93 protein-coding genes, 6 tRNA genes and 1 pseudogene (1 of these 100 running past the window's edge) are annotated in these 115,343 nt (G+C 63.4%); 71 read left to right on the top strand and 29 right to left on the bottom strand.

The window, feature by feature from the left end:
• Both DR039_RS00500 and DR039_RS00495 read right to left on the bottom strand, forming a co-directional pair.
• Positions 1–1,353, bottom strand: the 5' portion of a protein-coding gene (locus DR039_RS00500) for a Stk1 family PASTA domain-containing Ser/Thr kinase (protein ID WP_111835461.1). 798 nt of this gene lie to the left of the window's left edge; only the first 1,353 of its 2,151 coding nucleotides appear in the window; it begins with the start codon at positions 1,351–1,353; its stop codon lies beyond the left edge, outside the window.
• 54 nt (positions 1,354–1,407) lie between these two features.
• The gene (locus DR039_RS00495; RefSeq protein ID WP_111835460.1) at positions 1,408–2,571 is read right to left on the bottom strand and encodes a polyprenyl synthetase family protein; all 1,164 of its coding nucleotides are present in this window, start codon (positions 2,569–2,571) and stop codon (positions 1,408–1,410) included.
• A gap of 147 nt (positions 2,572–2,718) precedes the next feature.
• Here DR039_RS00495 and DR039_RS11425 point away from each other — a divergent pair, with 147 nt between their 5' ends.
• Positions 2,719–4,392 carry an RNA polymerase sigma factor gene (locus tag DR039_RS11425; protein WP_111835459.1) on the top strand — a complete coding sequence of 558 codons (1,674 nt, stop codon included), beginning with the start codon at positions 2,719–2,721 and terminating at the stop codon, positions 4,390–4,392.
• A gap of 137 nt (positions 4,393–4,529) precedes the next feature.
• On the opposite strand, the gene DR039_RS00485 is transcribed toward DR039_RS11425, so the two are convergent.
• From DR039_RS00485 to DR039_RS00475, 3 genes are read right to left on the bottom strand one after another with little or no spacing between them, the layout of a single operon-like run.
• Positions 4,530–4,793 carry a DUF7455 domain-containing protein gene (locus tag DR039_RS00485; protein ID WP_229116716.1) on the bottom strand — a complete coding sequence of 88 codons (264 nt, stop codon included), beginning with the start codon at positions 4,791–4,793 and terminating at the stop codon, positions 4,530–4,532.
• A gap of 47 nt (positions 4,794–4,840) precedes the next feature.
• Complete coding sequence (locus DR039_RS11710) at positions 4,841–5,326, bottom strand: DCC1-like thiol-disulfide oxidoreductase family protein (RefSeq protein WP_111835457.1); 486 nt, start codon at positions 5,324–5,326, stop codon at positions 4,841–4,843.
• Positions 5,323–5,871: a DoxX family protein gene (locus tag DR039_RS00475; RefSeq protein ID WP_111835456.1), complete on the bottom strand. Its 549-nt coding sequence runs from the start codon at positions 5,869–5,871 to the stop codon at positions 5,323–5,325. Before DR039_RS00475 ends, DR039_RS11710 begins: the two co-directional genes overlap by 4 nt.
• 283 nt (positions 5,872–6,154) lie before the next feature.
• Between DR039_RS00475 and DR039_RS00470 the strand changes: the two genes are divergently transcribed.
• Positions 6,155–8,401 carry a DNA gyrase/topoisomerase IV subunit B gene (locus DR039_RS00470; RefSeq protein WP_111835455.1) on the top strand — a complete coding sequence of 749 codons (2,247 nt, stop codon included), beginning with the start codon at positions 6,155–6,157 and terminating at the stop codon, positions 8,399–8,401.
• Positions 8,401–9,465 (top strand): GNAT family N-acetyltransferase, encoded by a 1,065-nt coding sequence (locus DR039_RS00465; protein ID WP_111835454.1) that lies wholly within the window; start codon positions 8,401–8,403, stop codon positions 9,463–9,465. Before DR039_RS00470 ends, DR039_RS00465 begins: the two co-directional genes overlap by 1 nt.
• A gap of 22 nt (positions 9,466–9,487) precedes the next feature.
• Here the strand turns inward: DR039_RS00465 and DR039_RS00460 are convergent, their stop codons facing one another.
• Together DR039_RS00460 and DR039_RS00455 are read right to left on the bottom strand one after the other, a co-directional pair.
• On the bottom strand, positions 9,488–11,104 hold the full coding sequence (locus DR039_RS00460) for an amidohydrolase (protein ID WP_111835453.1): 1,617 nt from the start codon (positions 11,102–11,104) through the stop codon (positions 9,488–9,490).
• Between the two features lie 80 nt (positions 11,105–11,184).
• The gene (locus tag DR039_RS00455) at positions 11,185–13,719 is read right to left on the bottom strand and encodes a DNA gyrase/topoisomerase IV subunit A (protein WP_111835452.1); all 2,535 of its coding nucleotides are present in this window, start codon (positions 13,717–13,719) and stop codon (positions 11,185–11,187) included.
• 172 nt (positions 13,720–13,891) lie between these two features.
• On the opposite strand from DR039_RS00455, the gene DR039_RS00450 reads away from it, so the two are divergent.
• Together DR039_RS00450 and DR039_RS00445 are read left to right on the top strand one after the other, a co-directional pair.
• The gene (locus DR039_RS00450; protein ID WP_229116715.1) at positions 13,892–14,554 is read left to right on the top strand and encodes a DUF5998 family protein; all 663 of its coding nucleotides are present in this window, start codon (positions 13,892–13,894) and stop codon (positions 14,552–14,554) included.
• Positions 14,551–15,846 (top strand): alkaline phosphatase family protein, encoded by a 1,296-nt coding sequence (locus DR039_RS00445; protein ID WP_111835451.1) that lies wholly within the window; start codon positions 14,551–14,553, stop codon positions 15,844–15,846. Before DR039_RS00450 ends, DR039_RS00445 begins: the two co-directional genes overlap by 4 nt.
• 12 nt (positions 15,847–15,858) lie before the next feature.
• Here the strand turns inward: DR039_RS00445 and sepH are convergent, their stop codons facing one another.
• Positions 15,859–17,145: a septation protein SepH gene (gene sepH / locus DR039_RS00440; protein WP_111835450.1), complete on the bottom strand. Its 1,287-nt coding sequence runs from the start codon at positions 17,143–17,145 to the stop codon at positions 15,859–15,861.
• Positions 17,146–17,429: 284 nt separating this feature from the next.
• Between sepH and DR039_RS00435 the strand changes: the two genes are divergently transcribed.
• The 4 genes from DR039_RS00435 (at position 17,430) to DR039_RS00420 (ending at position 19,693) form a co-directional block, all read left to right on the top strand.
• Entirely contained in the window at positions 17,430–17,735 is a 306-nt protein-coding gene (locus DR039_RS00435; protein WP_111835966.1) for a DUF4193 domain-containing protein, read from the top strand.
• 73 nt (positions 17,736–17,808) lie between these two features.
• Positions 17,809–18,516, top strand: a complete 708-nt coding sequence (locus tag DR039_RS00430; protein ID WP_111835449.1) for a DUF3710 domain-containing protein — start codon at positions 17,809–17,811, stop codon at positions 18,514–18,516.
• On the top strand, positions 18,513–18,887 hold the full coding sequence (locus DR039_RS00425) for an OB-fold nucleic acid binding domain-containing protein (RefSeq protein ID WP_111835448.1): 375 nt from the start codon (positions 18,513–18,515) through the stop codon (positions 18,885–18,887). The genes DR039_RS00430 and DR039_RS00425 overlap by 4 nt, the downstream gene beginning before the upstream one ends.
• The gene (locus DR039_RS00420; RefSeq protein WP_111835447.1) at positions 18,884–19,693 is read left to right on the top strand and encodes a DUF3159 domain-containing protein; all 810 of its coding nucleotides are present in this window, start codon (positions 18,884–18,886) and stop codon (positions 19,691–19,693) included. The genes DR039_RS00425 and DR039_RS00420 overlap by 4 nt, the downstream gene beginning before the upstream one ends.
• On the opposite strand, the gene DR039_RS00415 is transcribed toward DR039_RS00420, so the two are convergent.
• Both DR039_RS00415 and DR039_RS00410 read right to left on the bottom strand, forming a co-directional pair.
• Positions 19,662–20,417, bottom strand: coding sequence for a potassium channel family protein (locus DR039_RS00415; protein ID WP_111835446.1), 756 nt, complete (start codon positions 20,415–20,417; stop codon positions 19,662–19,664). The genes DR039_RS00420 and DR039_RS00415 overlap by 32 nt on opposite strands.
• A 2-nt stretch (positions 20,418–20,419) precedes the next feature.
• The gene (locus DR039_RS00410; protein ID WP_111835965.1) at positions 20,420–21,085 is read right to left on the bottom strand and encodes a potassium channel family protein; all 666 of its coding nucleotides are present in this window, start codon (positions 21,083–21,085) and stop codon (positions 20,420–20,422) included.
• Positions 21,086–21,144: 59 nt separating this feature from the next.
• Here DR039_RS00410 and DR039_RS00405 point away from each other — a divergent pair, with 59 nt between their 5' ends.
• From DR039_RS00405 to DR039_RS00390, 4 genes are all read left to right on the top strand, one after another.
• The gene (locus DR039_RS00405; RefSeq protein ID WP_111835445.1) at positions 21,145–23,295 is read left to right on the top strand and encodes an APC family permease; all 2,151 of its coding nucleotides are present in this window, start codon (positions 21,145–21,147) and stop codon (positions 23,293–23,295) included.
• Positions 23,288–24,700 carry a class I SAM-dependent RNA methyltransferase gene (locus DR039_RS00400; protein WP_111835444.1) on the top strand — a complete coding sequence of 471 codons (1,413 nt, stop codon included), beginning with the start codon at positions 23,288–23,290 and terminating at the stop codon, positions 24,698–24,700. Before DR039_RS00405 ends, DR039_RS00400 begins: the two co-directional genes overlap by 8 nt.
• 182 nt (positions 24,701–24,882) lie before the next feature.
• The gene (gene acnA / locus DR039_RS00395; protein WP_111835443.1) at positions 24,883–27,585 is read left to right on the top strand and encodes an aconitate hydratase AcnA; all 2,703 of its coding nucleotides are present in this window, start codon (positions 24,883–24,885) and stop codon (positions 27,583–27,585) included.
• 171 nt (positions 27,586–27,756) lie between these two features.
• Positions 27,757–28,215 carry a tRNA (cytidine(34)-2'-O)-methyltransferase gene (locus DR039_RS00390; RefSeq protein WP_111835964.1) on the top strand — a complete coding sequence of 153 codons (459 nt, stop codon included), beginning with the start codon at positions 27,757–27,759 and terminating at the stop codon, positions 28,213–28,215.
• A 69-nt stretch (positions 28,216–28,284) separates the two neighbouring features.
• On the opposite strand, the gene DR039_RS00385 is transcribed toward DR039_RS00390, so the two are convergent.
• Together DR039_RS00385 and DR039_RS00380 are read right to left on the bottom strand one after the other, a co-directional pair.
• The gene (locus DR039_RS00385; RefSeq protein WP_111835442.1) at positions 28,285–29,103 is read right to left on the bottom strand and encodes an SDR family oxidoreductase; all 819 of its coding nucleotides are present in this window, start codon (positions 29,101–29,103) and stop codon (positions 28,285–28,287) included.
• Positions 29,100–29,675: a YbhB/YbcL family Raf kinase inhibitor-like protein gene (locus tag DR039_RS00380; RefSeq protein ID WP_229116714.1), complete on the bottom strand. Its 576-nt coding sequence runs from the start codon at positions 29,673–29,675 to the stop codon at positions 29,100–29,102. Before DR039_RS00380 ends, DR039_RS00385 begins: the two co-directional genes overlap by 4 nt.
• A gap of 201 nt (positions 29,676–29,876) precedes the next feature.
• On the opposite strand from DR039_RS00380, the gene DR039_RS00375 reads away from it, so the two are divergent.
• Together DR039_RS00375 and DR039_RS00370 are read left to right on the top strand one after the other, a co-directional pair.
• Positions 29,877–30,692: a hypothetical protein gene (locus tag DR039_RS00375; protein ID WP_170166837.1), complete on the top strand. Its 816-nt coding sequence runs from the start codon at positions 29,877–29,879 to the stop codon at positions 30,690–30,692.
• Positions 30,689–32,341 carry a DNA polymerase Y family protein gene (locus tag DR039_RS00370; protein ID WP_111835439.1) on the top strand — a complete coding sequence of 551 codons (1,653 nt, stop codon included), beginning with the start codon at positions 30,689–30,691 and terminating at the stop codon, positions 32,339–32,341. The genes DR039_RS00375 and DR039_RS00370 overlap by 4 nt, the downstream gene beginning before the upstream one ends.
• On the opposite strand, the gene DR039_RS00365 is transcribed toward DR039_RS00370, so the two are convergent.
• A complete protein-coding gene (locus DR039_RS00365; RefSeq protein WP_111835438.1) occupies positions 32,332–33,024 on the bottom strand; it encodes a phosphatase PAP2 family protein in 693 nt (230 codons plus the stop codon). The genes DR039_RS00370 and DR039_RS00365 overlap by 10 nt on opposite strands.
• A 224-nt stretch (positions 33,025–33,248) precedes the next feature.
• Here DR039_RS00365 and DR039_RS00360 point away from each other — a divergent pair, with 224 nt between their 5' ends.
• Entirely contained in the window at positions 33,249–33,956 is a 708-nt protein-coding gene (locus DR039_RS00360; protein ID WP_111835437.1) for a SatD family protein, read from the top strand.
• Positions 33,953–34,753 (top strand): hypothetical protein, encoded by an 801-nt coding sequence (locus DR039_RS11420; protein WP_229116713.1) that lies wholly within the window; start codon positions 33,953–33,955, stop codon positions 34,751–34,753. The genes DR039_RS00360 and DR039_RS11420 overlap by 4 nt, the downstream gene beginning before the upstream one ends.
• A gap of 23 nt (positions 34,754–34,776) precedes the next feature.
• On the opposite strand, the gene DR039_RS00350 is transcribed toward DR039_RS11420, so the two are convergent.
• Both DR039_RS00350 and DR039_RS00345 read right to left on the bottom strand, forming a co-directional pair.
• A complete protein-coding gene (locus DR039_RS00350; protein WP_111835436.1) occupies positions 34,777–35,634 on the bottom strand; it encodes a polysaccharide deacetylase family protein in 858 nt (285 codons plus the stop codon).
• Between the two features lie 77 nt (positions 35,635–35,711).
• Complete coding sequence (locus DR039_RS00345) at positions 35,712–37,202, bottom strand: amino acid permease (RefSeq protein WP_111835435.1); 1,491 nt, start codon at positions 37,200–37,202, stop codon at positions 35,712–35,714.
• 212 nt (positions 37,203–37,414) lie between these two features.
• On the opposite strand from DR039_RS00345, the gene DR039_RS00340 reads away from it, so the two are divergent.
• Positions 37,415–40,816 carry an error-prone DNA polymerase gene (locus tag DR039_RS00340; protein WP_172458332.1) on the top strand — a complete coding sequence of 1,134 codons (3,402 nt, stop codon included), beginning with the start codon at positions 37,415–37,417 and terminating at the stop codon, positions 40,814–40,816.
• Between the two features lie 32 nt (positions 40,817–40,848).
• Here DR039_RS00340 and DR039_RS11705 read toward each other — a convergent pair whose 3' ends face one another.
• A complete protein-coding gene (locus tag DR039_RS11705) occupies positions 40,849–42,942 on the bottom strand; it encodes an AI-2E family transporter (RefSeq protein WP_111835433.1) in 2,094 nt (697 codons plus the stop codon).
• Positions 42,943–42,996: 54 nt separating this feature from the next.
• Between DR039_RS11705 and DR039_RS00330 the strand changes: the two genes are divergently transcribed.
• The 8 genes from DR039_RS00330 (at position 42,997) to DR039_RS00295 (ending at position 51,412) form a co-directional block, all read left to right on the top strand.
• Positions 42,997–43,890 carry a D-hexose-6-phosphate mutarotase gene (locus DR039_RS00330; RefSeq protein WP_111835432.1) on the top strand — a complete coding sequence of 298 codons (894 nt, stop codon included), beginning with the start codon at positions 42,997–42,999 and terminating at the stop codon, positions 43,888–43,890.
• Between the two features lie 96 nt (positions 43,891–43,986).
• Positions 43,987–44,074, top strand: a tRNA-Leu gene (locus tag DR039_RS00325).
• Positions 44,075–44,173: 99 nt separating this feature from the next.
• On the top strand, positions 44,174–45,478 hold the full coding sequence (locus DR039_RS00320; protein WP_111835431.1) for an MFS transporter: 1,305 nt from the start codon (positions 44,174–44,176) through the stop codon (positions 45,476–45,478).
• Positions 45,479–45,487: 9 nt separating this feature from the next.
• On the top strand, positions 45,488–46,642 hold the full coding sequence (locus DR039_RS00315; protein ID WP_111835430.1) for a GNAT family N-acetyltransferase: 1,155 nt from the start codon (positions 45,488–45,490) through the stop codon (positions 46,640–46,642).
• A gap of 99 nt (positions 46,643–46,741) precedes the next feature.
• Entirely contained in the window at positions 46,742–48,820 is a 2,079-nt protein-coding gene (locus DR039_RS00310; RefSeq protein ID WP_111835429.1) for a M3 family metallopeptidase, read from the top strand.
• A gap of 63 nt (positions 48,821–48,883) precedes the next feature.
• The gene (locus DR039_RS00305; protein WP_111835428.1) at positions 48,884–49,978 is read left to right on the top strand and encodes an FAD-dependent oxidoreductase; all 1,095 of its coding nucleotides are present in this window, start codon (positions 48,884–48,886) and stop codon (positions 49,976–49,978) included.
• Between the two features lie 117 nt (positions 49,979–50,095).
• Complete coding sequence (locus tag DR039_RS00300; RefSeq protein WP_111835427.1) at positions 50,096–50,371, top strand: DNA primase; 276 nt, start codon at positions 50,096–50,098, stop codon at positions 50,369–50,371.
• Between the two features lie 9 nt (positions 50,372–50,380).
• Entirely contained in the window at positions 50,381–51,412 is a 1,032-nt protein-coding gene (locus DR039_RS00295) for a LacI family DNA-binding transcriptional regulator (protein ID WP_111835426.1), read from the top strand.
• Positions 51,413–51,514: 102 nt separating this feature from the next.
• Here DR039_RS00295 and DR039_RS00290 read toward each other — a convergent pair whose 3' ends face one another.
• The 4 genes from DR039_RS00290 to DR039_RS00275 form a co-directional block, all read right to left on the bottom strand.
• A complete protein-coding gene (locus DR039_RS00290; RefSeq protein ID WP_111835425.1) occupies positions 51,515–52,312 on the bottom strand; it encodes an inositol monophosphatase family protein in 798 nt (265 codons plus the stop codon).
• Positions 52,309–53,736, bottom strand: coding sequence for a hexose-6-phosphate:phosphate antiporter (gene uhpT / locus DR039_RS00285; protein WP_111835424.1), 1,428 nt, complete (start codon positions 53,734–53,736; stop codon positions 52,309–52,311). The genes DR039_RS00290 and uhpT overlap by 4 nt, the downstream gene beginning before the upstream one ends.
• 199 nt (positions 53,737–53,935) lie before the next feature.
• Positions 53,936–54,916: an aldo/keto reductase gene (locus tag DR039_RS00280; protein ID WP_111835423.1), complete on the bottom strand. Its 981-nt coding sequence runs from the start codon at positions 54,914–54,916 to the stop codon at positions 53,936–53,938.
• Between the two features lie 86 nt (positions 54,917–55,002).
• Positions 55,003–55,878, bottom strand: a complete 876-nt coding sequence (locus DR039_RS00275) for a RecB family exonuclease (RefSeq protein WP_111835422.1) — start codon at positions 55,876–55,878, stop codon at positions 55,003–55,005.
• Positions 55,879–55,951: 73 nt separating this feature from the next.
• Between DR039_RS00275 and DR039_RS00270 the strand changes: the two genes are divergently transcribed.
• From DR039_RS00270 to DR039_RS00235, 8 genes are read left to right on the top strand one after another with little or no spacing between them, the layout of a single operon-like run.
• Positions 55,952–57,067: a site-2 protease family protein gene (locus DR039_RS00270; RefSeq protein WP_111835421.1), complete on the top strand. Its 1,116-nt coding sequence runs from the start codon at positions 55,952–55,954 to the stop codon at positions 57,065–57,067.
• Positions 57,068–57,093: 26 nt separating this feature from the next.
• A complete protein-coding gene (locus DR039_RS00265) occupies positions 57,094–58,002 on the top strand; it encodes a polysaccharide deacetylase family protein (protein WP_111835420.1) in 909 nt (302 codons plus the stop codon).
• Between the two features lie 11 nt (positions 58,003–58,013).
• Positions 58,014–59,183: a tRNA (adenine-N1)-methyltransferase gene (locus DR039_RS00260; protein WP_111835419.1), complete on the top strand. Its 1,170-nt coding sequence runs from the start codon at positions 58,014–58,016 to the stop codon at positions 59,181–59,183.
• On the top strand, positions 59,176–60,861 hold the full coding sequence (gene arc, locus DR039_RS00255) for a proteasome ATPase (RefSeq protein ID WP_111835418.1): 1,686 nt from the start codon (positions 59,176–59,178) through the stop codon (positions 60,859–60,861). Before DR039_RS00260 ends, arc begins: the two co-directional genes overlap by 8 nt.
• Positions 60,861–62,684 (top strand): proteasome accessory factor PafA2 family protein, encoded by a 1,824-nt coding sequence (locus DR039_RS00250; protein WP_111835417.1) that lies wholly within the window; start codon positions 60,861–60,863, stop codon positions 62,682–62,684. Before arc ends, DR039_RS00250 begins: the two co-directional genes overlap by 1 nt.
• A 60-nt stretch (positions 62,685–62,744) precedes the next feature.
• The gene (locus DR039_RS00245; RefSeq protein WP_111835416.1) at positions 62,745–62,927 is read left to right on the top strand and encodes a ubiquitin-like protein Pup; all 183 of its coding nucleotides are present in this window, start codon (positions 62,745–62,747) and stop codon (positions 62,925–62,927) included.
• Complete coding sequence (pafA, locus tag DR039_RS00240) at positions 62,924–64,360, top strand: Pup--protein ligase (protein ID WP_111835415.1); 1,437 nt, start codon at positions 62,924–62,926, stop codon at positions 64,358–64,360. The genes DR039_RS00245 and pafA overlap by 4 nt, the downstream gene beginning before the upstream one ends.
• A gap of 17 nt (positions 64,361–64,377) precedes the next feature.
• Positions 64,378–65,604, top strand: coding sequence for an FKBP-type peptidyl-prolyl cis-trans isomerase (locus DR039_RS00235; protein WP_111835414.1), 1,227 nt, complete (start codon positions 64,378–64,380; stop codon positions 65,602–65,604).
• A gap of 77 nt (positions 65,605–65,681) precedes the next feature.
• Here DR039_RS00235 and DR039_RS00230 read toward each other — a convergent pair whose 3' ends face one another.
• Complete coding sequence (locus DR039_RS00230; protein WP_111835413.1) at positions 65,682–66,338, bottom strand: AAA family ATPase; 657 nt, start codon at positions 66,336–66,338, stop codon at positions 65,682–65,684.
• 144 nt (positions 66,339–66,482) lie between these two features.
• Here DR039_RS00230 and hisF point away from each other — a divergent pair, with 144 nt between their 5' ends.
• From hisF to pyk, 8 genes are all read left to right on the top strand, one after another.
• Positions 66,483–67,256: an imidazole glycerol phosphate synthase subunit HisF gene (gene hisF / locus DR039_RS00225; RefSeq protein WP_111835412.1), complete on the top strand. Its 774-nt coding sequence runs from the start codon at positions 66,483–66,485 to the stop codon at positions 67,254–67,256.
• Positions 67,257–67,336: 80 nt separating this feature from the next.
• Positions 67,337–67,840 (top strand): DUF4190 domain-containing protein, encoded by a 504-nt coding sequence (locus DR039_RS11020; RefSeq protein WP_126622260.1) that lies wholly within the window; start codon positions 67,337–67,339, stop codon positions 67,838–67,840.
• Between the two features lie 3 nt (positions 67,841–67,843).
• A complete protein-coding gene (locus DR039_RS00215; RefSeq protein WP_111835410.1) occupies positions 67,844–68,233 on the top strand; it encodes a DUF2752 domain-containing protein in 390 nt (129 codons plus the stop codon).
• A gap of 40 nt (positions 68,234–68,273) precedes the next feature.
• Complete coding sequence (gene hisI, locus DR039_RS00210) at positions 68,274–68,666, top strand: phosphoribosyl-AMP cyclohydrolase (protein WP_111835409.1); 393 nt, start codon at positions 68,274–68,276, stop codon at positions 68,664–68,666.
• A 142-nt stretch (positions 68,667–68,808) separates the two neighbouring features.
• The gene (locus tag DR039_RS00205) at positions 68,809–70,806 is read left to right on the top strand and encodes an OPT family oligopeptide transporter (RefSeq protein WP_111835408.1); all 1,998 of its coding nucleotides are present in this window, start codon (positions 68,809–68,811) and stop codon (positions 70,804–70,806) included.
• Between the two features lie 172 nt (positions 70,807–70,978).
• Complete coding sequence (locus DR039_RS00200) at positions 70,979–71,806, top strand: indole-3-glycerol phosphate synthase TrpC (protein WP_111835407.1); 828 nt, start codon at positions 70,979–70,981, stop codon at positions 71,804–71,806.
• A gap of 4 nt (positions 71,807–71,810) precedes the next feature.
• The gene (gene lgt / locus DR039_RS00195; protein WP_229116711.1) at positions 71,811–72,815 is read left to right on the top strand and encodes a prolipoprotein diacylglyceryl transferase; all 1,005 of its coding nucleotides are present in this window, start codon (positions 71,811–71,813) and stop codon (positions 72,813–72,815) included.
• Positions 72,816–72,886: 71 nt separating this feature from the next.
• Positions 72,887–74,317, top strand: a complete 1,431-nt coding sequence (gene pyk / locus DR039_RS00190) for a pyruvate kinase (protein WP_111835405.1) — start codon at positions 72,887–72,889, stop codon at positions 74,315–74,317.
• A gap of 72 nt (positions 74,318–74,389) precedes the next feature.
• On the opposite strand, the gene DR039_RS00185 is transcribed toward pyk, so the two are convergent.
• Positions 74,390–74,463, bottom strand: a tRNA-Leu gene (locus DR039_RS00185).
• A 54-nt stretch (positions 74,464–74,517) separates the two neighbouring features.
• Here DR039_RS00185 and DR039_RS00180 point away from each other — a divergent pair.
• Complete coding sequence (locus DR039_RS00180) at positions 74,518–75,156, top strand: ANTAR domain-containing response regulator (RefSeq protein WP_111835404.1); 639 nt, start codon at positions 74,518–74,520, stop codon at positions 75,154–75,156.
• A gap of 77 nt (positions 75,157–75,233) precedes the next feature.
• Here the strand turns inward: DR039_RS00180 and DR039_RS00175 are convergent, their stop codons facing one another.
• Entirely contained in the window at positions 75,234–75,665 is a 432-nt protein-coding gene (locus DR039_RS00175; protein WP_111835403.1) for a PaaI family thioesterase, read from the bottom strand.
• A 17-nt stretch (positions 75,666–75,682) separates the two neighbouring features.
• On the opposite strand from DR039_RS00175, the pseudogene polA reads away from it, so the two are divergent.
• From polA to DR039_RS00120, 11 genes and pseudogenes are all read left to right on the top strand, one after another.
• Positions 75,683–78,501: pseudogene (polA, locus tag DR039_RS00170) on the top strand (DNA polymerase I).
• A gap of 268 nt (positions 78,502–78,769) precedes the next feature.
• On the top strand, positions 78,770–80,230 hold the full coding sequence (gene rpsA, locus DR039_RS00165; protein WP_111835402.1) for a 30S ribosomal protein S1: 1,461 nt from the start codon (positions 78,770–78,772) through the stop codon (positions 80,228–80,230).
• Between the two features lie 199 nt (positions 80,231–80,429).
• Positions 80,430–81,083 (top strand): dephospho-CoA kinase, encoded by a 654-nt coding sequence (gene coaE, locus DR039_RS00160; RefSeq protein WP_170166887.1) that lies wholly within the window; start codon positions 80,430–80,432, stop codon positions 81,081–81,083.
• Between the two features lie 93 nt (positions 81,084–81,176).
• The gene (locus tag DR039_RS00155) at positions 81,177–81,965 is read left to right on the top strand and encodes a transcriptional initiation protein Tat (RefSeq protein WP_111835401.1); all 789 of its coding nucleotides are present in this window, start codon (positions 81,177–81,179) and stop codon (positions 81,963–81,965) included.
• A 105-nt stretch (positions 81,966–82,070) separates the two neighbouring features.
• On the top strand, positions 82,071–84,167 hold the full coding sequence (gene uvrB / locus DR039_RS00150; RefSeq protein WP_111835400.1) for an excinuclease ABC subunit UvrB: 2,097 nt from the start codon (positions 82,071–82,073) through the stop codon (positions 84,165–84,167).
• A 289-nt stretch (positions 84,168–84,456) separates the two neighbouring features.
• Positions 84,457–85,449: a TerC/Alx family metal homeostasis membrane protein gene (locus tag DR039_RS00145; protein WP_111835399.1), complete on the top strand. Its 993-nt coding sequence runs from the start codon at positions 84,457–84,459 to the stop codon at positions 85,447–85,449.
• A 4-nt stretch (positions 85,450–85,453) separates the two neighbouring features.
• On the top strand, positions 85,454–87,946 hold the full coding sequence (locus DR039_RS00140) for an HAD-IC family P-type ATPase (protein WP_111835398.1): 2,493 nt from the start codon (positions 85,454–85,456) through the stop codon (positions 87,944–87,946).
• 143 nt (positions 87,947–88,089) lie between these two features.
• Entirely contained in the window at positions 88,090–88,683 is a 594-nt protein-coding gene (locus DR039_RS00135) for a 2-oxoacid:acceptor oxidoreductase family protein (protein ID WP_111835397.1), read from the top strand.
• Positions 88,676–89,968 carry a pyruvate ferredoxin oxidoreductase gene (porA, locus tag DR039_RS00130; RefSeq protein ID WP_111835396.1) on the top strand — a complete coding sequence of 431 codons (1,293 nt, stop codon included), beginning with the start codon at positions 88,676–88,678 and terminating at the stop codon, positions 89,966–89,968. The genes DR039_RS00135 and porA overlap by 8 nt, the downstream gene beginning before the upstream one ends.
• Positions 89,965–91,245 (top strand): thiamine pyrophosphate-dependent enzyme, encoded by a 1,281-nt coding sequence (locus tag DR039_RS00125; RefSeq protein ID WP_111835395.1) that lies wholly within the window; start codon positions 89,965–89,967, stop codon positions 91,243–91,245. Before porA ends, DR039_RS00125 begins: the two co-directional genes overlap by 4 nt.
• A gap of 7 nt (positions 91,246–91,252) precedes the next feature.
• The gene (locus DR039_RS00120; RefSeq protein ID WP_111835394.1) at positions 91,253–92,878 is read left to right on the top strand and encodes an NAD(P)-binding protein; all 1,626 of its coding nucleotides are present in this window, start codon (positions 91,253–91,255) and stop codon (positions 92,876–92,878) included.
• Between the two features lie 97 nt (positions 92,879–92,975).
• Here the strand turns inward: DR039_RS00120 and DR039_RS00115 are convergent, their stop codons facing one another.
• Entirely contained in the window at positions 92,976–93,260 is a 285-nt protein-coding gene (locus DR039_RS00115; RefSeq protein ID WP_111835393.1) for a YciI family protein, read from the bottom strand.
• A gap of 161 nt (positions 93,261–93,421) precedes the next feature.
• Here DR039_RS00115 and uvrA point away from each other — a divergent pair, with 161 nt between their 5' ends.
• On the top strand, positions 93,422–96,268 hold the full coding sequence (gene uvrA, locus DR039_RS00110; RefSeq protein ID WP_111835392.1) for an excinuclease ABC subunit UvrA: 2,847 nt from the start codon (positions 93,422–93,424) through the stop codon (positions 96,266–96,268).
• On the opposite strand, the gene DR039_RS11015 is transcribed toward uvrA, so the two are convergent.
• From DR039_RS11015 to pdxR, 3 genes are all read right to left on the bottom strand, one after another.
• A complete protein-coding gene (locus DR039_RS11015) occupies positions 96,260–97,180 on the bottom strand; it encodes a hypothetical protein (RefSeq protein ID WP_126622258.1) in 921 nt (306 codons plus the stop codon). The two genes, uvrA and DR039_RS11015, sit on opposite strands and share 9 nt — an antisense overlap.
• Positions 97,125–98,363 (bottom strand): DUF2339 domain-containing protein, encoded by a 1,239-nt coding sequence (locus DR039_RS00100; protein WP_111835390.1) that lies wholly within the window; start codon positions 98,361–98,363, stop codon positions 97,125–97,127. Before DR039_RS00100 ends, DR039_RS11015 begins: the two co-directional genes overlap by 56 nt.
• A 156-nt stretch (positions 98,364–98,519) precedes the next feature.
• The gene (gene pdxR, locus DR039_RS00095; RefSeq protein WP_229116710.1) at positions 98,520–99,812 is read right to left on the bottom strand and encodes a MocR-like pyridoxine biosynthesis transcription factor PdxR; all 1,293 of its coding nucleotides are present in this window, start codon (positions 99,810–99,812) and stop codon (positions 98,520–98,522) included.
• A gap of 97 nt (positions 99,813–99,909) precedes the next feature.
• Between pdxR and pdxS the strand changes: the two genes are divergently transcribed.
• The 3 genes from pdxS (at position 99,910) to DR039_RS00080 (ending at position 102,859) form a co-directional block, all read left to right on the top strand.
• Positions 99,910–100,830 carry a pyridoxal 5'-phosphate synthase lyase subunit PdxS gene (gene pdxS / locus DR039_RS00090; RefSeq protein ID WP_111835389.1) on the top strand — a complete coding sequence of 307 codons (921 nt, stop codon included), beginning with the start codon at positions 99,910–99,912 and terminating at the stop codon, positions 100,828–100,830.
• Complete coding sequence (pdxT, locus tag DR039_RS00085) at positions 100,824–101,390, top strand: pyridoxal 5'-phosphate synthase glutaminase subunit PdxT (protein WP_111835388.1); 567 nt, start codon at positions 100,824–100,826, stop codon at positions 101,388–101,390. Before pdxS ends, pdxT begins: the two co-directional genes overlap by 7 nt.
• Positions 101,391–101,482: 92 nt before the next feature.
• A complete protein-coding gene (locus DR039_RS00080; RefSeq protein WP_111835387.1) occupies positions 101,483–102,859 on the top strand; it encodes a UTP--glucose-1-phosphate uridylyltransferase in 1,377 nt (458 codons plus the stop codon).
• A gap of 71 nt (positions 102,860–102,930) precedes the next feature.
• Here DR039_RS00080 and DR039_RS00075 read toward each other — a convergent pair.
• A tRNA-Val gene (locus DR039_RS00075) sits at positions 102,931–103,003 on the bottom strand.
• A 152-nt stretch (positions 103,004–103,155) separates the two neighbouring features.
• Between DR039_RS00075 and DR039_RS00070 the strand changes: the two genes are divergently transcribed.
• The 4 genes from DR039_RS00070 to uvrC all read left to right on the top strand — a co-directional run bounded on the left by DR039_RS00070 (position 103,156) and on the right by uvrC (position 105,656).
• Positions 103,156–103,228 (top strand) — tRNA-Gly (locus tag DR039_RS00070).
• A 40-nt stretch (positions 103,229–103,268) separates the two neighbouring features.
• Positions 103,269–103,339 (top strand) — tRNA-Cys (locus DR039_RS00065).
• Position 103,340: 1 nt separating this feature from the next.
• A tRNA-Val gene (locus tag DR039_RS00060) sits at positions 103,341–103,415 on the top strand.
• A gap of 87 nt (positions 103,416–103,502) precedes the next feature.
• Entirely contained in the window at positions 103,503–105,656 is a 2,154-nt protein-coding gene (gene uvrC / locus DR039_RS00055; RefSeq protein ID WP_111835386.1) for an excinuclease ABC subunit UvrC, read from the top strand.
• Between the two features lie 13 nt (positions 105,657–105,669).
• Here the strand turns inward: uvrC and purT are convergent, their stop codons facing one another.
• The gene (gene purT, locus DR039_RS00050) at positions 105,670–106,926 is read right to left on the bottom strand and encodes a formate-dependent phosphoribosylglycinamide formyltransferase (RefSeq protein ID WP_111835385.1); all 1,257 of its coding nucleotides are present in this window, start codon (positions 106,924–106,926) and stop codon (positions 105,670–105,672) included.
• Positions 106,927–107,014: 88 nt separating this feature from the next.
• Here purT and rapZ point away from each other — a divergent pair, with 88 nt between their 5' ends.
• From rapZ to DR039_RS00005, 9 genes are all read left to right on the top strand, one after another.
• On the top strand, positions 107,015–107,986 hold the full coding sequence (gene rapZ / locus DR039_RS00045; protein WP_111835384.1) for an RNase adapter RapZ: 972 nt from the start codon (positions 107,015–107,017) through the stop codon (positions 107,984–107,986).
• 6 nt (positions 107,987–107,992) lie between these two features.
• The gene (locus DR039_RS00040) at positions 107,993–109,000 is read left to right on the top strand and encodes a gluconeogenesis factor YvcK family protein (protein ID WP_111835383.1); all 1,008 of its coding nucleotides are present in this window, start codon (positions 107,993–107,995) and stop codon (positions 108,998–109,000) included.
• A gap of 63 nt (positions 109,001–109,063) precedes the next feature.
• Complete coding sequence (gene whiA, locus DR039_RS00035) at positions 109,064–110,047, top strand: DNA-binding protein WhiA (protein ID WP_111835382.1); 984 nt, start codon at positions 109,064–109,066, stop codon at positions 110,045–110,047.
• 226 nt (positions 110,048–110,273) lie between these two features.
• Positions 110,274–111,281 carry a type I glyceraldehyde-3-phosphate dehydrogenase gene (gap, locus tag DR039_RS00030; RefSeq protein ID WP_111835381.1) on the top strand — a complete coding sequence of 336 codons (1,008 nt, stop codon included), beginning with the start codon at positions 110,274–110,276 and terminating at the stop codon, positions 111,279–111,281.
• A gap of 138 nt (positions 111,282–111,419) precedes the next feature.
• Positions 111,420–112,613 (top strand): phosphoglycerate kinase, encoded by a 1,194-nt coding sequence (locus DR039_RS00025; RefSeq protein ID WP_111835380.1) that lies wholly within the window; start codon positions 111,420–111,422, stop codon positions 112,611–112,613.
• Between the two features lie 3 nt (positions 112,614–112,616).
• A complete protein-coding gene (tpiA, locus tag DR039_RS00020; protein WP_111835379.1) occupies positions 112,617–113,396 on the top strand; it encodes a triose-phosphate isomerase in 780 nt (259 codons plus the stop codon).
• 161 nt (positions 113,397–113,557) lie between these two features.
• Positions 113,558–113,800, top strand: a complete 243-nt coding sequence (gene secG, locus DR039_RS00015) for a preprotein translocase subunit SecG (protein WP_111835378.1) — start codon at positions 113,558–113,560, stop codon at positions 113,798–113,800.
• Positions 113,801–113,867: 67 nt separating this feature from the next.
• Positions 113,868–114,788 carry a site-specific tyrosine recombinase XerD gene (xerD, locus tag DR039_RS00010; RefSeq protein WP_111835961.1) on the top strand — a complete coding sequence of 307 codons (921 nt, stop codon included), beginning with the start codon at positions 113,868–113,870 and terminating at the stop codon, positions 114,786–114,788.
• Between the two features lie 67 nt (positions 114,789–114,855).
• The coding region (locus tag DR039_RS00005) for a ParA family protein (RefSeq protein WP_146742214.1) at positions 114,856–115,343 on the top strand (488 nt) is incomplete at its 3' end.

Here is a 115,343-nt window from a genome sequence, read left to right as displayed (position 1 = left end):
AACGCTGACACGTCGGCCAGGTCCCGCCAGGAAGTACCAACCGGCCCCGCTGCCTCCTAGGCCCAGCAGGCCCAAAGCGCCGAGCCCAAGCAGGGCACGCCGCCGGGGATGAGCCAGTGAGGCTGAAGCAGTAGGTGCTAGCGCCTGATCTGCTGATCCGCTCGGCCCCGCTGGCAGCGGGCTTGACGGCGTCGCCTGGCCAGTTCTTGGGCCCGTCGGCAGCACACTGGTGTGGCCAGGACCGCTAGTTTCTAGGCGCGTAGTGCCCACCGGCCCGATCGAGCCCACCGGCAAAGAAACCGTGCGGCCTCCCACCTGGAACTCTGCCTCAGGACGCTGGCTGGACTCTTCCGCAGAAGCACCATCAGCGGGCGCAGTGGCGGGGGAGTCTGCCGGGGGCACGGGCTGCTCCCCGTCCGCAAGCTTTAGCGCGGCCCGCGCTCGCCCCACCAGGTCTGCGCCGTAGCCATCCACCGACACCAGCCCACCACTGCGGCGAATAGCCAGTTCCTCCGGCTTAAGTGCCTCCGAGGCTGAACGCACCTGCACCGCAGCGGCATCAGCAGTAGATGGGCGTGCTTGGGGATCACGCGCTGCCAAAGCCGCCACCAGTTGGTCCACAGAAGCTGGTAGCTCAGGGACTAGGGCCGAGGGCGCTGGCACATCCTCATGCACATTGCGGAAGGCAATATGGATGGGGGTCTCACCCCGGAAGGGCTGCACTCCGGTGAGCATCTCGTAGAGCATCACGCCCACAGAAAAGACATCCGCTCGTGGGCTTGAGTCGCCGCTGGTGATGAGCTCAGGCGCCAGATAAGCCGCTGTGCCCAGCACATTGCCGGTGGTGGTCTGCGTGGTCTCAGTGACCGCCCGGGCCAGCCCAAAATCCGCGACCTTAGCAACCGAACCATCGGCGGGCAGCAGCACATTCTCCGGCTTAATATCCCGATGCACCAAGCCAGCGCGGTGCGCAGCCCCCAAAGGCCGCAGCACCTGAATCGTGAGCTCCAAGGCTTCAGAGACGGACAGGGGCCCTGCCGTCACGAGGTTTCGCAGAGTTGGGCCTTCCACATACTCCATAACCAGATAGGCGACGCCGTCCAGACTGCCCTGGTCAAAGACTGCCACCACCCCGGGGTTAGACAGGCGCGCTGCAGCCCGCGCTTCACGCCGGAAGCGGGACACAAAGTCACTGGACTCCGCCAAATGGGCATGCATGACCTTCAAAGCCACCAGCCGATCCAGGCGCCGGTCTTGCGCGCGGTAAACGGTGGCCATGCCGCCACGGGCTACCCGGTCGACAATCTTGTAACGAGAGTCGACTACACGTCCGATGAGGGGATCCTGGGCCACAAGCGCAGTGTAGAGGCTTTAGTCGCGCTCTCCCGCCAATTGGGGAGGCGTCCCCTAGGCGCGCCGGTCCGTGAGCAGGCTGGTCATAGCTCTAAGATCCTCAGCCGCCGCCGGGTGCAGTGCAGAACGCAGGCCCTCCAAGGTTCTCATAGCTGCCGCAGTGACATCCGCGATTCGCTCCTCCAGCTCAGCCCGCGCACCGCAGCGCTCAATGAGCGCGGTTGCTTCAGCAAGCTGCTCTGCGGTTGCCTCAGAATTGCCCAGAACAGTGCGCAAAAGCTCACGGCCAGCAGCATCCGTACGGCGCCAAGCCTGTCCAAGTAGGACAGTGCGCTTGCCTTCCACCAAGTCGCCTCCCGCGGGCTTACCAGTGACTTGAGGATCCCCGAAGACCCCGAGCTCGTCGTCGCGCAACTGGAAAGCAACCCCCAGCTCCTCACCAAAACGGGACAGTGCAGATAGCGCAGGGGAGTAGGGGATAGCGCCAGAAAGTAAAGCCCCGATTACGAGCGGGTGCATCACGGAGTAGCGGGCCGATTTGTGGATGACGACGGTCAGGGCCTCACGCTCCATGCGCAAACCGGCCGTCGTCGGATCTTCTTCTGGGGTAGGCAATGGCAACATTTCAGCGCGCAGGTCCAGGTACTGGCCCACCGCCACCTCCGCCGTCATCGCATTGAATGCGGCCCTGGCCTCATGGGCACCGGAGGGATTGGCATCCGCCACCACCTGGGCGGCCTCATCCATCACCTCCATGGCGGCAGAAAGCATTAGATCCCCCAACAGGACCGCGCCGGAGCGTCCGAAAGTTGAGGCCGAGCCCAGCCAGTCGGAGTCCTGGTGCAGTTCGGACAGACGGATATGCGTGGCAGCTTGGCCACGGCGCGTGGGAGCGTCGTCGATCACGTCGTCGTGAATTAGAGCGCTGGCCTGATAGAGCTCTAAGGCGGCACCAAGGGAGATCGCCTGCTGAGAAGCCATGAAACGCGCGCGGCGCTGCGCGTCAGCTGAGCGGTGGCGCAAAGAGGCGTAACCGATCGAAGCGAGCACGGCCCGCAGGCGTTTTCCGCCAGCTGTCAGGGCTGCAGCAATGCCAATTAACTCTTCGGAGGCGTGGGGCAGGTGGGCCCAACGCTGGCTTCGGGACTCAAGGGCTAGGGAAATCCTGGCGTCGACCAAGGGAATGATCGAGTCCAGGCGGGCGGGAAGCTCTGCCATAGCAGCACAGTAACGGAGAACTCGACGGCGGGTCGTTGCTCAGAGCGGTAAAAGTCACGTGGGAATAAACGGTATGATCCGACGGTTGCCAACAAGGTGTCGCTTCGGCGGCCCCACGACCGCATGCCCTCCTGTGAAAGGAACTCCGTGGCTTCTTCCACCGCTCAGCGGAAGCGTAGCAAGGCTGCCCCCGTGGACGATATCCCCGAGGAGGAGCGCGAGGACGACGACATCGATCTGGACGATGACCTCGACGACGATGACGACGACCTCGATGATGACCTCGACGACGATGACCTCGATGAGGACGACGACTCTGACGAGGATGATGAGGACTCCGATGACGAGGACTCTGACGATGAGGACGACGAGGAAGCTGAAGAGTCAGAGCCGGAGCCGCCGGTAGAGAAGCGCGACTACTACCTAGACGTCACCCTGGAAGAGAACGGTGACGGCACCAAGCGCAAGCCTTTTAACACTCCAGCGGCCCTCAAGGGTGTGCGCCTAGCGCCTGGGGCGACCCTGTTCATCCGATCGCGCACCGTGGTGGAGAACCTGGAGATCTCCGGTCACGGCACCCTGGAGGAGCCCATTGTCCTGGCCCCCTACGGCCACGGCCCCGTGCCTCGCTTCGTGCTAGGCGACTCCGCCCCGATGGTGGCCCGTGACTTCCTGACCGAGAATGGTTATGTCTTCCGGGGTTGGGTCATTAAAGGCATCAAGATGGAGCCCTCCATTGCCGCGTTGACCGGTGACCTGGAGCGGATCCGCCGAGAGCAGGCTGAGAAGGAAGCTGCCCGCAGGGGCGGTAAGCGCCGCAAGAACGCCGAAAAGGACAAGGACGGCGGCTTCACCGTCTCCGACTCTGATGAGGCTGACGAGCCCGCGCAGAAGGTAGTGACCGCTGGTGCCACCGCTGACCCGGTCAAGGACTACCTCAAACAGATCGGTAAAGTTGCGCTGCTCAACGCCGCTGAAGAGGTTGAACTGGCTAAGCGTATTGAAGCCGGCATGTACGCCGAGCACCTCTTGGGCACCGAAGGTAATGAGCTTGAGGCCCGCTACCGCCGCGAGTTGCACTGGGTGGCGCAGGACGGTCAGCGGGCCAAGAACCACCTGTTGGAAGCCAACCTGCGCCTGGTTGTCTCCCTGGCTAAGCGCTACACCGGCCGCGGCATGCTCTTCCTGGATCTGATCCAGGAAGGCAACTTGGGCTTGATTCGCGCCGTAGAGAAGTTCGACTACACCAAGGGCTTTAAGTTCTCCACCTACGCCACCTGGTGGATCCGCCAGGCCATTACTCGTGCCATGGCTGACCAAGCCCGCACCATCCGCATTCCCGTGCACATGGTTGAGGTCATCAACAAATTGGCCCGCGTACAGCGCCAGATGCTGCAGGACCTTGGCCGCGAACCCACCCCGGAAGAGCTGGCTGTTGAGCTAGACATGACCCCGGAGAAGGTCATTGAGGTGCAGAAGTACGGGCGTGAGCCCATCTCCCTGCACACGCCGCTGGGTGAGGATGGTGACAGTGAGTTCGGTGACCTCATTGAGGACTCCGAGGCAGTGGTACCTGCCGACGCCGTCTCCTTCACCCTGCTGCAGGAGCAGCTGCATGCAGTGTTGGACACTCTGTCTGAGCGTGAAGCTGGCGTTGTCTCCATGCGCTTTGGCTTGACTGATGGGCAGCCCAAGACCCTGGATGAGATCGGCAAGGTCTATGGGGTTACCCGTGAGCGCATCCGCCAGATCGAGTCCAAGACCATGAGCAAGCTGCGTCACCCCTCGCGTAGTCAGGTTCTGCGCGACTACCTGGACTGAAAGCCGCTTTCACGACGTCGGCGCCTGGCCGCTTCCGCAATTGGAGGGCCAGGCGCCGAAATCGTCTAGGCGCGCTGTAGTTCAGGCTGAACCGAGCACTAGGCGCATATTTTCAACAGTCTTGCGCAGACTCACGCTCACTCGCTTTTGGTCAAGCGAGCGGACTCATCTTGAATGAAAAGTGCCACCCGATCCAGGGCGGCAGCGTTCTTGTGTCCATGATGGGCGCAGAACAGCAGCTCGCCGGAGGCGAGAACCACGCGGAGATAGGCCTGCGCGCCACAGGCGTCGCAACGGTCCGCGGTGGTCAAGGGACGCTCGGTGTGGGAGATGGGGGTAGGGGAGTCCAACACGGACGTGGTGGTCACCGACTCGGTGACGGCGGGGCTAGTCGTGTTCATGGCTCGATCACACCATGCGCAGTTGCTCGCCGCCGTCACCGAAATCATCATTCCGCCCCCGGCACAGCGCGTTCGCCCACAGCCGACCGGTTGGGCCGAGTGGAGGTGGGCTCCCGCGATTGAGGGATGGTGCAGCTGCCCTGGCAGCCAAGACTGTGCCGGTTGCGGGCAATCACGCGGTACACCGCCCGAGCTAAGAGCTTGCAGGGCTGGTGAATAATGATGTTGCCGAGTCCCCGGAGCAAGGGGCCTGTGTGCATAAGCGCCCTCCCGATGGCCTGCTCCTCCACGTAAAAGGCGTCTTCGCGCGGGTCGTAGAAGACCGCTGAGCGCCCCGTCCATTCGGCCCCGGGGCCATCCCAATGAGCCGCAGGACTTAGTCGCAGCCCAGACGAGGGACGGAGGCGCCTGCTCAATTGGCGCACGAAGGCGGTACATATCGAGCAATCTTGGTCATAGATGAGCACTGGACCGACGGATGAAGTTGATGCTGATTCGGTGGATGCGGGGATTGGCTGAGCCAGGTTTTTCATCGCAGCCAGCCGTCGCCGGTCTTGGCTGCCCAGCGGCGACCCAGTCCCCAGGTGTCGCCTGCAAGAGTTAGGGCAGAGGTGATCATGATGGCGGCAAAGAGCCAATGGTCGTCGATGATCGGGTTGGTACCTCCGTTGACGAGGGGGAATTCGGCCAGGTAGAGCATGAGCATGAGGAGCGTGCCACTTACCGCGGCGATGCGCAGTCCGATGCCCAGGAGCAGTGCGGTGCCGATGCCCAGAAGTGCCGCCATGAACAACACATCACCGCCAGTGTTGGCGAAGACTGAGAAGACATCGGCGAAAGGCCCCTTGATGTTGTTGATGAAGCCCTGGGCGGGCGTGCCGCCGCGGATCCATGCTTTCTCCGAGGGAACCACGTAGCCCAGCCCGAAGATCTTGTCGAAGAAGGCCCACAGGAAGTAGGCGCCAACGATGATGCGGGAGCTCGCTAGCGCTCGGCGGGCTGCGGCGGAAGTGACGATGTCAGAGCCTGTGCGCAGGGCTGTCGGGGAGGTCTGGGCAGGTGTGGTCGAGTCATGCATGGGCTTTAAAGAACCTCGTGATCGGGGCGGTGGAGAACCGCCGTTGCGGATGCGTCATTTCGGGTGATCGGCGAGTGCTGATCCGACGCGGACGCCGCCCATAACTAAAAGAACAAGCATTTAATTCCGGCAATTTTGTAGACACTTCGTCATTATCGGGAGGTGGATGGGACATCTCGCAGGCCTTCATTGGCTCTGGTGCCTTCAACCCGCCCGCCTCGCGCCGCCTTGCCCTGCGGCGCGGCAGTGACGCTTGCGGCCTGCCATCGACTAGATTCCGGGCGTGCCCGCATCCGAGAAGACAACCAGCCCCAGCGACTACTCCGCCCGGCACCTATCCGTGCTCGAGGGGCTGGAGGCCGTGCGCAAACGCCCCGGCATGTACATCGGCTCAACCGACCAACGCGGCCTCATGCACTGCGTCTGGGAGATCGTGGACAACGCCGTAGACGAAGCCCTAGAGGGGCACGCCACCAAAATCGAGGTCACCGTCCACACGGACGGCTCCATTGAAGTACGGGATAACGGCCGTGGTGTGCCAGTGGATGTGGAGCCCTCCAGCGGCCTGACCGGTGTGGAACTCGTCTACACCAAACTGCACGCGGGGGGAAAGTTCGGCGGCGGCTCCTACGGGGCTGCCGGTGGCCTGCACGGCGTGGGTGCCTCCGTAGTGAACGCCTTGGCTGCCCGCATGGATGTGGAAGTTGACCGCGGCGGCAAAACCCACGCCATGAGTTTCCGCCGTGGCGTGCCTGGCGTCTTCGCCGACCCTTCCACCGGGCCGAGCCTGGCAGCCCCTTTCTCGGAGTACACCAAAGCCACCGAACTGCGGATCACCGGCAAGGTTAAGCGCGGCCTCACCGGCACTCGCGTGCGCTACTGGGCCGACCCCCAAATCTTCCCCAAACCTGACCAGTACGACGCCGCTGCCCTGCGCGCCCGCCTGCGCCAAACCTCCTTTCTAGTGCCAGGACTGACGCTCACCCTGGTGGATGAGCGCGCCCCAGAAGCCATCGCCGCCGCTCAGTCACACGCCGCCAAAGTAGGGCAGGAGGCACCTGAGGACGCGGCTTTGCGTGCCAGCGCTAAGAACGCCACCGAGGACGCCGCAGACCTATTCGACACCGGCATGGACGACGGCGTCGAGCTGTTTCAGGCCAAGGGCGGCACCGCCGACTTTGTGGACTTCCTGGCTGCCGACGCCTCCGTCACCGACACCTTCCGCCTCACCGGCGAAGGCCAGTACACCGAAACCGTCCAGCAGCTAGACAAACGCAGCGGGCATCTACGCCCTGTGGAGGTGGAGCGCACCTGCTCTGTGGACATAGCCCTGCGCTGGGGCATTGGCTACGACACCACCGAAAGGTCCTTCGTCAACATCATTGCCACTCCCATGGGCGGCACCCACCTGACCGGCTTCGAACAAGCCCTCACCAAGGTGCTGCGCAAGCAAATCGACAACAACGCTCGCGCCCTCAAAGTCACCGCCCGCGACGGCAAAATTGAGAAGGACGACATCCTGGCCGGCATGACCGCCGTCGTCACCGTGCGTGTGCCCGAGCCACAGTTCGAGGGGCAGACCAAAGAGGTCCTAGGCACCGCCCCGGTGCGCAATATCGTGGCCAAGGTGGTGGAGTCCGAGCTGACGGCGCTGCTCACCTCGTCAAAGCGCGACCTTAAGACCCAGTCCCGGGCCCTGCAGGAAAAGATCGTGGGGGAGATGCGGGCACGGGTGAGCGCACGCATGCACAAGGAGATCACCCGCCGCAAAACCGCCCTGGAGACCTCCACCCTGCCTGCCAAGCTGGCCGACTGCCGCAGTGACGACGTCGCCGCCTCAGAACTGTTCATCGTGGAGGGTGACTCGGCGCTCGGCACCGCCAAGAACGCCCGCAACTCCGAGTTCCAGGCGCTACTGCCCATCCGCGGCAAGATCCTCAATGTGCAGAAGGCCTCCCAAGCGGACATGCTGCACAACGCCGAGTGCTCCGCAATCATCCAGGTGGTGGGAGCCGGCTCTGGGCGCACCTTTGACCTGGCGCAGGCCCGCTACGGCAAAGTAATCCTAATGACCGACGCGGACGTGGACGGCGCCCACATCCGCACCCTGCTGCTCACCCTCTTCTTCCGCTACATGCGTCCCTTGATCGAAGCCGGGCGCGTCTACGCCGCTGTCCCACCGCTGCACCGCGTGGAAGTGAGTGCCCAGGGACGTCGCAAGAAAGAGATCATCTACACCTACTCTGACGATGAGCTGGTACGCACGCTGCGTCGTCTGGAAAAGCAAGGGCGGAGCTTCAAAGAGCCGCAGCGCTACAAGGGCCTGGGTGAGATGGATGCCCACCAGCTTGCAGAGACCACCATGGAACCTGAGCACCGCACCCTGCGGCGCATCACCCTGGCTGACGAAGCTATGCTCGCGGAGGCCGAGAACGTCTTTGAACTGCTCATGGGCTCCGCCGTAGAGCCACGCCGCGCCTTCATCGTGGAGGGCGCGGAAAAGATTGACCGCGAACGGATTGATGCCTGATGGCGCCCTTCTACGGCTCTGAACACCACGCCCGGACCGGAATCTGGTCCATGCTCCGCCCCGGACCGCGTTCCGCCTTGCCCAGCCTGCTGCACTGGTCGCCGCTATCTATGCAAGACAACCCGGAGTTGGCGGCGCTGATTGCCCGAGCCGAGGCCGTGGATAACCCGCCCTACCGCACCAGTGAGGCTGAGACAGCCGAGTACTTCATCGACCCGACTTACTCCGGGGTGGCTGGGCGCGATGCCGACGGCGTGATGCGCGGCTTTGGCCTAGTGCGGCTGCGCCCGGCAGGCGAGGTCTACGCCTCTATGACCGGGGTGGTTGATCCCGAGTGGCGCGAGCGCGGCATTGGTGGGGCACTACTGCGCTGGCAGGCTGAGCGGGCGCGCCACCTGATCGGCATTGAGCGTGCCGCCCAGGCTGATGGGGACGGCGCACAGGTGCCCGCACACGTGGTTACCACCGTGTTGGCTGACGACGAGCGCATGAAGGAACACCTGGCGTCCCTGGGATTGCGGCCGCTGCGCTGGTACCAGGAACTGCGGCGGCCATTGAGCCAGGGCGTGCCCGAGGCCAGGCTAGGCGCCTTCCTATCGGTAGAGCCCTGGACCGAAGAGATTGACGACGCCGTCTTGCGGGCGCACAACCTGGCCACCCTTGAGACTCAGGGAGAGGCCGGGGGAGCTGTGGGGCTCAGTCCAGAAGAGTGGGCGGCAGGACGCACACATGTTGAGCCCAGCTGGTGCTTTGTGGTGATGGACCGCTCCGGCGATCGGGCCCGCGTGGCCGGATACCTGCGTTCGGCGCGCTTCGAGCAGGACTGGGAGGCCTTGGGCTGGCGCGAAGGCTACACGGATATGCTCGGGGTGCTGGCTGAGTACCGTGGGCGTGACGTGGGGCGGGCACTGCTAGCCGCAGCCATGCACGCTTATGCAGCAGACGGCATGGACTACGCGGCGGCCGGCGTCGACTCAGACAATCCCACCGGTGCCGTCAGTCTCTACGAGGAACTGGGATACCTACCCACTCGTGGAACCATCCTCTACGGCATGGACGTGTGAGCCGCACGCATACAGAGGCGGTTCAGGACAGGTAGGCCACCTCACCGGCAACGATGGTCGCTGCCGGGCGCAACTGCGCCAGCTCTGGAGCCTCCAGCCCCAGCGGATCAGTGTTTAGCAACACCAGATCGCTGCCAGAACCCACCCCCACCGGGCCAGCTCCATTCACCGAAGCTGCCAGCGCCTCCTCGGGAGTTAACCGCTGGTCGAGGGACCACACCTGCCCGTCGGGTGTGGACCGTCCTACTGCAGCTGACATAGCCAGCCACGGGTCCAAGGGGGCTACCGGGGCGTCTGAGCCCAAGGCCAGCAGGGCGCCGCCGCGGAGCATATCGGCGAAGGCGTAGGTGCGCTGCTCCAGCCCCGGCCACACCCGACCGACGGCCTGCCAATCGTCGATGAGATGGGCGGGCTGTACCGACAGCTCAACACCACAAGACACCAGGGTGGATAGGGCTGAGCCGGGGCGCTGGGAATCGCGGGGAAGCAGTTGGGCGTGTTCCAGACGTCCTTTAGCTCCTGAGGCAGCAAATGCTGCCGCAACATCCTCCACAGCTGCATCCCCGATGGCGTGGATCGCGGCCTCATAGCCAGCCTGGTGGGCGTGCTGCATAAGCTCAGTAAGTTCATCCCTGCTGATATTGACTACGCCGTAGGGATGGTCTGTGCCCAGGGCCGCCGGGTAGGGCTCACACATATGGGCGCTGGCTGTCCCCATGGAGCCGTCGGCGATTACTTTAAGCGGCCCCTGCGTGATAATCCCCTGGGCGGGAGAGCCAGGCAGAGTGTCTCCGGTGCGCAATCCTGAGGTGATCCAGCGTTCCAGCTTGTCCCGGTAGACCGCCACCCTGATCCGTGGCAGGACAGCGGGCCGGGTGCCCTGGGCCTGCATGGACTCCAGGCGCCGAGGCCAGTCCTCTGGACCGTCTGACCAGGCCATATCGGTTACGCCAGTGAGGCCACGCGCGAGCAGGTCAGGGAGCAGGCGGGCATAGCCGGATTCACGCAGCTGCCGGGTGCCGGGTATCTCATCCAGCCGGTCGAGTACCGCAAACCAGGGGTCCTCGCGCATGGGCGCCCCCGGGTCCTGCACCGTGGCGGTCGGCAGCCCCAGGAGCCTTAGGGCGGCTGAGTTCAACCAGCCGGAGTGCACATCTCCAGAGATCAGCACCGTGGGGACCTCGCCGGTTACCGCATCGAGCTCGGCTACAGTGGGCACGCGCGGCCAGTTTGCCAGCCGGTGTCCGAAGCCTTGCACCGTCGGGAGAGCTGCTTGCGGCGGTAAAGCGGCCATAGCCTGGGCGACTAGCTGCAGGGCCTCCTCTGCGCAGCGGGTGGCGGTGGTGTCAAGGCGTGCCCTGCGGGCGGCCTCCAGATCCAGATGCGCATGCGCATCCCAGAGCCCGGGGATCACCAACGCCCCCTCGGCGTCAAGCAGAGCCTCTCCGCGATGCTCCAGGTGGGGGCCTAGCTCAGTGACCACACCGTTTACGATCCGCAGGTCAACAGGGTTCCGGCCTAGCTCGGTGGTGCTGGGGTGCGCCGACGCGGGCACGGCCCCGGCGGCACGCAGGCGCCCCAGCTCAGTGCGGGTCCTGAATTGCAGGGGCCGGACGTGGCGAAGCAGCAGGGAAGGCATAGGCCGAGAGTAGCGAGCCCGCGGGTCAAAAACCCCTGCTTTGCCCGACCAATCGGCCAGGGACCTAGATGGCGGCCAGATCAGCCGATGGCGGCCACCGGTGCGCTCAGCGGTGTACCGGAGCCGTCCCGGCGCTCATCTACAGCAGGTAGCTCCACACCTTGGCCACCCGCACCCACCGCACGGGCTGGCCCGACGCCCACCCAAGCCAGCACCAATTCGTCCTCACCCCGCAAGAAGCGCTGCGCTCGCACACCACCGGTAGCCCGGCCTTTAGCGGGATAGCGGTCCAAGGGGCTGACCTTGACGGAGCCGGAGTCCATGCCTGGCAGCGCCCCCTCGGAGGCTGCCACGGTTACGACCACGGCCTCAGCCAAGAACTCCTCAGGCACACTGGCCGCCGCAATCACGCGCGCCCCCTCATGCAGCGCGATCCCCGCCATGCCGCCGGCTGCCCGCCCCTGAGGGCGGACTTTAGCGGCCTCAAAGCGCAGCAACTGAGCGTCGCTAGTTACCAGCGCCAGAATGTCAGTGTCATTGGAAATGCTGGCAAAGATCACCCGGTCACCCTCGGCCAGGGAGATGACCTCCCAAGAGTCACCGCGGGCGGGCTCATCCCCGGGCTTAACCCGTTTGATGACGCCTTGCTTGGTGGCCAGGGTCACTGGTGTGGTGGCGTCATCACCGATTGGCACGATTCCCACAACCTTTTCCCCAGGTGCCAGGTCCACCAGCAGTCCCACAGGCGTGCCGCCAGCCAAGGAAGGTGCGCCCTCCAGACGCGGCACCTCCGGCACCTGCACCACGTCCAAGCGCATCAGGCGCCCGCCGTCGGTAACTGCGCCCACCTGCCCGCGTGCGGTGGTGGGCACCTGGCTGACCAGGGCGTCATGTGACTGCCGTGCGCCCGTGCGCGCCACCGGCTCAGCCCCAAGCGTGCGTGCCAGCAGTCCAGTGGCCGACAGCATTACCCGGCAGGGGTCATCCGGGATGGTTAAGGGCACGTCCTTGGCCCTAGCCATCGCCGTCATCGCCGCTTGCTGAGCCGCCAGTGAGGCACCCGCACCAGCCCCGGCAGGCGCCCCTAAACCACCGGCCAGCGCCCCGGCACCAGCCCCGGGCGCTTCCAGCAGCACTGTGCGGCGCGGCGTGCCAAAACGCTCTGCCACTTCAGCCAGCTCACCAGAGACCACACGGCGCAGCAGGGTGTCGTCAGACAAGATCGCTTCTAGCTCAGCGATTTCCTTGGCCAGTTCCTCGTGCTCCTGCTCTAGTTCAATCACCGAGAACTTGGTCAGGCGCCGCAGCTGCAGTTCCAGAATGTAGGTGGCCTGCGGCTCAGTTAGGTCAAAGACCTGCATGAGGCGGGTGCGGGCAGTCGCCGCGTCTTCAGAGGAACGGATCAGCTGGATAACCTCGTCAATATTGAGGATGGCCACCAACAAGCCTGCCACTAGGTGCTGGCGTTCCTTGCGCTTGCCTAGGCGGAAGCGGGTACGGCGTTCCACTACGGTCAGGCGGTGGCGGACAAACACGTCTAGCAGTTCGCGCAAGCCCAGTGTGGAGGGGCGACCATCCACCAGGCACACATTGTTGATGCCGAAGGAATCTTCCAGCGGCGTGTGCTTGTAGAGCTGGGCCAATACGGCCTCAGGGTTGTAACCGTTCTTAACCCCGATGACCAGGCGGGTGCCGTGCTTGCGGTCGGTGAGGTCAGCGACGTCGGTGATGCCCTGAAGCTTCTTGGAGGAGACAGCTTCCTTGATCTTGGCGATTACCTTTTCCGGGCCCACCAAATAGGGCAACTCAGTGACGACGATGCCTTTCTTGCGGGCAGTGACGTTCTCGATGCGGGCAGTAGCACGGGTCTTGAAGAGACCGCGGCCACTCCGGTAAGCCTCGCGCACGCCGTCGAGTCCCACGATCATGCCGCCAGTGGGCAAATCCGGGCCGGGCACAAAGGCCATCAGGTCATCAAGGGTGGCCTGCGGATGGGAAATCAAATGCCGGGCAGCCGCCACCACCTCCACCAAATTGTGGGGTGGCATATTGGTGGCCATGCCAACGGCAATGCCGTAGGTGCCGTTCACCAGGAGGTTTGGGAAAGCAGCGGGCAGAACCTCTGGCTCGGTAAGCGTGTAGTCGTAGTTGGGGGAGAAGTCGACGGTTTCCTCGTCGATGTCAGCGGTAAGGGCCAGGGCAGGGGCAGCCAGGCGCGCCTCGGTGTAACGCGAGGCAGCGGGACCATCGTCCAGGGAGCCGAAGTTGCCGTGCCCGTCCACCAACGGCAGGCGCAGGGTAAAGGGCTGCGCTAGGCGCACCAGGGCCTCATAGATAGCGACGTCGCCGTGGGGGTGCAAGCGCCCCATCACGTCCCCAACCACCCGGGAGGACTTCACATGTGGGCGGTCTGGGCGCAGGCCCATGCGATCCATCTGGAAGAGGATGCGCCGCTGGACGGGTTTAAGGCCGTCACGAGCGTCTGGCAGGGCGCGCGCATAGATGACGGAGTAGGCGTACTCGAGGTAGCTGCTCCGCATCTCCGTGGAGAGATCCTGCTCGACGATCTCACCGTCAATTGGCGGCGGGGTGGCGGTCGTGGCCTTTGGCGACATGGGGGCATTCTCGTAGTTTGCGGCGGGGCGGCGGGCAGCGACACTCTTGAGCCAAGGGCGCGCTGGTCACAGTCGCGGCTCAGTTGCTGACGCTAGCGCCCGGTCGTAGTCCTAGCGCTTGGCGGGGTAGGTGGTCGCGGAGCGTGTCGGTGCTCGGTGGCACAATGTCCGCATGGTGAAAGCAATAGGTCAGGGAGATACAGCGGAGGCCGCTAAAGCCGCGGCAGAAGAGGACCGGGCAGGCACGCCTGGCTCGCAAGCGGGCTCTTTGGCCTGGGAGGCGCTGGCTCAAGAAGTACGGCATGCTGGCTTTTACCCCGATTTGGTCCTGGACACCTTGGAAATGGTGCTCGCAGGAGAGGCTGTCAAGGCCAGCCTGGTCCAGTCAGAAACCACTATCCAAGACGCCGTTCATCGTCACCTCACCGCCCTGGCGCTGACTGACACCCGGCTCCTGATCGTTCACGTTGACGACGCCCCCGGGGAGAACGGCCAGCTCGGGGCGGTTGCGACCAGTGAAGCCGTCTCCATCTCCCGCATCTACTCGGTTTCCATCAGCCGGGCCATGCGTGACGCCAACAATAACGGCGGCCAGCTCACGGAGATGACCATCGCAGCAGGCTGGGGTGCAGTGCGCCGCCTGGACCTAGAGCCAGTCAGCTGCGGTGACCCCAATTGCCAAGCCAACCACGGTCTGAGCGGCGTCTCGGTTCCAGATGACATTGTCATGCGCGTGGCTGCGGGCGTGGAGGGCATCGACGCCCTAGCCAAGGCGGAGGCCTTTGCCAGCGCGCTTTCCCACGCCACCGCCCAGGCCTGCGGGGCTCGATTGTGAAGCAAGTTGAGGCTGCGCCACAGCTGCGTGAACTGCTTGGGATCACCGCTGTCGCCGCCGGACTACAACTAGCCGAGCCCACCCCAGACCCGCTCACCGGTGCCAGCCCGCTCACCCACGCTGAAGCCACCAGAGGCGCCAGCGCTCTAGGCCTCCTGCCGGACACTGAGGCCGTCCCCGGCGCGGTGCTGGTCCTAGTTGACGGCCTGGGCCTAGCTCAGCTGCGTGAGCGGCGCGGACACGCCCCCACTCTGCGCCGGCTCCTAAACGAAGCTGAAAACGCGGAACGCAGCGGGCAACCCGGACCCACAGCCCAGACCTGCCGGCCCTCAACCACCGCCGCAGCCATCACCACCCTAGGCACCGGCGCCCTGCCTGGCATGACTGGCATGGTTGGGTACGCCGTCCTTCACCCCGGCAAGCGAAACCAACTCACCGAACAAAGTGCGCCGCACCCAGGCCAGTTACTTGGCCTAATCTCCTGGGAACACACCACCCTGGACCCGCGCAGCTGGCAAGACGTGCCGACCATCTTCGAAGGCCTGCAAATCACCCCTGGCGCTGCGCGCAGCCACCAGGACGGCGCCGCCACACCATTAGCCGTGGCAGTCAGTCCTGCCCGCTTTTCTGGCTCCGGACTCACAGAAGCTGCGCTGCGCGGAGCTAGCCACCACGGCACAGACCGCCTGGAGTCCCGCGCCGGAGCTGCCGCCCGCGCCTTGCGCCAAGGCACGCCCCTGGTTTACCTATACGTCGGCGAGCTTGATCACACCGGTCACCAATCCGGCTGGACCAGCCAAGAATGGCTCGCCCAACTAGAACGCCTGGACCGCATGCTGGCCGAGCTCCTACGCCGGGTTCCGCGCGGCACCCGCATACTTCTGACCGCTGACCACGGCATGATCGACACCAAGCCCAGTCGGCGCATAGACATCGCCAAAACCCCCACCCTGGCTGCGGGGGTGGCGGCTGTGGCTGGAGAACCCCGCTGCCTGCACCTTTACGTGCCTGGCGGAAGTAAAGACGCCGCAGTCGCCGTAGCCGAACGCTGGCGCGGTGAGCTGGGGGAGCGGGCGCTGTGGATCGGCACCCAGGCGCAGTCCGCTAAGCAGCTGGGGCCCTTAGGGGCGCGCGCCCAAGAGGTCGTGGGCGACGTCGTTGTGGCGCTCGCAGAAGACTGGGTAGTGGTGGACAGTCGGGTGCACAGCGCTCAAGCGATGTCTCTGCCGGGAGTGCACGGTTCCTTCACCCCAGCTGAGATGGAGATCCCGCTGCTGCGCACCATTGCCTAACTAGCGCAGCGGCTATTCAGGCTTGGCACCGAAGACGATCTCATCCCAGGAAGGCACTGAACGGCGATTGCGGCGCTTGGACTTGCCTGCACCAATCCCACCCGCAGCTCCCTTCGCTGAGGTCTTAGCGGGAGCCTTAGTGGGCTCCGGAGCCATACCGGGAAGTTCTTCCTGCTGACTCAACACCTGCTCAGTCTCTTTGGTCTGAGACTCCTGCAGGGCCTGAGCAACCAGCGGTGAGGCCACCGTCTCATCCTCCTCGCGGGCGGGTCGGCGCGTGCCTGCAGGATGATTGCCAGTAGTAGGAATCGAGTGGGCCCGCCGGCGGTCCGCGATGGAAACCACCTCAGCGGCCTGCGTAGTCTCCTCTTGTTGGGCAGCCGTCGCCTCCGGCTCGCTGAGCACCGGCATTGCCCCGGACTCTTCCGGAACCATTGGCTCCGCCCGCACCCCCCGGCTTGCAGCCAAGTCAGCCAATAAGGCGTCTGTGGACTCCGGGTGGGCCGTTGGCCGTGCTGGAGGGAAACTGTCAATCCGCCGTGAAGCAGTCGCAATCGTGCTGGGCGCCGCATCCGCCGTCTCCACTGAGGGCGGCTCGGCAGGAGAGATAAGCGAAGCTGGTGGCACCGGGCGGGAAGTCAAACCATTCCCACTGTTCCCATTGCTGTGACCACTTTGTGCAGAAGCTCCACGGGCCCGAGAGTCCTGGTCGAACACCGCCGGACGCCGTGAACCACTGGCGGCCTCCGTCAGCCAACGAGCTTCGTCGTCGAGTGCCGTTACCGCGCGCGAAGACAGGTCCAGCACCCAGCGGGCCTGCTTCTCCTCAGCACCCTGAACGAAGGTCAATAAGACCTCCCAAGGAGCGCGGCCATCACGCACCGCGTCCCACTCAAGTAACTCCGGGGTCACGCCACGTGTGGCTAAGCGATCAACCACCAACTCACCCAGAACCGGCGAATCTTTCTCCCAGCCGATGCGGCAACCGCGCGCCTGCTCCACCGCCCAGTTGCGTTCGGCGAGCACAGGCCCCTCAAAACGGTGCACATGCTCAATAGAAAGGCCAGTAGTGGCGGCAACCTCTTCTGCAGTGGCCCCCGAGCGCAGCAGAGTTTGAATCTCTCGGGGCGTCAGTGCCTTGCCCGTCTCAGCGGTGCTAGGGGAGTCCAAAGCCGCTGGACGGTCACGCCGCACAGCAGCCCGCAGGGCGTCATCAATGATGAGCTTGTAGCGCTGTCCCTCCGGGTCAGTCATGACGATGGCGTCGCCGTTCGCTCCCAGCAGCTCCAGATCAATCATGTGATTGCCTCCTTCAAGCGCAAGACTGCCACCTACCGATCGTTATTTGGGGGAGGCTTCCCGGTGTGCCCCGCCTGAAAAGCGCCCAGATACGCCACATCTAGGCCTTGAAAAGCCCAGCATCCTGACAAGCTCTGAATGCAAGCTGAATGTGGTCCTGGAACTTCCTCTTCTCCTACCTGAAAGCAAGTGCTAGTATCCGGCTGCCCTTATCGGACGGGCGTGACTGTGTCCTGGTTCACGGTGCCGCCCGAGAACGATCTAGCACAGAGAGTGACGAGGCAATGGCGACCGACTACGACGCCCCGCGCAAGAACGACGACGAGCCTGAGGCCGATTCGCTCGAAGAACTTACTGCGCGCCAAAAAGACCAGTCCTCCGCAGCTATTGAGGAGGACGAGAACGAGGTAGCTGAGGGATTTGAACTCCCCGGCGCCGACCTTTCCCGCGAGGAGCTTTCCGTGCGCGTTGTCCCCCAACTGGAGGATGAGTTCACCTGCTCCGAATGCTTCCTGGTGCATCACCGCAGCCAATTGGCGTACGTTGACGACGCCACCGGCCTGTCGGTCTGCACCGACTGCGCCGGCTGACCCCAGCCCGCGCCTACCTAGCGCCCGTTAAAGCCGGGCGGTTACCGCCGTTTACACTGAAAGAAGCCCAGCTATGGCACTGTTCTCCCGCCGTCGTGACAAGGACGAGGCCTCGTCCGCCAAGGACCAGACGGAGCCCCAGGGTGAGCAGCGCAACTCGGCGGAGCAGGAGTCCGCTAAAGGTCCCTGGGATTCACGTGACTTCTCAGAAGATGAGGTCACTCGCATCGACCTGGGCTCCTTGCGCATACCGGTGGTAGACGGCATGCAACTGCGCTTTGAGGCCGCCCAGCCAGGGGCAGACATTGCCGCTGTTTCCTTGGTACTAGGCGGTTCTCTAATGAGCTTGCGAGTTATGGCCGCGCCCCGCTCCGAGTCCCTCTGGGATGAGGTGCGTCAAGAACTCACCGCCATGATCACCGAGCAAGGCGGAGACGTCACCGTGGCAGACGGCAACTTTGGCAGGGAACTGAAGACCGTCGTAATTGCGGTGGACCAGTCTGGCAAGCAAGCCCGCCACGATCTGCGCCTAGTGGGCTGGGACGGCCCGCGCTGGATGCTGCGCGCAGACTTCCTGGGGCCAGCGGCCACCTCCGCGGAAGCGGCTGAAGCCCTCGAAGAGGTCCTATCGGGAATCGTGGTACACCGCGACGACGTGCCGCGACCCCCGCGTGAAGCGCTGCCGATTCACCCCCCGGGGCAGGCGCCTGGCCCAGAAGCTGAGGACCTGCCCGGATTGGACCCGCTGGCCCCCGGCCCGACCATCGCCGAGGTGCGATGAGCCTCCTGTCCCGCTTAGGTGCGTTACTGAAGGGGCTAAGTCCCAGCCGTGAGGACCTGACCGCGCGCAGCGAGGCAGCGGATGCGCTGCGCCGCGGCACGGTGCACCTGGATCAGGTGCAGGCCAGGAGTCGGGCCCGCGTATCCGGAGTATTGCAGGCGGTTACGCACCGCCCGGCCTCCGCCAAACCAGTGCTGGTGGCTCGGCTCTACGACGGCACCGGCGCCGTAGACCTCATCTGGCTAGGGCGGCGCAATATTGCGGGGGTAGCTCCCGGCGCGCACCTGGTGGCTGAAGGCATGGTGACCGCAGGCCGGTCCCGCCCCATCATCTACAACCCGAGCTACGAACTCTTAGGGCCAGGTCAATGAGTCCAACCGAGCAGAATCTGGCCGCAGCGAACCGTACCGGTCTGAGTGCGATTGACTCCGAACGCTTTGATGCCAGTGCTGCTGTAGGGGGCTGGCGCGGGGTCGTGGAGTCTATGGCTCCGACCCTGGTTTTTATCTTGGTCCTGGCGGTGCAGCCTAAGGCGCTGGTACCTGCGCTGGTGGCTTCACTCGCGCTTAGCGCCATCGCCATGGTTGTGCGCCTGCTGCAGCGCCAAGGCCTGACCCAGGTGCTCGGCGGAGCCGCCCTGGCGGGCCTATCCGCCCTATGGGCCTGGCGCAGTGGTGAAGCCTCCAATTTCTACGCCACCGGCTTGATCATCAACGCCGGTTGGCTCAGCGCCTGCCTGCTGTCACTCCTGTTGGGTTTCCCACTGGTGGGTGTGCTCATGGAGCTGTGGCACCGCGCCTCAGGTGAACTCGCCGGAGCTTCTGAGGATGCAGACGATGGCGAGCAGGCGCAGGCCGACGCTGTCGCCGCTGAGACTGCGGACGACACCACTGCGACGGCACAGGGCCAGACAACAGCTCAGCCAACGCCCTGGTTCACTTGGCGTCAGGAGCCAGCACAGCGCGGCGAGCGCCGCCGCTACTACCTGGGCACCGCGATCCTCGCCGCCATGTTTGCACTGCGGCTGGTGGTGGAGGTGCCGCTCTACTTGGCTGGAGATAAGGCCTTGGGTGCCCTAGGCCTTGCTCGGCTGGCTTTAGGGGTGCCGCTTTTCGCCCTGACCCTGTGGTTTGTGTGGTTGGTTATCAGGCCTGCGCCGGAGCCTGCCCAACGCTGACCTGCCCGGTACTGGCTGGCCCAGCACTGGCTGGGGCGCCCGCAGCCACTGGCAGGTCTTGGGCGCTGAAAAGCGCCGGGATCTCCGCCAGCTGGTGCTCACCCTCCTGAGCAGTCAAGAACAGAATCTCGTCGCCACGCTCAAAACGCTCGTCTTCGTCAGGGTTGATAGGCCGGTAGTCGCGCAGGATCGCAGCGATCACCGTGTGTGGTGGCAGCACCACTGAAGACACCAGTTCACCGATGACCGGTGAGTCGGGGGCCAGCGTCAGTTCGTGCATAGAGGCACCGGACTGGTGGAAGGTGAAGACCGAGACGAGAGAGCCAACACTCACTGCCTCCTCCACTAGTGCCGTCATGATGCGTGGAGTGGATACCGCCACATCCACCCCCCAGGTGTCGTCAAAGAGCCATTCGTTCTTGGGGTTGTTCACCCGCGCCACGGTGCGCGGCACGCCATATTCGGTCTTAGCCAACAGGGAGATCACCAGATTGGCTTTATCGTCGCCAGTAGCGGCTACCACCACATCACAGTTCGCCGCACCGATCTCCTCGAGCGTATCTACGTCGCAGGCATCCGCCAGGTGCCAGTCCGCTTCCGGCACGGAGGCAATGCGCATGGCCTCTGCGGAGCGGTCCAACAAGGTCACCTCGTGACCGTGGCTAATGAGTTCTCGGGCGATGGAACGGCCCACTGAGCCTGCCCCCGCAATGATGATCCGCATGCTTAGGCCTCCTTGGCGGGCGGGCGTGACAGGGTGCGCTGCACTGAACTGACCTGGTCTGAGTCCACAGCCACGTGCAGGCGGTCATGCTCCTGGATGAGCGTGCTGCCTTTAGGGACGAAGGCAGAAGAGCCGCGGGAGATCCAGGCGACTCGTGCCCCTGAGTGCTCCTGAAGGAAGTCTACGGAGGTGCCCACCCAGGCCGGAGCCACATCAGGTTGCGCCAGTGTGACCGCACCAGAGACGTCGTCGAACTCCCGGGCGGAACCGGCGGGCAGCATTCGCCGCATCATCTGTTCAGCGGTTTGTCGGACGGTAGCGACGGTAGGAATGCCCAGCCGCTCATAGACATCGGCGCGCCGGGCGTCGTAGATGCGCGCCACCACCCGCTCCACACCAAAGGTCTCTCGCGCCACTCGGGCGGAGACAATGTTGGAGTTGTCACCATTTGAGACGGCGGCAAAGGCGTAAGCCTCATCAATGCCAGCTTGCTCAAGAGCATCCTGGTCAAAGCCGATTCCCTTGACCTTCCGTCCAGAGAAAGCCGGTGGCAGACGGCGGAACGCGTCCGCGTTTAGGTCGATGACGGCCACTGAGTGGCCCATGCGGTCAAGCTGCGTGGCCATGGAAGCGCCCACGCGACCGCACCCCATAATGACGAAGTGCACGGGCGCAACCGTACCCCCCACCTATGCGCAGACGATAGAGCGACGTAGCATCTCCTCTCGTGCGTGACTTCGCAGACAGCCTCAAACGGCTTCTTGTGGGTCGTCCCGTGCCGAGCGCAGCGCTCGGAGAGACGCTCCTACCCAAACGAATCGCCTTGCCGGTATTCGCCTCCGATGCCCTGTCATCGGTCGGATACGCCCCTGACGAGGTGCTGGTTACTCTGGCCGTGGCGGGTGTGGCTGCCACCGCACTGTCACCGTGGATTGCCCTGGCGGTGGTGGGCGTGCTCATTGTGGTGGTGGCCTCCTACCGCCAGACCGTCCACGCCTATCCTTCCGGCGGCGGTGACTATGAGGTAGTCACCACAAACCTTGGTGAGCATGCGGGCCTGGTGGTCGCCTCCTCACTGCTGGTGGACTACGTACTTACCGTGGCCGTCTCAATCTCATCAGGCTCTTCCTACCTGGTGGCGGCAGTCCCCTCCTTGGCGCCGTATAAGGTCTGGATCGCCATTGGCATCGTCAGTCTCCTGGCAGTTCTGAACTTGCGCGGCACACGCGAGTCCGGTGGTGCCTTCGCTATCCCCACCTACCTGTACATGGTGGCTGTAGGGGCCATGGCGGTTACAGGATTCATCCAAGAGTTCACCGGCCACCTGCAGCAAGCTCCCTCAGCTGCCTACGAGATAGTGCCTGCGGGAGGCTGGGAGTCAGGCCTGACCGGCCTGGCGGGGGCCTTCTTGATCCTGCGCGCCTTCTCCTCTGGCTGCGCCGCCTTGACTGGGGTGGAGGCCATCTCCAACGGCGTCCCCTCCTTCAAGCGACCCAAGTCCAAGAACGCAGCGACCACCCTGCTGATGCTTGGCGTCATTGCCGCCCTGATGCTCATGAGCGTGGTGCACCTCGCTGGTGCCACCGGGGTGCGCATGGTTGAGGACCCAGCTACCAGCCTGCTCAAAGACGGCATCCCCCTGGGCGCCGGCTACCACCAGGACCCGGTGATTGGACAGATCGCTGCCGCTGTTTTCGCCGGTTTCAAGCCGATGTTCTACCTGGTCACCGTGGTCACCGGTCTCATCCTGGTGCTGGCGGCGAACACTGCTTTCAACGGCTTCCCAGTGCTCGGCTCGGTGCTAGGCCGGGATGAGTTGCTGCCCCGCCAGCTCTCCCAGCGTGGTGACCGCCTGGCTTACTCCAACGGCATCATCGTGCTGTGGCTGGGAGCCGTCGCTTTTGTCCTGGGCTTCCAGGCGGACACCAACCGTCTGATTCAGCTTTACATCATCGGCGTGTTCATCTCTTTCACGCTTTCTCAAATTGGCATGGTCCGCCACTGGACCCGTGAGCTGGCTCTAGCCACCGACTCGCGCATGCGCAGCCGGATGCGCCGTTCGCGCTTTATCAACGCCATAGGTGTGGCCGGAACTGGCCTGGTACTCCTGATCGTATTGGTCACCAAAGTGACCCGCGGCGCCTGGATCACCTTACTCGTGATGGCGATCCTCTACGTGGTCATGAACTCGATCCGCCGCCACTACCGGCGCGTCAGCGAGGAACTAGCCGTGGCGGACCTCAGCGAGGCCCGGCTGCTTCCCGCCCACGTGCACGCCATCGTCTTGGCTTCCCGCCTGCACCAACCCACCCTGCGGGCCCTCAGCTACGCCCAATCCACCCACCCCACCTCCATTGAGGCCGTCACCGTAGATATCGGCGACGGCGGCACCGAGCGCGTGCTGCAAGAATGGGAAGAAGCTGACCTGGCGGTGCCCCTTACCGTCCTGGACTCGCCTTTCCGGGACGTGATCCGCCCGGTGGTTTCCTATGTGCGTTCCGTGCGTCGCGAGTCTCCCCGCGACCTAGTGGTGATCTTCCTACCTGAGTACCTAGTCGCTCACTGGTGGGAGCAGGCCCTGCACAACCAGATGGCCTTCCGACTCAAGACTGCGCTGCTCTTTACCCCGGGGGTGGTGGTGGCCTCAGTGCCCTGGCTCCTGGGCGCCCCCGACCACACTTACCGGCGCGCAGGCATGCGCATTAACCCAGCCCAGGAGGTCAAGGGCATCGCCCATGCCGACGATGCCATGCGCCTAGCTTCCAAGGCCCGCCAGCGCCGGGCCACCGCCGCACGCCGGGCTGCCGCCACCCCCGCAGCCCGGAAGGCCAAGACAGACGGACCCAAGGACACCATGAAGGGGCAGCCTCGTGCCTGAGCAACAGTCGGCCAGCGAGACGGGCAAGCAGGTTGAGGAGCTAGTCCTCAAAGTCGGGGCCCCCGCTCACGGCGGACACTGCGTCTCTCGCCTGGAGCACGATCCCACCGGACCCGTGGTCTTCGTGCGCCATGCCTTGCCGGGGGAGACTGTGCGGGCTCGCCTGACTGAACGCGGCGCCCGCTCCTGGCGGGCCGAGACCACCGAGGTCCTGGTGGCTTCACCTGACCGCGTGCGTCCCGCCTGGGCGCAAGCCGGCAGTGGGGGAGTTGGGGGCGGCGAACTCAGCCACGTGGCCCTGCCCGCACAACGTACTTGGAAGCGCTGGGTTCTGGCCGACTGTTTGCGCCGCATCGGCGGCCAAGAGGTGGCGGATGCCGTCGCTGCGCTCCATGAAGCCAAAGGCGGAACCATTGCGGTGGAAGCCATGCCCAGTGAGCAGGCTGCTGAGGCCAGCAGCAGGCCCCGGGTACGAGCTCACGCAGGCACCGCCACCCGCACCCGCATCAGCCTTGCAGTAACCGCCGACGGACAGCTGGGAATGCATGGTTTCCGTTCCGGGGAGGTGCTAGCGCTGAACTCCCTGCCCCTGGCTGTGCCTGAACTCCAGGCACTAGGCCTGACCGAAAGGGTTGTATGGCGCCGCGGTCTCAAGCCTGGAGACACCCTGCACGCCGTCGCCCCCAGTGCGGGAGAACCGCTGGTGCTGGCCGGGAAGCAAGTACTCAATGCCCAAGGACGGCCCACCTCACGGCGGCGAATCGACGAGGTGGTGGACGCCAGCGGGATAGGCCTAGGTCAGCTTCGCTACCGCTTGCATGCTGAAGGCTTCTGGCAGGTGCATCGAGACGCCCCCACCGTGCTGGTGGACCGCGTACTGCGCGCGGCCTTGAGCTCTGAGCCCACCGCCGCCGGGAGCCTCAGCCAGCCCCAGGCCCTCCAAGAAGCCCCTGGGCTCAAAGTCCTGGAACTCTACGCGGGGGCAGGCCTATTCACCCTGCCATTGAGCCTCCTGGCCGGTGAGGTTCGCAGCATTGAAGGCTCCGAGACTGCGGTGCGTGACGCCCGCCGTCTCCTGCATGAACACTCCGGCGCACACCTGTTCGCAGGCCGCGTCAACGCGCGCTCCATTGCTGGGGTGGGCGGCGCCTTTGGCGCTGCTGAGCAGCGGGCTGACGTCGTCGTCTTGGATCCGCCTCGCGCGGGTGCGCGCCGGGAGGTGGTGGCAGCCGTTTGTGGCCTGGAACCGCGGCGCGTGGTGCTGGTGGCCTGTGACCCGGCCGCCCTGGCCCGCGACCTAGGAACCTTTATACAAGGCGGTTACCGCCTGGCTGCTATGAGCGCCCTGGACCTGTTCCCCCACACCCACCACTTCGAGACGATCGCGGTCTTAACACGAGGCTGAGCCTCTAGCTGAGCCGCCTTGGGCATCTCTGCGGACATCTGCACGCGGCGACTAGGGGAAAAGCTGAAGATTCCTCGCTTTTGTTGACACGCGGTGACACGTTGTCGGATAACGTGGCCCCAGGACCCGTGCCGCCGTGGTACCAAGGTCCCAATCGCACCCGAATGGACAGGAGCGACACCTTGACTAGCCTCGACACCTTCGCCGCACGCGCCACCCTCGACGTTGACGGCCGCGCCTATGAGATCTTCCGGCTTGACGCCGTCGCCGGCCTAGAACGCCTGCCATACAGCCTTAAAGTCCTGGCTGAAAACCTCCTACGCACCGAGGACGGCGCAAATATCACCGCCGAGCACGTGCGCGCCCTGGCCAACTGGGACCCCCAGGCGGAGCCGGACACCGAGATTCAGTTCACCCCCGCGCGCGTCGTCATGCAGGACTTCACCGGCGTGCCCTGCATCGTGGACCTAGCCACCATGCGCGAGGCCGTGGCCGAACTGGGCGGCAAGCCTGAGGTCATCAACCCCCTCGCCCCAGCCGAGATGGTCATCGACCACTCCGTACAGATCGACTCCTTCGGCCTGAGCAGCTCCCTAGAAATCAACAAGGAACGCGAATACGAGCGCAATGTGGAGCGATACCAGTTCCTGCGCTGGGGTCAGGGCGCCCTGTCTAACTTCCGCGTGGTACCCCCGGGCACCGGTATCGTCCACCAGGTCAACATTGAGTACCTGGCCCGCACGGTCTTCACCCGCACGGTGGAGCGGGCCACAGCGCAAGGCCCTGAGCGCGTCACCCAGGCCTACCCAGACACCTGCGTGGGCACCGACTCCCACACCACCATGGTCAATGGTCTGGGGGTGCTCGGCTGGGGAGTCGGCGGCATTGAGGCTGAGGCCGCCATGCTCGGCCAACCCGTCTCCATGCTGATCCCGCGCGTGGTGGGCTTCAAACTCACCGGCGCGATCCCCGCCGGAGCCACCGCCACCGACGTCGTCTTGACCATCACCCAGATGCTCCGCCAGCACGGCGTGGTGGGTAAATTCGTGGAGTTCTACGGTGAGGGCGTCGCTGCCGTGCCCTTGGCTAACCGCGCCACCATCGGCAATATGAGCCCAGAGTTTGGCTCCACCGCAGCGATCTTCCCCATTGACGACGTCACCCTGGACTACCTGCGTCTAACTGGCCGCAGTGAAGAGAACGTCCGCCTGGTAGAGGAATACACCAAGGCGCAGGGCATGTGGCACGACGCAAAGCGTGAGCCCATCTTCTCCGAGTACCTGGAACTGGACCTGGCCACCGTGGTGCCCTCCATTGCTGGACCCAAGCGGCCCCAGGACCGGATTGAGCTGTCTGGAGCTAAGGAGGCCTTTGCTAAGGCGCTGCCCATCTACGCCAGTGAGGCCCACAAGCCCACACCTCTGACCCTGGCTGATGGCACTGCCACCGAACTGGACCACGGGCATGTAGCCATCGCCTCCATCACCTCTTGCACCAACACTTCTAACCCCTCGGTGATGGTGGCCGCCGGCATCCTGGCGCGCAACGCCGTGGCCAAAGGACTCAAGAGCAAACCCTGGGTCAAAACCTCCACAGCGCCCGGCAGTCAGGTGGTCACTGACTACTACGAGAAAGCTGGCCTGTGGCCCGCGCTCAACGAACTGGGATTCAATGTGGTGGGCTATGGCTGCGCCACCTGCATTGGAAACTCTGGCCCGCTGCCTGCTGAGGTCTCAGCAGCCGTTAACGACGCCGATCTCACTGTGGTTTCCGTGCTTTCCGGCAACCGCAACTTTGAGGGGCGCATTAATCCCGACGTCAAGATGAACTACCTGGCCTCCCCGCCGCTAGTCATCGCCTACGCCCTGGCCGGGACCATGGACTTTGACTTCGCCACCCAGCCGCTGGGCCAAGACCCGCAAGGCCAGGACGTGTTCCTGGCGGATATCTGGCCTGACCCCACCGAAGTGCAGGCTCTCGTTGACGCCACCATTGACCGCGAGATGTACACGCGCGACTACGCGGATGTCTTTGCTGGCGACGAGCGCTGGCGCGGCCTGGACACCCCCGAGGGGGAGACTTTCGCTTGGGACCAGGACTCCACCTACGTGCGCAAAGCCCCCTTCTTCGAGGGCCTGACCATGGACCTGACCCCCGTGGCAGATATCTCCGGAGCGCGCGTGCTGGCCCTGCTGGGTGACTCCGTGACCACTGACCATATTTCCCCGGCGGGGGCTATCAAGCCTGACTCCCCAGCGGGACGCTACCTGTCTGAGCATGGGGTGGAGCGCAAAGACTTCAACTCCTACGGCTCACGGCGCGGCAACCACGAGGTGATGATTCGCGGCACCTTCGCGAATATCCGCCTGCGCAACCAGCTGCTCGACGGCGTGGAGGGCGGTTACACCCGCAACTTCCTCAGCGGTGAACTGGAGTCGATCTTTGACGCCTCCCAGGCCTACCAGGCTGCCGGAGTGCCTTTGGTGGTTCTAGGTGGCAAAGAGTACGGCTCTGGCTCCTCCCGGGACTGGGCAGCCAAGGGCACGGCCCTGTTAGGCGTAAAGGCCGTGATTGCTGAATCCTTCGAACGCATTCACCGTTCCAACCTGATTGGTATGGGCGTGGTGCCTTTGCAGTTCCCTGTGGGGGAGTGCGCTGCCTCGCTGGGCCTGGACGGGACAGAGATCTTCTCTATCACCGGCCTAACCGCCCTCAACGACGGCATCACCCCCAGCACCGTGAAGGTACAGGCCGCCAAGGCTGACGGCTCCGTGGTGGAGTTCGATGCTGTGGTGCGCATCGACACCCCCGGGGAGGCCGATTACTTCCGCAATGGCGGCATCCTGCAGTACGTGTTGCGCAACCTGGTCCGCGAATCCAAATGAGCCAGTGTGGCAGCGCGAGCCAGTGCGGTAGTGGGGCTGAATAGCCTGTAAATCTCGCTGCTTGAATGGGCTTGATGGTCCCGGTGACCCACCTGCTTGGGACACCGGGACCATCGGGCTTGTGCCTTTCTAAAGGCGGCTCCTCCGCCGCCACGTGGCAGGATGTCCCGCGTGCTGCACGTCGTCTTCTTTGAGCCCCGCATCCCCGGAAACTCTGGCGCCGCCATTCGCCTGAGCGCCAACACCGGCTCCATGCTTCACCTGGTAGATCCACTGTTTGACATGGATGATGCTAAGCTCCGCCGCGCCGGACTGGACTACCACGACCTAGCCAATACTCGCGTGCATCAGACCTGGGACGAGTGCCTGGAGCAGCTGCCCGGAAGGATCTTCGCCTTTACGGCCCGCAGCAACCGCCTCTACACGCAGGTGGACTGGCAAGACGGAGATGCCCTGCTCTTTGGTCCTGAACCCACCGGGCTGCCTGAAGAGATCATGGGTCATGCGCGCGTCACCGACCTGGTGCGCATCCCCATGGTCCCCGGCAACCGCTCCCTGAACCTGTCCAATTCCGCTGCCATAGGCCTGTACGAGGCCTGGCGCACCCTGGGTTTTGCAGGTGGAAACTGAGCTCAGGATCATCTGGGCCTGCCAGAGCAAGGCCGGAATCAGCCAGCCTTAAACAGGGCTGAGTCAGCGTCAGGAAAGTTCACTTGGCCGGACTGTCAGTTCTTCCACGACGGCGTCAACCGGCAGGTCCACTGCCAGGCGCACCGTGGCCGCCACTGAGGTAGGCGTCATATGGTCCTCTGGGCGGTAGCCATTTCCGCGCCCACCCCGGGCCGACTTCCCGGTAGCTGCCCGCGCAGCCTTCACGGTCTGCTGATGGATGCGGCGCTGCATCGGAGTATCAATGCGGCCCGGGAAGATGCTGGTCACCCGCACCTGCCCACGTTCCTCCTCGCGCAGGCAGTTAGCTAGGGCTCGCAGGGCATGCTTGGAGGTGCAGTAGGCCGCGTGGCCTGGGTTTGTGTGCTGCCCGGAACCAGAGTTCACCAGCACCACCAGACCCTTGACGGCACGCAACTGCGGCAGCAGCAGGCGGGTAAGGAGGGCCGGAGCGATCACATTGAGATTCATGACCCCATGCCACTTGGCCGCGTCAAGCTCCGCCACAGAGCCCAGTGACTCCACCCCAGCGCAGTGCACCAAAACGTTCAACTGCTCCAATTTAAGCGCCTTAACAGCCTTGGCGGTGGCGGCGTCATCAGTCAGGTCAGTAGCTAGAACCGTCACCTGCGCCTTGGACTCCTCGCCTAGAACGCTAGCCAACTCCTCCAAGTCCTTGGAAGTGCGAGCGATAAGCACCAGGTCATGGTCGTGGGCCAAGTCCCGAGCAACGGCCAACCCCAGGCCACTGGTGGCTCCGGTTACCAGCGCCAAGGGACGCTTGGCAGGCTTTGAATTAGCGCGGGAAGCGGAGCGGCGGGTGCGGGTTCCGGCGTGCGAGGTGCTCACCGTAGCGGCTCCAAGGCAGTTACCTCGGCGCCCTGAGAGCTGCTAACCGAGTAGGTCACTGTCAGCAGGGCTCGGGCGAGCGCGTGCATCGAGACGTGGAAAGCCACCGTCCCGGGGTTGGCCTCGTCATCAAGTCCCAAAGTCTCCACATCCAGGGCGTGCACCGCAAAGACGTAACGGTGGTCGCCGTCGTCAGTGGGTGGGTAGGGGCCGGACCAGCCGTGTGCGCCGGAGTCATTGCGCACATGGAAAGCCGCCCCCTCCAGCATCAGGTCACTTTCCCCCGCGCCTTGTGCCAAAGAGGTGATGGAGGCGTCTAGGTCGACTATGGTCCAGTGCCACCAGCCCGATGGCGTAGGGGCATCCGGGTCAATGCAGGAGACCACAAAGGAGCGCGTTTCCTCCGGGAAGCCGCTCCAACTGAGCGCAGGAGAGATGTTCTCATGCAGGGCGGTGAAGCAGTCGGCTACACGTTCGCTCTCACGTAGGTCAGTGGAACTCAGAGTAAAAGTTGGCAGGGCGGGCAGGAGGTCGTAGGGGAAGGGTGAACGTGGGCGACTCAGCTTGGGCACAGTGACCTCCAGAAGTCCTCGAACTGGGTAACGACTCAACTGTAGACGTGACAAAGCCTCGGTGACTATGCGTGTCAGCTGCGTAAACCGCAGTACAGCTAACAGCGGCGAGTGCGAGTTACTGAGTTTGCACTTGGAGGTGTCAGAGGGCAACGCTACGCTTATCGAACAAATGTTCGACGCGGGTTGAGAGGGCTCAACATGGCTAGGGGCATCACCTCTGGGAGCTTGGAGGCAACAGTTGGTGCCACCAACCGACTCACGCTCGCCCGAGCCGCCCTGGCACACGCGGAAGAGCATGCTGGCCTGCGCTCCATGCAGGAGCGCAACCTGTCAGAACCTCTGCCCGGAGACGGCGCTGCTGACGGCACCAAACTGGCGCAAATACCTGTGGGAGTAACCCAGGTAATCGGCTCCACCACTGTGCTACTAGCGCTAGCCGCCAAGGCTCAAGGAGAAGGCTGGTGTGCAGTCCTGGGCGGTGAGGACCTAGGTTGGTGTGCCGCCGCAGAACTAGGGCTGGACCTAAAACGAGTGCTCTACATCCCTGCAGGTGAACGCACCGGAGTACAACTGCTGCCGGTTCTAGGGGCACTGCTCGACGGCGTAGATGTAGTGCTGGTCACCGCCTCCGCTGCCTCACGCCTGCGAGCGCGAGACCGCCGTTCCCTGCTGGCCCGAGTGCGTGAGCGAGAAGTTCGACTCCTCACCGACAGCCCTTGGGAAGGCGCCCGCTCTTTGACCGCTAGTCCACAAGCAGAGCAGGGAACTGCGGTGGTGGTGCCCTTCAGGAGTCTGACGGCGGGGACTGCGGAACTACTCACCGCCCCAACTGCCCATGAGCTAGAGACGGGCTACCTGGACTGCCTGACCTGGAGCCTGCAAGACCCAACCCGCCCAGGTACACACCTAAACCTGAGCGTGGGAGCCACAGGAGCCCGCTGGGGTGAAGCGGGGGAGGCGCGCTCGCGGGCCCACAGGCCTGTGCGGCCGGGCGATATACGGGTGGTTGTATGAGTTCTGCAGCTGCGGCAGCGCCTACATCCCGGCTCCTGGCCTTGTGGGTGCCAGATTGGCCCGTCGTCTCTTTAGCAACTCCTTCCCTGCAGACCTCTGCAGGCGGCGTTGGGGCTAAGAACTTGAATCCGGCGGTCCAGGCGGTTGCGGTGCTTGGTGGGGCAGGGGTGGTGGCCGCCTCGGCTCCAGCCCGGGCTGCGGGAGTGACCGCTGGTATGCGACTGCGCCTGGCACGCAGTCTGTGCCCAGAGCTAGTGGTGCTGCCGCCTCAGCCAGAGCGTGAGGCGCGCGCCTTTGAACCCGTGTTGGAGGCCCTAGAGGAGCTGGTGGCAGACCCGATAGTCGCCCGCCCCGGCCTGGCACTGGCGGGAGCTAGAGGACCTGCCCGCTGGGCTGGCGGAGAAGCACAATTAGCTGCCCGCATAACTGAGATAGTTACTGAACGCACGGGGGTGGAGGGACAGGTAGGGGTAGCTGAGTCTTTGCTGGGGGCGGTGCTGGCGGCCAGACGTGGGGTGCTTGTGCCAGCCGGGGAGGTAGCTGATTTCCTAGCTCCTTGGCCCATGAGCAGTTTGCTGGCAGCCCTGACCACTAGGCGGGTGCGCCAGGAAGCTAAGACGCTGATAGAGACCTTCTCTCGCTTAGGTTTACGCCTGCTTGGTGACTTGGCGGTATTGCCGGGGCGGGATGTGGCGGCGCGTTTTGGTCCAATTGGCTTGTTGTTGCATTCACTCGCCTCCGGCAAGGAAGTGCGCTCTTCGTCTCAGCGGCGCCCAGACTCCGACTTGCAGGTTGACTGTGAACTGGATCCACCAGTGGAGCGTTCAGACCGGGCAGCCTTTGCAGCCAGATCTCTGGCGGAGTCTCTGTGCGAGTTGCTGCTCAAGCGGGGTTTGGCTGCTAGACGTCTGCAGGTGCAAGCGGTGTGTGAAAACGGTGCAGAGCGCAGCCGCAGCTGGGTCTTGGAGGGCATGCCGACGCCGTCGGATGTAACCGATCGGGTCCGCTGGCAACTGGAGGGCTGGCTGGCGGGCGGGGGAGAAGGGCCGGCCTCCGCGCTGGTGCATCTGCGTCTCGTCGCTTTGGACCTGTATCCGGCTGGGGCGGAGCAGCGCGGATTGTGGTCGCGCTCAGGGGCGCATGGACGTCAGCGTGCCAGTCGAGCCGTAGAGAGAGTGGAGTCTTTGCTGGGGGTGGGGTCGGTTCTTCGGCCGGTGGTGGTGGAGGGCTGGGACCCGCGCGGGCGCGTGCACCTGCTTCCCTGGGGGGAGGAATTAATGGGGGCGCAGCCGCCGAGTAAAGTGACTCAGCTGCCTCAGAGCTGGCGTGGCGCCCTGCCAGCGCCGTCTCCCGCTGTTGTCCTGTCTGTCCCGGCTCCAGCTCACTTTGTGGATGCTGCTGGGCGTGACCTGGGGGTAGATGCCCACGGGAGGCTGGATGGCATACCCAAAGTTCTGCGGATTAAGGCGGGACCCTACGCTGGTGAGCAGGAGGTTAGTCTCTGGGCAGGGCCTTGGCCGGTGGCTGAGGCCTGGTGGCGTCCTAGCGGCGGGCGTCGGCGTGCCTACCTGCAAGTGGTCACACGCAGCGGAGAGAGCCTGCTGCTAGTGCGAGCAGGGAGGTGGTGGCTGGAGGGCTGCTATAACTGAGCGGAAGAAAGCTGGGGTGGTTTGCTGGCAGTCTGGCGCTGCCGCCAGAACAGTGCCACCAGCAGTACCAGGCAAGGCCAGGTCACCCCCAAGGACCATCCTGCTAGTACGTCTGTGGGCCAGTGGTAGCCCAGGTACACGCGGGATAGGCCTACGCCTAGTGCTAGCGCGGCAGAACAGATGATCGCTGCAGCCTTGTAGCGTGCGGAGAGCGGGGCTAGCACTGCTAGGCAGATCAGGATTGTGGCAAAGGCGGCGGTGCCCAGGGAGTGCCCCGAGGGGAAGGAGTAGTTGCTTTCAGGAGAACCCAGCAGGTCTGCCAGTGGCGGGCGGGGCCGAGCAAAGAACAGCTTGAATCCGGCGGACAGCAGGGCGACTCCGAGCATGGTGCACAAGGTGAAGGCCGCTGGCCGCCAGCTGCTTCTTATGGCCAAGTAGGCGGAGGTCAAACAGGTGAGCAGTGTCATGCCTAAGGGGGAGCCCAGAGTTGTCAGGGCGCTTACCAATGGGGTGATACCTGGGTGGCGCCAGGAGAGCGCGGTGCGAGTTAGCTCCTGGTCAAAGTTGCCGATGTTGGCAGGGGCTAGGTGCAGGGTTAGTGAGAGAGCTAGGAAGATAAGCGCCCCAAGTGCTAGGGGCCAGGCGAATGTTGTCCAGGTGGAGCGCGAGGGTGCTGGTGGCATAAGGGGAGGCTCCGTAGGTTTGTGCTCAGACGTGGCGTCCGAACTGCCGGACTGGCGGGTGTGAAGCTGCGGGTTGGAAGACTGTTGACTGACTGACACGCCTACAGGCTAGGAGATAAGAGCCTGACTTGTATCTCTGCTAGTACAAGGTATGAGCTTGTACTCAAGAGAGGCACTAAAGTGAAATGCTTGTATTCAGAGGAATACAAGTTATAAACTTAAGTATGGCTTTGTTGTACGCCGTGATCGCAGACATTATCTCCTCGCGCACGCTCCCAGATCGGGCAGTGGCCCAGCAAGAGTTTGAGAGCGCCTTCCAACGGGCTGCCGCCGACCTCAAGCTGGCGCAGGCGCCGTACCCCACAGTCGGTGACGAATTTCAGGCTCTCGCCACCAGCCTGGAGACTGCACTCACTCTCACCTTGCGCACAAACCTGCTGCTCCCTGAAGGCCTGGCACTGCGCTTCGGCATCGGGGCTGGGCAAGCTCGCAAGGTGGGCAATGACGATGCTGGCGCCATTCAAGACGGCTCGGCCTGGTGGGCTGCCAGGGAGGCGATCAATGCTGCGCATGCAGCTCAGGATGCCGGTCTAGGTTTCGTGCGTACCCGCTTCCGTATGGCTTCACCGCCAGAAAGGGAGGGGGGCACACCATCCCTACCTAGTGAGTCACTGGTCAACGCCTTCCTGGTGTTGCGGGATCAGGCGGTGGAGCGCATGGCCAACAGGCCCCGCCGTCTGGTGGCCCACCTATTGATGGGGGCCACCCAGGCGGAGGCAGCCCACCGCGAGGGGGTTACGCAGGCGGCCGTTTCTGACCTGGTGCGGGGGAGTGCTGCTGGCCTGTTGGAGGCGCAAAGCCAGCTGGCGGAAATTGAGTCAGATGGATCCGTGAGTTTGCTTAGCCGTCGCAAGCGAAGGAGAGCCCAATGAGTGGACTACTGCTGTTGTTGGTAGGGGTCGTGGCTACCTTGCCCAGGCTGCTCAGTGAGTTGTTTCACTGGCGAAGCGCGCAGCTACGGCGGCGGCTCGGTCTCACGGTCGCGGTGCTCACTTCGCTCTTTGGGCTGCTGGTGGCACTGAGGACTTTGCATTTGGCCTTGAGCCTGTGGTTGGTGCTGGTACTCCTGGCACCCCTGGTATGGATCGTATGGGGTTTGCTCTGTGGCCGAGCTGGTGCAGAGGGGCGGGCTAAGGCGGCACTTTGGCGGGCGCTGGCCCTTGTGGGCTTCGCGGCGGTGCTGGCATTCGGGGAGCAGGGCAGCGCCTCGCGAGCTGTTGCTGGCTGCGCTTTGGTGGGTGTGGGGCTGCTGCTGACAGACCCGGCCAACGACGTCGTCGCCGCACTGCTGCGGCTAGTGCGCCCAGCTGACCTTGAGGGGGCTGGGGCCTTGCGACGAGAACCAGTTGGGGCGCTACTTGGTGGTGGGCGTTGGATCGGCACCCTTGAGCGGTTGCTGGTGTTAGTGCTGGCTTTCAGCGCCGCCCCAGCCGCGATTGCTGCGGTGGTTGCCGCCAAAGGCGTGATCCGCTTCCCGGAGATCAGCGCGGATGTCCCCAAGGCTGCGCCACCAAGCTCTCCCACGGCCGGTGCGCGTCGCCCTCAGGCTGGTGCCAAGGCGGAGGAGTTCCTAATCGGTTCCTTTAGTTCTTGGGGGCTGGCCCTGCTGGCCTATCTGCTGCTGGCACACCTAGGGATCCAAGCCCCTGGCGGGCATACGCCCCGGTGACAGTGCAGGCCTGCGGGCATTCTTCAAACCTGTCGGCTATGGCCAGGACCGAAGAACACATCATCCAAGGTCACTGTCTGCAGAGAACGCTCCCTTAGGATTTCAATGATTTGCCCATAAAGGTGCGTCACTGTTGGAAAATTAGCGTGCCCAATAACCACATGCTGGGCCAGGAGCCACTTACGTGCCTCGCCTAGCAGCACCTCTTCCGTAAGTAATCCAGAGTCACCAAAAGATCCGTACCACATGGTGGGAGCGGTGTAACCAAGCTTGGCGCATACCGAGTCTGTCCGGCGGTTCCGATAACCGTAGGGTGGGCGGATAAAGGGGGTGCCGGTGACGCCATAAGTCTGGTTTAGGAAAGTCTCACAGCCAGAAAGCTCTTTAATGATCCCCGCCTCCCCCAAGCTGGTCAGGCCTGCATGTGTGACCGTGTGATTGCCAAGCTGTACCTGCCCAGACTCAATCAGTGGCCGCATCTTGTCCTTACAAGCTTCCCATCCCGGGTATGAGGACGTTACGAAGAAAGTTAGCCGAACCCCAGAGGCTTTAGCAAAGTCCAAATAGGCATCTACTACCGAGGCGTCAGCGCCATCGTCCACAGTGATTGCCACCGCGTTACCTACTGCTTTTGGCAGACCGGTGAACACCCCATCAAGTGTCTGTGGTGCAGGCAGTGGTGGCGGACCATCCTGTAGCCACAAGGGGCTGCGGGTGGGGGTGGGAGAGGCTGTCGGGCTGGGTGACGGCGGCGCGATCGGGGATGGTGAATTACTTGGTAGAGGCGGCGCTGTAACTGTGTTGGGAGTGCTGGTAGCGCAGGCGGAAAGGGCTCCTGCCGTGCCAGCAGCCAGCAGGAGCATAAAGTTCCGGCGTTGCACGTATGATCCAATCTATGACTTGTCTGTTCGGCTCAGAAGTCGCAATGAAGCGAGCCACGAGCTTTAGTGGAGGGTGGTCAAGACTCGGGGGTTAACGCGGCATCGCGGCTTAGCGTGAGGTGTGTGTCAGAGGACAGGTCTGCCTCAGCCGGATTAATCGACTTAGAACCAGTCATCAGTTTGTGGCCAAGCCACAGCGCCAGGAAGAACGGGATGCCGATGAAAGGCAGCAGCAGCTTCGCAATAGATGCCCCTTCCTTGATTGGGCCGTAGGCCTGACCGATCACAATGGCGACGCAAGCCACCAAGGCGATAATCGCACCGGCCGGGAAGAAGCTAGCCCGGTAAGGCAAGATATCTAAGCTAAATCCCTGAGCTGCTAAGGCTTTGCGGAACTTGTAATGGGACCAAGAGATGCCGATCCAAGTGATAAAGCCAGCGAGCGCAGAGACTGTTAGCAAGAACTTGTAGGCCTGGCCATCACCCACGATGGAGGTGATGAAGGCCGCCAAGCCAACCAGCGTCGTCGCCACCAGGGCGTTCATGGGCACCTGGTGCTGGGAGAGCTTGGTCAGGAAGGCTGGAGCGTGACCGTTCTCAGCTAAGGCAAAGAGCATGCGGGTGGAGGCGTACAGGCCAGAAGTGCCAGCAGAGAGCACAGAGGTCAAGATCACCGCGTTCATCAACGATGCGGCAGCCAGGATGCCGGCCTTCTTGAAGACCAGGGTGAAGGGACTGACGGAGATATTGTTTTCCTCAGCAGCTGAGAGCAGGCTGGGGTCGGTGTAGGGGATCAGGAAACCGATCACAATGATGGCGCCGATGTAGAACAGCAGGATGCGCCAGAAGATCGTGCGGATAGCGCGGGGAATGTTCTTGCCTGGGTCCTCAGCTTCACCCGCGGCCACGCCGATTAGCTCGGTGCCCTGGAAGGAGTAGCCCGCCACCAGGATGACCAGGAAGATGCCTTCAAGGCCGCCCTTAAAGGGAGCCTCTCCGTTAGTCCAGTTCGCGGTGCCGGGAGCGTCGCCCAGGATGCCGAGGATCATGGCCACGCCTAGGAGCAGGAAGACGATCACGGTGATGACCTTGATAGCGGCGAACCAGAATTCGCTCTCGCCGTAGGCTCGGGTGGACAGAGCGTTGATCCCGAACAAGATGGCTAAGAACAGCGCAGACCAAATGTAGGAAGGTGTGTCGGGAAACCAGTACTTCATAACCAGGGCAGCGGCTGCCAGCTCGGCGGCCACGGTGATGGCCCAGTTGAACCAGTAGTTCCAGCCCATCGCGAAGCCGAAGGAGGGGGATACAAAGCGGCGTCCGTACTCACCAAAGGAACCAGACACTGGCAGGAAGGCAGCCATCTCGCCCAGGGACTGCATAATCAGCCAGACCATAAGGCCGGTGACGGCATAGGCGACGACGGCGCCTCCGGGGCCGGCGGTGGAGATGGTGGCACCAGAGGCGACGAACAGGCCGGTGCCGATCGCGCCGCCAATGGCGATCATGTTCAGGTGGCGGGTGCGCAGTGACCGGTTCAACCGATCCTGGCTAGATGCTTCACTCATAAGAATCCTGCCGGGTGTCTTAGGGAAAGGCGCGGGCGCGCCTTGGGCACTGTAGCGGTAATTCGTCAGGATTCGCGTTTTGGTGTCGGTGGGTGAGCGTATTCTGTACACATGTTCGAATCTTTGTGGCTTTGGGGTGGAGGCGCCGGGGGCCCCACGCGCCACTGGTGCGGGAGCGCAGAGAACACGCCGCGCCAGCTTCAGGGGCGGGCGTGAGCACCCACCGTTACGCGGAACTCCACGCCCACTCCGCCTACTCCTTCCTAGATGGGGCTAATGAACCAGCTGAGCTGGTTCAAGCCGCCGCATACCTGGCACTGGACGCCCTAGCTTTGACTGATCACGACGGCATGCCTGGCATCGTCAAACATGCGCAGGCTGGTCGAGAGCTGGGCGTGCCCACGGTCCATGGCGCTGAACTAACCCTGGCCGACGGCGCCCACCTGCCAGTTCTGGCGCGAGACCCGCAGGCCTACCGGCGCCTGGTGGCCGCTATTTCCGCCCACAATCTTCAGGCAGGAGAACGGCAGGAACCGGCACACAAACTGGAAACACTGGCTGGAGCGCTCACACAGGGAAGCGGCAGCCAAGGTGCTGGCGGTACGGGACGCTGCCTGGTGCTCACCGGCACATCCCGCGGCCCCCTACGGCGCGCCCTGGGCGACCCCAACCGGCCAGAGATCTGGAACCTGCCAGCTGCTGACCGTTGTTTAGGGCAACTGGTTGACCTATTTGGAGCTGCTGACCTGGCGGTGGAATTGAGCCTAGATGGAGGCCCCACCGACGCCGCCCTAACACAGGCTCTCAGCGGCCTAGCCGCCGCTTATAAGCTGCCCCTGTTGGCCACCGGCGCGGTGCGGTGCGCAAAACCCGCAGACTCTCGCCTTGCCGACGTGCTCACCGCCAACCGGCTTGGCACTGACCTTGAGGGGGCCCGCGCCTACCTAGGGGCAGTAGGTCGCTGGCTGCGCAGCCCCCAAGACATGGCCTACTTGCACCGGCGCGCTCCCTACGCCGTCGACGCCGCCGCTGAGTACGGCCGCGCCCTGGCCTTTGACCTCTCCCTGGTCACCCCGGAGCTACCTAAGCCACAGGTGCCAGACGGCCACACCCCCGCCACCTGGCTGCGTGAACTGACCCGCCGAGGCGCCTTGGAGCGCTACGGCGCCCGCTCCCAGGACCCCCATGCCTGGGAAGTACTGGATCACGAATTGGCAGTCATTGAGGCACTTGGATTCCCCGGCTACTTCCTGATAGTGCGCTCTATCGTGGACTTCTGTGAGTCCGCCGGGATCCTGTGCCAGGGGCGGGGCAGCGCTGCCAATTCCGCCGTCTGCTACGCCCTGGGGATCACCGCCGTGGATGCAGTGCGCCACCAGATGCTCTTTGAACGCTTCCTGTCGCCTGGACGCAAGGGCTACCCGGACATTGACCTAGATATTGAGGCCTGCCGCCGTGAGGAAGTCATCCAACATGTCTACTCACACTACGGGCGGGAGCAGGCCGCCCAGGTAGCCAATGTGATCTCCTACCGGCCCCGCTCCGCTCTACGCGACGCCGCCCGCGCCTTGGGATACCCACCGGGCATTCAGGACCACTGGGCTAAAAGCATTGAACATCGCTGGGACGATAGTGAACACAATGAGGCAGATGACTCGCCTGTGCCTGCACAGGTCCTGGCAGTGGCCAAGCGGCTGCTGCGCCTACCCCGCCACCTAGGGGTCCACCCCGGCGGCATGGTGCTGGCAGACCGGCCCATCACTGGGGTATGCCCCGTGCGCTGGGCTGCTATAGAGGGCCGCAGCGTCCTGCAATGGGATAAGGATGACTGTGCGCAGGCCGGTTTGGTTAAGTTCGACCTGCTGGGCCTAGGCATGCTCACCGCCTTGCGGCTGGCCTTCACCAGCTTGTCGCAGCGTGGGGAGACAGTGCCAGAGTTGGCTCCTGGGGGAGTGCTGCGCCCAGCCCAAACTGGCCGTCCCTGGGGCCTGCACACCCTGCCGGAGGATGATCCCGCCGTCTATAGGTTGCTGCAAGCGGCAGACACGGTGGGCGTATTTCAGGTGGAGTCCCGCGCCCAGATGGCTACTTTGCCGCGTCTGCGCCCCGCCTGCTTTTACGACATCGTGGTGGAGGTTGCCCTCATCCGCCCCGGCCCCATCCAAGGCAAAGCCGTCAACCCATATATTCGCCGTCGCCTGGGACGTGAGCCGGTCACCTACCTGCATGAGAGTCTGCGCCCCGCCCTAGCCAAGACTTTGGGGGTGCCGCTCTTCCAGGAACAGCTCATGCAGATCGCTGTGGATACTGCTGGATTTAGTCCAGCCGAGGCCGACTCCCTGCGACAGGCTATGGGAGCCAAGCGTTCCACTGAGCGGATGGAGGCGCTGCACACCCGCCTGGTTGAAGGCATGATGCGCCGAGGAATCGAGGCTGCCACCGCAGAAACTATTTTCTCCAAACTGCGGGCCTTTGCAGACTTTGGCTTCCCAGAATCTCACGCCTTTTCCTTCGCCTACCTGGTCTATGCCTCCGCCTGGCTGAAAGTCCGTAAACCTGAGGACTTTTACGCTGGGGTGTTGGCCGCTCAACCCATGGGCTTCTGGTCGCCCCAGACGCTAGTCGCTGACGCGCGCCGCCACGGGGTGCGGGTGCTGCCTGCCTGTGTCAACGCCTCCGCGGCACAGGCCAGTGTGGAGCAAATCCACGGCGCTGCATACCTCCAAGCTGAAGGGGAAGCGGTTAAGAGTCGGGCAGCGGCAGGACATGGCTCCGCAGGAACACCAGCGCCAGAAGCCCTCAGCTGTTTAGACACTCACCCGGAGCTGGCGGTGCGCCTAGGGCTGGCCCCCATTAAGGGCATAGGGGCCAAGACCGCGGAGAAGATTGTCGCTGAACGGCAAGCTCACGGGCCTTACCGAGATGTGGCTGATTTAGCCCGGCGTGTGGCGCTGAGCCGCTCCCGCCTGGAGATCTTGGCAGCCTGTGGCGCCCTAGATTCCCTCGGCTTGGAACGTCGTGAAGCCCTGTGGGCGGCAGGGCCACTCGCCCTAGAACATGGAGGTATGCAGGCGGTAACTAGCCGCCAACCCCTTGGTAGGAAACTGCTTAGCGCCCCGGAGTCGACGGCGTCGCTCCCGTGGATACAGCCTCCGCTGCCAGGTACGGCCGTCGGTGCTAAATCCCCTAAGCTGCCGCCAATGCCTGCCAGGGAGCGGAGCGTCACAGACCTAGTGCTCACCGGCACCACCACCGGCGCCCACCCCATGACTTTCCTGCGAGCAGCGCTTGATGAACAGGGAGTGCTGCGGGCCGCCGAGGTCATCCACATCGTGCATGGCACGCGGGTGGAGGTCGCAGGGATCGTCACACACCGGCAGCGGCCTCACACCGCCGTCGGAACGGTCTTTCTGAACCTGGAGGACGAGTCCGGGTTGCTCAATATCATCTGCAGCCCCGGCGTGTGGCGGCGCTTCCGTGCGGTGGGACGGCGGGCCAGCGCCCTGGTAGTGCGCGGCATCGTAGAGTCAGGCGACGGCGTCACCGCCATCCGCGCAGACCGTTTAGAAGCCCTCCCCGGCGTCGCCTCAACCCGTAGTCGCGACTGGTGCTGAATTAGTTATTGCCTCAGTAAAGCCAAGCCGGCTCAGAGCTGTTCCAGGGTGCTGCCCTTCGACGAGCGGAAAGCCGGCAGGGCACCACTAATCGGCGCTTCCTTGACTCGCAGCTCGGCGTACACGGACCACAACACACTGATCAAAGGCACCGCCACAATCGCTCCCAGCAGCCCAGCAGCATAAGTGCCCACCGCCACCGCAATGATCACCACCACCGGGTGTAGCGAAACCTGACGCCCCATGATGAGGGGCTGGAGGATATGCCCTTCAATCTGACCGATAATCGCTACCCCTAGGCCCACCACAATAGCCTTAACTAAGCCACCAGAGGCGAGGGCCACCAGCATCGCAATAATCATAGCGGCAGGTGCACCAACAATCGGAATGAAGGCGCCAATAAACACCAGCACCGCCAAAGGCGCAGCCAGCGGCACCCCCACAAACTGCAAGAAGATGCCAGCCATAATCGCATCAGTCAAAGCCACCAGGACAGTGCCACGGGCATAACCGGAGAAGGTGTACCAGCCTGCCCCAGCAGCCCGATGTACCTTGCCTCGCAGGTGCACCGGCAACTCCTCCAAGAACCAGCGCCACATGCGTGAGCCGGAGGCCAAGAAGAAGATGCTCGTGAACAGTGCCAGGGCCAGCACTGCGAAAACATCTACCACGGTCCGGGCGTTGGAGAGTACCTCCGTAGCCAGGGATGGAGCATTGGAACGCAGGTAGTTTTTCCCCTGCTCTAGCCAGGCCGCTAGCTGGTGACTTAGCTGCTGCTGAGACACATGAAAAGGCAAAGGGCCGTGCTCCAGGAAGGCAATAATCGTGTCCAGGCCATTGGAGAGCTCAAGGGCCAGTACATTCCACTGGTTCACCACCGAGTTCACCACGTAGAAAACCAGCCCAGAGACTCCACCTAAAGCAATCAGCAGAGACAAGATCGCCGCCGGGTAACGCGGCAAAAATCGTGACAGTAGCGAAGTAAGTGGGTTCAGAATCGCAGTTAAAACTAGAGCGATAAACAAGCCCACAAATACGGGCACGATTTTAGAGGTCGCAAAGAAGACCATACCGACGGCAATTACCAAGCCGATCGTCAGCCAGGCGCCCAGACCACCGCGCACCAGCCAGGTGGGCAGTGTGTCCAACACCCGTTCGGGTGAGGGCGCTGCCGCCTCCTGCAGCGGGAAAGGCACAGCGTCTTCTGTGTCCTGGTTGGCGCCGGTTTGTTGGCCTGCTAGGTAGCGCCGCGCGCTAACCCTCCGGTTTTCCCGCCGCACGCGCTCCACCTCGGCCAGCCCAGTTAAGAGACTTGAGCCAAGTCCGGAGATACCTGAACTGACGCGCTCTAAGGTGCCCTGCCGATTGCCGGGCTCAGCCCGGGCAGCAGGCCCAACCCCCAGGAGCACAGCCAACTCAGCAGGGGTCTTCGCAAGTGCCACAGCGCCCTGTAGCGACTCCGCACTCCCATAGCCCCAGAGGACCCCCACGCAGTCCACGCCTTCTTTCCGAGCGCCCTCAACATCATGCGAGAGGTCACCCACATGGACCGGGTGGCTGATATCGGCCCCCGCAGCAGCCAGACGGTCAAGCGCAGAACGCACCACCTCTGACTTAGCGCCGCCTTTGTCTCCTTCGCCAGCTCCAGCGATCACCGTGAAACAAGGTGCTAGACCGTAGGCTTCAATGATGTGGCGTGCCAAGGACTCGTTCTTGGAAGTGGCCAGGGAGACCGGCACCGCTGCAGCCTCCAAAGCTTCCAGCAGGTTGCGTATCCCCGGATAGAGTTTGGCCGTGTGCATGATCTGCCGGTAGTGCTGCCGGTAGGTGCTCACCGCCTGTGCATTGCGCTCGCCTTCCAAACCAGCGTTGAGGCGGAATCCCTCAGACAAAGGCGGCCCCACAAAGCGCATGAGTTCCTCGTCGCTGGGAACCTCCATACCCAGTTCCTCGTGGGTGAGGCGCAAAGCTTGCAGGATCACCGGGGCAGAGTCAGTGAGCGTCCCATCCAGGTCCAGCAAGACAACCGTGGGGGCGGGCGACAACGCCAGGGGCTGGGCCGGATCGCTTAGCGGTGCCACCGGACGGGGGCGGCGCAGGACAAGACCCAGGTTGGGCAGCCTCATGCGTCCTCCTCACTCACGCGACTCTGACAGGCCAAGCCTACTAGCGTGTGCTCCATGACCACATCTAACGGTTCCGCCGCGTCGCCCAGCCACGCCAACTCCTCCCGTGCCGTCTTGCCTCGCACGGCAGCGTTAGGGCCGGGACAGGGCGGCGAGCCGCGCCTACTGGTGGATGCATCCGCTGGCAGCGCAGAGCTGTACCTCTTTGGCGCGCACTTGACTTCCTGGGTGCCTCGCGGAGGCAAGCCGGTCCTATTCCTGTCGCGCAAGGCTGTCTTTGACGGGGAAACCGGTATTCGGGGCGGTGTTCCGCTGTGTCTGCCCTGGTTTGGCGTTGGCCCTGACGGTAGCGCCCGTCCCAAACACGGTTGGGCTCGCACCTTGACCTGGGACCTGCGCACCGTACAGAGCACGCCAGATGGCGGTGTACGCGCGCTGCTGACCCTGGAACACGACTCCATCTCCGCCATGTACGAGGTGGGCATCGGCGCGCAGCTCAGCATGAGCCTGTCCCTGCGCAACACCGGCACCCAGCCGCGCCTAGTGGAAGCCGCACTGCATTCCTATCTGGCTGTTCACGACGTGACCGCCTGCGTGGTCACCGGCGTGGAGGGGGCTGAGTACACGGAGGACGGTGTCAGCGGGCAAGTACAGGACGGGCCGCTGCGGGTAAGTGGCCCGGTGGACCGCGTGTACCGCTCCGGAGAGACCGTGCGGGTCACCGATCCAGGTAATTATCGGCGCATTGTGGTGGAAGGCCTTAACTCTCCGACGACGGTGGTGTGGAACCCCTGGTCCACCTTCTCCAAGGGCATGGCTGACCTAGCCGACGACGAGTTCCCGCGCTTCCTGTGCGTGGAGACCGCAGCGGCCCGCCAGGACGCGCCAGTCATTGAACCGGGGCAGAGCTGGTCCATGGCTGCCAGGATTTACACCGAGGCCTTGTGACCAGGGGCACGCAGCCCCAGATTGCGTGCTGCCACAGCGCCCGTGCTAAGTTCTTCCCCGTCGCCAGGCGGCTTGTCCTCCCGGTCGGCGCAACAAGTCCGAGTGGCGGAATAGGTAGACGCGCTAGCTTGAGGTGCTAGTGCCTTATTAAACGGGCGTGGGGGTTCAAGTCCCCCCTCGGACACCGCAAAACCCCTGGGGTCTTAAGGATTCCAGGGGCTTGTTGTTTTCTGAGTCCCACCGGCCTCAGGGACATCCGCTCGGCCGCCGTCAAGGAGGGCGCATGGCAGGTAGCAACAGTGCTTCACGCTCGGCGGCACTTTGGCGCGCACGCCTGGCCGTCTACCTGACCTTCTTCTGCAACGGTGTGGGTTTCTCAAACCTGGTGCCGCGTTACCCGGAACTCCTGCAGCACCTCGATATTGGCAAGGCAGCCTTCGGGCAGGCTGTCATGTTCGGCTCAGTGGGTGCGCTGCTGGCTGGTTTGGCTGCTTCCTGGTTGATCGCCAGGTTCACTTCAGCGCGGGTAGCCAGCTTCGGCATGGTGGTTTGTGGCCTGGGCTTGGTGCTGGCGGGCACAGCTGACTCATGGATCGTTTTGGCGCTCGGTCTGGCCTGGGTGGGAGGCATCGACGCCGTCGTCGACGTGGCCCAAAATGCCCACGGGCTGCGCGTAGAGCGAGCCTGGGGCTCCAGCATCATCACTAGCTTCCACGCGGCTTGGAGTCTGGGAGCGGTGCTAGGGGCCGTTATGGGGCAGGCGCTGGCTGGCTGGGGCGTACCTTTGGGCTTGCACATGCTGGCGGTGCTGGCGTTACTTGCGCTCGTCTGCGCCGGTGCCAACCAGTGGATGCTGCCTGGACCAGACACTCAGGAGCTAGCAGAGGGGCTTCTAGCTGAGGGAACAGCACCAGTAGGGCCGCGAGCAAGCACAGCGGAATCTCCAGCAGCTAAGCCAACTGACAAACCTGGTCACAAGCCCAGCACTTCCCGGATGCGTGCGGCGGCAGGGCTCATCATCGCAGTGCTGGGGCTTGCCTGTGCTGCCGCCATGTTCCCAGAAGACGTGGCAAGCAACTGGTCCGCGCTGCTCTTAAGCGAACAAGGTGCCCCGGCCGCCACCCAGGGCATGGGTCTGGTGGCCCTGCAGGCGACCATGATTTTGGGGCGGCTACTGGGAGATGCGGTGGTGGACCGCCTGGGGGCTCGACGGGTGATGGCCGGGGGCGGGCTACTGGTGGTGACTGGAATGACCTTGGCGCTGACCATGGGCAATATTCCAGGCACGCTCACGGGCCTAGTGCTCACGGGCGCAGGTTGTGCAGTTGCTGTGCCCTTGACTTATGCCGCTGCCGACGACGTGCCCGGCCTGCCGGTTGGGCTGGGACTTACGGTGGTCTCTTGGCTCGCACGTGTCATCATGCTGCTCTCTCCACCGGTCGTAGGCTGGTTTGCAGATAGCCATGGCACCTGGGTAGCACTTGTGTATGGCCTGCTCGGTGGCGCCGTGCTGGCTCTGGCCTGGCCAATCCTGCGACCTGGTGGACATAGAGAGCAGAGAGGCGACCTGGCTCCAGCAGCAGACTAGGGTGAGTGCATGCGCCCCTTTGAGATCACAGTGCCCACCGTGGAGCGGGACGGGAACCGGCTGCCTGAACTGCTGCTATCCGCCCCCACTTTGGATGACGTGGACCGCATCACCGAGATCTGCCAAGACCCAGAGATCCAGGAATGGACCATCGTTCCTACGCCTTACAGCCGTGAGGACGGCGTCTTTTTCATCGAACAGGTGGTGAGCCCGGGCTGGGAGAACGGCAAGGCCCTGAACTGGGCGGTGCGTGAAGTCCAGGCTGACGGCAGCCAGGAGCTGGTCGGCATGATGGGCTTAGCCTCTGATGGTCAGGACGCCTGGGAGATTGGCTTTTGGCAGGCCCCTGAGGCCCGTGGGCATGGCACCGTCACCCGAGCGGCCCAGGGCCTGATCGAGGCAGCCTTTGACCCGGCGGGACATCTGCAGGCCAAGGTCCTGCGCTGGCGCTGCGACATCCACGACGGCGTGCCCAACTGGCCCTCATGGCGCGTGGCCTGGTCCTTGGGTTTCCGGCGCGAAGGCCGGGTCCGTTCCTATCTGCCCAACAACGGCACCCTGTACGACGGCTGGGTGGCCACGCTCCTGCCGGGAGAGCCGCGGAGGCCAGCTGCCCCCTGGGATGGGCCAGTGACAGTCGGTGGCCAAGTGGCAGGCTCTTCTCACGCAGCCAGCAAGCGCACGCCACTGGTGCCGCATGAGGGTGTGGGGGAGCGCGAGGGGGACGATCCGGAGGCCCTGGTGCGCCGTTTCCACTCCGTGTACGGACTGCCCGTACAGGACGATGGCCCCAGCCTGGAGCGCAGCAGCCTGCATATGCGCATGAGCCTGATCGCTGAGGAATTCGCCGAACTCACCGGAGCTGTCTATGGCCAGTCCGCCCGGGAAGAGGTTGAAGCCGCCTACCAACGCGCCGTAGCAAGTGACGACGGCACCCGCGACACAGTTGAAGCTGCCGACGCCCTGGCGGACCTGGTCTATGTCATCTACGGGATGGCCCTAGAAACGGGCATTGACCTGGCTGCCGTGCTGGCGGAGGTGCAACGCTCCAATATGTCCAAGCTGGGGGCGGATGGCAGGCCGGTCTATCGGGAGGATGGGAAGGTCCTCAAGGGTCCCGGCTTCTTCCCGCCTGACGTCGCTGGCGTATTGGGGCTGAAATAGCCGGTCCTGAACTCAACTTGAAAAGTCTCCAGGACAAAAGGCCCAGTGAGCTCGCCTAAATGTTCCGGTAACTGGCAGTGGCCATGGCACGATGAGCCCATGACCATCCCGACCGCCACGCGCAAGGATGCCACCCTCCATCCTGACAATCCGCTTTCTAGGCCCTGGCCATTGGATTTGGGTCTGCCAGACTTCCGCGCGCTGCGCCCCGAGCACATTGAGCCGGCCGTGCGCGTTGGCATGGCTGAGCAACGAGCCCAGTGGGAGGCCGTGGCCTCTGACCCAAGTGCCCCCACCATCGCCAACACCCTGGAGCCGCTAGAACGCTCCGGTGAGCTCTTGGACCGCGCTCTCACGGTGCTTTACTCCCTGACCAGTGCCACCGACTGCCCAGAGCTAGATGAACTTGAGGAGCGCCTAGCCCCGGAGCTCTCACAACACAGTGACGCCTATGACCTAGATCCTCGCCTGTACCGGCGCTTTAAGCTGCTGCACCAGACCGTGGAGCAGGCTCAGGTGCAGGGGATAGAGCCACGCGATGCTGACGCTCGCCTCATTGATCCGCCGACGGCCCGGCTCATCCGCTTAGCCGTGGAATCCTTCGAGCGCGACGGCGTCGCTTTGCAGGGCCAGGCGGCGCAACGCCTGCGGGAGATCAACGCTCGCCTAAGCGCACTGAGTACCAGCGTCGGCACCCATATGGCCAAGGCCATGCATGAGGCCGGCGTCGCCAACTACACGCTGCCCCCTGAGCTGGCCACTATCACCTCGCATAGCGCCCGTCAGACGCTGCTGGAAAAGTCCCTGGGACGGGGCCTGTCTGGAGAGCACGATGTGCGTGCGGCTGTGCTAGAGGAAGCGGCTCTGCGAGCAGAACGGGCCCAGTTGCTTGGCTTCCCTCACCACGCTGCCACCGTGGCTGCCGCCAGTGCCGCTGGCAGCACTGAAGCCATCAGCGCTATGTTGCAACGCCTCAGCGGTCCGGCCATGGCCAACGCCGCTGCCGAGGCTAAGCGCTACGCCGCCCGCATGGCTGCCGATCCCCACACCCGACCGGGTGAAGTCTTTGGCCCGGCTGACTGGAGCCGCTACGAGGAAGCCGAACGCAAGGAGCGCTTCGGCGTCGACGACGCGACCCTGGCACCCTACCTAGAGCTATGGCAGGTGGTTGAAAGAGGCGTCTTCTACGCCGCTAACAAGCTCTACGGCCTTACCTTCCAAGAACGCCCAGACCTGGCTGAGCATATGTACGCCCCCGGGATGCGTGTGTGGGAAGTGCGAGACACCGCCACCGCTGCGCCTGGCCAGGAAGCACCAGTTCTCGCCCTGTTCGTAGGCGATTACTACGCTCGCGAAGGCAAGTCCGGCGGCGCCTGGATGGACAACCTGGTGGAGCAGTCCCAGCTGACCGGCCAGCGTCCCGTCATTATCAACTGCCTGAACATTAGCCAGCCTGCGGCAGGCCCCACCTTGCTCACCTGGGATGAGGTCATCACCTGCTTCCACGAGTTCGGCCACGCACTGCACAGCATCCTCTCCAACTGCCACTGGCCTAGTGCCTCAGGCACCAATGTGCCCCAAGACGTCGTCGAACTGCCGTCCCAGCTCAACGAGATCTGGGCTCTGCACCCGACTGTGCTGGCCTCCTATGCTCGGCATGTGGACACCGGTGAGGCACTGCCCGCCGAACTCGCGGAGCAACTGCGGGCCCAAGGCAGCTTCGGCCAAGCCTATGCCACCACCGAGTACCTGGGAGCAGCCCTATTGGACCAAGCCTGGCACACTCAGCGTCCAGAGCAACTGCCCACTGACCCCACGCAGGTAGAAGCCTTTGAGCAGGCCGCACTGCGGGAGGCAGGCATCGACGCTGCCCTAGTGCCCCCGCGTTACCGCAGCACCTACTTCCAGCACGCCTTTGCCGGTGGCTACGCCGCCGCCTACTACGCATATATCTGGAGTGAGATCATGGTGGCTGACGCCGCCCAGTGGCTGCGCACAGACGGCCAAGGCGCCCAAAATGGCGACTTGGGGCTCAATCGCCAAGCTGGGGATCGGCTGCGCCGCGAGCTCCTTAGCCGGGGCGACTCCCGCGACCCGCTCGACTCCTACCTGGCCCTCACCGGTCGAACCCCAAGCCTGGAGCCACTCCTGGAACGCCGGGGCCTAGCTGGCAGCTAAGGGCTCCAAGGCACCTACAAGCATCAACCTCCCACTGGCAGCAAACTAAGAAGGAACAGCACTATGACACGAGTAACCATCGTCGGTGGCGGCTACGGCGGCATTGCGGCAGCCAAGGCCCTGGACCCCGTTGCAGAAGTCACCCTGATCGAGCAGAAGGACAGCTTCGTCAACCACGCCGCCTCGCTACGCGCCGCCGTCGACCGCGAATGGGCCGAGAAGATCTTCCTGCCTTACGACAATCTTCTCGCCAATGGGCGCGTCATTCAGGGCACTGCGCTGGCCGTCAAGGGCACCACTGTGTCCGTCTCTGGCCACGGTGATATTGAGGCAGACCACCTAGTTCTAGCCACTGGCACGGCCTACCCCTTCCCCGCCAAGCACATGGAATCGCTGGCAGTGGTCGCCAAAGCCCGCATTGAGCGCGCCCACGCCAACCTAGAGCAGGCTGAGCGGGTGCTGATTGCTGGCGCTGGCGACGTCGGGATTGAACTGGCTGGTGAGCTCACCTCCGCCTTCCCAAAGCTCAAGGTAACCCTTCTGGAAACCGCCAAGGAGATCCTCCCCAACGGCGATTACAAGCCTGAGTTGCGTGAATCCATCCGCGCGCAGCTAGTCGAGCGGGGCGTGGAGATCATCACCGGTGACAAGCTCACCGCCCTGCCCCCGGTGGAGCCCGGCATCCTCTCGCCTTTCCGGATCACCACCAAAAAGGGACGGCAGCTAGAGGCCGACATGTGGTTCCGCGCATACGGGGCTAGCGCCGCCACCGGCTACCTGGGCGCTGACTACGACGAGATCCGCCACTTCGACGGCACCATCCGCGTGGATCAGCAGCTGCGCGTGGTGGACCACCCCGGTGTCTGGGCTATCGGTGACATCACCGACGTGCGTGAGACCAAGCGCGCCGACGCTGCCCGCGCTCACGCGGCCGTGGTCGCCCAGAACATCACCGACAGCATCCAGGGACGCCCTGCCAGCGCCACCTACAGCCCTCAGCCTGAGCTAGTGGTGCTACCCCTGGGCCCCAATGGTGGTGCCTCGCAGGTTATGCGCGAGGGGGTGCGCGTGGTGGTTGGTCCGGAGGAAACCTCGCGCATTAAAGGGGAGGACCTCTTCTCCTCGTTCATTTCCCAGACCCTTGGGCTGAAGGACTGAGCCAGAGCCCAAAGCGCAGCCAATCGCGGCGGTCCCGGGCAGCTAGCTCGGGGCCGCCGCGACTGTCAGCAGCCACATCTGTGACGCAGGTCGGCTTTAAGCAGTTAGGCTGGTGTCATGACGAACGACCCGCGGTCCGCGCTCAACCGACTCATCGCAGCCTTCGAGGCGCACCTTGACGCAGCTGCCACAGGGGACGAGCTTTCCCCGGCGGTCGTCGCCACCGAGAGCGCCCTCCAGGATGCCTTTTTCACCTACGACGACGCCCTGTTCACTACCTACGGCATCGAGCTGCCTTTCGACACGGTGGAAGAAGACGGCGAAGACTTCGACGACGACTTCGACGACGATGGCGAGTACGAGGAATTTGACGACGAGGACGACAAAGACTGAGCAGCCCTCGTGAACTCGGACGCCATAGCGCGCCGTCCCACATTGCAGGACGTTGCCGAGGCCACCGGCACTTCCATCTCTACCGTATCGCGAGCCTTAAATGGCAGCCCCCGGGTGGGGGCGCAGACCCGCGATCGGATTCGTGAGGAAGCCAATCGCATTGGCTACCAAGTTGACCTGGCTGGTTCCTTGCTGCGCCGGTCTAGTCCGCGCAATGTAGGACTGATTTGCAGACTCGAACAGGAGTTGCACTCCGAGCTTCACGACCAAATGCTCGCCCGCGCCGAAGCTATCGGCCTGAACCTAGTGGTTCAGTCAGTCAGCCAGAACAACCCAGCCAGCAGGGCTATCCAGGCGCTGGAACAACTGCGCTGCCAGGCTGTAGTAGTGGTGGACCCGAGCCAACTGCCGGAGTTGCGTCCTGAGTCTGTCAGGATGCCGCTGATCGCGGTGGGACAAGATGCGCCCACCGGCGCAGCTGCGCTGGTCACCTCTGACAATAGGGTAGGGATGCAGCAACTGGTGGCCCACCTGTGGGAACACCAGCACCGAGAGGTAAGGCTCCTAGATGGACCAGCGGGAGCCTCAGCGGACGCCCGCCGGAAGGCTTTCGAGGAGGCCTCTACCCAGGTTGGCCTGAGCTACCGTGTGGTCGCTGCCGGCGCGAGTGCCGACGCTGGCTATCAAGCCACCAGAGGACTCTTGGAGCGGGGAGAGCTCCAACAGGACAGTGGGCCAAGCGCTTTAGTCTGTTACAACGACCAGTGCGCCCAGGGAGCTTATGTTGCGCTCCTGCGTGGAGGGCAGCGACCTGGCCAAGACATTTCGGTTACTGGCTGTGACGACTCCCAGATCGCTATCAGTAAGGCATTTGACCTGACCTCCATCAACCGGCAGCCAGCCAAGTTGGCCAGCCTGGCAGTGGAACTCGCAGGGAAATGGATGGGACCTACCAGGCAAGCAGCCGCTGCCCCTGAGCGATGCAAAGTGAACACCAAGCTGGTGGTCAGAGGCTCCTCCGGGCCCGCGCCACGCAAGTAATCGGCTGCGCCAGATTGTGGGGATCAGGCAGTCGAACTACACCGGAACTGGCCCCAGCCTCCCCGCCTAGCGGAGTGACTGGGACCAGCCCGCAGCGTGCACTCAGGCTGCATCAATCATGAGACGCTGCAACAGCTCCTGGTGAGTGCGAGGAGGGGCTACCAGCACAGAACCCTGGTAGCGCACATCCAAAGGTGTGCCATCCAAACGGGTGAAACGAACCCCTGCCTCCGCACAAATCAGGGCAGCTGCCGCAATATCCCAAGGGGAGACCCACATATGGACAAAGGCTCCAGCTCTGCCGCAAGCCACTTCCACACATTCCAGTGCGGCTGAACCGTAACGGCGGTGTCCCCGGGACTCCACTAGACACTGAGCCAGCCTCGGCAGCGCCTGAATCTCCTTGAGATCGGTGATGATCACGCAGTCAGTGCGTGCAGGCCCCTCACCGACAGGCGGCAGCGGTATCCCATCGCAGCAGGCACCTTTGCCGCGCACCGCGCTGTAGGTGTGCCCAATGACCACGTCACGCACCACCCCAATGACCGGCACCCCATCCAGGCAAAGTGCCAGCGAAACCGCGTAGTCGCGGCGGGTCTCCACCAGATTCATAGTGCCGTCCACTGGGTCGAGCACCCAGACCAGCCCCGCGAAAGAATCAACCGCGTGCCCTTCCTCGCCTAGCAGAGGTAGGCCAGTTTGGGAGCTCAGAGCTTGGGCAACGTGCTCCTCCACGGCCTGGTCAATTGCGGTTACCAGATCATTGCGCCCTGACTTAGTGCGCACGTCTAGGCCTTCCCACAACTGCGCGGACTGGGCTATCTCGGCGGCCCGTTGGACGACACCAAGGGCCACCTGGAGCAATTGGTCTAAACAGGTGTCGTCAATCTTCACACTCATGCGGTGGCCACCTCCTGCGGGTTGTCCTGGGCGAATTTGCGGTCTGCCCGGAGCATACGTTCCTCCAGTAGGGCCACAATGAGCAGGCAGGCCAGGCCCACTATGGCCGAAACAATCAACACCGTAAAGGTTGAGCCCCAGCCGTGTAGGTTGTGCCCGAAGACCGTTACGCCGTGCTTCTTCGGGTCAGCAATCCGGCCCAGAAGCACCTTTGCCATGGAGTCACCAAATACATAGCCGAAGGCTCTGGGGACGGCGTTGACCACTACGGTGGCGGTCTTGGGGGCGAAACCGATCACGCAGATGCCAATTAGAGTGACCGGTCCGAAGATCAGGAAGCCAATGAAGAACAACGCGGCATAGACGACGGTCTCCGAAGTGGCTTGCGAGTAGATCAGAATCGGCACAATCACTAGGCCTAGGCCGATCGCTGCGGTGATGGCGCGGCGCCCACCGAGCTTGTCGGAGACGAAGCCCCAGGCTAGTGATCCTGCCAAACCTCCCATTTCTAAGGCGATGGTGGTGTTCACTGCGGTGTAGTCGGAGAAGCCCAAGACTTCGTGGGTGTAGAGGACGTTCCAGTTGTCGATGCCGATGCGCACGCAGTAGGCGGCCACGTTGGCGATGCACAGTAACCATACGGCGGGATTCTTGAGGACGTATTCGTACAGGATGCGGCCCTTGGAAACCTGCTCAGTGACGACGTCGGCCTTGGCAACTGGCTCTTCGAAGATAGTCTCAGGCCGCTCCCATCCAAGCTCGCAGGGGTCGTCCTTGCCATAGAAGAAGCCCCAGATGCCGATGGGTATGGCCACGATGGCCGGCACAATAAACATGCCAATGACGTTGCCGTGGAAGAGCGTGTTTGCGCCCCAGAGAGCCAGAGCGCCTGCGGCCATGGCGCCGAGGTTGTGGGAGGCATTCCACCAGCCGATAAAGCGGCCACGCAAGGCTCGAGGGGTCCAACGGTTCATGGTGGAGTTGCAGCAGGGTCCGCCGGGAGCTTGGAACAGTCCATTTAGGGACCACAGGAGGATAAGAATGCCGTAGGGATTGTTGACGGCGGCCAGTGCGGCGCCGATCAGGATGGAGAGGATGCCTGAGCCGATCAGCAGGGCCGAGACGACGCGCTTGGTGTTCTTACCGTCGATGAAGAATCCGAGCAGCAGGCCGCCGAAGCCGTAGGTTAGGGAGAAGGCAAAGCCAATGGTGCCCAGCTCGGAAGTGGACAGGCCGATCTGTTCTTTTAGGAAGGGCTGGGCGGACTTGAAGTTGGTGCGAAGCAGGTAGAAGCCGCCGTAGCCGACGATCAGCACGGAGTAGACCTTGATGAACTCCCAGAGCCAGCGCTTGCGTTGCTGGCTTAGGGGAGTGCTGCCGCCAGGCTTCGCTTCAATGCGGAACAGGGAAGAGATAGAGGACATGCGCCACCTCGTTGTGGTCGTTGAGAGCCGGTTCAGCCGGCAGGCCGTCTGTGGCCTGAACACAACTATACAAACGTTTGCACAATGAGGGAGGCTTTCAGCAAATTGTGCTGACATGCAGCTTCAAAGAGTGGTCCTTCGGACCAGGCAGTGCAGGCGGCGTAACCCCCTGCGTTTGCTCTGCGGAGTGTGGCGGGCCTCAGTACCGTTCGGGATAACCGAGGTCGAGGGCCGTGACCTCATCAAGTACATGGCGGATCTGGGGCGGCAGCACCAAGCCCTCAGTGTTCAAAGCCCCTTGCAGCTGCGCGGGAGTACGCGCGCCAACTACGGTGCCAGCCACACCGACTGCGTCGCGCGCCCAGGTCAGGGCGATCTCCATCGGCTTGCGGTCCAACCCTGCCGCCGCCGTCGCGACGGCCTCCACCACCCGCCGTTGCCGCTCACCCAAGTAGGGCACCACATAGGCCTGCAGATGCGGTGAAGCCGCCCGCGAATCAGGTGGAGTAGTGGAACGGTACTTACCAGTCAGCACTCCTCGCCCCAAAGGGGCATAACCAATAACCCCAAATCCGAGCGCCTCAGCCGCAGGCATAAGCTCACGCTCAACCCCACGGCACAACAGAGAATGCTCCACCTCGACCGCGGCCAAACTCGGCCCCTGCGCTCCTTCGCGTAGCAGATCCGCCATACGCACACTCGACCAGGCCGGATGGTTAGACAGGCCCACATACCTGGTGCGGCCAGAGGCCACCGCTGCGCGCAAGGCAGAGGCCGTCTCCTCCAAAGGAGTCGTGGGGTCAGGCACCTGTACGAGCCAAAGGTCCAGATGGTCAGTTCCCAATCGTGCCAAGGACTCATCCAGCACATCCAGAAGCGTGCCGCGAGAGGCGTCAGCCACTGAACCGCGCTCACCGGTGCGCCAGTTACGCAGACCAGCCTTAGAGACCAGCACGACTTCACGGCGGTCAACCTGGCCGTGCAAGAGCTTGCCGATGACATGCTCACTCAGGCCGTCACCGAAGGAAGCGGAGGTATCTAGCAGGGTGCCGCCAGCGTCAAGGAACAACTCCAACTGCTCCTGCGCCTCCGCCTCATCAGTGTCCCGACCCCAGGTCATAGTGCCCAGCCCCAAAGCTGAGACGCGCAAACCAGTGCCAGCAAGTCGCCTGTGCTCCATGCGGCAACGGTAAACCCCCCTACCGCAGCGGGCTGAATTTGACGCGCGGCCCCTAAATGACAGTGTGGCCGCTAAAGATCACTACCTCAGGCCCGAGCAGTCAGTAGCCGCTGCAAACCCGCCTCCGGAGCTCTGGGTGCTTCACCCCCAAAGACTGGGCAGTGCGCCTGGAAAGCACACCAGTCACACAGCCTTGAACGCTTAGGCGTGAACTGCCCCGAGCGGGCACAGTCCTCAACCTCATCCCAGATCCGCTCCAACTTAGTCTCAACGGCTGCCAACTCGGCGGGACGTGGATCATGGGTAAGGGTGCGCCCATCCTTAAGGAAAAGCAGCTGGGTGCGCGCCGGTGCTTGCCCCCGCTGATACTCCAGCACCAGGGCGTAAAACCGCATCTGAAACAGCGCTTCCTCCTGAAAGCGAGGATGTGGGGATTTGCCGGTTTTGTAATCCACCACGCGCATAGCCCCAGTGGGCGCCACATCAAGCCGATCCACAAAGCCTCGCAGCAGCAGACCACCCTTGGTTGCTGCCTCCACCATGACCTCACGCTCGGCTGGTTGCAACCGCGTGGGGTTCTCCAGGTGGAAATAGGCCTCCACCAGATCACGGGCCTCCTCCAACCAGGGGCCGATCTGCTCCGGTGATGCAAACAGGCTGAGCACCTCGGGGGAGCGTTCCTGATGCGCTTGCCACTGCCCGGGTAACAGCTCCAGCGCTGCCTCACGTGTGCGTTCGCGGGCCGGGAGGTCAAAAAGCCGCTCAAGCACGGCATGCACCAGGGTTCCCTTGTGGGTGGCCAGGGAGCCGGGTTCCGGCAGCCGGTCCACTGTGCGGAGCCGGAACATGAGTGGGCACTGCATGAAGTCCTTGGCGCGGGAGGGAGATAAGGCCGTGCGCCGCGGTCCAGCGCCCGGGCGGGCCTGAGGTCCGGTAGGCCGTGGATTGCTCTGCTCAGTCATACCTTGACGCTACCGCCTGCCACTGACACGCACCCGTGCACACGGCCTTAGCGAGCACCGTTAGGCTCTGCCCATGACCTCTCCTACCCGGCCCGCTGGCTCTCAGCCCTGGACCCTGCTGCGGATCGGCGGTGCACCCGTCATCATCGACCCCACCTCACTGCTCCTAGGCTTGTTGATCGCAGGCTCCTGGTACCCCGCCGTTAGCAACCTTTTTCGGTCACAGATCACGGTGCTGGCGGTGGTGGGCGCAGCGGCGCTAGGAGTGCTCCTATCCGTCTTCTTGCACGAGCTAGCGCACGGAATGACCGGCACCATTTTGGGGCGCAAGCCCATCCGCTATGAGCTCATGCTGCTAGGTGGCCGCACTTCCTTCGGACCGGCAAGTAACTGGGCCCCCTGGAAAGATGTGTTGACCTCAGTCATCGGCCCCTTCACCAATGCGGCCCTGTGGATGCTCACCTCTTGGCTATCCCACCAGCCCATCCTGCCGCTTCCTATGGCCGTGACCCTTTGGGCGATTAGCTGGGTGAATCTAGCTTTGGCAGTGTTTAACATCTTGCCTGGCCTGCCGCTAGACGGCGGGCAAGCCGTAGCCTCACTGGTGCACCAGATCACTGGACGCCGTGAGACCGGCCAACGCATCGCCGCCTGGGGTGGCCTGCTCATCGTGGCTGGCATGGCCTGGTACTGGATCATCCGCCCACTGGTGGTCTACCGGGTCCAGCCCTCAGCCTTCAACCTCATGCTCGTGCTGATGGTGGCTTGGACCATCGCCTCCACCAGCTGGAAGGTGTTGCAGCTGGGGCAGGGCAACCGCGCCGCGGCTCGCCTGGATCTGCGCAAACTCTCCCGCCCCGTCAAACCCGTCACCGCAGACACTGCTCTGGCCACTGTCCGCGCTGAGCTTGCGCATGGAACTTCCGCCGTCCTGGTGGTTGATGGCACCGAGCTGCTTGGCATTATCGACGCCGTCGGCCTAGTGGAAGCTGGACTGTCCCGGCCTACCCCAGGGGAAACCGCTACCGCTGGGCAGGTCTGCCAAGTGCTGCCAGCCGCCGCCGTCTCCACCGACCTCGACGGCGTCGCCGGAGGGGAAGCCCTCAAACGCGCACGCACCGTGAGCCGCTGGCTCATCCTGCTCGACCGGGGTCAGGTGCTTGGAGCCGTACCCACCGGTGCCCGCTGAACTCCGGTTAGAAACAAGCGCCGCCAATGTCTGAGCACAATCTCCTGCCCACGCCTTCCGCCAGCTCCGCCGACCAGGACGGGACCAACACTCAACCGTCAGCCTCCACACAAGCCACAGCGACCGGACGCCGCCAACTGTTGCGCGCAGGCCTACGCAATGCCTCCCTGGTCACGGCCGGTGTGGTTGCTGGCAGTGCTGGGGGAGCAGCCGCTGCGCACTATGCGGACACCCACCTCGATCCCACCGACCGAGTCGCACCTAAACCAACTACAGCAGGCCTGTTCGGCGTGCAGGTCCTCTTTCAGGGCCCACCCGAGCAGCAGCTCGCCTGCATCACCTACGACGACGGCCCAGACCCGCGCTGGACTCCACTAGTGCTGGACATATTGGCGCAGCTGAACATCCCTGCGACCTTCTTCGTGCTAGGCGAAGCCGTGCAAGCCCACCCGGAGCTCGTGGCCCGCGAGGTTGCTGCGGGTCACGAGGTAGGCATACACAACTGGGTGCATACGGATGTTTACTCCGTGGGGGTGGACGAGCTGCGAGGTTCCATTGACCGCACCATCAAGGCGATTACCGCGGCTGGCGCCCCCAGCCCGCGCCTATGGCGCCCACCCTACGGGCGCCTAGACGCCCCGGCCCTGATGGTCGCTGCAGAGCGGGACTTAGACGTTTTGCTCTGGGGGCTCAACAGTCCTTCCCCAAGCGCTGCTGCCGCCGTGGCCCAGAAGGCGGGGCCGGGGGCAGTAATCCTGTGCCACGACGGGCGCACCCAGCCCTCAGAACCACTGCTGCGGGCAATGGGGGAGTCCCTGGCCAAACTCAAGGAACAAGGACTGCGATTTGTGACTGGCTCCCAAATGCTGGCGGCATCCACAGCGGCTGGCGTCCCCACGGCAACCGCACCGGAAGCACTGGCACCAGCTAACTAGAATCGCCTGCAATGAGCGAGCACGAACACACCCCGTCCTTCCACGACCCGGACCAGGACACCGTCATAGACACCACCGGCTACACCGAGCCCGCTGCGCCGTCTGAAGCCGAAGGGCAGTCCACCAACTCGGGCCAAACCCCGCCAAAGCTCCCGCCCCGACACCTCACCCAGGAAGTCCTAGGGCAGGCCGGAAGACGTGGGCCCCTGCGCTACGGCGAACGCATCCAAGTCACTGATGTCAAAGGTGCTAAGAACACTTTCCAGCTCGATCCCCGTGGCTATTTCCAGTCGGTACGCGGCTCCTTTTACCACCGTGACGTCGTCGGCAAGGAGGAGGGCACGGTCATCACCACTGACACCGGCCACGAACTCCTCATCCTGCGGCCCCTGCTGGCCGACTACGTCCTGTCCATGCCACGCGGCGCCCAGGTCGTCTATGCCAAAGACTCCGGCCAAGTCATCGCCATGGGTGATATTTACCCGGGTGCCCGCGTAATTGAGGCGGGCGTCGGTTCGGGCGCCCTGACCATGAACCTGCTGTCCGCCATCGGGGAGAGCGGCCACCTGCTCTCCATTGAGCGGCGCCACGACTTTGCCCAGATTGCTGCAAGCAATGTCGACTGTTGGTTCGGACGCCACCACCCCGCATGGGAACTGCGCGCCGGAGATTTCAACGACGTCGTCGGCAAACACGTGCTCGATGCCAGTGTGGACCGCATCGTCTTGGACATGCTGGCGCCCTGGGACTGCGTGGCGCAGAGCGCTCGCGCCCTGGCTCCGGGCGGTGTCTTCCTGGCCTACGTGGCCACCACTACCCAACTCTCCCGCACGGTGGAGCAACTGCGTCACTGTGGTCTGTTCACCGAACCGGAGGCCTGGGAGTCGATGGTCCGCACCTGGAATGTGGACGGCCTCTCTGTACGCCCAGATCACCGCATGGTTGCCCACACCGGCTTCCTGCTAACCGCCCGCCGCCTAGCCCAAGGCTCACAGCCCCTGAGCCGCAAACGGCCACCGGCTCGAGGTGCCTACGACGAAGGCGGCTACTGGCTGCCAGAAGACGTCAAAGAACGCACCAGCACAGACAAGAAGGTCCGCCGGGTCCTGCGGGACAGTCTCGCCAAGCAACCGGAAGATGCCACACCGGTCCTCAGTGACCACACTGGTGCACATGACTGAGTCCAAGCAGCCGGACGATGACCCCTCCGGTCTAGTCGCGAGCGCCTCAGATAGGCCCCTGGCTCCGCCGACACCATCCTTCACCAGCCACCAGTTGCGTGAGGCCCGCGCCCAGGCCGTCAGCCTCACAGAGAAGAACGAGCGCCTGACTGCGGCTCTCACCGCCGCCCGCACCCGCATTAAGGAACTCGGCGCTCAGCTTGACGCCGTCACTCTGCCGCCCCTGACCTTCGGCACTATCACCGCCCCACCAGCCCTGCGCAGCCAGGAGGCGAGCGGGCAGACCCGTGCCTTGGAGGTGGAGGTCAACCTCTCCGGCCGCGCCATGCGCCTGACGGTGCACTCCGCCCTAGCTGCTGCCAGCTTGCAGGTGGGTGCGCGTGTGGGCGTCAACGACCAGCTGCTGGTGGTCAGTGTGCATCCCGCCCCAGACACGGGTGAGGCAGTGGCGCTAGATGAAGTCATTGCGGACGGCGCAGCCGGTCCTCGCGCTTTGGTAACTACAGGTGCAGGTGCCACCCGGATCCTTAGCCTGGCCGCCAATCTGGACCCCGCGACACTCCGCCCCGGAGACACTCTGGCCGCAGACCTGCGCACAGAGGTGGCCCTCGCCAAAGTGGAGCGCACCAGCGTGGAGCAACTGGTGGTGGCAGAGACCCCAGATGTCTCCTGGGAGGATATCGGGGGACTGGGGGCCCAGATCAGCCAGATCCGTGATGCTTTAGAACTGCCCTTCACTCACCCCGACCGCTACCGGGCCTATGGGCTGCGCGCCCCTAAAGGCGTGCTCCTTTACGGCCCGCCCGGCTGCGGAAAGACGCTGATTGCCAAGGCTGTAGCCACCTCTTTGGCACGGTCTGGTGGTTCCGCACGCGGGGCCGCTTTCCTCAACATCAAAGGTCCGGAACTGCTGAGCAAGTTCGTGGGTGAGACGGAAAGACAAATCCGGGCGATCTTTGAACAGGCCCGCAAAGTGGCTGGCGAAGACCGTCCGGTGGTCGTCTTCTTTGATGAAATGGAGGCTCTCTTCCGGACCCGCGGCACCGGGATCTCCTCCGATGTGGAGACCATGATTGTGCCCCAGGTGCTCGCGGAGATCGACGGCGTCGAGTCACTACGCAATGTAGTGATTATCGGTGCCTCCAACCGGGAGGACATGATCGACCCCGCCTTGCTGCGCCCCGGACGCCTGGATGTCAAGATCCGCATCGGTCGACCAGACCAAGCCGGTGCGGAAGAGATCCTCGCCAAGCATCTAACCAGGGAGCTGCCTCTAGACCCGGTAGAACTCGCGGCAGCCAGTGGGGACCGGGAAGCCGCCGTCGCGGCCATGCGCCAGGCAACCGTTCAGGCTCTCTACCAGCGCAGCCCCCGAACAGCCGTTCTGGAGGTCACCTACGCCAGTGGTGCCACTCGTTGCCTGCACCTAGCAGACCTGGCCTCAGGTGCCATGCTTGCAGGGATTGTTGCGCGCGCTAAAACCGCTGCCATCAAGGATGAACTCACAGGCGGCGCCGGTGGCCTGTCCACCACTCGCTTACTTGAGGCACTGCAGGCAGAGGCGCGCCAGAACGAGGAGATTACTGGCGCGACCACCGCAGAGGGATGGGCTCGGCTAATTGGCGGCAGTGGTGAAGCAATCCGCTCCGTGCGGCGCCTGGGACACCAGGAACAGTGATGCGCCCACAGGAAGCTACTAATTCAGTGACCTGGCTCAAGGATCCCGCCTGCCGACCAGTCGGACTGGAAACCGAACTGGGGGTGCTGGAACCTGGCAACTTTCACGCCAACCCTGTAGCTCTGGCGAGCCGCCAGGTGGACGCATACGCCACCATCAGTCGACCAGGGCTGCAAAACATTGACGGCGCGCCGGCACCTGCCGTTCGTTGGGACTACGAGGCAGAAGACCCCCTAGCAGACCAGCGCGGCGGGCATTTGGAACGCGCCGCAGCCCACCCCAGCCTGCTCACAGACGATCCCACCATCCTGGCACCCTCCGGTGACGCCTCTGCAGAAATCGCTTCGGCTCCTGCCGCCCGGGGTCAGACAGCTGACCTGGCGACGCCGTCGCCCGGATCAGGGTTGGCAGATCTGCCAGCCGGCCCTTGGGGAGCGCGCCCACGCCCCAGCGCCGCCGAGGCCGCCCTGGCGCGCGCCACCACTGCTGTGCTCACCAATGGGGCCCGCCTGTACGTGGACCACGCTCACCCGGAGTACTCGAGTCCTGAAGTGCTCAGGCCCATTGACGCCCTTATTTGGGATCGGGCCGGGGAGGTGATCGGCCGCCGGGCCATGGCGGCGCTAGCCGGGCAGTCAGGCGGCGTGGAGACCGTGCTGTATAAGAACAACGTCGATGGCAAAGGCGCCGCCTACGGCAGCCATGAGAACTACCTGGTGCGCCGCGAGCTGCCCTTTGAAACCCTGACTGCGGCGCTGATTCCCTTCCTGGCCACCCGCCCAGTGCTCGTGGGCGCCGGACGGGTAGGCCTAGGCCCGCGCTCAGAGCGGCCCGGTTTTCAGATTAGCCAGCGAGCCGACTACGTGGGCTGCGAGGTGGGCCTGCAAACCACCTTCAACCGTCCCCTAGTCAACACCCGCGACGAGCCCCATGCGGAGTCCAAGCGCTGGCGTCGGCTCCATGTCATCAACGGTGACGCGAATATGTTGGAGGTGCCTGGATACCTGAAGGTCGCCACTGCGAACCTGCTGCTGTGGTATCTGGAGCGGGCTCACAAGCGTGGTTTGGGACTTGCGGTGTTGCAGGATCTCCAAGTTCAGGGCGACGTCGTTGAGCAACACTGGGCTATGAGTCACGATACGACGCTGGCCTTCACCTATCAGACGAACCGTGGGCCACTGACCGCCTTGGAGCTCCAGGGCCTGTACTTAGAAGCCATTAGGGCGGCCTTGCGAGAAGACTACGGCGGGCTGGAAGCCACCCAAGTGGGGGAGGAGACTGCCCGGGCACTGAAACTCTGGGCGGAGGTGCTGGAGGTTTTGGACTGCTTCGCCGCCGCGCAGGCAAGCGAGGCCGCCCCTGCCGCCCGCGCTCACGCCCTGGCTATGGCTGCACCTTTGGTCGAGTGGGTCGCCAAGCTCCAGCTGTGCGAGGGCTTGCTGGCCCGGTCCGCAAGCGGTTGGGAAGATCCACGGGTGGCCGCGCTGGACTTGCAGTGGGCAGACCTGCGTCCCGGCAGGGGGGTGGCGGAACGCTTGAACGCTGCCGGACGCACGCGTCGCCTAACCACGGATGCGCAGATTGAACAGGCTGCAGATCAGCCCCCACCGGGAACCCGGGCGGCAGTTCGCGGCGCAGCTATTGCGCGTTTCCCCCAAGTGGTGGCTGCCTCCTGGACCAGTTTGGTGCTCGATCTGCCAGCGCGTTCCAGTCTGCTGCGCCTTGACCTGCCTCAGGATGTTGCTTGCTCAGCAGCAGAAACTGAAGCCTGGCTGGCCGCGATTTCGCGGACGGTAGCAGCAGGGGAGACACTTGCGCCCTAGCTCAGCCCCCAGTTGGGGGCCGTTCCGCCCTAGAACCGGTCGAGCAGAATCGAGGAGCCCATGTCCCAAAACCAGCAGCAACTGCAGCCACAGGAGGGCCATTTCGGAGCCGACGACGCCCTTGCTGCAGGTGGCCAAGTGCAAGCCAGCGCGGTTGATGACATTCTCGACGATATCGACGCCGTCTTGGAAGCCAACGCCGCTGCCTTCGTTCAGGGCTTCGTCCAGAAGGGCGGACAGTGACCACTGCGGAGCGCCACGCCTCGCCCGCCAGAAGAGTCTTTGGAATAGAGACCGAATACGGCATTACATGTGCTTCCACTAACGGGGGACCAGCACCCCTGGATGCCGATCATGCCGCCCGTGAGCTATTCAAGCCTCTAGTCCAGCGCCATCGCTCAACCAATGTCTTCACCCCCAACGGCGGGCGTCTATACCTGGACGTAGGCAGTCACCCCGAGTACGCCACCGCCGAGTGTGACCGTTTAGCTGACCTCCTGGCCCAGGATCGGGCCGGGGAACTGCTCATGGCGCGCCTCGTTGCCGAAGCTAACACCCATCTGGCTGAACAGGAGGTGCCCGGGCGCATCCACCTGCTCAAGAACAACCTTGACGCCGAGGGCAGTGGCTTTGGCTGTCACGAGAATTACCTGGTGCACCGCCGTGGAGACTTTTGGAAAGATGCGCGCGCCCTAGTGCCCCATCTGGTAACTCGCCAGATCCTGGTAGGTGCCGGACATATTGACGTGGACCCGGCTGGAAACCGGCCCACCCGCTACGTCTTTTCCCAGCGTGCCGACCAAATGCACGACGCCGTCTCTGCGGCCACCACCCGAGTCCGGCCCCTGATAAACACGCGCGATGAACCCCACGCTGACGCAGAGCGCTTCCGCCGCATGCATGTGATCGTAGGAGATTCCAATATTGCGCAAGGCTCAACGCTGCTGAAGCTAGGCCAGATGGATCTGCTCCTGGACTACCTGGAGAAAGGCGGAGATCTCAGTGATCTGGCTCTGGCAGAGCCGATGCGCGCCATCCGAGATACCTGTCACGACCTCAGTGGCCAGGCCAAGCTGGAGCTTGCTAGCGGAGGCATGATCACGGCGCTAGATCTTCAAGAGGAGCACCTGAGCAGGATCTCTGCGCACTGTGAACAGCTTGATCTAGACTCGCTTCAAAGCGAGGTTCTTAGCCTATGGGCGCGGGGCTTGCAGGCGCTGCGCTGCGATGACCTCGGGGCGGTCGCAACTGACCTGGACTGGGCCGCCAAGCTCAGTCTGCTGCGCCGCTACCAGGACCGCACCGGAGCCGAGCTCACCGATCCACGCGTCGCCCGGCTGCTACTGGCTTACCATGACATCGCTGCGCAAGATGGGCTGCGCAGCCGACTCGAGTCAGCAGGCCTGCTGCGCCGCTACGTTGCTGAGTCTGCGTGCGAATGTGCCATGGGCCACGCTCCTGCCACCACTCGCGCTCACCTGCGAGGTCAGGCTGTGGCCTGGGCACAGGCACGCCGTCGAGATTTGGCTGTGGATTGGGTTAACCTCAAGCTGGAAGACGGTTCTGTTCCTGCCATTGCCCTACGCGACCCACTTGTCAACTCGGACGTTCGCGTTGACGCCTTGCTCGCCGCGATGCAGGATGAGCCGGTCTATTCCGATCCCTACAGTCCCTGAGACGTGAGGAGGCGCCCATGAGCACGCAGGCTCCCGAGCCCCGCAGCCGCCGGGCGGCTTCCACAGAGACCCGTCGTAGCCGCCGCGAAAATTTGAACCAAACTCGCAGTGGCCGCCGCGTGGCTCCCGCTGAGACTCGCCGCAGTCGTCGGCTCCAGCAGAACGAACAAGCAGCTGCCGTTGGGGCCCATAAGGTCATAGGTGCGACGCTGGGGCGTAAGCGCCCAGCCACCTGGATTATTGCGGTGATGGCGGTGGCGTTGGTGGCCGTGATGGTGGCGCTGCCGCTGCTGACTTCGAGGCGGACCAGTCCGGTGGTTGAAGTTAGTCCGACCCCCACGCCCACGCTGATGGCCAAAGAAGTCGCTAGCCCGCTGCCAGGTGATGCTCCCCTGAACCAGCTCCTGGAGGTTGCCGGACGCATTGGCGCCCCACCGGTTGTGAAACTGAACGGTCCCATAATCCCAGTCCAAGAGACCCTCTCGGACGTGGTCAATCGAGGTACTGGTCGCGCGGTTAACGGTGGTGAGCCGGTAATGCTCAGTGTCTCCACCTACTCCGGGGCAGACGGCACCAATACCACCGGCAATACTGCGGGCCGACGTCTGTTCCTAGGCCCCCTGACTGCAGATACTGTGGGTGGTGATCTCTCCTGGCGCATCGTCGGACTGACCGAGGGGACCCGCCTAGTCTTGCGCTCACCAGTGACACAGCCTGACGGCAAGGCAATTGTTGAAATTACGGTCATCGATATCATGGAGCTGCGATCTCATGGCACCCCACAGCCAACGCCTGCGGGTATGCCGAGCTTCACCATGGGATCTGACGGCAAAGTCACCCTGGGCACTGCGGGCCTTCCGGAGCCGACGGCGGTGCGCGCCGAACTCCTGATTGAGGGCGAAGGCGAGCAGATTAAGGATGGCGACACCTTGGTGGCGCGCTACACCATGGTCAACTGGAAGACCGGGCAGGCAATTACGGACTGTTACGGGGACACGATGGTGCCTTGCGGTGTGGTCATGAAAGAACTCATAACCGCAGCAGCAGACCACCTGCGCGACGTACGGGTCGGATCTAGGGTGCTTATGGCACTGCCTGCTGCCCAGGCGCGGGGAGATGTATCTGTGGCCCTGGCCATTGATGTTCTATCCGTAGACAACCCTGATTCCAAGACTGCCGAGCCGACTACGGCCCCAACGGACCAAATCGTGGTGGTAACTCCGAGTGCACCTGCGGCGCCCTAGAAGCTCCTAAGCTCTCTCATCCGGTTGGTGGCCACTTATCGGGAAGCAGAGGGGAGTTCAAGGCAGGCGCCCTGCGGTTAGCCAGCAATCACCAGGTCTGGCCAATACGCTCTAGGTCCGTGTTTCCAGCTCTGAGCTTGGCGCTCAGCTTGGGCTTGCCAGTTCTTAAGGTCCCAAACATAGGGGTCACGCAGCTGGATGCGCGCAACGCAGATCTCCGGCGGCGCCTGCACCCACACGCGCAGCAATGCGAGACGCCGTAGGTCCTGCGCCGCACTGGCAAGAGCACCACAACCTTCAAGCAGAAGCACACCACCTTGCAACGGCGGCAGGGTCAGCCAGCCGCCTGGGCTGGATGCACTCCAGTCCCACTTTCGTGCCCGGGCTGGCTGGCCAGAGTCCAGCGCATGCAGCATGCCCCGCGCTGCTTCTACTCCAGCCGCCAAGCCATCCCAGCCGGGCACCAACTCGTCAAGCTGCACGATTCCCTGCCATGTTGTGCTGTACTCCAGCGCCGCAGCGACTTCCTTAGCTAGATGCGTCTTGCCGGCTCCGGCCGGGCCATCAATCACCACTACCAAGCCGCGGCCAGGGAGAGCGGATTCGGCTGCTCTAGCCCGAGCATTCGCTAGATGGGCTAGAACTACTTGGAGTGCATGCTGCTTTGGCACCGGGCGCAGTGCGAGCCAGGCTTCCGATCCACCCGAGTTGGGAGTGACAGCTGCAGGATTCACGACCTGAGCCTAATTGCAGCATTGCGCCCACGTGGATGGGTACTCGTCCAGGCGAGTCACGGCGCTAATCTGGGGCTGGAGTCCGTCATACGCAGCAGCCAGCCGGGCCCCAGCACGATTTGCCCGCCCAGTCAGGAGCCCTATATGAGCGTTGCCGTTCGCGTTATCACCTGCCTAGACGTAAAAGCCGGGCGCGTGGTCAAGGGCGTTAATTTCCAGGGCCTGCGTGATGCCGGTGACCCAGTTGAGCTAGCCGCCAAATACGAGCAGCAAGGCGCTGATGAAGTCACTTTTCTGGATGTCTCTGCTTCTGCGGAGGGGCGTGCCACCATGCTGGAGGTCGTCTCAGCCACCGCCGAGCAGGTCTTCGTGCCACTGACCGTTGGCGGTGGCGTCCGCAGCGTTGCGGACGTAGATCGGCTCCTGCGCGCTGGTGCTGACAAAGTTGGGGTAAACACCGCAGCTATCAACCGGCCTGAACTCATCGCTGAGGTAGCGGAACGCTTTGGCAACCAGGTGCTAGTGCTCTCGGTTGACGCGAGGCGCTGCCCCGAGGGCGTCACCACGGATTCCGGTTATGAGGTAACTACTCACGGTGGCCGCATTTCCACGGGGATCGACGCCGTAGCTTGGGCGGTTCAGGCAGCCGAGCTAGGTGCGGGTGAGGTGCTGCTGAACTCCATGGATGTTGATGGCGTCAAGGAGGGCTTTGATTTGGAGATGCTGGACGCGGTGCGCCAAGAGCTGCGGGTGCCGGTGATCGCCTCTGGGGGAGCAGGCAGGCCAGAACACTTCGCGCAAGCGGCGCTGCACGGTGCAGATGCCGTGCTGGCAGCCTCTGTGTTCCACTTTGGCACGATGACTGTGCGGCAAGCCAAATCAGCGCTGCGGGCGGCTGGCCTCCCGGTGCGGTGGTAGAACTACCCACTTGCGCTAGAGCCTCGCTGTAGCCGCTTAACATTGAGCCACTTGTATATCCCCGATCCTCTGATGAGCCCATGAGCGACTATCCGTATAACCAACCGGGTGCCCCAGACCCATACAACCCCTACGCTGGTCCTAGCTCAGACCCCTATGCCGCCCAGCCGCCGCTTGCCGGCACGCCCTACCCCGGATTCGAGTACCAGGGCAGTAGCTACCTAAGTTCACAGGCTGGTGCCTACCAGCCTCAACCGATGATGGTCTCGCGCCCAATGCAGCCGATCTACGACCCAGTTATGGCGCAGGTACAGCAGATGGTCCTCATGTCTAACCGGACGCGGTCCAACGCGCTGGGGGGCTGGGCTCTAGGCCTGAGCATCGTTTCCGTGCTCTGTTGCACCTACGGAGTGGCCCAACTGATTGCACTTGGACTGGGCATCGCAGGAATTGTCGCGGCAAATAACGGGCATGCGGACAATAAAGGGGTGTCAATCGCCGCAGTGGTGATCTCAGTCGTTTCTATGGCGCTTTGGATTGCCTTCTGGGTATTCGTGGTCTGGTCGAGGACGCGAAGCTACTGAGCTATGCTCGCTGCTCCCGCCCTGACTGCTCCGCCTCTGCCTCCTGGGGGCTGCTTGTTTCATGCGCTGACGGGCTATTGGTGTCCTTTTTGTGGGGGCACGCGGGCGACCGTGTCGCTGCTGCACGGTGACTGGGCAGCTGCGCTTGGCTGGAACCCGATCGCTCCCTTAGTTGAACTGCTGCTCATCGGCTTAGCTGCCAGGCTGGTTTATCGCGTACTGCGCGAGCGCCTGCGTGGTTTGGATCGGGTTTTGGACGCTTTCATGAGCCCGCGCGAAGCGCTGGTGCTTGGGGTGGCGGTGGCTGTTTTCACAGTGCTGCGCAACACCCCTTGGCTGCAGCCCTGGCTGGCTTTCCTTTTAGGTCCGCCGACGGCGCCGCTCTGGGGCTGAGCTGCCTAGAGGCTGCTGCGCACGTGGGAGACTTTCCGCCATGAGCTCGCAACCAGCCCACGACTACTCAGCACTGCCGGGCGCGCTAGCCTCCCGCCTCAAGCGGGACGCCAAGGGCCTGATTTGCGCGGTGGTACAGCAGTACGACACCCGTGAAGTGCTGATGGTCGGCTGGATGAACGACGAGGCTTTGCGCCGCACCCTTACTGAAGGTCGTGTCACCTTCTGGTCGCGCTCGCGCCAGGAGTACTGGCGTAAAGGTGATACCTCCGGGCACTTCCAGTACGTCAAGTCCGTCAGTCTGGACTGCGACGGAGACGCCCTACTCCTAGAAGTAGATCAGCTCGGAGCAGCCTGCCACACCGGTAAGCGCAGTTGCTTCCTAGCAGGCGGGGATTTGGGGGCCACAGTGGGAAAAGAAACTGAGAACTGAGCCGCCTCACCTTTGCCTGTGATCCTGTGCATGCCAGGCGGGTCACGGGCCGGAAACGCTGGACATGCTAGCGTCACCGGGAAACCCATGACCGCCTGATCTCCTAGAGCGGTCGGGAAGCATCTAACCGGAAGCACTGAGAATGTCCCCTTCGAAATCAAAGGCAGCAGCGGGCCCAGCGGCCAAGACTGCGGCTGCACCCTTGAATGTCAAGGAGCTGACGCTACGCGGCGTCATCATTGGTGGCTTGATCACCATCGTGTTCACAGCGGCGAACGTCTACCTGGGTTTGAAGGCCGGACTGACCTTTGCCACCTCTATCCCCGCTGCTGTGATCTCCATGGCTGTGCTCCGCTACTTCAAGGATCACACCATCCAGGAGAACAACATCGTTCAGACGATTGCCTCCGCTGCCGGCACCCTATCCGCCATTATTTTCGTGCTACCTGGACTAGTAATGGTCGGCTGGTGGCAAGGCTTCCCCTACTGGCAGTCCGTCTTTGTAATCGCCCTGGGTGGCTTGCTGGGCGTCATGTACTCCATCCCGCTGCGTCGCGCGCTGGTCACTAACTCCGACCTGCCATACCCGGAGGGTGTGGCTGCCGCCGAGGTGCTGCGCGTGGGAGACACCAATGAAGGCGCCGAGGAATCCCGTCGCGGACTCCTGGCGATTATCTGGGGCGGCTTGGCCTCTGCCGGCTTCGCCATCTTGGGTTCTTTGAAGGCTGTAGCCACTGAGGTCTCCGGAGCTTTCAAGATTGGCTCTGGTGGCACTATGGCGGCTGGTTCCCTGTCCCTGGCGCTGATCGGTGTGGGACACCTGGTGGGTATCGGCGTTGGTATCGCCATGATTGTCGGTCTGCTGATTTCCTACGGCATCCTGCTGCCTATGCAGACCTGGGGGCAGCTCGACGGCTCCGTGGAACTCGCTAAGGCGGTCGGCGGCGTATTCAAGAGTGACGTCCGCCTGATTGGCGCCGGCACAATAGCCGTGGCCGCAGTGTGGACCCTCATTAAGCTCATCGGACCTATCGTGGTCGGTATCAAAGACTCCCTTTCCTCGACCGCTCGCCGTGAGTCTGGCCAGGAGGTGGACATCACTGAACGTGACCTCTCCGCCAAGGTCGTTATGGGCGTAATCCTGGCCTCCATGCTGCCGATCGGTGTGCTCCTGTGGCTGTTCGTGCGCGGCACCGCCATCGAGCACTCCGCCTGGGGCCTGGTGTTCATCTCGATCGTCTTTGTGCTGCTCACCGGCCTGGCTGTCGCCTCCGTCTGCGGTTATATGGCAGGCCTAATTGGTGCCTCTAACTCTCCGATCTCGGGCGTGGGCATCATCGTGGCTATCGCCGCTGCGCTGGTGGTCAAGGTGGTGCACGGCACCGTCCAGGGTGACCAGCTGTCCGCATTGGTGGCCTACACGCTGTTCACGGCTGCGGTCGTCTTCGGTATCGCCACGATCTCTAACGACAACCTGCAGGACCTCAAAACCGGTCAGCTTGTGGGAGCAACCCCCTGGAAGCAGCAGGTGGCCCTAATAATCGGTGTGGGCTTTGGTGCGGTTATCATCCCGCCGGTCCTCAACCTCATGCAGAAGGCTTTTGGATTCCAAGGTGCCCCTGGCGCCGGTGAGAATGCCCTGTCTGCCCCACAGGCCTCCTTGATCTCCGACCTGATCAAAGGCGTTTTTGGTGGGAACCTGAACTGGAAACTGATCGGTTTGGGGGCGGCCATCGGTGTAGTGGTCATCATCATTAACGAGGTCCTGACCCGCACCACCAAGAACCTCTCCCTGCCCGGCCTGGCTGTGGGAATGGGCATGTACCTGCCGATGGCTATCACCATCATGATCCCTATCGGTGCGGTGCTTGGGCTCCTGCACGATAAATGGGCGGAGAAACAAGCCAACCCCGAGCGTGCTAAGCGCATGGGTACGCTGGTGGCCACCGGCCTGATTGTTGGTGAGAGCCTGTGGGGCGTGGTCTATGCGGGCATCGTCGGGGCTTCTGGCGAGGACGAACCGCTGGCGATCATGCCTGATAGCTTTGCGAAGCTCGCAATCTGTCTGGGAGCGCTGCTGTTCTGCGGCATCATCGCGGTGCTTTACCGGCTGGCGCGGCGCGAGGGGGCACGCGACTGAGCTAAGCCTTTAGCCACGCTCTGCTGGCCGGGGTTCCACAGATCAAAGTCTGTTGAAACCCCGGCCAGTCCAGGTTTCTGAACGGATTTGCTTCAAAGGGCATCTGCCGTGGACGATTGTATTAGCAGTGGGCTATCGCCTAACTGAGTGGGACAACTTGGAGGAATCGGCAATGAGGCACCTTGAAGCACTCGCCGCTGCTGCCCGCGCCGCTCAGGAGGCACGGGAGGCGTCCCTGCCACTGGAGCAGTTGCGCGAGCTTGCCCGCAAGGTGCCCTCGGCCCGCTGCGCCGTAGAGGTACTGCGCAGTCCTGACCGCGCAGTCTCCGTGATCGCCGAGGTTAAGCGCACCACCGCCACCTTCGCAGACCTCACCGGAGTCGGGGACTGCGGCGTAATGGCAAGCTTCTACGAGGCTGGAGGGGCGGTAGCCGTATCCGTGGTGACCGAGTCATCCCTCTACCACGGCGATCTGGCCGATCTGGATGCCGTGCGCGCCGCCGTGGATGTGCCGGTGCTGATGAACGACATGGTGGTTACGCCCTACCAAGTACATGAGGCTCGTGCCCACGGCGCGGATATGCTGGTGCTCATTGCCGGCGCGGTTCCTGACGTGGTGTTAGCCGGGCTGATTGATCGCACGCACTCACTGGGGATGACCGCGGTGGCGGAGGTACACACGCGCCGTGAGGCATTGACCGCGGTGGAGTCCGGGGCTGAAGTGATTATGGTGGACGCCCGCGACCCGCAGACTTGTGACGTGGACCGGACGCTTTTTGAACAGGTTGCTGAGGTGCTGCCTGCTGAGGTAATACGGCTGGCAGCTGGTGGAGTCAGTGGTCCCCACGATGTCATGAACTATGCTCGCAGCGGCGCCGACGTCGTGCTGGTAGGTGAAGCTATCCTGCGGTCTGCTGATCCGCAGCAGTTTGTGGCTGAGCTAGTCGCTGCTGGCGCCCACCCGGCCTTGCTTTCAGCCACTAATAGAGAGGCACATTGAATCCATGCCCCTGAGCTTGAATATGCCAGGAATGTGGCTGGCGACCCAGCTGGGTGCCAGTATCCCCAGTCCTTCACAGGGGGTATGGCAAATAGGGCCCTTCCCGCTGCGCGCCTACGCATTGTGCCTGCTGGCCGGCATCTTCCTGGCTGTGGGCTGGGGGGAGCGGCGTTACCGGGCAGCTGGTGGTGAGCGAGACACGGTGGTAGATCTGGCTCTGCTCTCAGTGCCACTAGGCATTGTGGGGGCGCGCCTTTACCACGTACTGACTTCCCCAGATGCCTACTTCGGACCTGAAGGCAGCCTGGCCAATATCCCACGCATCTGGGAAGGCGGGATTGGCATCTGGGGAGGCATCTCAGCTGGCGCAGCCACCTGCGCGGTGCTGCTGTGGCGCCGAGGCCTGCGGGTTGCGCCCTTCGCCGATGCCTTGGCCCCGGGGGTGCTAGCGGCGCAAGCGATCGGACGCTTTGGCAACTGGTTCAACCAGGAGCTATTCGGTGGCCCCACCACGCTGCCTTGGGGCCTGGAGATTGACGACGCCCACCTGCCTGCCGGATATCCTTCCGGCACCCTCTTTCACCCAACCTTCCTGTATGAGGCGCTTTGGAATGCTGCCGGAGTCCTAGTGCTGCTGTGGCTCGCACGCAGGCTCAAAGCCCGTGACGGCGCCACCGGTGGCCGGATCATGTGGGCTTACATGATGGTTTACACCGCTGGCCGTGCCTGGATCGAGATGCTGCGCGTTGACGATGCTCAACTGATTGCTGGCCTGCGCCTAAATGTGTGGACCTCACTGCTGGTGTTCTTAGCGGGACTCCTGGGCTATATCTGGACCAGCCGCCGCGGCCCCTCCGACGCCGTGCGCCGGAAGCATGACGCTGCCGCCGACCTGGAGGTTGCCACGGACGCCGCTACAGAACTTGGCGGGAGCGGCGAAGGCAAGGAGGGCAAGAGCGTTGTGGAGGCCGCCTCCAGTGAACCGGAAACCAGCTCAGCCATATCGTGAGGCTGGTCGCAACCCCGCTGGGAATGCTGACGCCGGTGATGGCACTCGCCACTTTCGCTTAGGCTGGTGTCATGCGTAGAGCGAAGATCGTGTGCACACTCGGCCCGGCCACAGATTCCCCAGAGCAGGTTCAGGCCCTCGTAGACGCCGGCATGAACGTCGCGCGCATTAACCGCAGCCACGGACGCGCCGAGGACCAGGAGGAGGTCATCGCCCGCGTCCGCGCAGCCGCAGAGGCTTCCGGCCAACCAGTCGCAATTCTGGTCGACCTGCAAGGCCCCAAGATTCGCCTGGGTCGCTTTGTCAACGACCAGAAGGTTCAGCTGCACAAGGGCGATGAGTTCACCATCACCACTGAGGAGGTGCTGGGCACCGTCAAGCGCTGCTCCACCACCTTCAAAGGCCTGCCGGGTGACTGCCGTCCCGGTGACCGGCTTCTAATCGACGACGGCAACGTGGCCGTGCGCGTCAAGGCAGTCACGGACACCGACGTCGTCACCACTGTTGAGGTGCCTGGCTACGTCTCCAACAACAAAGGCATCAACCTTCCAGGTGTGGCCGTCTCCGTGCCCGCCCTGTCCGAGAAGGACCGCGGTGACCTGCGCTGGGCCCTGAAGATCGGCGCCGATCTGATTGCGCTGTCCTTTGTGCGCGATGCCAATGACATCAAGGATGTCCACGAGATTATGGACGAGGTCGGGGTACGCATCCCGGTGATCGCCAAGATCGAGAAGCCCCAGGCCGTGGAGCACCTTTTCGACATTGTTGATGCCTTTGACGGCATCATGGTGGCGCGCGGTGACCTGGGCGTGGAGATGCCCCTGGAGTCCGTGCCGCTGGTCCAGAAGCGTGCGATCGAGCTGGCCCGCAGGCAAGCCAAGCCCGTCATCGTGGCCACCCAAGTGCTTGAGTCCATGATTCAGAACCCGCGCCCCACCCGCGCGGAGGCCTCTGACTGCGCCAACGCCATCCTGGATGGGGCTGACGCCGTCATGCTCTCTGGCGAGACCAGCGTGGGCGCCTACCCGATCGAGGCCGTGCGCACCATGGCCCGCATCATTGAGAATGTTGAAGAGAACGGTGGGGAGCGTATCCCCGGCCTGGGGTCTTATCCACAGACCCGCGGTGGTGCGATCACCCGGGCTGCCGCAGATATGGGAGAGGTATTGGACGCCGCCTTCCTAGTGACCTTCTCTCAGTCGGGTGACACGGCACGCCGACTTTCACGTCTGCGTTCACCAATCCCCCTGCTGTGTTTCACCCCACTGCACACTACGCGCAACCAGTTGGCTGTTTCCTGGGGCGTGCAAACCTACGAGGTGCCTGAGGTTAGACACACCGATGACATGGTGGCGCAGGTCGATGAGTTGCTTCAGTCCAAGCACATCGCCCACCCCGGTGACACGGTGGTGATCGTGGCTGGCATGCCCCCGGGCACACCCGGCTCCACGAACTCCATCCGCGTGCACCACGTGGGGGAGCAGGCCGTCTTCACGCACTGAGCTGTTTGAGGCATTTAAAAAGGGCGTGGGCCCCGTGCTTTGTGCACAGGGCCCACGCCCTTTGAGTACCAGTACCTCCGGTGGGACTCGAACCCACAACACTCCGATTTTGAGTCGGATGCCTCTGCCAATTGGGCTACGGAGGCTCTCGGCTGACTTCGGTCGGCCTTGAACGGCTCAGAGCATACTAGGCTTAGCCCGTGAATACCGAGTCAACACCCAAGCCGCGCCGGGTTCTCGTCGCAGAGGACGAGACCCTCATCCGCCTCGACATCGTGGAGACCCTTACCGATGCGGGCTTTGAGGTGATCGCTGAGGCCAGCGACGGCGAGGAAGCCGTCCGCCTAGTGGCCGAGCATGAGCCGGATTTATGCGTGCTGGACGTCAAAATGCCCGTCATGGATGGCATTACTGCCGCTGAACGCATTCTCGCAGAGCACTCCTGCGCTGTCGTCATGCTCACAGCCTTCTCCCAAAAGGAGCTCGTTGAGCGGGCTAGCGCCGCCGGTGCCATGGCCTACGTGGTGAAGCCCTTCACCCCGGCAGACCTCATTCCGGCCCTGGAAATCGCCTACTCCCGCCATGAGGAGATCCTCTCGCTTGAGAGCGAGATCACGGACCTGCAGGAGCGTTTTGAGACCCGCAAGCGCGTGGACCGCGCCAAGGGGCTGCTCATGGAAAAGATGGGCCTGAGCGAGCCGGACTCATTCCGCTGGCTCCAAAAGACCTCCATGAACCGCCGCCTGACCATGCGGGAGGTGGCCGACGCCGTCATTGAGCAAGTGGGTGGGGGAGTCAAGGCTGCCAAGAGCACACAGGACGGCAAGGAACAGGACTGAGTACGCAGGCTGCGCCGGGCTCCGTCGGCGCTCAATAGGCCCAGAGCTGTTTGTGGCCAAGACCGCGCAGCAGCGGCTCAAACGAACAAACTCCGCAGCCGACCCGTCGCACTGAGGCGTCCCTGGCTGTCCACCACATCTACCGTGTAAAGCGCGCTGCGGCGCCCCAGATGCACGGGCACCGCCGTAGCTGTCACTTCACCCATACGCACTGGCCGCAGGTGCGAGACCGTCAGCTCGGCTCCCACCGGCACCGTGCCCTCAGGAGCCGCTTCTCGCGCCGCCACCGAGGCCGCCGTCTCAATCACCGCGGCAGTGGCGCCGCCATGCAGGATTCCAATCACCTGTAGAGCGCCTGCAACCGGCATGCGCACCACGGTGCGCTGCGCTCCTCGCTCCAACACCTCCATGCGCAAGGTCTCCATTAAGGTACCTGCCTCCGCCTGCGCCCAGTCGGGAAGGGCGCCAGATTCCGCGGGGGAGGAAAGGGGCTGCTCACTGCTGCTCATGCCCGTAGGCTGGCACGGTGAGCCAGATGAAAACCAGCCCGGAAACCGTTCCGCCGAGCACTGACGCCGCCACCAAGCCGGTCAGACTCCTGTTGATCGATGGCCACTCCATGGCCTTCCGCGCCTTCTATGCCCTGCCGGTGGAGAACTTCACCACCTCCACGGGCCAAGCTACTAATGCGGTGCACGGCTTCACCTCCATGTTTCTGTCCCTGCTCGATTCCGAGGCGCCCACCCACGTGGCTGTGGCCTTTGACCTGCCCGGCGGCACCTTCCGCACGGAGGAGTACTCCGAGTACAAGGGCACCCGTGACGAGACCCCTCAGCCCTTCATCGGGCAGATTGAGCTGATTCAGGACGTCCTGGCAGCTATGCAAGTGCGTACCTTCACCGCCCCGGGCTATGAGGCGGACGATATCTTGGCCACCCTGGCCCACACCGGGCAGGCGGAGGGCATGGAGGTGTTGATCTGCTCCGGGGACCGGGACACCTTCCAACTGGTTAACGCTGACTGCACGGTCCTTTACCCCATCAAAGGTGTCTCCACGCTGCGCCGTATGACTCCTCAGGAGGTCCAGGAGCGCTACGGCGTCACCCCTGAGCGCTATCCGCACTTGGCTGCTCTAGTAGGGGAGACCAGCGACAACCTCCCGGGCGTGCCCGGCGTAGGCCCCAAAACTGCCGCCAAATGGATCAACCAGTACGACGGCCTCGACGGCGTGCTGGCCAATGCGGAGAACATCAAAGGCAAAGCCGGGGAGAACCTACGTGCCCATCTAGATGACGTGCGTCGTAACCGCCACCTAAACGCGCTGCTCACCGATCTGGAACTGGGTGTCAGCCCCCAGCAGGACCTGCGCCTGACTGGGGCTGACCGCCACGCCGTTCAAGAAGTCTTTGAGAAGCTTGAGTTCCGCACTCTGGCTGAGCGTGCCAGCCGAATCTTGAGCTTCACCGATCTGGCTGACCAGGCTCCGGAGGACGCTGAGGAGGAACAGTCACTTGCAGCCCGGCTTAGTAGCCTGCCCGTCGCTGTGCTCGGCCAAGACGTCAAAGCCAGCACTCTGGAGGCCTGGCTTAAGGCCAAGCTGGGGTGGGCAGCGGCAGCAGAGGCAGGCAGCCTCAAAGGCCTTGGCGTAGACGTCGTCGGCTCGGCACACCCAGGCGCAGGTGATGCCAATATCATCGCGATCAGCGATGGCCAGCAGGCCTTGGTGGCCGACACTGCCAACCTGCAGCCACAGGATGAGGCGGCTCTGGAACAGCTTCTAGGCGGCCACCACCCAGAGAAGGTAGTCACGGATGCCAAGGCAGCGTGGCACCGGCTGCGCGGCCGAGGCTTCAACCTGGACCTGAGCGGCTTCGACCCGGGCATCGCTGGCTATCTCTGCCGCCCTGAGCAGCGCAGCTACGACGTCGAGGCCTTAGCACAGCGCTGGCTGGGTATCGACCCTTCAGCCCTCGGAGCCGATAACACGCAAGCCCAGGGGGCTTTCGATCTGGAGGCTCTCAGCGCTGATACCGTCCCCGCCACCCTGCTCGCCAGCGCCCGCCGAGCTGCCCTGCAATTGCCGCTGCGCCAGGCCTTATTGGCTGAACTAAAGCGTCGCGAGGCCGACGGGCTTATGGGTCTTGAAATGCGCGTGTCGGCCGCTTTGGCAGATATGGAGGACGCCGGTATTGCCATAGATCAAGAGGTGTTGGCCGAACGCGAGGCAGAGCTGGACGCGCGCGTCGTGCACGCCCAGACGGAGGCCTATAAGGCCGCTGGTCACGAGCTCAACCTATCCAGCCCCAAGCAACTCCAGACCGTGCTCTTTGACGAGTTGGATATGCCACGCACCCGCAAGACCAAGACCGGTTATACCACTGATGCCGGAGCCTTGACGGAGCTATTTGCTAAGACAGGTCATCCTTTCCTGGAGCACCTGCTGGAGCACCGCGATGCCATCAAACTCCGACAGACGGTTGAAGGGCTGCGCAAAGCCGTGCTTCCAGATGGCCGCATCCACACCACCTTCCAGCAGACCGTGGCGGCCACTGGCCGACTGTCCTCCGCAGAGCCCAATTTGCAGAACATCCCGGCCCGCACTGAGGAAGGTAGGCGTATTCGCGAGGCCTTTGTGAGTGGCAAGGACTACGAGTGCCTGGTTACGGCCGACTACTCCCAGATCGAGATGCGCATCATGGCTCACCTCTCTGAGGACGAGGCGCTGATTAGTGCCTTCAACTCGGGGAGGACTTGCACAGCTACGTGGCGGCCTTGGTCAATGAAATTGAGGTTGAGGACGTCACACCCCAGCAGCGCAACCAGATCAAAGCCATGAGCTACGGGCTGGTCTATGGGCTCTCCGCCTACGGCTTATCCAAGCAGCTGGGCATCTCTACGCCGGAGGCTGCCTCCCTGCAAGAGCGCTACTTTGAGCGCTTTGGCAAAGTTAAGCGCTATCTGGACTCGATTGTGGAGCAGGCGCGTTTGGACGGTTTCACCCAGACCATGTTCGGGCGCCGCCGCTACCTGCCTGACCTCAACAGTGACAACCGTCAACTCCGGGAGATGGCTGAGCGGGCTGCCCTGAATGCCCCGATCCAGGGCAGCGCTGCAGACATCATCAAGCTAGCCATGGCGGAGGTCTGGCAGGCCCTGCCCGAGCAGGCGCCAGGTAGCCGTCTGCTCCTGCAGATTCATGATGAACTCTTGGTGGAGGCTGCACCCGGGCAGGTTGAGGCGGTGGAAGCGGTGCTACGTGAGCGCATGGGAGCCGCCGCTGAACTGGCTGTGCCACTGGAGGTGTCAGTGGGGCGTGGGCACAGCTGGCGAGAGGCCGCGCACTGAGCTTGGTGGGTGTGGCGGCAGGCATAACGACCAAGTAACAGTGCAGCTGTGGCCTTTTCGTGACAGATTGCACGTACTAGCTGACGGTTACTTGAGGCTTCCTACGGCTTACGCATTCGCCTGCGCCTGATAGAGTCGCCTTCGTGCGTCTGTGCGCTCCCTCGGGATCGTACCGTTTAACGAAACCAGTCCGGGCTGGTGCGTATTGACGGAGACGCATGGATTCTGTCCACCCGACCCATCTGTCCGCATTCGGAGCACCCACTCAATGACCACCACCAAGCCCAGCCAGCCGAGCATCGACCCGGTTGCCGTAAACGACATCGGCACTCCCGAGGAGATCCTCGCTGCCGTCGACGAGACCATCAAGTACTTCGATGATGGCGACATCGTCGAGGGCACCGTCGTCAAGGTCGACCACGACGAGGTCCTTCTTGACATCGGCTACAAGACCGAGGGTGTCATCCTCGCTCGTGAGCTGTCCATCAAGCACGACGTCGACCCTGACGAGATCGTCACCGTCGGCGAAGAGATTGAGGCCCTGGTGCTCCAGAAGGAGGACAAAGAGGGTCGTCTGCTCCTGAGCAAGAAGCGTGCGCAGTACGAGCGCGCCTGGGGCACCATCGAGCGCGTCAAGGAAGAGGACGGCGTCGTCACCGGCTCCGTCATCGAGGTGGTCAAGGGTGGTCTCATCCTGGACATCGGCCTGCGTGGCTTCCTGCCCGCCTCCCTGGTTGAGATGCGCCGCGTGCGCGACCTGCAGCCCTACGTGGGCCGCGAGCTCGAGGCCAAGATCATCGAGCTGGACAAGAACCGCAACAACGTGGTGCTCTCCCGCCGCGCCTTCCTGGAGCAGACCCAGTCCGAGGTCCGCACCAACTTCCTGCAGACCCTGCAGAAGGGCCAGGTCCGCTCCGGTGTGGTTTCCTCTATCGTCAACTTTGGTGCCTTCGTGGACCTGGGCGGCGTGGACGGTCTGGTGCACGTCTCCGAGCTGTCTTGGAAGCACATCGACCACCCGTCCGAGGTCGTCGAGGTGGGCCAGGAGGTTACCGTCGAGGTCCTGGACGTCGACTTCGACCGCGAGCGCGTCTCCCTGTCGCTGAAGGCGACCCAGGAAGACCCGTGGCAGGCTTTCGCCCGCACCCACGCCATCGGCCAGGTTGTCCCAGGCAAGGTCACCAAGCTGGTTCCCTTCGGCGCTTTCGTGCGCGTGGAGGACGGCATCGAGGGTCTGGTCCACATCTCCGAGCTGGCTCAGCGCCACGTCGAGGTGCCCGAGCAGGTTGCCAAGGTTGGTGACGAGGTCTTCGTCAAGGTCATCGACATCGACCTGGAGCGCCGTCGCATCTCGCTGTCCCTCAAGCAGGCCAACGAGGGCATTGACCCCAGCTCTGAGGACTTCGACCCGTCCCTCTACGGCATGGCCGCCGAGTACGACGAGCAGGGCAACTACAAGTATCCCGAGGGCTTCGACCCGGAGACCAATGAGTGGCTCGAGGGCTACGAGGCTCAGCGCGAGGCCTGGGAGGCGGAGTATGCCGCTGCCCACGCCCGCTGGGAGTCCCACAAGGCTCAGGTCGCCAAGGCCATGGAGGAGGACGTGGAGACCAGTGAGGCTGCTCCGGCCCCGCAGACCTCTTACTCCTCCGCTGCTCCGGAGGCCTCCGGCACCCTGGCTTCCGACGAGGCTCTCGCAGCTCTGCGCGAGAAGCTGACCGGCAACTGAGGTAGCTGACGACGGCGGGGTCCCGCCGCAACTGCTTAGACGGCCCGCTCACCCAAATGGTGAGCGGGCCGTCGGCTTTGCTGTAGCTCGCGCCAAGGGAAGCCTCGGCCACCCAAGCGGCCTTGTCGCTAAAGGATATTGAGGCTGGCAAGGGTAGCGGAACGGTTTCCAGCTAACTTGGCAGAGTAGCCTGGACGGCATGGTGAGCGAAGGACGCCAGCTCTCTACGGTGGTGGAGGCGAGCCAAAATAACCGGGCACTCCTAGTGGGCCTAACCGGCGGCATTGGCTCCGGCAAATCCACTGTCGCCAGGATGCTGGCCGATAAGGGAGCCTTCGTCGTCGACGCCGATGCCCTAGCGCGCCAGGTGCTCGCGCCAGGCTCCTTGGCTTTGGCAGAGGTCCGGGAGCAGTTCGGTGATCAGGTTTTTTATCCTGACGGCAGCCTGAATCGCGGGGCCTTGGGGCGAGTTGTATTTGCTGACGAAAGCGCCAGGGCCCGACTGGAGGCAATCACTTTGCCGCGGATCTCTGCCGCCGCACAGCAGCGCCTAGCGCAGGCCAGGGTCGGGCAAGTGGCGGTGTATGACGTACCTCTGTTGGTCGAGCAGCGCCTAGCGGAACAGTTCGATGTGGTCGTCGTCGTTGAAGCTAGCGCGGCGAACCGATTGGCGCGACTGGATGCGCGCGGCCTGTCACGTGAAGAGGCGCTGGCCCGCATGGCTAACCAGGCCAGTGACGCGCAACGTCGCGCTGTGGCCGACGTAGTGCTGGACAACTCTGGCACTCTAGCGGCTTTGCAGGAGCAGGTGGACAGGCTATGGGAACGGCTGCAGGGAATATCCAAACCGTAGTCGATAATCCGGGCAGCTTGTCCCATGTCCTTAGGGCGGCGATCCCCTTAGCCTGAGAAGGTGAGCGGCGCCACGCGTTCCTGAGGAGTGAGCATGACCGTTAAGACCCCGATCACCCTGTTTCCTGAGCATTCACCTTTGCTGTTGACGCGGCGTGCCGCGATGGTTGCAGCAGCAGCCTCAGGTGCAGTGCTGCTGACAGGCTGCGGCCCCTCCAGCAGGCAGGACGTGCCCAGCAATCCTACGCAGGCTCCAACTAAGAGCGAGCCAGCAGACGATTCCAAGCATTCACTAGGTCCAGAACCGAAGAAGCCAGTCCTCTATCTCTACCCCGAGGCACCTACCGACCTGGAAGTGCGCCTCGAATACAACGGCCAACTCACCTACTGCTACCCCGAGCCAGAGCGCAGGGGAAAGGTGGCCATCTGGCGGGTCCACGCCGCCACCGATGGCACACTGACAGACGCTTCCGGACGCCACTACCCGAGCCTGTTCTGGGAAGGCAAGAATGCTCCAGCTCTGACCCAAAATGAGGGCTTCGTGGTAGAGACCGGGCAGGAGACAGCCTTTCTTGAGCACAAGTTGGCACTCCTGGGACTGACGCAAAGGGAAGCTGCCGACTTCATCACCTACTGGGCCCCGCAGCTGGCTGCGCGGAGCCGTTCCCTGGTCACCTTTGCCACTGACTGGTACACCCAGGTGGTCCGCTACACCCTGACAGACACGGTGACTGGCGCTGTCATTACACCTGACACCTTTATTCGCGTCTTTATGTTGATTGGCGATGCCCCAGCCGGGGGAGTACCAGAGCAGAATCTCACCACGGCGCCGGAGCGCACTGGCTTCACCGCCGTTGAATGGGGTGGGGCGCTACTGAGCTAACGCCAGGCTGGCGCACTAGCAGGCTCGCGCAGGGGATCCAGAACTGGAGTTGCTGAGAACTAACTGGCGCAGGTTTGTGTCAGGGGTACCGCGTAGCCTGACGCCATGCGACCCGTCACCGACCTGCGCCGCGCTGAAAACCCCTTCGAGGTAATCAGCCCTTACCAACCTTCCGGGGACCAACCCACCGCAATCGCTGAGCTCACCGAGCGGCTCAAGGCGGGGGAGAAGGACATCGTCCTGCTGGGAGCAACCGGCACGGGCAAATCAGCCACCACCGCCTGGCTGGTAGAGCAGGTGCAGCGGCCCACGCTTATCTTGGAGCCCAACAAGACCCTGGCGGCCCAGATGGCGGCTGAGTTCCGAGAGCTGCTGCCAAACAACGCCGTCGAATACTTCGTCTCCTACTACGACTACTACCAGCCTGAGGCCTACGTACCCCAGACGGATACCTTCATCGAAAAAGACTCCTCCATCAATGATGAGGTGGAGCGGCTGCGTCACTCAGCCACAAACTCCCTGCTCACGCGCCGCGACGTCGTGGTGGTCTCCTCCGTCTCCTGCATTTACGGTCTGGGCACCCCCCAGGAATACGTGGACCGTATGACGCCCCTACATGTGGGCCAGGAAATTGACCGCGACGAGTTGCTGCGCCGCTTCGTGACCATGCAGTACGCGCGCAATGACATCGACTTCACCCGCGGCACCTTCCGTGTGCGCGGGGACACGATCGAGATCATTCCCATGTATGAGGAGTTGGCGATCCGCATTGAGATGTTTGGCGACGAGATTGAGGCCTTAGCCACCCTGCACCCCGTCACCGGGGAGGTAATCGGTACCACCAACCAGGTCTTTGTCTTCCCGGCCTCTCACTATGTGGCCGGCCCCGAACGCATGGAGCAAGCCATAAACGGTATCCAGGTAGAGCTGGCCGCTCGCCTCCAGGAGCTGGAACGCACCGGGAAACTCCTGGAAGCCCAACGCCTGCGCATGCGCACAACCTATGACCTAGAGATGCTCCAGCAGATCGGTATTTGCTCTGGTGTGGAGAACTACTCGCTGCACATTGACGGCCGTGAGAAGGGCACGCCTCCCAACACCCTCCTGGACTATTTCCCTGAGGACTTCCTGCTGGTCATTGATGAGTCGCACGTCACCGTGCCGCAGATCGGTGCCATGCACGAAGGGGACGCCTCACGTAAACGCACCCTGGTGGAGCACGGCTTCCGCCTGCCTAGCGCCCTGGACAACCGGCCCTTGACTTTTGCGGAGTTTGAGGAGCGTGTCGGCCAGACCGTCTACCTGTCCGCCACCCCAGGTGACTACGAGATGCAGCGCTCCGACGGCGTCGTTGAGCAGATCATCCGCCCCACCGGCTTGGTGGACCCCAAGATCGTTGTGAAACCGACCCAAGGGCAGATCGACGACCTGCTGGAGGAAGTGCGCCAACGGGTTGACCAAGACGAGCGTGTGCTGGTCACCACCCTCACCAAGCGCATGGCCGAAGACCTCACCACTTATCTGGCGGAGCGCGGTGTGCGCGTGGAATACCTGCACTCAGATGTGGACACGCTGCGCCGCGTAGAACTCTTACGGGAGTTACGTCTAGGACAGTTTGATGTGCTGGTCGGCATCAACCTGCTGCGTGAAGGACTAGACCTGCCCGAGGTCTCACTAGTGTCCATCCTGGATGCGGATAAGGAGGGCTTCCTGCGCTCCACCCGCTCCCTTATTCAGACCATCGGTCGCGCCGCCCGCAATGTTTCTGGCGAGGTGCATATGTACGCAGATAAGCGGACTGCGGCCATGACTGAGGCCATTGAGGAGACTGAGCGACGCCGCGCCAAGCAGCTCGCTTATAACGCCGAACACGGCATTGATCCGCAGCCGCTGCGCAAGAAGATCGCGGACGTTACCGACATGCTGGCCCGTGAAGACGTGGACACTGCTGAGCTGCTAGGTACCGGTTACCGGGGGCACGAGGAGAACCGTACTCGTGCGGGACGCAAGAAGGCCGCTGAAGCCACCGTTCGTGAACGCCTGGCCGGGGCGGCGCAATCAGACTTAGCGGGCCTAATTGCGGAACTCACTGCCCAGATGCACGCCGCCGCCGAGGACCTGCACTTTGAGTTGGCGGCCCGCTTGCGGGATGAGATCCAGGACCTTAAGAAGGAACTGCGTTCCATGCGCGCTGCTGACTGAGGTAGGCCAGTTTGTTGCCCCTGCCGTAGCCGATTCCACAGGCATGGGAGCCGGGCAAGGCCCTGAGACGGCAACCTGGCCGATAGACTTACCCGGAAAACAACACGGAGGGGAGTACTCCCACCAACAGCGACGTCGTCACCACGGCAGGCCCAACCCGTACGGTAGGCCCCCGGCGTTGCAGGCCAGACCAGCTCAGGCACCACCCTGTAACCAGGTGTGGGCAGGCCAACGGCAGGCATGGCGGGAAGAGACCTCCGGTACCCGACCCGTACCGGAGGTGCATAAAGTGACCGTGACCCCGCTTGCCTGGGGCATCCTCATCCTGCTGGTGGTAATCCTGCTGACCGTGGATTTCATGGGCCACGCTCGCAACCCACACCCGCCGACCATGCGTGAAGCCACCACCTGGACCCTGGGATACGCCACCCTGGCGGTCCTTTATGGCGCTGCCATCTGGTACTTCAGCGGCAGCCTATACGCCCAAGAATTCTACGCGGGCTGGATCACCGAATGGTCGCTGAGCGTGGACAATCTCTTCGTCTTCATCCTGATCCTTCGCGCCTTCAGAGTTCCCCGCGACTTCCAGCAGAAAGCCCTGCTGCTGGGGATCATCATCGCTCTGGTCTTCCGCTTCGCCTTCATCCTGATGGGCGCCGCCCTTATCGAGCATTTCAGCTGGGTCTTCTACATCTTTGGTGCTTTCCTCATCTACACCGCTATCAAGCAGGTCATGGATGCAGGCCCCGAAGAGCACGATGATGAGGAGGAGGCCGCAAACTTTGTGGACAACGGCGTCACTCGCCTGGTGCGCCGCATTTGGCCCACCACTGACGGCTTCGTCGGAAACCGCCTAATCCACCGGCACGGTGGCCGCACCCTCATCACTCCGCTGCTAATCGTGGTGATCGCCCTGGGATCAGCAGACCTCATGTTCGCATTCGACTCCATACCCGCGATCTTCGGACTCACGCAGGAGCCCTTCCTGGTCTTCTCCGCCACCGCCTTCTCTCTGCTGGGCCTGCGGCAACTCTTCTTCCTGATCGACGGCCTGCTGGAGCGCCTGGTGTTCCTGCCCTACGGCTTGGGGGTCATCCTGGGCTTCATCGGCTTGAAACTCATCAACCATGCGCTGCACGAGAACGAGTTGCCCTTCATCAACGGTGGACAGCCGGTGCTCGCTATTCCAGAGCCTTCCACCGCCGTCTCACTAGGTGTGATCGTGGTGACTTTGGTGATTGTCACCGTCGCCTCTCTGGTCCGGACGCGGAAGCTAGTCTGAGCACATGACGACGACTTCGGCAGAATTGCAGGGATTGAGCCCGGCAGAAGTAGCGGAGCGTGTGGCTGATGGCCGCACCAACGCCTACAAGGAACGCACCTCCCGCTCTGCCGCGCAGATCCTGCGCTCTAATGTCTTGACCATCTTCAACGCCATACTGGGGGCGGCGCTGGTAGTGGTGCTGCTAGTGGGCAACTGGCGTGACGCCCTCTTCGGGTTTGTGCTTGTGCTCAACACCGCCACCGGCACTATTGCCGAGATCCGCGCCAAACGGGCTCTGGACCGCCTGGCAGTTCTGGAGGCCCCCCGCGCTCACGTGATCCGCGCGGGACAGGAGACAGAGATCGACGTCGCTGAGATCGTCCTAGACGACGTGCTCCACCTCCGTTCGGGCCAGCAAATCCCGGCTGACGCCGCGGTCTTGGAGTCCAGTGGCCTGGAGGTAGACGAGTCGATTCTTACCGGGGAATCTGTGGCTGTGCGCCCGCAATCTGGAGGCCGGGTGATGTCTGGTACCACCGTCACCGCGGGCAGCGCGCTGGTGCGTGCGACTGCTGTCGGCGCAGACTCCTACGCCCATCGGCTAGCCCGCGAAGCACGCCGCTACTCCACCGTGACCTCTGAGCTGCAGGAAGGCACCAACCGGGTGCTGCGCTGGATCTCCTGGGTGATCGTGCCAGTGGCCCTGGTGTTGGTCTGGTCGCAGATGCGGCAGGCTGGGGGAGTGGATCAAGCCCTCAGCACAGGGCAGTGGCGGATCGCTCTAGTAGCTGGCATCGCTGGGGTTGTTGGCATGGTCCCGCAAGGATTGGTGCTGCTCACTTCCGTCAACTTTGCCACTGCCGCCATGAAACTCGCCCGCCAGCGCGTTCTCGTGCAGGAGCTTCCGGCAGTGGAGGTCTTGGCGCGTGTGGACACGCTCTGCCTGGACAAGACCGGCACTATCACCACGGGGGGCATCACCCTTACACAGGTGCAGCCACTTGGCAGCGACGGTACAGCTACCTCTGGTGAAAGCCTGCCAGCCGCGATGGTCTCCGCATTGGCGGCTCTGTCTAGCGGGGACGCTAAGAATGCCACCGCTCAGGCCATTGCCGAAGGGCTGGCCGGGGGAGTGCTGGGGGAGGCAGCTAAGCAGCCTGCTTCCGTGCCGGAGTCCGCCGTGCCTTTCTCCTCGGCCCGCAAATGGTCTGCTGTGCGCCAAGAGGGCACCACCTGGGTCATGGGGGCGCCAGAGATTGTGCTCGGGGCTTGCCTCAACCAACAGGCCGCTAACACCGCTCTGCACGCCGTTTTGGAATTTGCCGACGGCGGGGCTCGCGTGGTCGCCCTGGCCCGTTCACCGCAGTGCTGTGAGACTCCTGAAGATGGTGATGCCATGCTCCCCGGGGGCCTGGAGCCAGCCGCCCTGGTGATCCTCAGCGAGCAGGTGCGGTCCGATGCCCCCCAGACCCTGGCCTACTTCCGTGAACAGGGTGTGCGCGCCAAAGTCATCTCGGGTGACAACCCCACCACTGTGGTCGCTGTGGCCCGTCGCGCTGGACTCACGCGTGAAGACGGCGGAGAACTAAAGTCCATGGACGCGCGGCAACTGCCTCAGGACGAGTCCGCACCGGAGGCTGCCGCGGTGCTCAGCCAAGCTCTGAAAGAGGCCGATGTGCTGGGGCGGGTCACGCCGGAGCAGAAGCGTGCCTTTGTGCGAGTGCTTAAGGCCGACGGGCACGTCGTCGCCATGACCGGTGATGGCGTAAACGACGCCCTAGCCCTCAAGGACGCTGACCTGGGCATTGCCATGGGCAACGGTGCCCCGGCCACCAAAGCCGTGGCTCGGCTAGTGCTCCTCAACGGTGAGTTTGCGGCTCTGCCTGGCGTGGTGGCGGAAGGACGGCGGGTTATGGCCAACACCGAGCGTATCGCCTCCCTATTCCTCTCGAAGACCGTCTACGCCAGCCTTATTGCCCTGGTGGTCTCCTTGACCGCTATCGCTTATCCCTTCCTGCCGCGCCAGCTCACTATCGTGTCTTCCTTGACGATCGGGATTCCTGCTTTCATTTTGGCTCTGGCTCCATCTCGGCGCCGATATCACGAAGGATTCCTGGCTCGAGTTTTGAGCCTGGCGGTGCCTGCAGGATTGGTGGCTGGCGGCTGTACCTTGGCGGCGCACACCTGGCTCAGCCTGTCTGGGGCGAGCGAGTCGCAGGTAACTACTGGTTCAACCCTGGTGTTGGTGGCCTGTGGTTTGGCGCTGCTGACGCTTACTGCCCGGCCTTTGCTGGGCTGGCGGCTGGGCTTGATCTTGACTATGGGCGGCCTGGCTGTGTTGGGAGTGGTGTTGCCCGGTGCGCGGAGGTTCTTCCTGCTGGACTGGCCCACAGCTAACACCTGGATCATTGTGGGTGTCATGACTGGCTGCACTTTGGCTGGAATGAGCTTGGTGTCCATGCTGCGCGGCCGGGTAGAAGCCCGGCTAGGGGCAAAGGTCGTCGAACACCCATAGATGTAGTTTCCGTTATACGAGGCGTGCGTATTGGGAAGGTGGGACACCAACTTTCCCCCGCTGCAGTCAGCCCTAAACCGCGGCATTCCGCAGAACCATCCTGAACCAGGGCGCCAAAGCTCACTGGCGCTTAGCGTCGGCACATGGTCGAAGTGAGAATCCACGGTCGCGGAGGTCAAGGCGTCGTCACCGCCTCAGACCTGCTTGCGATGGCAGCCTTCACAGATGGGCATCACGCTCAAGCCTTCCCCTCATTCGGATCAGAACGCACCGGCGCACCCGTCGTGTCCTTCTGCCGAATCACCGACGCGGAAATCCGCACCCGCGAACCCGTCCTAGAACCAGACCTAATCATCGTGCAGGACCCCACCCTGCTCGCAGTTATGGACGTCTTTGCCGGCCTCAAAGCAGACGGCTACGCCCTAATCAACTCCGGCAAGAACCTCGCAGAACTGGGCTTGACACGCCTGCTAGAAGGCCGCCCCGCCGGTCGCGTAGTGACCATCCCTGCCTTTGAAATCGCGAAGGCGCACCTAGGGCGGCCGGTCCCCAACGTCGTCATGCTGGCTGGTGCCGCAGCGCTTACCGGACTCATTCGGCTGGACTCAATGGCGGAAGCGATCCGCAAACGCTTCCCAGGAAAGATCGGTGAGGCCAACGTAAAGGCCGCCACCATCGCCTACGACCTAGTCAAGGCACAGACCCAAAGCCCCCGGGAGGAGCAGCCCCATGCGTGAGCAAATCGAAGGTTCACAGGCCGTAGCAAAGGCCGTTGCCGCCTGCCACCCGGGCGTCATCGCCGCCTACCCCATCAGCCCTCAGACCCACATTGTCGAGGCCCTGTCCGCCCTCGTGAAGCAAGGCCGCCTGAGCGGCTGCGAATACATCAACGTGGAGTCAGAGTTTGCGGCTATGTCCGCCTGCATTGGCGCCTCCGCCGTCGGAGCCCGCACCTACACGGCAACCGCCTCTCAAGGCCTGCTCTTTATGGTTGAGGCCGTCTACAACGCCTCAGGCCTGGGGCTGCCAATCGTCATGACGGTCGCCAACCGCGCCATCGGCGCACCCATCAATATCTGGAACGACCACACGGATGCCATGAGCCAACGCGACTCCGGCTGGCTCCAGCTCTACGCGGAAACCAACCAAGAAGCGGCAGACCTGCATGTCCAGGCCTTCCGCATCGCCGAGGAGCTCTCCCTGCCCGTCATGGTCTGCATGGATGGCTTCGTCCTCACGCACGCCATGGAGACCGTGGACGTGCCAGAGGAAGCTCAAGTGGCTGAGTTCCTGCCGCCCTACGAACCCCGCCAGGTACTAGACCCAGCCAATCCGGTGTCTATCGGGGCGATGGTTGGCCCGGAGGCCTATACGGAAGTCCGCTACCTTGCCCACCACCGCCAACTCCAGGCCCTCGACCTCATTCCCCGGGTCCAAAAGGACTTCGAAGCAGTATTCGGCCGCGACTCCGGGGGCCTGGTACGCCCCTACAAGCTAGAAGATGCTGAGACGGTGATCGTGGCACTGGGCTCCATGCTCGGCACCATCAAAGATGTCGTGGACGAGCGCCGCGAAGGCGGAGAAAAGCTGGGCGTGCTAGGCATCTGCTCTTTCCGCCCCTTCCCCTCAGAGGCAGTCCGTGAGGCCCTCAGCGGGTGTAAGCGCTTTGTCAATATTGAGAAGGCCTTCTCGGTGGGCATCGGCGGAATCGTCTCCTCCCACTGCCGTTCCGCAGTGCGCGGCCTGAGCCTAGACAACTATGAGGTAGTGGCAGGCCTGGGCGGACGCCCCATCACTAAGGCCTCACTGCATGAAATGTTGGACCAGTTAGCTGCTGGCGAGCTGCTCTTCCAGACCTTCCTGGACCTAGACGAGGAACTGGTGCAGCGCGAACTGGAGCGCGAAGCTAGCTCCCGCCGCAGTGGCCCAACCGCCGAGAACATTATGCGCGACTCACAAGCACGCACCGACGCTGTGCTAAGCGCGGCACCCAAGCCCAATAGCGGGGAGGAGACTCTATGAACGCCGTCGAGTTAGGGATCCTGGAGGTCCGGGAGACCCAGATTCCTGCCCGTGAGCAGGTGAAGTTCTACCAGGTCGGCTCCTACGCCGTCGGCAACCGACTAGCTGAGGAACAACTGCGGTCCATCCAATCCGATCCACACCGCTTCAACACGCTCACCTCCGGGCACCGCGCTTGCCAAGGCTGCGGTGAAGCCCTGGGGGCCCGATACGCCCTGGACTCCGCCATGGCGGCTACTGGCGGTGACCTGGTCTCAGTCAATGCCACCGGCTGCCTGGAGGTCTTCTCCACGCCCTACCCGGAGTCCGCCTGGACGGTCCCCTGGCTGCACTCCCTATTCGGCAATGCCCCCGCAGTCGCTGCTGGTGCTGCTGCCGGATTGCGCTCCCTGGGAAAGGCCACGCGAGTGGTAGCTCAAGGGGGCGACGGCGGCACCGTGGATATTGGCATGGGTTGCCTCTCCGGCATGTTTGAGCGCAACGACGACGTGCTCTACATCTGCTACGACAACGAGGCCTATATGAACACCGGGGTGCAGCGCTCCGGGGCGACCCCGCCTACTGCCCGCACCGCAACCACTCAGCCCGTCGGGCCACAGCCCGGCAATGAGTTCGGCCAGGGGAAGGACATGGCGCGTATCGCCATGGCCCACGAAATCCCCTACGTAGCCACTGCCACGGTCGCTGACCTCCGGGACCTGGAATACAAGGTCACCAAAGCCATGAGCATGCACGGCGCCCGCTATATCCACGTGCTGGTGCCCTGCCCACTGGGTTGGGGCTCCGCCTCAAATATCACCGTGAAACTTGCCCGGCTAGCTACACAGACTGGACTATTCCCCGTCTTTGAGGCTGAAGGCGGGGAGATCACCTCCGTGATGAAGATCCGCCGCCCAGCTCCGGTGGAGGAATACCTGCGACCACAGCGACGTTTCGCGCACCTGTTCAAGGGAGCCGGACAGCCGGAGGTTTTGGCGCGCCTGCAAGCCGTGGCAGACCGGAACATCCGCCGCTACGGCCTAATCGAAGAGGAAAACCTGGACCCGGACGTACTAGAGCGCGTGCTGGCGGCCCCCAAGGACCCAGAGGGCCGCTATAACGCGATCCTCCACGCAGCCGCCCAAACCAAGCAAGGCCGAGCGGAGACCCTCCCAGCCACCGCTGAACAGGATTCCTCTGAGGTCTGGGGCCTGAATCGCCGCCCGGCACCCGAGACTCGGCCCTCGCTGCACGGCGAGGCCAATAAGCCAAGCAGCCCCGCTGCGGGACAGGAGTGAGTCGACTATGAGCAACCCAAAGCAGCCCTTCGCCATCACCCTTAACATTGGCTCCTCCTTGGCGAATGAGACCGGCTCTTGGCGTTCTGAACGCCCCGTTTACGTGGATCTCCTGCCACCGTGCAACAAAGCCTGTCCTTCTGGAGAGAATATCCAGCAGTGGCTGTTCCACGCGGAAGAGGGTGACTATGAATCCGCTTGGCGTCAGATCATGCAGGACAATCCGCTGCCCGCCACTATGGGGCGGGTCTGCTACCACCCCTGTGAGACTGCCTGCAATCGCGTGCAGGTGGATGAGGCTGTGGGCATCAACGCCATCGAGCGTTTCCTGGGGGACAAGGCCCTCGCTGAAGGCTGGCGCGTAGCGCAGACGGCCCCTGAGTCCGGCAAGCGTGTGCTTATCGTCGGGGCTGGACCATCTGGCCTCTCCGCCGCCTATCACCTGCGTCTAGCTGGGCACACCGTACACGTGAAGGAAGCTGGCCCGATGTGGGGCGGCATGATGCGTTTTGGCATTCCCTCCTACCGCCTGCCTCGCAATATTTTGGACGCTGAAGTCCAGCGCATCCAGGACCTGGGCGTCACCTTCGAGTTCAACACCAAAGTGGAGAACGTGGAGACTGAGGTCGACTCCTGGGATGCAATCTTCCTAGCAGTTGGAGCGCATATCGGCCGCCGTGCCTATATCCCAGCGGCAGCGACAGCCAAGGTCATGGACGCGGTCTCTGTGCTGGCGAATGTCGAGTCTGGAGACCAGCCGCTGCTGGGACGACGCGTCGTCGTCTATGGCGGCGGCAACACCGCCATTGACATGGCCCGCACCGCTAAGCGCCTGGGCGCGGAAGAAGCCGTCATCGTTTACCGCCGCACTCGCGACCGCATGCCTGCCCACGACTCCGAGGTCCTAGAGGCTGAAGAGGAAGGCATCATGATGCGCTGGTTGTCCACCGTGAAGCACGTGGATGGTGAGTCACTCACCATCGAAAAAATGGAGCTGGATGAAAACGGCTTCCCGCAGCCCACCGGTGAGTTTGAAGAACTCGGTGCGGACTCGCTGATCATGGCCCTGGGCCAGGAAGCAGACCTGTCGCTAATTGAAAATGCCCAGGGCATCGAGATCGACGACGGCGTCGTCAAAGTCAATGACCAGATGATGACCAGCCTGCAAGGCGTCTTCGCTGGCGGTGACATGGTGCCCTCGGAACGCACCGTCACGGTAGCAATCGGCCACGGTAAGAAGGCCTCCCGCTACATCGACGCTTACCTGCGTGGCACCACCTACACCCCCGCCCCCAAGCCAGGGGACGCTACCTTTGACCGGATGACTCCCTGGTACTACGCCGACGCGCCCCAACAGGTCCGCAAGAAGCTGGAAGGCGTGCGCCGCGCCTCCAACTTTGACGAGGTGGTGCTGGGCCTAGACGAGGCCTCCGCCGTCTTTGAAGCGCGCCGCTGTATGAGCTGCGGCAACTGCTTTGGCTGCGACAACTGCTTTGGCGTCTGCCCAGACAATGCCATCACTAAGATCCGGCCCACGGAGTACGAGTTTAAGTACGACTACTGCAAGGGTTGTGGGGTCTGTGTGGAGGAGTGCCCCTGCGGCTCAATCTCCATGGTGCCTGAGGAAGTCTGAAGCGCACAGCACACGGGTGGGGCCTGGCCGCTTGTCTGCGACCAGGCCCCACCCGCGTTACTAAGTGTGACGGTGCTGCGCGCGCTAGCGGCTGGGCTCAGGCGAGCACACCAATCACCGGATTCCACTCGCGCGGGAGGCGCTCAGCGATGAAACCAGCCTGGTTGAAGGGGTCTTCCTCTAGCAAAGCCAGCGCATCAGCGGCGTCCTCAGCGCGCACCACGATGAGCGCGTCGTGGGTGCCTACGTAAGGGCCTGCGGCAAGCAGTTTGTCCTGCTTGGCTAACTCTCCGTTGAAGGCCCGGTGACTGGGGCGCACCTCGGCCATTGCCTCGTCCTGATCGGTCACGTAGCGGTACTCCACCGCAAAGATCTTGCTCATAGTGCCAGCGTATCCATCTGCGCTTGACCCCGTGCCGGAACGACGCCGTCGGCGATCTGGAGCATGGCTGTTGTGCTGAAGTGAGGGGAGTGGCGAAGACCTCCCCGCCACCTGTCGAACACCTGTTTGAAGGCTTAAGTATGCCGCCTAGACTCGGACAGGTGAACGACTCACTCATCATCCGTGGCGCACGCGAACACAACCTCAAAGGCGTGGACTTAGACCTCCCGCGCGGAAAGATGATCGTCTTCTCCGGCCTTTCCGGCTCCGGCAAGTCCTCCCTGGCCTTCGACACGATTTTTGCGGAGGGCCAGCGGCGCTACGTCGAATCCCTGTCTTCCTACGCCCGTCAATTCCTGGGGCAGATGGACAAGCCTGATGTTGACTTCATCGAAGGGCTGTCCCCAGCAGTCTCGATTGACCAGAAGTCCACCTCCCGCAACCCCCGCTCCACGGTTGGCACCATCACGGAGGTCTACGACTACCTCCGCCTCCTTTACGCACGTGCTGGAGTGCAGCACTGCCCCGTCTGCGACGAGGTGATCGCCTCCCAGACGCCCCAGCAGATCGTGGACCGCGTCCGGGAACTGCCCGAGGGCACCCGTTTCCAGGTACTCGCACCGGTGGTACGTGGTCGCAAAGGCGAGTACTCGGAGTTATTTGAGGAGCTGCGAGGCCGTGGCTTCACTCGCGTGCGCGTGGATGGAGAGAATGCCCGCCTGGACGCACCTCCCACCTTGGAGAAGAAACTCAAGCACAATATTGAGGTGGTGGTGGATCGCCTAGTGGTCCGCGAAGGCATGCGCCAGCGTCTCACCGACTCCGTAGAGACCGCCTTGGGGCTGGCAGATGGCCTGCTCATCGTGGATCAAGTGGATCGAGACCCGGAGGATCCTGAACGCGAGACCCGCTTCTCCGAGAAACGCGCCTGCCCCAACCAGCATCCCCTGCAGCTGGACGAGATGGAGCCGCGTACCTTCTCTTTCAACGCCCCCTACGGTGCCTGCCCCAGCTGCACCGGCTTGGGCTCCCGCCTGGAAGTGGACCCCGAGCTGGTTGTCCCAGACGAAGAGCTCAGCCTGGCTGAGGGGGCGATCGCCCCTTGGGCTAGTCACCAGGACTACTTCACGCGCCAACTTAAGGCTCTTGGAGAAGAGCTTGGCTTCAGCGTGGACTCACCCTGGCGGGCCCTGCCCGAGCGCGCCAAAGAGGCGATCTTGCGTGGCAAGGACTATGAGGTGAAGGTCAAGTACCGCAACCGCTGGGGCCGCGAACGCGTTTACTCCTCAGGCTTTGAAGGCGTGCTGGACTACGTCCTGCGCAAACACGACGAGACCGAGTCCGAGTGGTCTAAGGAGCGCTACCAGGCATATATGCGGGAGGTGCCCTGCCCGGAGTGCTCCGGTGCTCGCCTTAAGCCCGAGGTACTGGCGGTGCGCGTAGGAGATATCTCCATCGCTGCGCTATGCGAGCTGTCCATCATTGAGGCCCACGATTTCCTGCGTGACCTGCGACTGACCGGCCAAGCGGCACAGATCGCCGGATCTGTGCTTACCGAAATCAACACCCGCCTGGGCTTCCTGGTGGACGTGGGCTTGGACTATCTGAGTCTGTCCCGGGCTGCCGGCACTCTTTCCGGTGGGGAGGCGCAGCGCATCCGCTTGGCCACTCAGATTGGTTCGGGCCTGGTGGGTGTGCTCTACGTGCTGGATGAGCCCAGTATTGGCCTGCACCAGCGGGACAATGCTCGCCTAATCGAGACCCTGGTGAAGCTCCGCGACTTGGGTAACACGCTGATCGTTGTGGAGCACGATGAGGACACCCTGCGTGCCGCTGATTGGCTGGTGGATATTGGCCCTGGGGCGGGGGAGAAGGGCGGAGAGATTGTTTACTCCGGTGAACTGGCTGGGCTGCTGGAGTGCGAGCGCTCCTGCACCGGTGATTACCTGGCAGGTCGTCGCGAGATTACGGTGCCCACTGAGCGACGCCGTCGCGAGAAGGGGCGCGAGGTTACCGTGGTGGGGGCGCGGGAGAACAACCTCCAGAACGTCACCGTTTCCTTTCCACTAGGCCTTTTTACTGCGGTTACCGGCGTGTCTGGTTCCGGGAAGTCTTCATTGGTCAACGCGATCCTCTACCAGGTACTTGCTAACCGCCTGAACGGTGCCCGTGGGGTGCCAGGCCGCCACAAGACCGTTAAGGGCTTGGAGCATTTGGACAAGGTGGTGCATGTGGACCAGTCGCCCATTGGCCGCACCCCGCGCTCCAACCCGGCTACTTACACGGGCGTTTGGGACCATATTCGCAAGATCTTTGCGGCCGTGCCCGAGTCCAAGGTGCGCGGTTACGGTCCTGGGCGTTTCTCCTTTAATGTCAAGGGAGGACGTTGTGAGTCCTGCAAGGGTGACGGCACGCTCAAGATTGAGATGAACTTCCTGCCGGACGTTTACGTCCCCTGTGAGGTTTGCCAGGGCGCCCGTTATAACCGCGAGACCCTGGAGATTCGCTACAAAGACAAAACCGTCGCAGATGTCCTGGACTTGACCATCGCGCAGGCAGCCGAATTTTTCTCGGCTACCCCGATTATCGCGCGGCACCTAAACACCCTGGTAGAGGTGGGGCTTGGTTATGTGCGCTTAGGACAACCCGCCACCACTCTTTCCGGTGGCGAGGCGCAGCGTGTCAAGCTGGCTACCGAGCTGCAGCGCCGCTCCACTGGCCGCACCGTCTACGTGCTGGACGAGCCGACAACCGGCCTGCACTTTGAAGACATCCGCAAGCTCCTCCAAGTGCTGCAGGGTCTGGTGGACAAGGGCAACACGGTGATCGTGATCGAACACAACCTGGACGTGATTGCTAACGCCGACTGGGTGGTGGATATGGGCCCAGAGGGTGGCAAAGGCGGTGGCACCGTGGTGGCCACTGGCACCCCGGAGCAGGTGGCAGGGCACGCCGCCTCCCACACTGGAGCCTTCCTTAAGCCTTTGCTCTTGAAGACCTCAGCCTGAAGGCAGGGTCCTGCAGCAGGCGGGGGGCTCAACCCTGCCTGGGCGCGGGTGGATACCATCCCGTTGGGCGGGTGTGCCTGTGCCAGGAAGCTCACCGCGGAAACGCAACTGCAGCAGCCCTAGCGGGGTGCTGTGTGAACTAAACAATCCCAGGTAGACCAAGGCTAGGAGAAGCACAGAGGCCAGCGCCGCAGTGCAGAGCAGCTGATTGCGCAAGCTGAGCCGCAGCACTCCTACAAAGAGCAAGGGCACCACAGTCACCAGCGCCAGTGCAATCAGGTACTTGGCTGCTTGCAGCCAAGCCTCACGGTTCTTCGCAGCAGCGCTATCTCGCGTTTGTGGCCTTGCCAAGAACGGATCAGCAGACTGCCCGTTGGGTTCCGGCATCGGCCTGCCGTAGGGCGTTTTACCTTGGGAATTGGGCCCGGCTGGAGGACCGTCAGCGCGGCTGGCCTTCCCCACACTGCGCGGAGCAACTGCGGGCAGCATTCCTTCAGCCACCAGCGCCAGCGCCACCAGAATCACCGCCCCTGCTAGCGCTGAGGCCCGGGTGCTCGTTTCGCTAAAAATAGCCTTGCCCATGAGAAACGCTGCGGCTCCAGCGGCCGCACTGGCCCAAGGATGATCCTGGCGAGCACAAATGATCGTGGCGGGAACGATGAGTATGGCGACCAAAGCGGCCAGGCGGGGCTCTTTGAGCAGGCCCAAAGTGTCGAGGACCAGGGTGGTAGCCAGCAGAACTGGAGAAATTCGCTGTAACCAACCCTGGGGCCAAGTCGGAAGCGCACAACTGGTGACTGCCAGCGCGTGGAGGACTAGAACACCTGCGATTAGGACCGTTCCTAGGTTCGCTAGTTCAGACCTGAGGACAGACGCTTGGGCGAAGAACACTGCGGCGACGCTCGTCGTCACTGCCCATTCCAGACCTGCAATAGCCTTCCAGCCACGGTTCCACAACTGTGAACCGTCGAGAACCGTCTGCACATAGACAAGCAGCACCGGCACCAATGCCACCAGCAGGCCAGCAGTATGCGACTGATCGAGCAAGGTGGTGAGCGGCGTCGCAAGCACCGCCGCCGACGTCGTCGCACGCGCAGTGCTTGGATACCAGGCCGCCCAAGGCAGGTCCCGGAAACGGCGCGACAACAGAACCGTCATGATGCCTAGGCCAAGCAATATAGACAGCTACCAAAGTCCAGACAACCAGGGCACTTTCCGGCTTGGTAGAGGCATGCCAGGCAGCGAAGCCAATGGTGATTATCGCGCCAACCATGGAGACAACGGCAGAGAAAACCTGCTTCACAAAGCCGGAGACCAGCAGCAAGGCGAAAGACCACAGGACCATCAGAGCAAATGCCGGATAGGTGGGAATCACGCCGTGCAGCAGCACCCCACCAATAATGGCTATAAAGCCAAGGGCCCCACCGGTGCCGGTGATGGTAGCTGCGGCCACCTGCTGGCGCGGTTTGGCCTTGGCCAGCCAGGCGCCCAGCCCCACCAGCAGCACCGCCAGCACACCCAAACCACCGATTTTGAGCAGATCCGGGATCTGGTCCCATACCAAGGCGATCAGGCTGACCGCAGACAAGACCACGAGTAAGGCGGCGGCAATGGACAGGAGGTATCGGCCCAGATTTCCTTCAGAGCTGGCCCTAGTCGCAACCTGAGTGGCGCTGCCAGGCAGCGGACCTTGAGGCGGTGTTGACGGATCAGCAAACCGGTTCATAGCGGGCACTGTGGCAGCCTGAGGCACTCGGGCAGCCCCAGGTCCTGCTGGAGCATCCACAGGCTTTGCTGCTACCTCTGGACGCGACGGGGCCGGGTGGGAAGCAACGGGCTGGAGGCTCGCTGGCTGCTGTTGGTCCTGGGCAGAGGGTGCACTGGGCGGCTTAAAGGCGGGCGGCAAGTCTGCGGGCAGGCTCTCAGCTGCCTTGGGATTTGTCTGCGAGCCTGCAAGATCTGCCGCGCCTTCCGCCTCTGCGCTGCGGGGCTCAGCACCCTGTAGAGGAACCGTCGCATTGGCGGCGATCCAGTCAAGTTTTCGCTCTAACCGCTCCAGACGCCACAGCACTTCATTGAGGCTGGGCTCAGGCATACGCGGCTGGGGGATACCAGGGGAAAGGTCATGGAGGCCTCCAATACTCTGTCTATACAGAATGTAGAGCACTAGGGCGCCACCTGGTTATGGGCATACCACCCCACTATCGGACAAAGCGTTTAGAGAAGCTGACGATGGTGCTGGCGTCCACACCTAAGGCAACTGTTTCTTAAGTACTAACAGGAGTGCTCGCAGGCGCTCACGGCTGCGTGAGCCCAGCCCCACCACCAGCCCCGAAGGCGCTCCGGACTCGGGCGCGGACCAGTAGTGGGAGAGCCCCTGTACACCTAGACCGGCCTTACGGCAGCGGCCCAGCACAAGCCTTTCTTGCTGTGAATCCTCAAGGGGGATAATCGCGTGCAGCCCTCCCTCCATGGGCACCGCCTGCGGAAATATCTCCTGGAATAGTGCCCGCCGCCAGCGATCCTCCCGCCTGGTCCGGGCCAGGTGCCTGCGCAGGCCGTCGGCAGCTAGAAATCGCGTCATGGCGTCCTGAACCAGGCCCGATACCGGAACGCACAGTTCGGCCAGCTTGGGGGCGATCCGCTCCGGCACCACCACAAAGCCCAGTCCGAGCGCCGGCGTCAAGATTTTGGCGAAGGAGCCTAAGAAGGCCACTTGGTCGCCGGGGTCTAGGGCCAGCAGCGGGGCGGGGGAGCGACGCAGTTCGGCGTCGTAATCGTCCTCAATCAACATTGCGCCCCAGGATCGTGCTTGCGTCAGTAGGGCGAGTCGTTCGGCGGCTGGCGCCTGCCGCCCCCAGGGAAACTGGTGGTTGGGCGTTACCAACACTGCACCGTAAAGGCCTGGCTCCTCATAGTGGGCCTGAGAGAAAGGGGTGAGTTTCCACCCCAGGGCGCGCGGGACTTGACGCAGCGAGGGATAACCCGGTTCCTCCACCACCAGGCACGGCCTTCGCCCGGCTTGTCCCAGTGCCGTAAGCACTAACCGCAGCCCGTCCCGTGCACCAGCGGTTACCAGCACCTGCTCGGGGGAGATGTCAACGTACCGGGTTTGGCGCAGGTGTTGTGCCAGCAGGCTGCGCAGCTCCTCGGAGCCCGCTGTGGGGTGAGGGTGGGGGTCTGCGGCTGCCGCCCGCCAGCAGGCCCGCCACAGTGAGGTGGTCAAGGCTCCGGTCAGGGGGGTGCCGGGGCGTAAGTCTGTGGGCTCAGTGATGGATCGCCTAGCTTTTTGGCTGTGGCGACGGCGGGGTAGCTGTGGCAGCGCCGGATCAACCCGGGTGCCACCACGCGTGGCCACTAGGAAACCTTCACCCTGCAACTGCTCATAAGCAGTGACCACCGTGCCGCGGGAGACTCCCAGTTCCTCAGCCAGGTTGCGAGTTGAAGGCAGTAGATCGCCTGGCAGGAGTTCTCCGGCCAACACCCGGCGGCGCAGCATGGAGACCACCTGCTCTGGCAGGGGGCGGCGACGGTCTAGCGCCAAGCTGCACCTCCTAAGCACAAAGACTCTGCGACTGGTCCAAGAAACTAGTTAGAAACTGGTCCAGACGATAGACCACCGTTGTACCAGCATTCCGCTTATGACCACTGAGAACACGAATACCCTGATCCCCGCCGACACTGCTACTGGCTCCCCCCTGGTAAAGCGGGGCCTAGCTGAGATGCTCAAGGGCGGCGTCATCATGGACGTAGTTACCCCCGAGCAGGCTCGCATCGCTGAAGAGGCTGGCGCTGTGGCCGTCATGGCCCTGGAGCGCGTACCTGCTGATATCCGGGCGCAGGGCGGCGTGGCCCGCATGTCTGATCCGGACCTCATTACCGGGATCATTGAGGCGGTCTCCATCCCGGTGATGGCCAAGGCCCGCATCGGGCACTTCGTGGAGGCGCAGGTGCTTCAGCACCTCGGCGTGGACTACATCGACGAGTCTGAGGTCCTCTCCCCAGCCGACTACAAGCACCACATCAACAAGCAGCCCTTCACCGTGCCCTTCGTCTGCGGCGCCACCAACTTGGGTGAGGCCCTACGCCGCATTGCCGAAGGCGCCGCCATGATCCGTTCCAAAGGTGAGGCCGGCACAGGTGACGTCTCCGAAGCCACCCGGCACATTCGCACCATCACAGAAGAGATCGGGCGCCTGCGCGGTTTGCGCGAGGAGGAACTCTACGTGGCTGCCAAAGAGCTCTCAGCGCCCTATGACCTAGTGGCGGAAGTATCGCGCACCGGCAAGCTTCCCGTCGTGCTCTTCACCGCCGGGGGAGTGGCTACCCCGGCGGATGCTGCCATGATGATGCAGCTGGGAGCCGACGGCGTATTCGTGGGCTCGGGCATCTTCAAATCTGGTGATCCTGCCGCCCGCGCCGCGGCGATTGTTCGCGCCACCGCTGCCTACGACGATCCCGCCGTGATTGCCGAGGTCTCTCGAGGTCTTGGTGAGGCCATGGTTGGTATCAATGTCTCCGACCTGCCTGCCCCGCACCGCCTGGCAGAGCGCGGATGGTAAGCGGTCGCAATGTAGGGGTCCTGGCTCTGCAAGGTGGGGTAGCTGAGCATGCGCGCATGGTCGAGTCTCTCGGCCACCGCGCGCGGCTGGTGCGCCGCAGCACTGAGCTGTCTGGCCTGGAAGCACTGATCTTGCCTGGCGGAGAATCCACCACTTTGACGCGCTTGCTCAAGGCTTTTGACCTGACGGAGGCATTGCAGGAGGCTGCCAATCGGCTGCCAGTGCTGGGCACTTGCGCCGGGCTAATTCTGCTGTCTCGCCTAGGGGTGCTAGACGTCGACGTCGAGCGGAATGCCTTTGGGTCGCAGGTGGATTCCGCCACCGCTCAGCTGCCCTGGAGGGATGGTCTGGTCAGTGCCGCCTTTATTCGGGCACCCCGAGTAAGTCGCGTGGGCAAAGGGGTGGAGGTCTGTTCCACTTGGCACGATCCGCGCCGCCCTGAGGCTGAGCGCAGTGTGGTCGGCGTCGCCGTGAAGCGTGAGTGTGGTCAGGCAATTGGAGTTTCCTTCCACCCTGAGCTCACCGGTGACACCACCATCCACCAGGAGCTGTTGGCGTAGGCACAATCCCCTTCTAGTGCCGCGCTCCGGCAAATCGAACAGGAGCGCACGCGAGGTGACACAAACACTCAGATTGGCGCTACGCTGCGACCATGAGCGAGAACGGGCTGTCCCAAGCGCAGCAAAAGATGCGTCAGGCAGGAGTAGCTGAAGCGGCCATCGACGTCTTCACCCACTACTACCGGGCGCTTGAGGGTGGGGCCACCGGCCTCATCCCCGAGGAGACCATCGAGCCGCTGACTCAGATCGACTCCATTGAGGAGGTTGAGATCAGCGATGAACAGGCGCGTGATGCCCTGTCTAAAACCGTCATGATCAAGCTCAATGGGGGCCTGGGTACCTCCATGGGCATGGATCAGGCCAAGTCCCTCCTGCCGGTGCGCGGCGGCAAATCATTCCTTGACCTGCTCGTGGATCAGGTGAAAGCCGCCCGAGCCAAGTACGGCGTGACCCTGCCGCTGATCTTCATGGACTCCTTCCGCACTCGGAAGGACACCCTAACCGCCCTGGCCAAACATCCCGAGATTGAGGTGGACGGCCTGCCCCTGGACTTCCTGCAAAACCGCGAGCCCAAACTCCGCGCCGACGACCTTACCCCAGTAGAGTGGCCCGCTGACCCTGAGCTTGAATGGTGCCCACCAGGCCACGGTGATATCTACACCGCCCTAGTGGCCTCCGGGGTTCTGGAAGCCCTGCTGGAACGCGGCTACCGCTACGCCATGACCTCCAACTCGGACAATCTGGGCGCGGCTCCTTCAGCCCGCATCGCCGGCTGGTTCGCTGCCTCGGGCGCCCCCTACGCCCCCGAGATGTGCCGTCGCACTCCGGCTGACGTAAAAGGCGGCCATCTAGCCGTGCGCAAAGCCGACGGCCGCATTATTTTGCGCGACACCGCTCAAACGCCGCCGGACCAGATGCACTACTTCACCGACCAGTTCCGCCACCCCTTCTTCCACACCAACAACCTTTGGTTCGATCTGCAGGTCCTACGCGACACGCTGGCGGCCCGCAAAGGCATTCTTGGCCTGCCGCTTATCAAAAACACCAAGACCGTGGACCCCGCAGACGCCACTTCCACGCCCGTCATCCAACTGGAAACCGCTATGGGAGCTGCTGTGGAGGCCTTTGCGGGAGCCACGGCGGTAGAGGTGCCGCGCAGTCGCTTCCTGCCCGTAAAAACCACCAACGACCTGCTCCTGGTGCGCTCAGACGTATACGCGGTGGATGAGGACGGGCTCCTGCAGATGGTTTCCGAACAGGCCTGCACCGTGAAGCTCGACCCCAAGCACTACAAGAAGATCAAGGACTTCGAGGCCCGCTTCCCGGCAGGTGTGCCTTCCCTTCGTGGCGCGCATACCTTCACGGTTGAGGGGGACTGGACCTTTGGGGCCGACGTCGTCGCTACCGGAGACGCCAAGCTGAGCGCTGCAGGCGCGCCCGGTACCATTCCCGACGGCACGCAGCTCTGAACAGCCGTCCCGAAGTTGCCTGATACGCGAAGGTCCCAGACTCATCTGAGCCTGGGACCTTCTGCATTCGGTGGGCGATACTGGAATCGAACCAGTGACCTCCTCGGTGTGAACGAGGCGCTCTAACCCCTGAGCCAATCGCCCGGTGCACGCGCAAGGTTAGTCAGAAGGCAGCGCCCTGAGCAAATGAGTCTCCGGTGACCTGAATCACCGGGCTGTCATTTGCCAGGCCTCGGTGGAAGGGTGCTAATGTTCAACCCGCGCCGAGCGGTTCGCCAGAACCCAAGCGTGAACATGCGGATGTGGCTCAGTTGGTAGAGCATCACCTTGCCAAGGTGAGGGTCGCGGGTTCGAGTCCCGTCATCCGCTCCGAGGAGCCGGGAGGCCGCCCAGCCCCCAGCATCTCATTGGTGGGTTGGCCGAGAGGCTAGGCACCGGCCTGCAAAGCCGTTTACACCGGTTCGAATCCGGTACCCACCTCGGGCGATTGGCGCAGCGGTAGCGCGCTTCCCTGACACGGAAGAGGTCACTGGTTCGATCCCAGTATCGCCCACCACCCAGACGATCGCAGGCCCGGAGCACCACGCCCGGGCCTGCTTCACACCCTAGAGCTGACACATATGCTGCCCGCTAGGCTTCCGGCATGGCTGATCCCTCGACATACCGCCCCGCGCCGGGGGAGATCCCCACCTCGCCAGGGGTCTACCGCTTCTTGGACTCCGAGGGTCGCGTCATCTACGTCGGCAAAGCCAAAAACCTGCGAGCGCGCCTGTCTAACTACTTCCAGGACTTGGCCGCGCTGCACCCCCGCACCCAGAAGATGGTGACCACCGCTTGCGCCGTCGAATGGACCGTGGTGGCCACGGAGGTCGAATCCCTCTCCCTGGAGTACTCCTGGATCAAGGAGTTCAACCCCCGCTTCAACGTCATGTACAAGGACGACAAGTCCTACCCATACCTGGCCGTCACCATGGGGGAGCAGCTACCCCGTGTACAGGTGGTGCGCGGCGCTCGCCGCCCCGGCACCCGTTACTTCGGCCCCTTCCCACAGGTCTGGTCCATTCGCGAGACCTTGGAGCAATTGCAACGAGTCTTCCCCATACGCACCTGCTCCGCCGGGGTGTTGCGCCGCGCTCAAGCCGCTGGCCGCCCCTGCCTGCTTGGCTACATCGACCGCTGTTCCGCGCCCTGTGTTGGTCGCATCAGCCCTCAAGACCACCGGGCTTTGGCTGAGGACTTCTGTGCTTTCATGGCAGGCCGTACCGGCCCTTACCTGCGGGAGCTAGAGGCGCAGATGCGTGCCGCCTCCGCCGCATTGGACTTTGAGAAGGCGGCGCGCCTACGTGACGACGCCGCCGCACTGCGCAAAGTCATCGAAGGCAATGCAGTGGTGCTACCCGACGCCACCGATGCTGACGTCTTCGCCCTGATCCGTGACGAGCTGGAGGCAGCAGTCCAGGTCTTCCACGTGCGCGGCGGCCGCATCCGTGGGCAGCGTGGCTGGGTGGTGGACCTGGTGGAGGAACTCAGCGATTCTGAGCTTGTAGGCAAGCTCCTAGAGCAGGTCTACGGCGACCTGATCGCCCCCGAGGATGAGGCGGCTGCGCCCACAGCCTCAGGCCCCACCACCAGCGTCGGCGTCGGGAATCGGGCACCTTCCGCCCCCGCCCCGCGCCTGGGCGGCAAGGAACAACGCAGAGCCAGCGCCGGTGAGAGCGGCCCCACCAGCGTGGACGACGTCGCCCACACGGCCACCACCGCCGTGCCCAGGGAGATCCTGGTGCCTGCCCTGCCACCGGATGCCGCTGCAACCATAGCCTGGCTCAGTGGCCTGCGTGGGGCAGCGGTGACCCTGCGGGTGCCCCAACGGGGAGACAAGGCTGCCCTGGCCCAGACCGTGCGCAAGAACGCCGAGGAGGCTCTGCGGTTGCATAAGACCCGCCGTGCCGGTGACCTGACGCAACGATCCGTGGCTCTAGAGGAGATCGCTCAGGCACTGGATCTGCCTGAAGCACCGCTGCGGATCGAGTGCTACGACATCTCCCACACCCAGGGCAGTTACCAGGTGGGCTCCATGGTGGTCTTTGAAGACGGTGCCCCCCGCAAAAGCGAGTACCGCCGCTTCACCGTGCGCGGCAGTGACGGCCAAGGCGCCACAGACGACACCGCTGCCATGCACGAGGTCCTCACCAGACGCTTCAAACGCTTAATCGCTGAGCAAGGCGGGCCGGTCAGCGCCGCCGACGCTGAGCTCATCGGGACTGAGGGCGACGGCGTGCCGATTGCCTCCGGTCCCATTGACCCGAACACCGGCCGGGCCCGACGCTTTTCCTACGCCCCCAGTTTGGTGGTTGTGGACGGCGGCCTGCCGCAGGTGGGAGCGGCGCGGACCGTATTAGATGAGCTAGGCATCGACGTGCCCCTGGTAGGCCTAGCCAAACGACTGGAAGAGGTGTGGGTGCCAGGGGAGGAGTTTCCTGTGATCTTGCCGCGCAGCTCAGCTGCCCTCTACCTGTTGCAACATCTGCGCGATGAATCCCACCGCTTTGCCATCACCCACCACCGGGCCAAACGCTCCAAAGGCATGACGCGTTCGGTGCTGGACGAGGTGCCGGGCCTTGGTCCCGCCCGGCAGGCGGCCCTGCTCAAGGAGTTCGGATCAGTCAAGCGCTTACGCGCGGCCAGCCCTGAACAGATCGCACAGGTCAAGGGCATCGGCCCCGTCTTGGCCGCCACCATTCACGAGCATCTAAAGGCCTCTCCAAGGCCGCTTACAGCCGCAAAGTCAAGCCCATAGCAGCTGCTTAAGTTCAGGCGGTAATGGTTACAGCGCTGGCAGCGGTGCGCGCCTTCTGGCGGGCCGCCTCGACGTCGTCGCCGGACGCAACCGCCACGCCCAGGCGCCTGCCCACATGCGCCGTCGGCTTACCGAAGAGACGCAGATCCACCTGTGGGTCCGCGAGCGCAGCCTCCAGCCCATGAAAACGCACCCCGGCCCCCGCATCGCTGTCCACCGGAGACTTCACGACGGCGGAGGCGCCCGGTGAAACCAGGCTTGTGTCCAAAGGCAGGCCCAGCACGGCCCGGGCGTGCAACTCAAACTCACTGAGCCCTTGGCTGGCCAGGGTGACCAGACCCGTGTCGTGGGGGCGCGGGGAGACCTCAGAGAAGAGCACCTCCTCACCACAGATGAACAGCTCCACGCCAAAAAGGCCCCAACCGCCTAAGGCCTCAGTAACCTTGCCAGCCACCTCCTTGGCGCTTTGCAGTGCCGCCTTTGGCAGCAGCTGCGGTTGCCAGGACTCCACGTAGTCACCGTCAACCTGCCGGTGCCCGATAGGTTCACAGAAGGAAGTCACAGTCTGGCCAGTTGCCGGGTCACGGTGCCGCACCGTTAGCAGCGTGATCTCGGTGTCGAAGTTGACGAAGCCCTCCACAATTACCTTGCCGCGGTCAACCCGTCCATCCTCACAGGCATACCGCCAGCAGCCTGCTAAGTCAGCAGCAGAGCGAGCCACCGACTGGCCATGGCCGGAAGACGACATCACCGGTTTAACCACACAGGGGAAGCCAATCACCTCGGCTCCTGCTTGCAGTTCTTCCAGGCTGGAGGCAAAGACGTAGGGGCTAGTGGCCAGGCCAAGTTCCTCGGCAGCCAGGCGACGGATGCCCTCCCGGTCCATGGTTAGGCGCACCGCCTTAGCTGTGGGAGCTACCCGGATGCCTTCGGCCTCCAATTCGGTAAGGACTTCCGTGGCAATCGCTTCGATCTCGGGGATTATCAACTGCGCACCGGTTGCATGGATAGCAGCTAGGAGTGCAGCCGGGTCAGCCATGTTGATGGTCAGGGCATTGTGGGCTACCTGTTGGGCAGGGGCGCCGTCGTAGCGGTCAATTGCTGTAACTTCCACGCCCAGCCGGGTCAGTGCAATGACCACCTCCTTGCCGAGCTCACCAGCACCCAGCATGGCTACCTTGGTGGCCGTAGGGGTCCAGGCGGTGCCGAGCACGGGAGCGTCAGCGTTTCCGCCAGGCTTGGGCAGAACGGGATAGGCGGTACTGCACATCTGTGGGCTCCTGTCTGAGGCGTCCTCTAGTGGCGCAAGGGTGGTGCGGCACAGTCGCCACGGTACCTGTACATGCGATGCTTAAACCATGCAGGAAAAGCAGACAGGCGATCAGGCACGGGAAGCTCGCGGCCCACAGGACACTGTGCCGATCGAGATCCCGGTGCTGGACCGCAACACGCCCCCGGTGCCGCCAGCCGTACGCCCGGAGATGATCATTATTACGGGTATGTCTGGGGCTGGCCGGTCTCGGGCGGCGAACGCTTTGGAAGACCTGGACTGGTACGTGGTTGACAACCTGCCGCCACAGCTGCTGCCTGCGCTAGCGGGCATGATGACCACAGTCGGTGGGGGCGTGCACCGCCTCGCTGCGGTGGTGGATGTGCGCAGCCGCACCTTCTTTGCCGAGTTCATGAACTATGTGCGCAAGCTGCGCGAGTCGCAGGTGAACCTGCGCGTGATCTTCATGGATGCCTCTGACTCGGAACTAGTGCGGCGCTTCGAATCCTCTCGCCGCCCCCATCCGCTTCAAGGCGGAGACTCTGTGCTTGAGGGTATCCAGCATGAGCGCACACTTATGACGCCGGTGGCCAGCATCGCCGATGACGTTATCGACACCACGCAGCTGTCAGTGCACAGTTTGGCGCGACGCGTACGCGAGCTTGTGGCCACCGAGTCAGACCTCGCGCTCAAAATCCATGTGATGAGTTTTGGTTTTAAGTACGGCATTCCTGTGGACGCTGACCATGTGGCGGATGTGCGCTTCATCGCTAACCCTTACTGGGTTTCCGAGCTACGCCACTTGACCGGACGAGACAAACCGGTGGCGGAATACGTCTTTGCGCAGGAAGGCGCCGCTGCCTTCGTAGACGGATACGCCAAGCTCTTGGCTCAGGCGTTGCCAAGCTACGTCGGTGAGCTCAAATCCCACGTGACCATCGCCTTTGGCTGCACCGGGGGAAAACACCGCTCAGTGGCCTCCGCAGAGCGCACCAGCGCAATTTTGCGTGAAGCGGGCTTCGCCGTCACCACTAACCACCGGGACCTGGGCCGGGAGTGATGCAAAGTGAGCACCACACTGGACTCTGCAGGCTGGCCCCGCCGCGGTGAGGACGGCCCCAAGGTAGTGGCGCTTGGTGGGGGCCACGGCCTGTCTGCCACCTTGCGGGCGCTGCGGCATCTCACCCACCGGCTGACTGCGGTGGTGACTGTGGCTGACGACGGCGGTTCCTCCGGCCGCCTGCGCAGCGAATTCGGTTGTCTACCCCCGGGTGATCTGCGCATGGCCCTGGCCTCTCTGACAGATGATTCTGAATGGGGGCTGACTTGGCGTGACGTGCTGCAGCACCGCTTCCACGGGCAGGGGGAGCTGGATAACCACGCCCTGGGCAATCTGCTGATCTTGGCCCTGTGGCAGCTGCTTGACGACGAGGTGGAGGGCTTGGCCTGGGTAGGCCGCCTATTGGGTGTGCGAGGGCGAGTTATTCCCATGAGTGCCTCCCCCTTGGTTATCGAGGCCGATATCGTGGACCCGGTCGCGGGCCCAGCCTGCCGAGTGAGCGGCCAAGTGGCGGTGGCCAAAACCCGAGGCCGCATGGAACGGGTCTGTGTGGAGCCTCAGGACGCCGATGCTCATCCGCTGGCAGTGGAGGCCATTGAAGAGGCTGAGTGGGTGGTTCTGGGGCCAGGTTCCTGGTACACCTCGGTGCTGCCCCATGTGATCCTGCCCGCCATGCGGGAGGCGCTTACCCGCACCAATGCTCGCCGAATCGTGGTCATGAATCTGACCACCCAATGTGGTGAGACCGATGGCATGAGCGCCGCAGACCACCTGCGCGTGCTGGCGGAGTACGCCCCAGATTTGCGCCTCGACGTAGTGCTCGCGGACCCTTCAGCGGTTGACAACCTAGATGAGTTAGGCGCCGTGGCCGCACAGCTGGGCGCTACTCTGGTGCTGCGGCAGGTGCGCACCGGGGAGGGGACTTGCAACCATGACCCGCTCCGCCTAGCGGCCGCGTTACGCGACGCTTTCGATGGCTTTGTTGGTGATGTTGGTACCCGTGAAGGGCTCTGACAGCGTAATTGGCCGTACCAAAGGCACCAACTTGACGTGCAATTCGGATCCAGGAGGACCCACATGTCACTGACCACTCCCGTCAAGGACGAGCTAGCCCGGCTAAGCGGGGACACCGCCGAGCAGCGTCGGGCTGAGGTCGCCGCAATCCTGCGCTTTGCGGGCGGCTTGCACCTGGTTTCTGGCCGACGGATCGTGGTGGAGGCGGAACTCGACCATGCGCCCAGTGTGAACCGTCTAGTGGCTTCCCTAAAAGAGCTTTACGGCGTGGAATCCGAGGTCATCTCAGTTGAGGCTGGTTCCCTGCACCGGGGGCCTCGCTACCAGGTACGAGTCACTGACCGGGGGCGCGAATTGGCGCGCCTGGTGGGCATGGTGGATGGCAAGGGCTATCCAGTTTTGGGTATGCCGGTGTCTGTGATCCGTGGTGGGCGCCGCTGTGCGGGTGCTGCCTGGCGGGGGGCCTTTCTAGCCCGCGGTTCTCTGACCGAGCCGGGACGTTCCTCTGCCCTGGAGGTCACGTGCCCCAGCAGTGAGGCAGCACTGGCGCTTGTGGGGGCGGCACGCCGTTTTGAGGTGATCGCCAAGTCGAAGGAGGTCCGGGGCTCAGACCGCGTAGTGGTGCGCGATGGTGAGGCCATTGGCGTGATTCTGGAGAAGATGGGCGCCACCGCAGCCAATGAGGCCTGGGGGCAGCGGCGGGAGCGGCGCGAGGTCCGGGGCACCGCCAACCGCCTCGCCAATTTCGACGACGCCAATCTGCGCCGCTCTGCCCGTGCCGCTGTTGCCTCGGGTGCGCGCGTTGAGCGTGCCTTTGAGATTTTGGGCGACGACGTGCCCGCGCACCTCGTGCAGGCGGGCAGGCTCCGCATTGAGCACAAAGAGGCCAGCCTGGAGGAACTTGGGCAGCTCTCCGAACCCCAGCTAACTAAAGACGCCGTCGCTGGCCGCATCCGCCGCCTACTGGCCATGGCGGATAAGCGCGCGCATGAGCTGGGTGTGCCGGACACGGAGTCCGCGCTGACCCAGGACATGCTGGATATGTGAACTCACTTCTGGGACCTTCGGGCAACTGGGCGCCATATATGGGCCGCCGTTCCCAAAGGGGTGCCCTGTGTTCGCCAAAGGCGTCCCAGTAGTGCGACAAGGCGACCGACGTCACGCTAGAATCAGGCCGCCGGCACACCGTGGCTAGCTGCGGGAACCGGGCACACCAGTTGTGCAAAGAGAAAGAACATCGTGCGCCGTTGCCGGCGCACTAGGAGGACACAAAGTGACCACCCGCGTTGGTATCAACGGCTTCGGCCGCATCGGCCGCAACTTCTTCCGCGCTGCTCTTGAGCAGGGCGCGGACATCGAGATCGTCGCCGTAAACGACCTGACCGACAACAAGACCCTCGCCCACCTCCTGAAGTTCGACTCCATCATGGGCCGTCTGGGCGCTGAGGTCTCCTACGACGACGAGTCCATCACCGTGGACGGCCACCGCATCGTGGCTCTCGCCGAGCGCGACCCCGCCAACCTGCCCTGGGGTGAGCTGGGCGTTGACGTCGTCATCGAGTCCACCGGTTTCTTCACCGACGCGACCAAGGCCAAGGCCCACATTGACGGTGGCGCCAAGAAGGTCATCATCTCCGCCCCGGCGAAGAACGAGGACGCCACCTTCGTGATGGGCGTCAACGAGGGCGACTACGACCCCGCCAAGCACAACATCATCTCCAACGCTTCCTGCACCACCAACTGCCTGGCCCCCTTCGCCAAGGTGCTCGACGAGAACTTCGGCATTGAGTCCGGCCTCATGGTGACCGTGCACGCCTACACCGGTGACCAGCGCATCCACGACGCCCCGCACAAGGACCTGCGTCGCGCCCGCGCCGCCGCGCTGAACATCGTCCCCACCTCCACCGGTGCCGCCAAGGCGGTCTCCCTGGTGCTTCCGCAGCTTAAGGGCAAGCTCGACGGCTACGCCATGCGCGTCCCGGTTCCCACCGGCTCCGTCGTGGACCTGACCTTCAAGCCCGCCAAGGCCTGCACCGCCGAGGAGATCAACGCGGCCATGAAGGCTGCCGCTGAGGGCCCGCTCAAGGGTGTCCTGGAGTACTCCGAGGAGCCGCTGGTCTCCACCGACATCGTCGGCGACCCGCACACCTCCATCTTCGACTCCCAGCTGACCAAGGTCATGGGCGACCAGATCAAGGTGGTCTCCTGGTACGACAACGAGTGGGGCTACTCCAACAGCCTCGTCCGCCTGTCTGTCCTCGTCGGCTCCAAGCTGGCCTGAGCCTGAAGGCTGACGCTCACGCGATGAGCTAGTGACGACGACGCCCGCGCACACCATCTGGCGTGCGCGGGCGTCGTCGTCACGGCGGGCCTAAACCCGCCCCATAAATCACCCAACCAACAAGCGATAAGAGGTTTCATGAAGACCATCGAGTCCCTGGGCGAGCTCAAGGACAAGCGCGTCCTGGTCCGCTCCGACTTCAACGTCCCGCTGGACGCCGACAAGAACATCACCGACGACGGCCGTATCCAGGCCGCCCTGCCGACCCTGCGCAAGCTGCTTGAAGCTGGCGCCAAGGTCATCATCACCGCCCACCTGGGCCGCCCCAAGGGCACCGTCAACCCTGACTACTCCCTGGCCCCGGTTTCCAAGCGCCTCGCTGAGGTGACTGGCGTCAAGGTCACCCTGGCTGAGGACACTGTCGGCCCGTCCGCCCAGGCTGCCGTCGCCGCGATGCAGCCCGGCGAGATCGTCCTGCTGGAGAACGTCCGCTTCAACGCTGCCGAGACCAGCAAGGACGACGCCGAGCGTGAGGCCTTCGCCAAGGAACTGGCCTCCCTGGCTGACGTATTCGTCTCCGACGGCTTTGGCGTAGTGCACCGCAAGCAGGCCTCTGTTTACGACATCGCCAAGCTCCTCCCGGCCGCCGCAGGACTGCTGGTCGGCAAGGAGATCGAATCCCTGTCCAAGGCCGTCAAGGACCCCGAGCGCCCCTACACCGTGGTGCTCGGCGGCTCCAAGGTCTCAGACAAGCTCGGCGTGATCGCCAACCTGCTCGGCAAGGCTGACCGCCTCCTCATCGGTGGCGGCATGGCCTTCACCTTCCTGGCAGCTCAGGGCCACGAGGTCGGCACCTCCCTGCTGGAGAAGGACCAGATCGACACCGTTAAGGGATACCTGGAGACCGCCAAGGCCAACGGTGTAGAACTGCTGGTGCCGGTGGACGTCGTCGTCGCCCCCGAGTTCAAGGCTGACGCCCCCGCCACCACCGTTGACGCAGGCGACATCCCCGCCGAGCAGATGGGCCTGGACATCGGCCCGAAGACCGCCGCCCTCTACGCCGAGGCTATTGCCACCTCCAAGACCGTGGTGTGGAACGGCCCTATGGGTGTCTTCGAATTCGAGGCCTTCGCTGCTGGCACCAAGGCCGTCGCCAAGGCCATCTCCGAGTCAGCCGCCTTCTCCGTAATCGGTGGAGGCGACTCTGCCGCTGCCGTGCGCACCCTGGGCTTTGACGAGTCCACTTTCTCCCACATCTCCACCGGTGGTGGGGCCTCTCTCGAGCTCCTCGAGGGCAAGGTCCTGCCCGGAATCTCTGTACTGGAAGGCTGAACAATGAGCAACCGCACCCCGCTGATGGCGGGTAACTGGAAGATGAACCTCGACCACCTTGAGGCCAACCACCTGGTTCAGGGCCTAGCCCTGGAATTGAAGGACCGCGGCCACGACTACTCCAAGTGTGAGGTCTTGGTCATTCCGCCCTTCACCGACATCCGCACGGTGCAGACCATCGTCGAGGCCGACGAGCTGGGCATCAAGTACGGCGCCCAGGACGTGTCCATTCACGACAATGGCGCCTACACCGGCGAGATCTCCACCGCTATGCTCACCAAGCTCGGCTGCACCTACGTGGTTATGGGCCACTCCGAGCGCCGTGAGTACCACAGCGAGTCCGACGAACTGGTTGGTGCTAAGGCCCGCAAGGCTCTGGACGCGGGCATGACCCCGATCCTGTGCTGTGGCGAGGCCCTGGAGATCCGCAAGGCTGGCACCCACGTGGACTTCGTCCTCGGCCAGATCCGCGCTGCCCTCAAGGGCTGGTCCGCAGAGGACGCCGCCAAGATCGTCATCGCCTACGAGCCCATCTGGGCCATCGGCACTGGCGAGACCGCCACCGCCGACGACGCTCAGGAGGTCTGTGGAGCCATTCGCGCGGCTCTGCGCGAGGACTTTGGTGAGGCCACTGCTGAGGCCACCCGTGTCCTCTACGGTGGCTCTGCCAAGCCCGGCAACATCAAGGAACTCATGGCTCAGGCTGACATCGACGGCGCCCTGATTGGCGGTGCTTCCCTGAAGGCGGACTCCTTCGCGGAGATGTGCCGCTTCTACGCCTGACCCAGGCCAATTGGCCGCATGCGGCCTAGCAATGGGCAGTGGTGCCCGCAACGTCACACTAAAGGGTTGCGGGCACCACTGCCTTTTGTGGATATGCTGCACCTGGAAGTCATGGCCACTCCCTACGGCCACACCCAAACAGCCAAGGAAGGAACCGTCCAGTGGACGTTCTGCGAATCATTCTGCAGGTACTGCTCGTGCTCTCGAGCTTCTTCCTGATCATGACGATCCTGCTTCACAAGGGCAAAGGCGGTGGCCTGTCCGACATGTTCGGCGGCGGCATCTCCTCCTCCGCCGGATCCTCCGGGGTGGCTGAGCGCAACCTCAACCGCATCACTATCGGCGTGGTGCTGATCTGGTCAGCCACCATTGTCGGCTTGGGCCTCGTGGCCCGCTTTGCCTGAGCCGGAGCCCAAGACGGGCACCAAAAGGCCCACAGCAGATCCCCGTGGTGACGCCCTAGAGCGCTCACTGCGGGGATATCTTGCGCATCTACGCGTTGAACGCGGGCTCAGCCAGAACACTTTGAGCGCCTACGAGCGAGACTTACGTCGCTACTGTGACCACTTGCGCTCCCGTGGACTCACAGACCTCAGCAAGGCCGGGGAGGTAGACGTCACCTCCTTCCTGGAAGCCCTACGCACCGGCTCCGACGGCGGTCGCGTCCTGGCCGCTTCCTCCGCCTCCCGCGCCATAACCGCCGTACGTGGCTGGCACCGATTCCTCTTCGCCGAAGGCACCACCGCCGTCGACCCTTCTGCAGCGGTGCGCCCGCCACAGGTGGGCCGCCGCCTCCCCAAGGCGCTAGCTATCGAGGAAGTTACGGCCCTCTTGGAAGCCGCAGCACCCGACGATTCACCTGTGAGCCTGCGCGATCGCGCTCTCCTAGAAGTCCTGTACGCCACCGGTGCCCGCATCTCTGAGGTCGTGAGTTTGGCAGTGGATGACTTGGATCGAGAGTCCGGCTGCCTCCGGCTCTTCGGCAAAGGCCGTAAAGAACGCATAGTGCCCATGGGGCAGTACGCCTGGGATGCTTTGGAGGCCTACCTGGTGCGTGGCCGCCCAGTGCTGGGTCTAAAAGGCAGGGGAGCGCCAGAGGTCTTCCTCAATACTCTGGGGCGCCCGTTGTCTCGACAATCGGCTTGGGCGGTGTTGCAGAGCGCTGCTATTCACGCGGGCTTGACCAGGCCGGACGGCGATGGCACGCATATCTCCCCACATACGCTGCGCCACTCATTCGCCACACACCTGCTTGCCGGTGGCGCTGATGTGCGCGTGGTCCAAGAAATGCTGGGGCATGCCTCTGTCACCACCACTCAGATTTACACGAAAGTCACCGTGGACCACCTGCGTGAGGTGTACGCCACCAGTCACCCGCGTGCTCGCGGCTGATCGCCTAAGCGCACGAAACACTGCCACCTAACCGCATTCTCAAGCCAATTTCGGTTACTGTGGGCGTGTGAAAGACACTGTGCAGCCCGGCCTCATCGACGTACCTGCCTCTGAACAGGCTGTCGACTTCCCTGAACCAGCGCCGCTGACGGCACACGGTCCTGCGCGCATCATCGCCATGTGTAACCAGAAGGGTGGCGTCGGCAAGACCACCACCACCATCAATCTGGGGGCGGCGCTAGCTGAGTATGGCCGCAAGGTCCTCATCATTGACTTTGATCCGCAGGGTGCGGCCAGCGCCGGCCTGGGTGTAAACGCCCACGAGATGGACGAGACCATCTACAACCTGTTGGTGGCTTCTCGCCCAGATATCAAACCAGTCATCATGCAGACGGCGGTGCCCGGCCTGGACATTGTCCCAGCCAATATCGACCTGTCTGCAGCTGAGGTCCAACTGGTCAATGAGGTGGCGCGTGAGCAGGCCCTTGCGCGTGTGCTGCGCCCCGTGCTTGATGACTACGACGTCATTCTGATCGACTGCCAGCCTTCCCTGGG

Origin of the sequence: Actinomyces bovis (genome assembly GCF_900444995.1) — a bacterium.
GTDB classification, from domain to species: domain Bacteria; phylum Actinomycetota; class Actinomycetes; order Actinomycetales; family Actinomycetaceae; genus Actinomyces; species Actinomyces bovis.
This window is presented reverse-complemented; position numbering and strand designations above follow the sequence as displayed.

Coding starts and splice junctions, on each gene's coding strand:
- coaE (WP_170166887.1), top strand. CDS start 80,430: ATGGTGAGCGAAGGACGCCAGCTCTCTACGGTGGTGGAGGCGAGCCAA.
- DR039_RS00250 (WP_111835417.1), top strand. CDS start 60,861: ATGCGCCCACAGGAAGCTACTAATTCAGTGACCTGGCTCAAGGATCCC.
- DR039_RS00435 (WP_111835966.1), top strand. CDS start 17,430: ATGGCGACCGACTACGACGCCCCGCGCAAGAACGACGACGAGCCTGAG.
- DR039_RS00320 (WP_111835431.1), top strand. CDS start 44,174: ATGGCAGGTAGCAACAGTGCTTCACGCTCGGCGGCACTTTGGCGCGCA.
- DR039_RS00460 (WP_111835453.1), bottom strand. CDS start 11,104: ATGCCTTCCCTGCTGCTTCGCCACGTCCGGCCCCTGCAATTCAGGACC.
- DR039_RS00475 (WP_111835456.1), bottom strand. CDS start 5,871: ATGCATGACTCGACCACACCTGCCCAGACCTCCCCGACAGCCCTGCGC.
- DR039_RS00100 (WP_111835390.1), bottom strand. CDS start 98,363: ATGCCTGAGCCCAGCCTCAATGAAGTGCTGTGGCGTCTGGAGCGGTTA.
- DR039_RS00290 (WP_111835425.1), bottom strand. CDS start 52,312: ATGAGTGTGAAGATTGACGACACCTGTTTAGACCAATTGCTCCAGGTG.
- DR039_RS00360 (WP_111835437.1), top strand. CDS start 33,249: ATGGCTTTGTTGTACGCCGTGATCGCAGACATTATCTCCTCGCGCACG.
- DR039_RS00280 (WP_111835423.1), bottom strand. CDS start 54,916: ATGGAGCACAGGCGACTTGCTGGCACTGGTTTGCGCGTCTCAGCTTTG.
- porA (WP_111835396.1), top strand. CDS start 88,676: ATGCGTGAGCAAATCGAAGGTTCACAGGCCGTAGCAAAGGCCGTTGCC.
- DR039_RS00215 (WP_111835410.1), top strand. CDS start 67,844: ATGCTCGCTGCTCCCGCCCTGACTGCTCCGCCTCTGCCTCCTGGGGGC.
- DR039_RS00375 (WP_170166837.1), top strand. CDS start 29,877: ATGGCTAGGGGCATCACCTCTGGGAGCTTGGAGGCAACAGTTGGTGCC.
- DR039_RS00310 (WP_111835429.1), top strand. CDS start 46,742: ATGACCATCCCGACCGCCACGCGCAAGGATGCCACCCTCCATCCTGAC.
- DR039_RS00200 (WP_111835407.1), top strand. CDS start 70,979: ATGAGGCACCTTGAAGCACTCGCCGCTGCTGCCCGCGCCGCTCAGGAG.
- DR039_RS00365 (WP_111835438.1), bottom strand. CDS start 33,024: ATGCCACCAGCACCCTCGCGCTCCACCTGGACAACATTCGCCTGGCCC.
- DR039_RS00495 (WP_111835460.1), bottom strand. CDS start 2,571: ATGGCAGAGCTTCCCGCCCGCCTGGACTCGATCATTCCCTTGGTCGAC.
- tpiA (WP_111835379.1), top strand. CDS start 112,617: ATGAGCAACCGCACCCCGCTGATGGCGGGTAACTGGAAGATGAACCTC.
- DR039_RS00245 (WP_111835416.1), top strand. CDS start 62,745: ATGTCCCAAAACCAGCAGCAACTGCAGCCACAGGAGGGCCATTTCGGA.
- sepH (WP_111835450.1), bottom strand. CDS start 17,145: ATGATTGATCTGGAGCTGCTGGGAGCGAACGGCGACGCCATCGTCATG.
- DR039_RS11420 (WP_229116713.1), top strand. CDS start 33,953: ATGAGTGGACTACTGCTGTTGTTGGTAGGGGTCGTGGCTACCTTGCCC.
- uvrB (WP_111835400.1), top strand. CDS start 82,071: ATGCGACCCGTCACCGACCTGCGCCGCGCTGAAAACCCCTTCGAGGTA.
- DR039_RS00260 (WP_111835419.1), top strand. CDS start 58,014: ATGAGCGAGCACGAACACACCCCGTCCTTCCACGACCCGGACCAGGAC.
- DR039_RS00330 (WP_111835432.1), top strand. CDS start 42,997: ATGACCACATCTAACGGTTCCGCCGCGTCGCCCAGCCACGCCAACTCC.
- uhpT (WP_111835424.1), bottom strand. CDS start 53,736: ATGTCCTCTATCTCTTCCCTGTTCCGCATTGAAGCGAAGCCTGGCGGC.
- pyk (WP_111835405.1), top strand. CDS start 72,887: ATGCGTAGAGCGAAGATCGTGTGCACACTCGGCCCGGCCACAGATTCC.
- DR039_RS00125 (WP_111835395.1), top strand. CDS start 89,965: ATGAACGCCGTCGAGTTAGGGATCCTGGAGGTCCGGGAGACCCAGATT.
- DR039_RS00455 (WP_111835452.1), bottom strand. CDS start 13,719: ATGTCGCCAAAGGCCACGACCGCCACCCCGCCGCCAATTGACGGTGAG.
- DR039_RS00205 (WP_111835408.1), top strand. CDS start 68,809: ATGTCCCCTTCGAAATCAAAGGCAGCAGCGGGCCCAGCGGCCAAGACT.
- hisF (WP_111835412.1), top strand. CDS start 66,483: ATGAGCGTTGCCGTTCGCGTTATCACCTGCCTAGACGTAAAAGCCGGG.
- whiA (WP_111835382.1), top strand. CDS start 109,064: ATGTCACTGACCACTCCCGTCAAGGACGAGCTAGCCCGGCTAAGCGGG.
- DR039_RS00235 (WP_111835414.1), top strand. CDS start 64,378: ATGAGCACGCAGGCTCCCGAGCCCCGCAGCCGCCGGGCGGCTTCCACA.
- uvrC (WP_111835386.1), top strand. CDS start 103,503: ATGGCTGATCCCTCGACATACCGCCCCGCGCCGGGGGAGATCCCCACC.
- DR039_RS00140 (WP_111835398.1), top strand. CDS start 85,454: ATGACGACGACTTCGGCAGAATTGCAGGGATTGAGCCCGGCAGAAGTA.
- arc (WP_111835418.1), top strand. CDS start 59,176: ATGACTGAGTCCAAGCAGCCGGACGATGACCCCTCCGGTCTAGTCGCG.
- pdxS (WP_111835389.1), top strand. CDS start 99,910: ATGACCACTGAGAACACGAATACCCTGATCCCCGCCGACACTGCTACT.
- DR039_RS00345 (WP_111835435.1), bottom strand. CDS start 37,202: ATGAGTGAAGCATCTAGCCAGGATCGGTTGAACCGGTCACTGCGCACC.
- DR039_RS00425 (WP_111835448.1), top strand. CDS start 18,513: ATGAGCCTCCTGTCCCGCTTAGGTGCGTTACTGAAGGGGCTAAGTCCC.
- DR039_RS00265 (WP_111835420.1), top strand. CDS start 57,094: ATGTCTGAGCACAATCTCCTGCCCACGCCTTCCGCCAGCTCCGCCGAC.
- DR039_RS00275 (WP_111835422.1), bottom strand. CDS start 55,878: ATGACTGAGCAGAGCAATCCACGGCCTACCGGACCTCAGGCCCGCCCG.
- DR039_RS11020 (WP_126622260.1), top strand. CDS start 67,337: ATGAGCGACTATCCGTATAACCAACCGGGTGCCCCAGACCCATACAAC.
- DR039_RS00135 (WP_111835397.1), top strand. CDS start 88,090: ATGGTCGAAGTGAGAATCCACGGTCGCGGAGGTCAAGGCGTCGTCACC.
- DR039_RS00080 (WP_111835387.1), top strand. CDS start 101,483: ATGAGCGAGAACGGGCTGTCCCAAGCGCAGCAAAAGATGCGTCAGGCA.
- DR039_RS00465 (WP_111835454.1), top strand. CDS start 8,401: ATGGCGCCCTTCTACGGCTCTGAACACCACGCCCGGACCGGAATCTGG.
- DR039_RS00485 (WP_229116716.1), bottom strand. CDS start 4,793: ATGAACACGACTAGCCCCGCCGTCACCGAGTCGGTGACCACCACGTCC.
- DR039_RS00420 (WP_111835447.1), top strand. CDS start 18,884: ATGAGTCCAACCGAGCAGAATCTGGCCGCAGCGAACCGTACCGGTCTG.
- lgt (WP_229116711.1), top strand. CDS start 71,811: ATGCCCCTGAGCTTGAATATGCCAGGAATGTGGCTGGCGACCCAGCTG.
- rpsA (WP_111835402.1), top strand. CDS start 78,770: ATGACCACCACCAAGCCCAGCCAGCCGAGCATCGACCCGGTTGCCGTA.
- DR039_RS00370 (WP_111835439.1), top strand. CDS start 30,689: ATGAGTTCTGCAGCTGCGGCAGCGCCTACATCCCGGCTCCTGGCCTTG.
- DR039_RS00025 (WP_111835380.1), top strand. CDS start 111,420: ATGAAGACCATCGAGTCCCTGGGCGAGCTCAAGGACAAGCGCGTCCTG.
- DR039_RS11710 (WP_111835457.1), bottom strand. CDS start 5,326: ATGAAAAACCTGGCTCAGCCAATCCCCGCATCCACCGAATCAGCATCA.
- DR039_RS11705 (WP_111835433.1), bottom strand. CDS start 42,942: ATGAGGCTGCCCAACCTGGGTCTTGTCCTGCGCCGCCCCCGTCCGGTG.
- DR039_RS00120 (WP_111835394.1), top strand. CDS start 91,253: ATGAGCAACCCAAAGCAGCCCTTCGCCATCACCCTTAACATTGGCTCC.
- DR039_RS00315 (WP_111835430.1), top strand. CDS start 45,488: ATGCGCCCCTTTGAGATCACAGTGCCCACCGTGGAGCGGGACGGGAAC.
- DR039_RS00175 (WP_111835403.1), bottom strand. CDS start 75,665: ATGAGCAGCAGTGAGCAGCCCCTTTCCTCCCCCGCGGAATCTGGCGCC.
- DR039_RS00305 (WP_111835428.1), top strand. CDS start 48,884: ATGACACGAGTAACCATCGTCGGTGGCGGCTACGGCGGCATTGCGGCA.
- DR039_RS00270 (WP_111835421.1), top strand. CDS start 55,952: ATGACCTCTCCTACCCGGCCCGCTGGCTCTCAGCCCTGGACCCTGCTG.
- DR039_RS00450 (WP_229116715.1), top strand. CDS start 13,892: ATGGTGAAAGCAATAGGTCAGGGAGATACAGCGGAGGCCGCTAAAGCC.
- DR039_RS00115 (WP_111835393.1), bottom strand. CDS start 93,260: ATGAGCAAGATCTTTGCGGTGGAGTACCGCTACGTGACCGATCAGGAC.
- DR039_RS00415 (WP_111835446.1), bottom strand. CDS start 20,417: ATGCGGATCATCATTGCGGGGGCAGGCTCAGTGGGCCGTTCCATCGCC.
- rapZ (WP_111835384.1), top strand. CDS start 107,015: ATGCAGGAAAAGCAGACAGGCGATCAGGCACGGGAAGCTCGCGGCCCA.
- purT (WP_111835385.1), bottom strand. CDS start 106,926: ATGTGCAGTACCGCCTATCCCGTTCTGCCCAAGCCTGGCGGAAACGCT.
- pdxT (WP_111835388.1), top strand. CDS start 100,824: ATGGTAAGCGGTCGCAATGTAGGGGTCCTGGCTCTGCAAGGTGGGGTA.
- hisI (WP_111835409.1), top strand. CDS start 68,274: ATGAGCTCGCAACCAGCCCACGACTACTCAGCACTGCCGGGCGCGCTA.
- DR039_RS00430 (WP_111835449.1), top strand. CDS start 17,809: ATGGCACTGTTCTCCCGCCGTCGTGACAAGGACGAGGCCTCGTCCGCC.
- DR039_RS00300 (WP_111835427.1), top strand. CDS start 50,096: ATGACGAACGACCCGCGGTCCGCGCTCAACCGACTCATCGCAGCCTTC.
- DR039_RS00155 (WP_111835401.1), top strand. CDS start 81,177: ATGACCGTTAAGACCCCGATCACCCTGTTTCCTGAGCATTCACCTTTG.